Origin of the sequence: Calothrix sp. CCY 0018 (assembly GCF_963920925.1) — a bacterium.
GTDB lineage: Bacteria > Cyanobacteriota > Cyanobacteriia > Cyanobacteriales > Nostocaceae > Rivularia.
Genome location: NZ_CAWUDI010000001.1, coordinates 173,015 through 288,357, shown reverse-complemented (window position 1 = coordinate 288,357; position 115,343 = coordinate 173,015). Strand labels below are relative to the sequence as shown.

Annotated in this window: 100 protein-coding genes, 1 tRNA gene and 3 pseudogenes (2 of these 104 running past the window's edge); 58 read left to right on the top strand and 46 right to left on the bottom strand. The window is 37.8% G+C overall.

Annotated elements, in window-relative coordinates:
- Together ACM03V_RS01260 and ACM03V_RS01255 are read left to right on the top strand one after the other, a co-directional pair.
- A protein-coding gene (locus ACM03V_RS01260; RefSeq protein WP_414618925.1) for a T3SS effector HopA1 family protein crosses the window boundary here: on the top strand, nt 1-845 show its 3' portion. Its footprint begins 247 nt before the window's first position; the window shows 845 of its 1,092 coding nt (coding positions 248-1,092); its start codon lies off the left edge, out of view; it ends in the stop codon at nt 843-845.
- A 195-nt stretch (nt 846-1,040) separates the two neighbouring features.
- Nucleotides 1,041-1,442 carry an acyl-CoA thioesterase gene (locus tag ACM03V_RS01255; RefSeq protein WP_414618924.1) on the top strand — a complete coding sequence of 134 codons (402 nt, stop codon included), beginning with the start codon at nt 1,041-1,043 and terminating at the stop codon, nt 1,440-1,442.
- A 17-nt stretch (nt 1,443-1,459) separates the two neighbouring features.
- On the opposite strand, the gene ACM03V_RS01250 is transcribed toward ACM03V_RS01255, so the two are convergent.
- The 3 genes from ACM03V_RS01250 to menA all read right to left on the bottom strand — a co-directional run bounded on the left by ACM03V_RS01250 (nt 1,460) and on the right by menA (nt 4,862).
- Nucleotides 1,460-2,836, bottom strand: coding sequence for a 2-succinylbenzoate--CoA ligase (locus tag ACM03V_RS01250; protein ID WP_414618923.1), 1,377 nt, complete (start codon nt 2,834-2,836; stop codon nt 1,460-1,462).
- The gene (locus ACM03V_RS01245) at nt 2,809-3,801 is read right to left on the bottom strand and encodes an o-succinylbenzoate synthase (RefSeq protein WP_414618922.1); all 993 of its coding nucleotides are present in this window, start codon (nt 3,799-3,801) and stop codon (nt 2,809-2,811) included. The genes ACM03V_RS01250 and ACM03V_RS01245 overlap by 28 nt, the downstream gene beginning before the upstream one ends.
- A 164-nt stretch (nt 3,802-3,965) precedes the next feature.
- The gene (gene menA, locus ACM03V_RS01240) at nt 3,966-4,862 is read right to left on the bottom strand and encodes a 2-carboxy-1,4-naphthoquinone phytyltransferase (protein WP_414618921.1); all 897 of its coding nucleotides are present in this window, start codon (nt 4,860-4,862) and stop codon (nt 3,966-3,968) included.
- Nucleotides 4,863-4,874: 12 nt separating this feature from the next.
- Between menA and ACM03V_RS01235 the strand changes: the two genes are divergently transcribed.
- Together ACM03V_RS01235 and ACM03V_RS01230 are read left to right on the top strand one after the other, a co-directional pair.
- Nucleotides 4,875-5,159 (top strand): hypothetical protein, encoded by a 285-nt coding sequence (locus ACM03V_RS01235; protein WP_414618920.1) that lies wholly within the window; start codon nt 4,875-4,877, stop codon nt 5,157-5,159.
- Between the two features lie 9 nt (nt 5,160-5,168).
- Nucleotides 5,169-6,590: an isochorismate synthase gene (locus ACM03V_RS01230; protein WP_414618919.1), complete on the top strand. Its 1,422-nt coding sequence runs from the start codon at nt 5,169-5,171 to the stop codon at nt 6,588-6,590.
- 80 nt (nt 6,591-6,670) lie between these two features.
- On the opposite strand, the gene ACM03V_RS01225 is transcribed toward ACM03V_RS01230, so the two are convergent.
- Both ACM03V_RS01225 and ACM03V_RS01220 read right to left on the bottom strand, forming a co-directional pair.
- Nucleotides 6,671-6,823 (bottom strand): hypothetical protein, encoded by a 153-nt coding sequence (locus tag ACM03V_RS01225; RefSeq protein WP_414618918.1) that lies wholly within the window; start codon nt 6,821-6,823, stop codon nt 6,671-6,673.
- Nucleotides 6,824-6,855: 32 nt separating this feature from the next.
- Entirely contained in the window at nt 6,856-7,233 is a 378-nt protein-coding gene (locus tag ACM03V_RS01220) for a Uma2 family endonuclease (protein WP_414618917.1), read from the bottom strand.
- 322 nt (nt 7,234-7,555) lie between these two features.
- Here ACM03V_RS01220 and ACM03V_RS01215 point away from each other — a divergent pair, with 322 nt between their 5' ends.
- Nucleotides 7,556-9,814, top strand: coding sequence for an FdhF/YdeP family oxidoreductase (locus ACM03V_RS01215; protein WP_414618916.1), 2,259 nt, complete (start codon nt 7,556-7,558; stop codon nt 9,812-9,814).
- A gap of 61 nt (nt 9,815-9,875) precedes the next feature.
- Here ACM03V_RS01215 and ACM03V_RS01210 read toward each other — a convergent pair whose 3' ends face one another.
- Together ACM03V_RS01210 and ACM03V_RS01205 are read right to left on the bottom strand one after the other, a co-directional pair.
- Complete coding sequence (locus ACM03V_RS01210; protein ID WP_414618915.1) at nt 9,876-14,348, bottom strand: CHAT domain-containing protein; 4,473 nt, start codon at nt 14,346-14,348, stop codon at nt 9,876-9,878.
- Nucleotides 14,349-14,383: 35 nt separating this feature from the next.
- On the bottom strand, nt 14,384-14,743 hold the full coding sequence (locus tag ACM03V_RS01205) for a trypco2 family protein (RefSeq protein WP_414618914.1): 360 nt from the start codon (nt 14,741-14,743) through the stop codon (nt 14,384-14,386).
- A 132-nt stretch (nt 14,744-14,875) separates the two neighbouring features.
- On the opposite strand from ACM03V_RS01205, the pseudogene ACM03V_RS01200 reads away from it, so the two are divergent.
- A pseudogene (locus tag ACM03V_RS01200) lies at nt 14,876-15,004 on the top strand (type II toxin-antitoxin system RelE/ParE family toxin); the annotation flags it as partial.
- A 13-nt stretch (nt 15,005-15,017) separates the two neighbouring features.
- Nucleotides 15,018-15,323, top strand: a complete 306-nt coding sequence (locus tag ACM03V_RS01195) for a HigA family addiction module antitoxin (RefSeq protein WP_414618913.1) — start codon at nt 15,018-15,020, stop codon at nt 15,321-15,323.
- A gap of 46 nt (nt 15,324-15,369) precedes the next feature.
- Here the strand turns inward: ACM03V_RS01195 and ACM03V_RS01190 are convergent, their stop codons facing one another.
- The 4 genes from ACM03V_RS01190 to ACM03V_RS01175 form a co-directional block, all read right to left on the bottom strand.
- The gene (locus tag ACM03V_RS01190; protein ID WP_414618912.1) at nt 15,370-15,948 is read right to left on the bottom strand and encodes a Uma2 family endonuclease; all 579 of its coding nucleotides are present in this window, start codon (nt 15,946-15,948) and stop codon (nt 15,370-15,372) included.
- A gap of 6 nt (nt 15,949-15,954) precedes the next feature.
- Nucleotides 15,955-16,527, bottom strand: coding sequence for a Uma2 family endonuclease (locus tag ACM03V_RS01185; RefSeq protein ID WP_414618911.1), 573 nt, complete (start codon nt 16,525-16,527; stop codon nt 15,955-15,957).
- Nucleotides 16,528-16,537: 10 nt separating this feature from the next.
- A complete protein-coding gene (locus ACM03V_RS01180; RefSeq protein ID WP_414618910.1) occupies nt 16,538-17,107 on the bottom strand; it encodes a Uma2 family endonuclease in 570 nt (189 codons plus the stop codon).
- Between the two features lie 115 nt (nt 17,108-17,222).
- A tRNA-Pro gene (locus tag ACM03V_RS01175) sits at nt 17,223-17,296 on the bottom strand.
- Nucleotides 17,297-17,632: 336 nt separating this feature from the next.
- Between ACM03V_RS01175 and lipA the strand changes: the two genes are divergently transcribed.
- Nucleotides 17,633-18,514 carry a lipoyl synthase gene (gene lipA, locus ACM03V_RS01170; RefSeq protein WP_414618909.1) on the top strand — a complete coding sequence of 294 codons (882 nt, stop codon included), beginning with the start codon at nt 17,633-17,635 and terminating at the stop codon, nt 18,512-18,514.
- A gap of 393 nt (nt 18,515-18,907) precedes the next feature.
- Here the strand turns inward: lipA and ACM03V_RS01165 are convergent.
- Nucleotides 18,908-19,087 (bottom strand): annotated as a pseudogene (locus tag ACM03V_RS01165) (hypothetical protein); the annotation flags it as partial.
- Between the two features lie 671 nt (nt 19,088-19,758).
- Here ACM03V_RS01165 and ACM03V_RS01160 point away from each other — a divergent pair.
- Both ACM03V_RS01160 and ACM03V_RS01155 read left to right on the top strand, forming a co-directional pair.
- On the top strand, nt 19,759-20,916 hold the full coding sequence (locus tag ACM03V_RS01160; protein ID WP_414618908.1) for an AI-2E family transporter: 1,158 nt from the start codon (nt 19,759-19,761) through the stop codon (nt 20,914-20,916).
- Between the two features lie 322 nt (nt 20,917-21,238).
- The gene (locus ACM03V_RS01155; protein WP_414618907.1) at nt 21,239-21,859 is read left to right on the top strand and encodes a TMEM165/GDT1 family protein; all 621 of its coding nucleotides are present in this window, start codon (nt 21,239-21,241) and stop codon (nt 21,857-21,859) included.
- Nucleotides 21,860-22,005: 146 nt separating this feature from the next.
- Here the strand turns inward: ACM03V_RS01155 and ACM03V_RS01150 are convergent, their stop codons facing one another.
- A complete protein-coding gene (locus tag ACM03V_RS01150) occupies nt 22,006-22,863 on the bottom strand; it encodes a tetratricopeptide repeat protein (RefSeq protein ID WP_414618906.1) in 858 nt (285 codons plus the stop codon).
- Between the two features lie 389 nt (nt 22,864-23,252).
- Between ACM03V_RS01150 and ACM03V_RS01145 the strand changes: the two genes are divergently transcribed.
- Nucleotides 23,253-24,308: a hypothetical protein gene (locus ACM03V_RS01145; protein ID WP_414618905.1), complete on the top strand. Its 1,056-nt coding sequence runs from the start codon at nt 23,253-23,255 to the stop codon at nt 24,306-24,308.
- 127 nt (nt 24,309-24,435) lie between these two features.
- Here the strand turns inward: ACM03V_RS01145 and ACM03V_RS01140 are convergent, their stop codons facing one another.
- Complete coding sequence (locus tag ACM03V_RS01140) at nt 24,436-25,629, bottom strand: homocysteine biosynthesis protein (protein ID WP_414618904.1); 1,194 nt, start codon at nt 25,627-25,629, stop codon at nt 24,436-24,438.
- A 587-nt stretch (nt 25,630-26,216) separates the two neighbouring features.
- On the opposite strand from ACM03V_RS01140, the gene ACM03V_RS01135 reads away from it, so the two are divergent.
- From ACM03V_RS01135 to ACM03V_RS01120, 4 genes are all read left to right on the top strand, one after another.
- Nucleotides 26,217-26,345, top strand: a complete 129-nt coding sequence (locus tag ACM03V_RS01135; RefSeq protein WP_414618903.1) for a hypothetical protein — start codon at nt 26,217-26,219, stop codon at nt 26,343-26,345.
- 98 nt (nt 26,346-26,443) lie between these two features.
- Complete coding sequence (locus ACM03V_RS01130) at nt 26,444-26,812, top strand: hypothetical protein (protein ID WP_414618902.1); 369 nt, start codon at nt 26,444-26,446, stop codon at nt 26,810-26,812.
- A 9-nt stretch (nt 26,813-26,821) separates the two neighbouring features.
- Nucleotides 26,822-27,244: an HNH endonuclease gene (locus tag ACM03V_RS01125; protein ID WP_414618901.1), complete on the top strand. Its 423-nt coding sequence runs from the start codon at nt 26,822-26,824 to the stop codon at nt 27,242-27,244.
- Between the two features lie 142 nt (nt 27,245-27,386).
- Complete coding sequence (locus ACM03V_RS01120; RefSeq protein ID WP_414618900.1) at nt 27,387-28,661, top strand: pentapeptide repeat-containing protein; 1,275 nt, start codon at nt 27,387-27,389, stop codon at nt 28,659-28,661.
- Between the two features lie 128 nt (nt 28,662-28,789).
- Here the strand turns inward: ACM03V_RS01120 and ACM03V_RS01115 are convergent, their stop codons facing one another.
- Both ACM03V_RS01115 and ACM03V_RS01110 read right to left on the bottom strand, forming a co-directional pair.
- Nucleotides 28,790-30,517, bottom strand: a complete 1,728-nt coding sequence (locus ACM03V_RS01115) for a succinate dehydrogenase/fumarate reductase flavoprotein subunit (RefSeq protein ID WP_414618899.1) — start codon at nt 30,515-30,517, stop codon at nt 28,790-28,792.
- 163 nt (nt 30,518-30,680) lie between these two features.
- Nucleotides 30,681-30,989 (bottom strand): hypothetical protein, encoded by a 309-nt coding sequence (locus tag ACM03V_RS01110; RefSeq protein WP_414618898.1) that lies wholly within the window; start codon nt 30,987-30,989, stop codon nt 30,681-30,683.
- A gap of 398 nt (nt 30,990-31,387) precedes the next feature.
- On the opposite strand from ACM03V_RS01110, the gene ACM03V_RS01105 reads away from it, so the two are divergent.
- The gene (locus ACM03V_RS01105) at nt 31,388-32,848 is read left to right on the top strand and encodes a glycoside hydrolase family 13 protein (protein WP_414618897.1); all 1,461 of its coding nucleotides are present in this window, start codon (nt 31,388-31,390) and stop codon (nt 32,846-32,848) included.
- A 314-nt stretch (nt 32,849-33,162) separates the two neighbouring features.
- Here ACM03V_RS01105 and ACM03V_RS01100 read toward each other — a convergent pair whose 3' ends face one another.
- Nucleotides 33,163-33,582, bottom strand: coding sequence for a fasciclin domain-containing protein (locus ACM03V_RS01100; protein ID WP_414618896.1), 420 nt, complete (start codon nt 33,580-33,582; stop codon nt 33,163-33,165).
- A 151-nt stretch (nt 33,583-33,733) separates the two neighbouring features.
- Nucleotides 33,734-35,623, bottom strand: coding sequence for an ATP-binding protein (locus ACM03V_RS01095; protein ID WP_414618895.1), 1,890 nt, complete (start codon nt 35,621-35,623; stop codon nt 33,734-33,736).
- 94 nt (nt 35,624-35,717) lie between these two features.
- Between ACM03V_RS01095 and cobN the strand changes: the two genes are divergently transcribed.
- Nucleotides 35,718-39,650, top strand: coding sequence for a cobaltochelatase subunit CobN (gene cobN / locus ACM03V_RS01090; protein WP_414618894.1), 3,933 nt, complete (start codon nt 35,718-35,720; stop codon nt 39,648-39,650).
- Nucleotides 39,651-39,659: 9 nt separating this feature from the next.
- A complete protein-coding gene (locus ACM03V_RS01085; protein ID WP_414618893.1) occupies nt 39,660-40,823 on the top strand; it encodes a peptidoglycan-binding protein in 1,164 nt (387 codons plus the stop codon).
- A 135-nt stretch (nt 40,824-40,958) separates the two neighbouring features.
- Here the strand turns inward: ACM03V_RS01085 and ACM03V_RS01080 are convergent, their stop codons facing one another.
- From ACM03V_RS01080 to ACM03V_RS01070, 3 genes are all read right to left on the bottom strand, one after another.
- Nucleotides 40,959-41,414: a Fur family transcriptional regulator gene (locus ACM03V_RS01080; RefSeq protein ID WP_096658033.1), complete on the bottom strand. Its 456-nt coding sequence runs from the start codon at nt 41,412-41,414 to the stop codon at nt 40,959-40,961.
- A 512-nt stretch (nt 41,415-41,926) separates the two neighbouring features.
- Nucleotides 41,927-43,186, bottom strand: a complete 1,260-nt coding sequence (gene sigC, locus ACM03V_RS01075; RefSeq protein WP_414618892.1) for an RNA polymerase sigma factor SigC — start codon at nt 43,184-43,186, stop codon at nt 41,927-41,929.
- Nucleotides 43,187-43,635: 449 nt separating this feature from the next.
- The gene (locus ACM03V_RS01070) at nt 43,636-44,565 is read right to left on the bottom strand and encodes an NAD(P)H-dependent glycerol-3-phosphate dehydrogenase (RefSeq protein WP_414618891.1); all 930 of its coding nucleotides are present in this window, start codon (nt 44,563-44,565) and stop codon (nt 43,636-43,638) included.
- A gap of 191 nt (nt 44,566-44,756) precedes the next feature.
- On the opposite strand from ACM03V_RS01070, the gene ACM03V_RS01065 reads away from it, so the two are divergent.
- Together ACM03V_RS01065 and ACM03V_RS01060 are read left to right on the top strand one after the other, a co-directional pair.
- Nucleotides 44,757-45,050, top strand: a complete 294-nt coding sequence (locus ACM03V_RS01065; protein ID WP_414618890.1) for a DUF433 domain-containing protein — start codon at nt 44,757-44,759, stop codon at nt 45,048-45,050.
- Complete coding sequence (locus ACM03V_RS01060; protein ID WP_414618889.1) at nt 45,047-45,391, top strand: DUF5615 family PIN-like protein; 345 nt, start codon at nt 45,047-45,049, stop codon at nt 45,389-45,391. Before ACM03V_RS01065 ends, ACM03V_RS01060 begins: the two co-directional genes overlap by 4 nt.
- Before the next feature lie 22 nt (nt 45,392-45,413).
- Here the strand turns inward: ACM03V_RS01060 and ACM03V_RS01055 are convergent, their stop codons facing one another.
- Nucleotides 45,414-46,031, bottom strand: a complete 618-nt coding sequence (locus ACM03V_RS01055; RefSeq protein ID WP_414618888.1) for a Uma2 family endonuclease — start codon at nt 46,029-46,031, stop codon at nt 45,414-45,416.
- A 96-nt stretch (nt 46,032-46,127) separates the two neighbouring features.
- On the opposite strand from ACM03V_RS01055, the gene ACM03V_RS01050 reads away from it, so the two are divergent.
- The 4 genes from ACM03V_RS01050 to ACM03V_RS01035 all read left to right on the top strand — a co-directional run bounded on the left by ACM03V_RS01050 (nt 46,128) and on the right by ACM03V_RS01035 (nt 49,205).
- On the top strand, nt 46,128-47,216 hold the full coding sequence (locus tag ACM03V_RS01050) for a DarT ssDNA thymidine ADP-ribosyltransferase family protein (protein ID WP_414618887.1): 1,089 nt from the start codon (nt 46,128-46,130) through the stop codon (nt 47,214-47,216).
- Nucleotides 47,217-47,249: 33 nt separating this feature from the next.
- Nucleotides 47,250-47,975 carry a DarT1-associated NADAR antitoxin family protein gene (locus ACM03V_RS01045; RefSeq protein WP_414618886.1) on the top strand — a complete coding sequence of 242 codons (726 nt, stop codon included), beginning with the start codon at nt 47,250-47,252 and terminating at the stop codon, nt 47,973-47,975.
- Nucleotides 47,976-48,235: 260 nt separating this feature from the next.
- On the top strand, nt 48,236-48,463 hold the full coding sequence (locus ACM03V_RS01040; protein ID WP_414618885.1) for a DUF433 domain-containing protein: 228 nt from the start codon (nt 48,236-48,238) through the stop codon (nt 48,461-48,463).
- Nucleotides 48,450-49,205, top strand: coding sequence for an SGNH/GDSL hydrolase family protein (locus ACM03V_RS01035; RefSeq protein ID WP_414618884.1), 756 nt, complete (start codon nt 48,450-48,452; stop codon nt 49,203-49,205). Before ACM03V_RS01040 ends, ACM03V_RS01035 begins: the two co-directional genes overlap by 14 nt.
- A gap of 196 nt (nt 49,206-49,401) precedes the next feature.
- On the opposite strand, the gene ACM03V_RS01030 is transcribed toward ACM03V_RS01035, so the two are convergent.
- Complete coding sequence (locus tag ACM03V_RS01030) at nt 49,402-50,193, bottom strand: globin domain-containing protein (RefSeq protein ID WP_414618883.1); 792 nt, start codon at nt 50,191-50,193, stop codon at nt 49,402-49,404.
- Nucleotides 50,194-50,309: 116 nt separating this feature from the next.
- Here ACM03V_RS01030 and ACM03V_RS01025 point away from each other — a divergent pair, with 116 nt between their 5' ends.
- The 4 genes from ACM03V_RS01025 (at nt 50,310) to ACM03V_RS01010 (ending at nt 54,613) form a co-directional block, all read left to right on the top strand.
- Complete coding sequence (locus ACM03V_RS01025) at nt 50,310-51,020, top strand: Crp/Fnr family transcriptional regulator (RefSeq protein WP_414618882.1); 711 nt, start codon at nt 50,310-50,312, stop codon at nt 51,018-51,020.
- Between the two features lie 62 nt (nt 51,021-51,082).
- Nucleotides 51,083-51,802 carry a cytochrome b/b6 domain-containing protein gene (locus ACM03V_RS01020; RefSeq protein ID WP_414618881.1) on the top strand — a complete coding sequence of 240 codons (720 nt, stop codon included), beginning with the start codon at nt 51,083-51,085 and terminating at the stop codon, nt 51,800-51,802.
- A gap of 256 nt (nt 51,803-52,058) precedes the next feature.
- Complete coding sequence (locus tag ACM03V_RS01015; RefSeq protein ID WP_414618880.1) at nt 52,059-53,183, top strand: THUMP domain-containing class I SAM-dependent RNA methyltransferase; 1,125 nt, start codon at nt 52,059-52,061, stop codon at nt 53,181-53,183.
- 179 nt (nt 53,184-53,362) lie between these two features.
- On the top strand, nt 53,363-54,613 hold the full coding sequence (locus ACM03V_RS01010; protein WP_414618879.1) for a glycosyltransferase: 1,251 nt from the start codon (nt 53,363-53,365) through the stop codon (nt 54,611-54,613).
- Between the two features lie 56 nt (nt 54,614-54,669).
- Here the strand turns inward: ACM03V_RS01010 and ACM03V_RS01005 are convergent, their stop codons facing one another.
- The 3 genes from ACM03V_RS01005 to ACM03V_RS00995 all read right to left on the bottom strand — a co-directional run bounded on the left by ACM03V_RS01005 (nt 54,670) and on the right by ACM03V_RS00995 (nt 57,426).
- Entirely contained in the window at nt 54,670-56,430 is a 1,761-nt protein-coding gene (locus ACM03V_RS01005; protein ID WP_414618878.1) for a WD40 repeat domain-containing protein, read from the bottom strand.
- Nucleotides 56,431-56,733: 303 nt separating this feature from the next.
- The gene (locus tag ACM03V_RS01000) at nt 56,734-57,021 is read right to left on the bottom strand and encodes a hypothetical protein (protein WP_414618877.1); all 288 of its coding nucleotides are present in this window, start codon (nt 57,019-57,021) and stop codon (nt 56,734-56,736) included.
- A gap of 111 nt (nt 57,022-57,132) precedes the next feature.
- Nucleotides 57,133-57,426, bottom strand: a complete 294-nt coding sequence (locus ACM03V_RS00995; RefSeq protein WP_414618876.1) for a hypothetical protein — start codon at nt 57,424-57,426, stop codon at nt 57,133-57,135.
- Nucleotides 57,427-57,739: 313 nt separating this feature from the next.
- Between ACM03V_RS00995 and ACM03V_RS00990 the strand changes: the two genes are divergently transcribed.
- Nucleotides 57,740-58,414, top strand: a complete 675-nt coding sequence (locus ACM03V_RS00990; RefSeq protein WP_414618875.1) for an SDR family oxidoreductase — start codon at nt 57,740-57,742, stop codon at nt 58,412-58,414.
- Nucleotides 58,415-58,509: 95 nt separating this feature from the next.
- Here ACM03V_RS00990 and ACM03V_RS00985 read toward each other — a convergent pair whose 3' ends face one another.
- Both ACM03V_RS00985 and ACM03V_RS00980 read right to left on the bottom strand, forming a co-directional pair.
- Complete coding sequence (locus ACM03V_RS00985; protein WP_414618874.1) at nt 58,510-58,953, bottom strand: secondary thiamine-phosphate synthase enzyme YjbQ; 444 nt, start codon at nt 58,951-58,953, stop codon at nt 58,510-58,512.
- Between the two features lie 301 nt (nt 58,954-59,254).
- Nucleotides 59,255-60,424 carry a pyridoxal phosphate-dependent aminotransferase gene (locus ACM03V_RS00980; RefSeq protein ID WP_414618873.1) on the bottom strand — a complete coding sequence of 390 codons (1,170 nt, stop codon included), beginning with the start codon at nt 60,422-60,424 and terminating at the stop codon, nt 59,255-59,257.
- Between the two features lie 675 nt (nt 60,425-61,099).
- Between ACM03V_RS00980 and ACM03V_RS00975 the strand changes: the two genes are divergently transcribed.
- From ACM03V_RS00975 to ACM03V_RS00960, 4 genes are all read left to right on the top strand, one after another.
- Nucleotides 61,100-65,143: a DUF1194 domain-containing protein gene (locus ACM03V_RS00975; protein ID WP_414618872.1), complete on the top strand. Its 4,044-nt coding sequence runs from the start codon at nt 61,100-61,102 to the stop codon at nt 65,141-65,143.
- A gap of 153 nt (nt 65,144-65,296) precedes the next feature.
- Nucleotides 65,297-66,019: a PEP-CTERM sorting domain-containing protein gene (locus ACM03V_RS00970; RefSeq protein ID WP_414618871.1), complete on the top strand. Its 723-nt coding sequence runs from the start codon at nt 65,297-65,299 to the stop codon at nt 66,017-66,019.
- A 327-nt stretch (nt 66,020-66,346) separates the two neighbouring features.
- Nucleotides 66,347-67,012, top strand: a complete 666-nt coding sequence (locus tag ACM03V_RS00965) for a conjugal transfer protein TrbI (RefSeq protein ID WP_414618870.1) — start codon at nt 66,347-66,349, stop codon at nt 67,010-67,012.
- Between the two features lie 770 nt (nt 67,013-67,782).
- The gene (locus ACM03V_RS00960; RefSeq protein ID WP_414618869.1) at nt 67,783-69,018 is read left to right on the top strand and encodes an S-layer homology domain-containing protein; all 1,236 of its coding nucleotides are present in this window, start codon (nt 67,783-67,785) and stop codon (nt 69,016-69,018) included.
- Nucleotides 69,019-69,093: 75 nt separating this feature from the next.
- On the opposite strand, the gene ACM03V_RS00955 is transcribed toward ACM03V_RS00960, so the two are convergent.
- A complete protein-coding gene (locus tag ACM03V_RS00955; RefSeq protein WP_414618868.1) occupies nt 69,094-70,404 on the bottom strand; it encodes a sensor histidine kinase in 1,311 nt (436 codons plus the stop codon).
- Nucleotides 70,405-70,641: 237 nt separating this feature from the next.
- On the opposite strand from ACM03V_RS00955, the gene ACM03V_RS00950 reads away from it, so the two are divergent.
- Nucleotides 70,642-70,962 (top strand): DUF3155 domain-containing protein, encoded by a 321-nt coding sequence (locus tag ACM03V_RS00950; protein ID WP_414618867.1) that lies wholly within the window; start codon nt 70,642-70,644, stop codon nt 70,960-70,962.
- Between the two features lie 908 nt (nt 70,963-71,870).
- Here the strand turns inward: ACM03V_RS00950 and ACM03V_RS00945 are convergent.
- Together ACM03V_RS00945 and ACM03V_RS00940 are read right to left on the bottom strand one after the other, a co-directional pair.
- Nucleotides 71,871-72,392 (bottom strand): cofactor assembly of complex C subunit B, encoded by a 522-nt coding sequence (locus ACM03V_RS00945; protein ID WP_414618866.1) that lies wholly within the window; start codon nt 72,390-72,392, stop codon nt 71,871-71,873.
- A gap of 76 nt (nt 72,393-72,468) precedes the next feature.
- Nucleotides 72,469-72,816, bottom strand: a complete 348-nt coding sequence (locus ACM03V_RS00940; RefSeq protein ID WP_414618865.1) for a PadR family transcriptional regulator — start codon at nt 72,814-72,816, stop codon at nt 72,469-72,471.
- A gap of 575 nt (nt 72,817-73,391) precedes the next feature.
- Between ACM03V_RS00940 and ACM03V_RS00935 the strand changes: the two genes are divergently transcribed.
- The 5 genes from ACM03V_RS00935 (at nt 73,392) to rpsN (ending at nt 78,131) form a co-directional block, all read left to right on the top strand.
- Entirely contained in the window at nt 73,392-73,961 is a 570-nt protein-coding gene (locus tag ACM03V_RS00935; protein ID WP_414618864.1) for a DUF3611 family protein, read from the top strand.
- A gap of 465 nt (nt 73,962-74,426) precedes the next feature.
- Complete coding sequence (gene serS, locus ACM03V_RS00930) at nt 74,427-75,716, top strand: serine--tRNA ligase (protein WP_414618863.1); 1,290 nt, start codon at nt 74,427-74,429, stop codon at nt 75,714-75,716.
- 281 nt (nt 75,717-75,997) lie between these two features.
- Nucleotides 75,998-77,083, top strand: a complete 1,086-nt coding sequence (gene rseP, locus ACM03V_RS00925) for an RIP metalloprotease RseP (protein ID WP_414618862.1) — start codon at nt 75,998-76,000, stop codon at nt 77,081-77,083.
- Nucleotides 77,059-77,784 (top strand): endonuclease III, encoded by a 726-nt coding sequence (nth, locus tag ACM03V_RS00920; protein ID WP_414618861.1) that lies wholly within the window; start codon nt 77,059-77,061, stop codon nt 77,782-77,784. The genes rseP and nth overlap by 25 nt, the downstream gene beginning before the upstream one ends.
- A 44-nt stretch (nt 77,785-77,828) precedes the next feature.
- A complete protein-coding gene (gene rpsN / locus ACM03V_RS00915; protein WP_414618860.1) occupies nt 77,829-78,131 on the top strand; it encodes a 30S ribosomal protein S14 in 303 nt (100 codons plus the stop codon).
- Nucleotides 78,132-78,391: 260 nt separating this feature from the next.
- Here rpsN and ACM03V_RS00910 read toward each other — a convergent pair whose 3' ends face one another.
- On the bottom strand, nt 78,392-78,721 hold the full coding sequence (locus ACM03V_RS00910) for a hypothetical protein (RefSeq protein ID WP_414618859.1): 330 nt from the start codon (nt 78,719-78,721) through the stop codon (nt 78,392-78,394).
- Between the two features lie 143 nt (nt 78,722-78,864).
- On the opposite strand from ACM03V_RS00910, the gene aat reads away from it, so the two are divergent.
- Nucleotides 78,865-79,440 (top strand): leucyl/phenylalanyl-tRNA--protein transferase, encoded by a 576-nt coding sequence (aat, locus tag ACM03V_RS00905; protein ID WP_414618858.1) that lies wholly within the window; start codon nt 78,865-78,867, stop codon nt 79,438-79,440.
- A gap of 327 nt (nt 79,441-79,767) precedes the next feature.
- Here the strand turns inward: aat and ACM03V_RS00900 are convergent, their stop codons facing one another.
- Both ACM03V_RS00900 and ACM03V_RS00895 read right to left on the bottom strand, forming a co-directional pair.
- The gene (locus tag ACM03V_RS00900; RefSeq protein ID WP_414618857.1) at nt 79,768-80,562 is read right to left on the bottom strand and encodes a DUF3598 family protein; all 795 of its coding nucleotides are present in this window, start codon (nt 80,560-80,562) and stop codon (nt 79,768-79,770) included.
- A 96-nt stretch (nt 80,563-80,658) separates the two neighbouring features.
- The gene (locus tag ACM03V_RS00895; protein WP_414618856.1) at nt 80,659-81,552 is read right to left on the bottom strand and encodes a cell division protein FtsX; all 894 of its coding nucleotides are present in this window, start codon (nt 81,550-81,552) and stop codon (nt 80,659-80,661) included.
- Nucleotides 81,553-81,723: 171 nt separating this feature from the next.
- Between ACM03V_RS00895 and ACM03V_RS00890 the strand changes: the two genes are divergently transcribed.
- The 3 genes from ACM03V_RS00890 to ACM03V_RS00880 all read left to right on the top strand — a co-directional run bounded on the left by ACM03V_RS00890 (nt 81,724) and on the right by ACM03V_RS00880 (nt 85,355).
- Nucleotides 81,724-82,923 (top strand): sensor histidine kinase, encoded by a 1,200-nt coding sequence (locus ACM03V_RS00890; RefSeq protein ID WP_414618855.1) that lies wholly within the window; start codon nt 81,724-81,726, stop codon nt 82,921-82,923.
- Nucleotides 82,924-83,315: 392 nt separating this feature from the next.
- Nucleotides 83,316-84,683, top strand: a complete 1,368-nt coding sequence (locus ACM03V_RS00885) for a pentapeptide repeat-containing protein (RefSeq protein WP_414618854.1) — start codon at nt 83,316-83,318, stop codon at nt 84,681-84,683.
- 168 nt (nt 84,684-84,851) lie between these two features.
- Nucleotides 84,852-85,355 (top strand): hypothetical protein, encoded by a 504-nt coding sequence (locus ACM03V_RS00880; RefSeq protein ID WP_414618853.1) that lies wholly within the window; start codon nt 84,852-84,854, stop codon nt 85,353-85,355.
- Nucleotides 85,356-85,484: 129 nt separating this feature from the next.
- Here ACM03V_RS00880 and ACM03V_RS00875 read toward each other — a convergent pair whose 3' ends face one another.
- From ACM03V_RS00875 to ACM03V_RS00865, 3 genes are read right to left on the bottom strand one after another with little or no spacing between them, the layout of a single operon-like run.
- The gene (locus tag ACM03V_RS00875; RefSeq protein ID WP_414618852.1) at nt 85,485-86,585 is read right to left on the bottom strand and encodes an ATP-binding protein; all 1,101 of its coding nucleotides are present in this window, start codon (nt 86,583-86,585) and stop codon (nt 85,485-85,487) included.
- Complete coding sequence (locus ACM03V_RS00870) at nt 86,582-86,953, bottom strand: response regulator (RefSeq protein WP_414618851.1); 372 nt, start codon at nt 86,951-86,953, stop codon at nt 86,582-86,584. Before ACM03V_RS00870 ends, ACM03V_RS00875 begins: the two co-directional genes overlap by 4 nt.
- Nucleotides 86,950-88,401 carry an ATPase domain-containing protein gene (locus ACM03V_RS00865; RefSeq protein WP_414618850.1) on the bottom strand — a complete coding sequence of 484 codons (1,452 nt, stop codon included), beginning with the start codon at nt 88,399-88,401 and terminating at the stop codon, nt 86,950-86,952. The genes ACM03V_RS00870 and ACM03V_RS00865 overlap by 4 nt, the downstream gene beginning before the upstream one ends.
- 362 nt (nt 88,402-88,763) lie before the next feature.
- Between ACM03V_RS00865 and def the strand changes: the two genes are divergently transcribed.
- From def to ACM03V_RS00840, 5 genes are all read left to right on the top strand, one after another.
- Nucleotides 88,764-89,327 carry a peptide deformylase gene (def, locus tag ACM03V_RS00860; RefSeq protein ID WP_414618976.1) on the top strand — a complete coding sequence of 188 codons (564 nt, stop codon included), beginning with the start codon at nt 88,764-88,766 and terminating at the stop codon, nt 89,325-89,327.
- 12 nt (nt 89,328-89,339) lie between these two features.
- Complete coding sequence (locus ACM03V_RS00855; protein ID WP_414618849.1) at nt 89,340-89,543, top strand: hypothetical protein; 204 nt, start codon at nt 89,340-89,342, stop codon at nt 89,541-89,543.
- Between the two features lie 187 nt (nt 89,544-89,730).
- Entirely contained in the window at nt 89,731-90,552 is an 822-nt protein-coding gene (locus ACM03V_RS00850) for a PD-(D/E)XK nuclease family protein (RefSeq protein WP_414618848.1), read from the top strand.
- A gap of 23 nt (nt 90,553-90,575) precedes the next feature.
- Nucleotides 90,576-91,196, top strand: a complete 621-nt coding sequence (locus ACM03V_RS00845; protein ID WP_414618847.1) for a GNAT family N-acetyltransferase — start codon at nt 90,576-90,578, stop codon at nt 91,194-91,196.
- Nucleotides 91,197-91,389: 193 nt separating this feature from the next.
- Entirely contained in the window at nt 91,390-93,783 is a 2,394-nt protein-coding gene (locus ACM03V_RS00840; protein ID WP_414618846.1) for a single-stranded-DNA-specific exonuclease RecJ, read from the top strand.
- 111 nt (nt 93,784-93,894) lie between these two features.
- On the opposite strand, the gene ACM03V_RS00835 is transcribed toward ACM03V_RS00840, so the two are convergent.
- Nucleotides 93,895-94,602, bottom strand: a complete 708-nt coding sequence (locus ACM03V_RS00835; RefSeq protein WP_414618845.1) for a YdcF family protein — start codon at nt 94,600-94,602, stop codon at nt 93,895-93,897.
- Nucleotides 94,603-94,928: 326 nt separating this feature from the next.
- Between ACM03V_RS00835 and ctpB the strand changes: the two genes are divergently transcribed.
- From ctpB to ACM03V_RS00820, 3 genes are all read left to right on the top strand, one after another.
- Nucleotides 94,929-96,257: a carboxyl-terminal processing protease CtpB gene (ctpB, locus tag ACM03V_RS00830; protein WP_414618844.1), complete on the top strand. Its 1,329-nt coding sequence runs from the start codon at nt 94,929-94,931 to the stop codon at nt 96,255-96,257.
- A 328-nt stretch (nt 96,258-96,585) separates the two neighbouring features.
- Complete coding sequence (locus tag ACM03V_RS00825; protein ID WP_414618843.1) at nt 96,586-97,554, top strand: glycosyltransferase; 969 nt, start codon at nt 96,586-96,588, stop codon at nt 97,552-97,554.
- Nucleotides 97,555-97,829: 275 nt separating this feature from the next.
- Nucleotides 97,830-98,525: a response regulator gene (locus tag ACM03V_RS00820; RefSeq protein ID WP_414618842.1), complete on the top strand. Its 696-nt coding sequence runs from the start codon at nt 97,830-97,832 to the stop codon at nt 98,523-98,525.
- A 1,073-nt stretch (nt 98,526-99,598) separates the two neighbouring features.
- Here the strand turns inward: ACM03V_RS00820 and ACM03V_RS00815 are convergent.
- Entirely contained in the window at nt 99,599-99,880 is a 282-nt protein-coding gene (locus ACM03V_RS00815; RefSeq protein ID WP_414618841.1) for an Npun_R1517 family heterocyst differentiation transcriptional regulator, read from the bottom strand.
- An 882-nt stretch (nt 99,881-100,762) separates the two neighbouring features.
- Between ACM03V_RS00815 and ACM03V_RS00810 the strand changes: the two genes are divergently transcribed.
- From ACM03V_RS00810 to ACM03V_RS00785, 6 genes are all read left to right on the top strand, one after another.
- Complete coding sequence (locus ACM03V_RS00810; protein WP_414618840.1) at nt 100,763-101,119, top strand: NAD(P)H-quinone oxidoreductase subunit M; 357 nt, start codon at nt 100,763-100,765, stop codon at nt 101,117-101,119.
- A 924-nt stretch (nt 101,120-102,043) separates the two neighbouring features.
- Nucleotides 102,044-104,461 carry a protein phosphatase 2C domain-containing protein gene (locus ACM03V_RS00805; protein WP_414618839.1) on the top strand — a complete coding sequence of 806 codons (2,418 nt, stop codon included), beginning with the start codon at nt 102,044-102,046 and terminating at the stop codon, nt 104,459-104,461.
- 124 nt (nt 104,462-104,585) lie between these two features.
- Entirely contained in the window at nt 104,586-106,151 is a 1,566-nt protein-coding gene (locus ACM03V_RS00800) for a CHAT domain-containing protein (RefSeq protein WP_414618838.1), read from the top strand.
- Nucleotides 106,152-106,420: 269 nt separating this feature from the next.
- Entirely contained in the window at nt 106,421-107,086 is a 666-nt protein-coding gene (locus ACM03V_RS00795; protein ID WP_414618837.1) for a hypothetical protein, read from the top strand.
- Between the two features lie 289 nt (nt 107,087-107,375).
- Nucleotides 107,376-107,498, top strand: a complete 123-nt coding sequence (locus tag ACM03V_RS00790) for a hypothetical protein (RefSeq protein WP_414618836.1) — start codon at nt 107,376-107,378, stop codon at nt 107,496-107,498.
- 31 nt (nt 107,499-107,529) lie between these two features.
- Nucleotides 107,530-107,811 carry a hypothetical protein gene (locus ACM03V_RS00785; RefSeq protein ID WP_414618835.1) on the top strand — a complete coding sequence of 94 codons (282 nt, stop codon included), beginning with the start codon at nt 107,530-107,532 and terminating at the stop codon, nt 107,809-107,811.
- A 79-nt stretch (nt 107,812-107,890) separates the two neighbouring features.
- On the opposite strand, the gene ACM03V_RS00780 is transcribed toward ACM03V_RS00785, so the two are convergent.
- From ACM03V_RS00780 to ACM03V_RS00760, 5 genes and pseudogenes are all read right to left on the bottom strand, one after another.
- On the bottom strand, nt 107,891-109,258 hold the full coding sequence (locus tag ACM03V_RS00780; RefSeq protein WP_414618834.1) for a PrsW family glutamic-type intramembrane protease: 1,368 nt from the start codon (nt 109,256-109,258) through the stop codon (nt 107,891-107,893).
- Between the two features lie 580 nt (nt 109,259-109,838).
- Nucleotides 109,839-110,327: pseudogene (locus ACM03V_RS00775) on the bottom strand (DJ-1/PfpI family protein).
- A gap of 186 nt (nt 110,328-110,513) precedes the next feature.
- Nucleotides 110,514-111,563 (bottom strand): anthranilate phosphoribosyltransferase family protein, encoded by a 1,050-nt coding sequence (locus tag ACM03V_RS00770; protein ID WP_414618833.1) that lies wholly within the window; start codon nt 111,561-111,563, stop codon nt 110,514-110,516.
- Nucleotides 111,564-111,681: 118 nt separating this feature from the next.
- Nucleotides 111,682-112,620 carry a LysR family transcriptional regulator gene (locus ACM03V_RS00765; RefSeq protein ID WP_414618832.1) on the bottom strand — a complete coding sequence of 313 codons (939 nt, stop codon included), beginning with the start codon at nt 112,618-112,620 and terminating at the stop codon, nt 111,682-111,684.
- 379 nt (nt 112,621-112,999) lie between these two features.
- Nucleotides 113,000-113,419 carry a ubiquinol-cytochrome c reductase iron-sulfur subunit gene (locus tag ACM03V_RS00760; protein WP_414618831.1) on the bottom strand — a complete coding sequence of 140 codons (420 nt, stop codon included), beginning with the start codon at nt 113,417-113,419 and terminating at the stop codon, nt 113,000-113,002.
- 262 nt (nt 113,420-113,681) lie between these two features.
- Between ACM03V_RS00760 and ACM03V_RS00755 the strand changes: the two genes are divergently transcribed.
- Nucleotides 113,682-114,140, top strand: coding sequence for a phosphate-starvation-inducible PsiE family protein (locus ACM03V_RS00755; RefSeq protein WP_414618830.1), 459 nt, complete (start codon nt 113,682-113,684; stop codon nt 114,138-114,140).
- Between the two features lie 38 nt (nt 114,141-114,178).
- Here the strand turns inward: ACM03V_RS00755 and ACM03V_RS00750 are convergent, their stop codons facing one another.
- Both ACM03V_RS00750 and panD read right to left on the bottom strand, forming a co-directional pair.
- A complete protein-coding gene (locus tag ACM03V_RS00750) occupies nt 114,179-115,081 on the bottom strand; it encodes an MBL fold metallo-hydrolase (RefSeq protein WP_414618829.1) in 903 nt (300 codons plus the stop codon).
- Between the two features lie 5 nt (nt 115,082-115,086).
- Nucleotides 115,087-115,343, bottom strand: the 3' portion of a protein-coding gene (panD, locus tag ACM03V_RS00745) for an aspartate 1-decarboxylase (RefSeq protein WP_414618828.1). The gene runs 133 nt beyond the window's last position; the window shows 257 of its 390 coding nt (coding positions 134-390); its start codon lies beyond the right edge, outside the window; it ends in the stop codon at nt 115,087-115,089.

Sequence of the window (115,343 nt, the reverse complement as noted above, 5' to 3'; positions counted from 1 at the left end):
CCACTAATCCTAATCTTTTATTACATCAAGATTTAGAGAACAATTGTGTATTTGAAATCGATTGGCAGTTTTACAATCAATTACACCAACACAATCACGGTACGGGCTACTTAGATTCTGGCTGGCGGGTGTTACGACAAGAACCCGATGGAAGTTTAGCTGTAACTAAAGATGGTTTAACATTACACGTTGAAGAGAGTTATTTAGAACCAGACGCATTATATAGTAGAGTTGATGACTTAATTGATATTCGACTACCAAAAAATCGTTTAAATAACGGCTTCTATTTAGCAATGAGTAACTCAGGTAAACAGCAACAAGACGATTTGCAAAATGCCTGGAGTGAATTAGAAGTTGTAAGTATATTTTTCAACTTAAATCCCCAAGGTGCTATTGCTTTAATGAGTAGTCTGACTCTTAAATTAAACGCCGTTGAAATACCCTTCAACTTTCAAGTTCCCCATCATCCATTAGGTTGCGATCGCTATGATTCGGGGATACTTAATTTTCAACGTCAAGATTATCCCGCTATCCAAGAATTGCTTAGAGATATTTACGCAGAGCATCAAGCTTATTTTAAGCCAGAAACACCATTATTCGCCAAATATTTAGCACCAGGATTGAGTTTAGCCGAACAACCTTTAGAAAAACCCCTTAACAAGCAGAGCTTCGGTGTAAATCGCTGTCAAATTATTGCAAATGCTTTATTTGAAGCTTGGGAAAAAGACATCGATTCACCAGAAGAAAAATTAAATATTATTTGTCAGCACTTTGCTCTTATGTCAATTGATTTAGAGCATCCTTATCTTAATCCCAACTCCGAAGATATTTATAATTGGGCATAGGGCATTGGGGATTGGGGATTGGGAATTGGGCATTGGGGATTGGGAATTGAGAATTGGGAATTGGGAATTGGACATGGGATATTAGGCATATGAAACAAAAAGGGAGCAAGATGCTCCCACTACTATTATTTTTGTGACACGTAACTTATAACTCCTCACCTTTAACCTTTAACCTTTAACCTTTAACCTCTCTCAATGTCTTTCACATACAATCGCACGATTCGCTTTCAAGATACCGATGCTGCTGGTGTAGTTTACTTTGCGAATGTTTTAGCTATATGTCATGAAGCTTATGAAGCAGCTTTAGAATCTTTAGGAATTGATATCAAGCAATTTTTTACAAATCCATCTACTGCTTTTCCCATCATTCATGCTGATATTGATTTTATGCGTCCAATGTATTGCGGCGATAAAATATTTGTGAGCTTAACTCCTTTAAGAATTCGCGCCGAGCAGTTTGAAATTGATTATCAAATTTATATTAGTGATAAGTTAGCAGCTAAAGCAATGACTCGTCATGTTTGTATTGATGTAGCAAGTAGAAAAAAGATTGGATTGTCAGCAGAAATAGTCAAGTGTTTGGAAAGGTTACGTTAGGACGATTTTACGGAAAATTATGCGTATTCACCAACTATTTCATAAAGCTTCTGACGATTAATTTTACCTTGAGAATTACGAGGTAACGAACCAACACAAATCCAAACTTTAGGAATTTTATAATTGCTTATCCTTTCCTTAAGTAAAGCTTGAATTTCTTGATTTGAAATATGTATTTTGTTTACATAAATAGCCGTTACAATTTGTCCCCAGTGTCGATCGCCTACACCAATTACACAAACATCAGCCACCATGCCGGTTGCTCTAATTGCGGCTTCAACTTCTGCGGGATAAACGTTTTCTCCACCTGTAATTATTTTGTGGCTATTTCTTCCGACAATATTCAAATAACCTTGCTCGTCTAAAAAAGCTAAATCATCTATTTGCAAACAAGTTTGTCTTTCACCATCAAGAGGATAATAGCCAAGAGCTAACGATTCGGCTTTTATATTAATGCTTCCGACTCGATCGTTTTGTAAATTCTCTCCTTTTTCGCCGCGAATTTCTATTTTTGCATGAGGAAGAACTTTTCCGCAACCACTTCTACCTATCAGGAAATCTTCGGGTTTCATAGTCGCAATTTGAGAAGCAGTTTCTGTCATTCCGTAGGTAGGAGCTAATCTAATATGATGAAATCTGGCTTTTTGTAATAATTCATCCCAAGCTGGGGCACCTCCTAAAAGAACAGTTTCAAATTTACTCAGCAATTGAGTTAAATCAGGTTTTTGTAATAAACGTTCTAACTGAGTGGGAACTAAAGATATAAAAAAATCAAAGTTATTAGTATTTTTATTAATTAAATTTTGAATATTATTTTGACCTAATTCAAGCTCTTTAAAAGGTAAAATAACTAACTTGCCACCAGTTATCAAACAGCGCATAAACTGCATTAAACCGCTAACATGATACAGCGGCAATACACAGCAAGAATTAATTTTATCAACTTCAAAATATTCTTGAAATCCTTTTACCGAAGCCGTCAAAGTATCCCAAGTATGAACGGCGAATTTTATTTTACCCGACGAGCCACCCGTAGGAATCATGATGTATGGGAATTGGGAATTGGGCATTGGGCATTGGGCATGGGTAATAAGGCTGTCTTCTATGCTCCAAATAATATCTGGTTTGACTAAATCAAATACTTGCTGCCATTCTTGTTTTCCCCAATCGGGATTACATAAAAAGACGGGACAATTTGCTTTACAAGCGGCGATAAAACTTGCTAAAAAACGCACTGGTTGACATTGGTTTAAAATAATTTTTGGTAGATAAGAATTTTCTTGTTTAAACTTAATAATATCTAAATAAAATTTTTCGATTAGCTCAGTTAATGAATGATTATCTTCGCAAATTAAACAGTCATTATTTACAAAATATGTGAAGTATTCTTCCATAAATTATCCAAACAAATTTGCTCGTTTTCTGCAAAGAAATGATTGACACCAAAACCTACTGCTCTTTTTTGTGGCGATAATTCAGCAGCTAATGATAATGCGGCTTTTCTGCCAATACTGGTTTCAAAAACTGATGAAAATACAGTATCAATTTTATGAGTAAGGCAAAATTCGCGTAAACGTGATGGCGAGCCAATTATACCGGCTTTGATAACAAAAATTCCTCGCCAACCTTTTTCATAACAGCTTTGAAGTTGTTCGAGTGTAGCTACAGATTCATCTAAAGCTATTTTCGTAGCGTAATTACGACTCAATTCCAACATTTGTGAAAATCTATCTACCGAAAGCGGTTGCTCAATAAATTCGATTTCTAAATCAATATCATTATTTATATTGATATCATCGCATTTTTGCAGCCAAATCTCAGCTTCGTGGTAGTTTAAACCAGCATTCGCATCCAGTCGCAGTTTTGTAAAAGCAGGTAATTCTCCAGCAAGTAAGTCAAAAATAAAAACTTCTTCTGCAACCGGATAAACGCCGATTTTCCATTTAAAACTATGAGAGCCGATATCCCATACATTTCGCCATTGACTCAAAGCTGCTTTACCAGCAGGTAATAAAACGCTCTTAGTAAGATTTTGAGAAAGCTTTGCAGCAGAATTATTTTGTTCGATGGTTTCTCGTGCTGACTCAAACCCAAATTGACAAGTTGGCAATCTATCAGGAATCGAGAAAATCTTTTCATCGGTAATTTCGTTTGATAATTGCCGACAAAATGAAACCGCTTGTTGAATAGTTTCCGAGCCAAACCAACTAATCGGAGCAATTTCTCCCCATCCAACTTTCCCATTTTCATCCTGAAGACGAATAATAACACCATCCCGACTTTCCCAAATACCGTGAGATGTTTTTAAAGGAGTTGCAAATTTGCGACGATAAGAACGAAATTCAAATTGGTAAACCATCAAGCGATTTTGGATTTTAGATTGAAAATTAGGAGTTAGGAGTTAGGAGTTAGGAGTTAGGAGTTAGGAATTAATAAATTAAATTTCTCCTTGTCTCCTTGTCCCCTTGTCTCCCCATCTCCCATGCTCCATATTTAATTGATAATTGATAACTGCTCACTGATTCACAAAACAAACCCGAATCCTAATAGCAAACAGCACCAAAATTGCATTGCGATCGCGATAAATTTGGAGTTACTAATTTTAAGGGGTTGGTTGTGGTTTTCGGCGACGTGGTTACATAGTTTTGCAGCAAAAGGTAAGCTAAACCAACTTAAAAGCGTCCATAATGGAAAAATTCCGCAAAGTATAAATAACAATATCAGCGCGTAAATACTGCCTGTTAACCAATTTAAAACTTGCGAACCTCTTTGGGTTCCCAGACGAACAATTGGGGAAAGTTTTCCTGCTGCTAAATCGTCTTTGACTTGATGAAAGTGGGAACAAAATAATATCAAAGTCGTGGGAATACCAACGATTAAAGAAGCGGCTAAACTCGTTAAAGACCAACTTTGAGTTTGACTGTAATATCCTGCTGCTACTCCCAAAGGACCAAAGGCGAAAAAGCAAAGTATTTCTCCTAAACCTTGATAGCCTAAGCGGAAAGGAGGTCCTTGATACAGATATCCTAAACCGCAACATAGCAAAATTATTCCAATTAAAGTTAAGTCTTGTTGCCACCAACAAATTGTTAGTATTCCCAGCAATCCTAGACTTAGAAAGCAATTTCCCAGCCAAAAGATTAATTGTCTATTGCCCGTCAAATTAACTAGAGAATGATGTTTATTAAGATCAATTCCCGTATCAGAATCGAAGACATCATTACTCAAATTTTCCCAGGCAACAATCAAAATCGCAGCAGCTAAAAACGTGCAAAAAACAGCTGCATGAAGCACCTTTTTTTCTGCAAAAGCGACAGCAGTTCCTACCCAAATCGGCATAATCGCAACGCAATACATTGGCGGTTTTATCGCCGCCATCCATAACTTTAAGTTCGGATATAAAATCAGCTTTGTAGTCATCAGTCGCAATCAATGAAACTGCCAAATATTCTTCCGGCACAAAGCCGCAAGCGCACCCTTCATAGCTGTTGTTTTGCCAGTTCTCCCTCTTTCCTACATCCCTTGTCCAACAGGGCTGTATTTAGAGCGAAAGCTCCTGTAAAATCTACACTCGAAGCAGTTAAGGAGGTTTTTACCATCAAGGTTGACGAGCCTCCTTGGCTAGCTGGCAAAACAGCGTCTGAATGTGCTACCTGTAGAAATACGACCACGATTCATGATGCTTTAGGAAGAAAACTTCAAAAAAATTTACCCTAATTGAGATCCATGACAGTTTCACCATGTTCTGCCAAGTTTTTTATATCTAATCAAGAGCTATACCAATTTCTTGAAAAAAAACAAGCATATTGTATTAAGAATAATTGCACGCAAATAGCTAGTATTGCCGTTTATATTGACTCGGTAGATCCTTTGGTTGTCTTCCAGAAACTAGCTACAATCGATCGGCTTAATTTCTACTGGGAAAGCCCTAGCAAAAAACAAGCTATTGCTGCTATTGGTGCGGTAACAAAATTTGAAGTTAAAGGCAAAGGACGTTTTTCTGAAGCTGAAAAGTTTATCAGGTATAATCTCAGTAGAATAGTTAATTTTTGCAATGTAAATAATTCTTTTGCAAACCCGGCATTTTTTTGCAGCTTTAGTTTTTTTGATACAAATCTTCAACAAAACTATCCTTTTTCTCCAGCTACCATTTTTTTACCTAATTTGCAAATTACTCGTAAAGACGAACGCTGTATATTAAGGGCAAATATTCTAATTGATGCGGATTTTAATATAGAAAATTATCTAAAAAGTTTGTGGGATAAAATTACAGATATTAATAATTTAAAATATGATTTTATCAGCTTAAATGATTCCAAACCTAAATTTATTAAAAACTCGATCGCGAAATCTAGTAAATTTAAACAATCGGTATTATCAGCATTAGAAGATATTGGTAAAGGTGATTATAGTAAAATTGTTTTAGCGGATGCTTTAAACATTCAATTGATCGCTCCATTAAACTTGTTTAAATCATTAAATAATCTACGACAGCTACATCCTAACTGCTGTATATTTTCTACAAGCAATGGCAAAGGACAAAACTTTATTGGTGCTTCTCCAGAAACATTGATTGCAATTCACAATCGAAAATTAACTACCGATGCTTTAGCTGGAAGCGCAGCCAGGGGGAAAACACCCGCAGAAGACGCAAAAATAGCTAATATTTTACTCAACAGCGACAAAGAAAGACACGAACATTCTTTAGTAATTGATTTTATTACTCAAAGGTTGCTCAGTTTAGGCTTATTACCGCAGGTTTCAACACCTAGATTGCGACAGTTATCAAATATTCAGCATTTGTGGACACCGATTGCCGCGAAAGTGCCTCGTAACGTGCATCCTTTGCAAATAGTCGCTCAACTGCATCCTACACCAGCAGTAGCCGGTGTTGCACCCGAAATTGCTTGTCAGGAAATACGGCGTTATGAAACTTTTGAGAGAGGCTTATATGCAGCACCTTTGGGTTGGATAGATTCCGAAGGTAACTGTGAATTTGTCGTCGGAATTCGTTCCGCACTAATCGACAACAACAGCCAATCATCCCTGCTTTATGCCGGTGCTGGTATTGTACCCGGTTCCGATCCAGAAAAAGAGTTTGCAGAAATTCAACTCAAATTACAGGCATTGTTGAAAGCATTGACTTGAACAGTTAGCAGTTAACAGTCTGTAGTTTTCAGACGCGGCAAAAAACGCCTCTCGATTGCTCGGAAGGCGTTTTTATTAGGTTAATTTGATTTGGCATTTTCAAACATTACATCTTCATAAAGTAATTCCATAGGGAATTTAAAATCAACGCTTGTTAAATCAATTTCATCACCTTGATTATAGGTGTATAGTTCCCACAAACCTTTATCATTGAGTCGGAAACATTCCACCATGATTTGTTCTGCGCTAATTAAAACATATTCTTTTACAGTTGAAATTTTTTTCCTCTATCAATTCCTTCGGTACTAGGAGAAAGAACTTCGACAATTAAACAAGGATGATAAATAACTTTTGTAGCGCGTTTATCTTTTTCATTGCAACTTACCATCACATCTGGGTAGTGATAAGGGCCATTTTCTGATACACCTAGTTTTGCATCAGCCATCTGTACTTTACAGCCTTTCCCTCTAACATGATTTTTGAGAGCAGATGCTAAATTTAAAGCAACATCATTGTGGGCAAGGGTTCCCCCCGTCATAGCGAAAACTTCACCGTCAATATATTCGTATTTGAGCGGCTGTTTTTCTTCCCAGTCTAGATATTCCTGGGGTGTCATGTATTGATAATTAGGAATTGTGGCCATGATTATTTTTAAAATTTAGTTATATTTTGATGTTCACAGGTAAAAGTTTTTATATACAGCAGAATAAATTTAGTAAATGTTTCTTCAAAATAATTTAATCCTTATTCGATTTTGTTTTAATTACCTTAAATTTACAAACGACAATCTAATAGCATAAGTCTATTAAAATGGACTGAAAATATAAATCTTTCCAATTCCAAATCTATTGATAAAATGAAATTAAGGTTTGCTCATCAATAATCTTTTATCAAATTTTGGCTAAACTAAACAATTCATTTAAAACAGAATAAATACCCACCTATTCTTATCATTGGTAAATTCTATGAATAAAGATAATTCCTATCCAAAATCTCCTCCTTTTTTTGATAATACAGATACACCGGAAATGGGTGGAGGTTTACCTATTATCGGATATTGGGCTGAACATACCTTGTCACCGGAAGGAGCTAAACTTTGGAAAACTCTATTGCATAAAAGCGCTTGTTTATCCTGTGCTTGGGGTACAGGTGGACAAAAAGGTGGTTTTACTAATGAAGAAGGGGAAAAGTTACAGCGCTGTATGAAGAGTGTTGAGTCAATCTCAGCAGAAATTCAACCTGCGATTCCCAAACAGTTTTTTGAGCAACGAAATATTGAACAATTACAGCAACTTACGTCACGAGAAGCAGATAGATTGGGAAGATGGAATTTCCCTGTAATTTTACGTTCTGGCTCATCGCATTACGAACGCATTACTTGGGATGAAATTTATAGTATTTGTGAAACAGCTTTTGCTAAAACCCCCGAAAGAGTAGCTTCTTACAGTTCCGGACGTTCATCCAACGAAGCAGCATTTTTATTACAGCTGATGATGAGAACTTTGGGTTCTAATAACTTAGCTGACTGTTCGGATTTGTGTCACGCTCCTTCAAGTTTTGGATTAAAACAAACTTTGGGAACTGGTACTTCTGTTGTTAGTTTGGAAAGTTTGAAACAAGCAGATTGCATTGTGTTAGCGGGTTCCAATGCTGCTTACAATCATCCCCGGTTGATGAATGAATTGATTAAACTGCGCGATCGCGGTGGTAAGGTAATTGTAATTAATCCGATGAAAGAAGTCGGTTTAGTTAAATTTGCTTCTCCTGCTTTTGTAAAGTCGCTGCTTACAGGTTCCGATATCGCTTCAATTTATTTACAGCCGATTCCCGGTAGCGATGTGGCATTATTTACGGGAATTCAAAAGGCTTTATTGGAAAAAGGTAAGATTCAAAACGAGTTTTTACAAGCTTATACGGAAGATTGGCAAGCAGTAATTAGTCACCTTGAAAATACAGATTGGGAAACCATTATTTCAACTTGCGGTGTCTCTCAAATTGAAATAGAAACCGCTGCAAATATAATTATTAACTCGCAAAAAGTTGTATTTGCTTGGGCTATGGGTATTACTCAACAAAAAAACAGTGTTGATAATATCTATAGCATTGTCAATACCGCTTTAATGACTGGTAATATTGGCAAAGAAGGAACCGGAGTCATGCCAATACGGGGACATTCAAACGTCCAAGGTTTTGGCTCGATGGGTGTCACGGTAAGATTGAAAAAAGAAATTCAACAAGCATTAGAAAAATTATTAGGTCGTTCTTTAAGTAAAGTCAAAGGATACGACACCCACGCTTTAATTGAAGCCGCTGACGCTGGAAAAGTTGATACATTAATTTGCGTCGGTGGTAATTTATATGCTGCTAATCCCGATTTGAATAAAGTAAAACGAGCGCTAAATAAAATTGAAACCATCATTTATTTAGCAACAAAACCAAACCTCGGTCATTTTAATGGATTAGCTAATCAAAATACAATTATTATTCCCGTCTTTAACCGCTTTGAAAATCCCCATAAAACCACAGTTGAATCCGGTAATAACTTTGTTCGACTCAACGATGAAGGAGAAACCCATCTCAAAAAAGCCGATTTAATTTCAGAAGTAGACTTTTTAACCGAATTAGCATATCGAATACATGGAGAATATCCCGTCAACTGGCGTAAATTACAAGATACAAAATACGTCAGAGAATTGATAGCTCAAACAATTCCCGGATACGAAAAAATAGGCGAAATTGACGAAACAGAAGAAGAATTTACCATTAGCGGCAGGATTTTAAAAAGTCCTAAATTTTCTACAGCTTCCGGTAAAGCTAAAATGTTTGTTACACCATTACCTATATTAAAGCTTCCAGAAATAAAAGACTTTAAAGTTGCCGAAAGTACGCAAGGAATAGTTGTCGCATTAATGACCGGACGTAGTTACGCTCAACATAATACGGTGGTTTATCAAACTGAAGATAAATATCGGGGAATACCGCATAGAAACTGTATTTTGATGAATAAAAATGACGTTGAAAAAGCTGGTTTTGAGCAACATCAGCGGGTAACTGTGAAAGGAAATGTGGGGGAATTAGAGAATGTAGAAATTATTTTTGGAGAAGTGCGTGAAGGTGCGGGAGTGATGTTTTATCCGGAAGTTAACGTTATTTTTAAAGCGGAAGTTGAAGAGCGTTGTGGTACTCCGGCTTTTAAGAGAGTTCCGGTTTTGGTTTATAAATAATGATGTGGTTATATTTTACTGCGTATTTTAAATAAGTTAAAAAATATTCAGCTTATATAGTTTATTTTTCTCTCTGTATAAAATTGTTTACACGTTCTAAAAGTTCTTCAAGCCATTCAAAAGCAGCAGATGGAGTTGTAACATTGTTCAGTAGTTTTTCAATTCTTTGGCTATGCTCTTGCAATTTATCAAGTACATTTCCATGACAGCAATTGTCTAAAGCCATATCAGATAAGATGTATCTAATTTCAGTACTGTCGGGATATTTTTCTAATATATTGAAAGTGATAAACCAAAAATTGGGTTTAGAACCCGACAAAATTGAACAAACCAACTCTGCTTGCTTTTCATTTTCTAAAGCAAATTCTAAAAGTAAATCACAGTCAGTTTGTTGGTTAACGACTGCGGAAATATGACGTGTAATTATATAATTTCGTGACATTTCTGCTACTCCAGAAGATAGAACCATGCGAACAGCACGTTTCTTATCCGCTTGATATAAAAATTCCCAAAATTCTCTTTGTTTATAGTAGTTAATAGGATTCCAATATCTTAATTCATAAGGTAAAACTAATAGCTTCTCCAAAAGTGTTTCTAACAAAGTGAAGCCACGTTCAATATTGAAGTTTACTAACTTACAAGCAATTTGGTCACATTTATATTCATCAATATATGACTTATTTGGAGCTTCTAGACACTGCCATACAAACTCTGCAAGCTCACTTTCCAGAGATTGTTGGTTATGCAGCCACATAAAAACAAAATCAATAACTGCTGCTACATTTTCTAGTTCTAAACCTGCAATTGCTTTAAGAAGACGCAAACAATCATTAGAAGTTAATCTATGAAACCACCTACCAGTACTTAGTACTCGTTCAACATAGATACGATGAACACGTTTTTCGTGAATCAGTTTTTCTACACGTTCAACTCCTGCTAAATCACCACCAATATATTTAGTAGCATTAACAATCGCTTCACCTTTCACATCATAAGCTTTGGTTAGTTGATCGAGTCTTTCGCTAACAAATGAGCGGTTAACTTTACCTAAACCACCAAAGTAAGCAGAAAAAACAAATTCACCTTTATCTTTAGTACCTATTTCTTCAATTTTTGGTAGCCACTTTCGTTCAGAATCTACATTCCCAAGGCAAAAACAAAAATCATCTCCTTGAGCTTCTGCTGAACATAACCATCCTAAAAGTTCATCACTTAAAATTTCTGGCTTTTCTATTACTTCTTTAGCAAGGATTAGCGATTCTTTTTCCTTTCTATATACAGTTTGTCCATTTTGTTCTACTTCATATTTTGTATGTTCTGGAGTCCATTTACCTGCCCATCTTTTTAGTCTTAATGCAAAATCGGCTTTATCCAGCTGATTAATTAAATTTTTGATTTGTGCTAAAAAACTTTCACACTGAGCAAATCTTTCTTCACAATCTTTTTCCTTCTGTGTTTGATAATGACTGTAAACAGATTCCAATGCATCAGCCAATTTGGAAACAGAAAGATTTACTTGATTATTTATCACCCAATCGACAAGAGTTTTGAATTTTCTAAGTGTAAACTCAGGTGAGAATTGGAATTGGAGTAAAGCAAATTCAGCAATTGTATTTGGGAGAGCAACACTTGCTGCTTCAGCCACTTTGGGTTCTTCTGACTGAGCTAATTCTATTAAAAATTCTAATAAGTCTTCACGATATTTCCACACTTCACCCCAAGTTATAGCATTGGGCATCAAATCAATAGGTTTATTTCCACTTTCTTCACGTAGAGATGTATATACCCAGCGATAAAGAATAGTTTGAATTGCTTTAATACCTAATAAGCGCGATTCAACCGAAGATTCTGGCGCAATTATTGTCTTAAAAAATTCTAGTCTACGTTGAAGTGATAGCGGTATTTGTGAATGAAAAGGCTGAAAACATTGGCTGAATTTGCTAGCAACGCTATTGCTTCCATAATTTTCAACCTCAGTTTCAGCAAGTAATCCTAAATATTGTATTCCAGAACGACTTGTTTCTTGACGGAATATGAGTTCTTCAATAGACCATACTAAAGCATCTCTCTCTGAATAGATTATAGATTTACGCTCTTCAAAAGTTAGATTTTTCAAATCATTCAGAAGTCTTTTAACTTGGTTTGGAACTGCACTGGCTGTTACTCGCAATATTTGTCCATTAGAAAGTGCAGTTTCTAAATCTCTGAGCAAACCATTTGAACTAAATAGCTCATTCCAGAACCAAGAAATTTTTGCTTGTTTTAATTGTGCTAGCCTTTGGAGTAAACGCGAACGTCCATCTTGACTCAATTCATTAAACAGTAGTAATAGTTTGGATGAATTATTTTGTAGCAATTCCTCAGCTAGAGAATTTGCAAGTATTGGTGGAATGACCTCAACGTATAAACCTCTAACCTGAACATAACCAGCTTTTTCAATACTCTCAATTTCTTTTAGAATTTGACCGGGTTGAATGTCATCTCCAAAGAATTGACAAACAAATTCAATTTCCTCATAAAGTTTGTCTTTAATACCGATATATGTTAGTAAACTTAAAATTTGAAGTATTTTAAGAAAATTTCCGTTAAACTGCTTGTCAACTTTTTGCTTTAAGGTATCAGTTATTTCTGATATAAAGTTATTATTTTCATGTCTAAAATCGGGCAATAATTGAGCTGCTATTACCAATATTCCTGGATTTCCACCAGCTTGTTTAACAACCCATGATTCCACACTATAATCAAAGTCAGCATTTGCAGTCCTTAAAAGTTCTCTAGAATCATCTTCAGAAAGCGGCTGGATCTGAATATGATTTATTCGCTTATCTAGTCCTAAATAGGGAATAGGATAGTTTTTTACCGTAGGTAAGGTAATTACAAGTTTTAAATGTTGAGAAACAATCGCTTTATTAATAAAATGTTCAACTTTGTCTAAAGTAGGATCTTCAATAACAACAATAATTTCTAAACTCTTGTCCTCTAGACTCAGCAGCTCGCTTACACTCATAGAACGAGGATCGCGTGTGATAACAGTTCTAGTAGAACAATGTTTTGTTGCTTCGAGTACGAGTCTTGTTTTTCCAATGTTGTGTTGTCCGGAAACAATAACTGCTCGAATTTCATTATTATTAATTACAGTTTGTAAATCTTCTAGTTCCTTATCTCTACCAACTAATATAGTATTTGTACAATAAGATTTTACCTTTTTGAATTCAGACCAAGCGTTTTCCCATTTTGAAAACAACTTATTTGACGAACTGTGCTTAAACAACTGTCCCCCTTGATTATCCTGCCAGCGCAGATACAATACGGGACGATACCATTGATTACCTTCCACACCCATCGCTTCTCTTCCCTGACTTATTGCCACAGCAAGAGAATTCTTTTGTCCCAAGGAACGATAAAATTGCTTTGCGAATTCAGTTGCAGCATCAACCCTCACAGAATACTGCATCGCTACCACTGCGGGAATACGGTGATTTATCAAATTTTGAGCGCTACCGTTAAATACAGATTCACCTTCTAAAGCCATTGCTGATTGACAAGCACTCAACACCACCAAAGCTACACCACTAGATTCTTGATTATTATCAGCAAAACCAGAAATTTGCAGTAATGCTCCCAACTCCTTAGCACTTAGATAATCTGGTTTACCGGCTTCACTTTCAAATGCTAAATAACCTTGAGCCTTCGGTAATTCACTATTGCATTCACTACAGTGGGTTGCAGAAATTCTCTTATGTATAGTGCTACAGTCTTTATTTATACACCGCTTGGCAAAAATTCCATGTCCATCAAAATGCACTACATGGGGAGCATCATTTCCTTGATGTTCGGTCAAATATTTTCTTAATTCATCAATAGTCGCATAATCTAATTCATCAAGGTTAATATCTCCGTCTTCGCTAGCGGTTTCTAATCCTTTATAAATAGCCTGCTGTTCTTTTTTTGAAAGTTTTTGCAATCCTAATTCTTTATCAAAAGCAGCAGAAGATATCAGTAAAACATTTAGCTGTTCAACAGGTGGTAAATTGGGAGGAAATTTATCGTGAGCAATGTAGCGAGAAAAAGTTACTTGATGATGCAATAAAAAATCTTGTCCATCATGTATTAATTCCCAAGGATAATCAGCTAATCTAGAACGCTTGCCCGAATCGTCTTCAAATCTTAATTGAACGTGTAATTGGGTATTTTGATTTTGAGCAATTTGCAAAGCAGTTTTGAAAGCATTTTCAACTTTACCAAATGGAAACAACGAACGATATAAACTTTGACCAATATTAACTAAATAATTGGTATTAAAATCTTTACCATCTTGAGCGAGAATACCCACATCTCTCATCCAATTTTTCTCTTCACAGGAAAAATATTGGGAATTGAAACCACTGATTTCCAAACTTCTGAGCAAAGTCATTCGGCGATCGCCTTCATCATCAGAAAACGGTAATGATGAATCCGTTTCCCCCGACTGGGTGACAATTGCTTTAAATCGCTTTTCGTTTATGCCAGACAGGTATAGCTCAAATGTTTCCATAAAACTGCTTTATTAATGCTGTTGCTGAAGACGAATTAAAATCCGGGTTGTTCGTTTCCTTTCATTCCACCTTCGATACTTGTCTCCAATAATTCATTCCAGCGTTCCGGATATTTCTTCTTATATATTGCCAGCATTTGTTCTTTATTTAACAACGGTGAGAGCGTTACCTTTACCTTCTGGACATCATCTTGACTGTTTCCCCCACCCAATTCGAGAACGTATATTTTAATTCCTGCTTTTCCTTCATTCTTCACCGTCACTTGCAATTCCAACTCTACAGAATCGACGCTGAGTAAAGGAATATCCTTTTCGTTTTCCGGTGAAGTTGTTAACAATTCTTGTTTAACCTGCTCAATTAACTCTGAGAGTCCTATGAGGTTTTGTTCGGACATGGGAATTTTCTGTAAGTAAATCAGTATACATATTTACTTTTGGATAATCCCATGAATTCTTAAACATAGGTATCAAATTAATAGTATTTTCACAATGATGAGAAGTTGAAAGTTATAGAATGAGTATAAAAAGGCAATTCTTTCAGAAAGCTACGCGATCGTAAAGGTCAATATAGCATTCGGATTAATAACCAATATCGAATTTGCTTTATATGGACACTCCAAGACGCATCGGAAGTTGAAATAGTCGATTACCATTAAAGATAAATAACAGATGAAAATACCAAAATATAGACCCCCCACACATCCAGGTGAAATATTACTTAAAGATTTTCTCGAACCAATGGAAATAACCCAACGGCAACTCGCAGATGCACTTCACGTTCCCTATCAGCGAATAAATGAACTTGTAAATCAAAAGCGAGGTATTACACCTAGTACAGCAATACGATTATCAAAATTCTTCGGAAATAGCTCGCAGTTTTGGTTGAATCTCCAACAAAATTGGGAACTCTACCACGTTTTTAAGGAAGAAGAAGAGGAACTAAAAACTATTTTGCAATTTAAAAGCATTGGGTAATGAATATAATTTCTTGCCTGTATATTATTGATGATTAATTTTCAATTCACTCAAAAATAACTTCTAAATCCAAAATAAACCCTTCCAGAACATCTTCCCCAGACAAACTTGTCGGAGAATTCAAAACTTCCACTTCCTTACCAGCACGATAAATTTCAACTTGCTTATCTTTCGGATTAATCAACCAACCCAACCTCAAACCATTTTCAATATACTCTTGCATCTTCTTTCTAGTATCTTCCACATCATCGCTTTCAGATACTAATTCCACTGCAAAATCGGGACACAAAGGTAAATATTTCTTTCTTTGTTGTGGTGTCAAAGCATCCCATCTTTCCATTTTTATCCAAGAAGCATCGGGGGAACGAGTTGCACCATTAGGAAGTTTGAAACCAGTTGATGAATCAAAAGCTTTTCCTAATTTATTTCTACGACTCCAAAACCATATTTGACCGATTAAATCAAAATTACGATTTCCTGTTTCTCCTCCAGTAGGTGACATAATAATTAATTTTCCTTCAGCAGTTAGTTCTAAACGTAATTCTTTATTAAATTGGACAATTTGCTCAAATTCCTCATCTGTAAATTTGAGTTCGGGAGGCATTTGTAAAGTTAAAGCTGTCATAATAATTTATCCTAAATTAATTTTAATTACATCTTCATAAATTTCAGCCATCGTTAAACTTAAGTCAATCGAATCTAAACGTAATTCATCATCTTTACCCAAGATTTGCATTAACCAGTTACCTTGATTATCTTTACGATAAACTTCCACTTTTATTTCATCTTGGGAAATTAAGACATATTCTTGTAAGCTTTCAATATTTTGATAATTAAGGCGTTTTTCTCGCTTGTCTATAGTTTTAGTAGAATTAGATAATACTTCTACAATTAACTTTGGGCTAGTTTTAAAGTATCTTTCATTATCATTTGGGTTACAGGTAACTAATATATCGGGATAATATAAAATATCTGCCTTTTGAACCTTGACTTTAACTTTCATATCTGAAGCAAAAGTACGACAAGGAGTTCCGCGTAAATGAGAACGCAGTAAGGTATAAATATTTCCTGTAATAAAATTATGTTCTTCACTAGCACCAGCCATCGCGAAAACTTCACCATCTACATATTCGTGGCGAATTTCGCTGGTTTGTTCTAATTGAAAGTATTCTTCAACGCTAAGAAAGTTGATTGCGGACTGCATAGCTTTTCTCCTATAAGCTAATTACATCTTCGTAAATTTCAGCCATTGTTAAACTTAAGTCTATCGAATCTAAATGCAATTCGTCATTTTTACCCAAAGTTTGCATTAACCAATTACCTTGATTATCTTGACGATAAACTTCCACTTTGATTTCATCTTGGGAAATCAAGACATATTCTTGTAAGCTTTCTAAAGTACGGTAATTAACAAGTTTTTCTCGTTTATCTGTTATTTCCGTACTAGGTGAAAGCACTTCTATAATTAAGCAAGGGTAATTTAAATAAAAACGGTCTTTGTCATCGGAATCGCAACTAACAACAACATCAGGATAATAAAATATATTTTTATTTTGATTGATTACTCGTATATTCACTTTCATATCAGCCATGAATACACTACAAGAACTACCTCTTAAATCAGAACGTACTCTGCTAGCAATATTTAAGCTAATAGTATTATGTTCCTTACTACCTCCAGACATAGCAAAAACTTGTCCACCAAGGTATTCGTGACGAATTTCGCTGGTTTGTTCTAATTCCAGGTATTCCTCAACCGTAAAAATATTGATTGCAGACTGCATGATTTTCCCTCAATTCTTAATACTGTAGATGAGATTCTAACTTCACCTCTATTGTCCTACAGTTAATTAATTGGAAAAATTAAAAAGACTATAAAATTCAATATTCTAAAAAAAATCGGGATGACTGGATTTGAACCAGCGGCCCCTTCGTCCCGAACGAAGTGCGCTACCAAGCTGCGCTACATCCCGGCAGTAGCCTTGCGGTTATTATCATATCACAGAATTTTAATGGAGAGATGGGGAGGCAAGGGGACAAGGGAGAAGTAATTATCAAGAACTAACTGCTCACTGTTCACTAGACATCTCCAGAAAACATTTAGATAGTTTAATTTTATACGCAAACCTAACCCCCCTACCCCCCTTTCCAAAAGCGGAAAGTGGGGTTTTTTAAGCCTCTCTCCCAGTGGGGGAGAGGTTTGGAGAGGGGTATTTTCTTTTCCTGCGATGTCTACTGTTAACTGTTAACTGCTCGCTGAATTTGCGTTACCATAAATCCTGTATATCAACAAGTGGTAAGGACAGATTGTGACTGTAAAACCAGACTGGTTGCGGGTTAAAGCTCCTCAATGGGAACGTGTTGGTAATGTTAAGGAAACTTTGCGGGATTTATCGCTGAATACTGTTTGTGAGGAAGCGTCTTGTCCGAATATTGGCGAGTGTTTTAAAGCAGGTACCGCTACGTTTTTAATTATGGGGCCAGCCTGTACTCGTGCTTGTCCTTACTGCGATATTGATTTTGAGAAAAAACCCCAACCTTTGGATTCGACGGAACCCACACGTCTTGCGGAAGCTGTACGTCGGATGAAGCTGAATCATGTGGTAATTACTTCTGTAAACCGCGACGATCTACCCGATGAAGGTGCTTCGCAGTTTGTTCGCTGTATTGAAGCGGTTCGGACTATTTCACCGTATACTACTATTGAAGTTTTAATTCCCGATTTGTGCGGTAATTGGGAAGCGCTACAAATTATCTTGAAAGCACAACCGGAAGTCCTCAACCACAATACAGAAACGGTTCCCCGGTTATATCGTCGCACCCGTCCCCAAGGTGATTATCAACGAACTTTGGAATTGTTGAAAATCTCGCGTCAAATTGCACCTTGGATTTATACTAAGTCAGGTATTATGGTTGGACTTGGCGAAACTGATGCAGAAATTCGTCAGGTTATGCGAGATTTACGCGCTGTTGATTGCGATATTTTAACAATTGGGCAATATCTGCAACCGAGTCAAAAGCATTTAAAAGTAGGTGATTTTATTCATCCCGAACAGTTTGCAGCATGGAAAAAATATGGTGAAGAAATTGGTTTTTTACAAGTTGTTTCTTCTCCGTTGACAAGAAGTTCTTATCATGCAGAACAGGTAAGAGAATTAATGAAGCAATATCCACGAGAGAAAAGTAACTGATATAAAAAAAGCCCCCCTTAACAAAGGGAAGCCACTCCGTTGCGGAGGTCTCCTCCGTTGTAGGAAGTGGCGTGGGTTGGGGGGATCTGAACGCTTAGAATCAAAACCCATCAATTATAAGCTGCTAATTCCTTTAAACTCGTAATAGTTGAAGCAGTCAAACCTGTAACTTCTGTCATATTAACTTTTTCTAATAATCTATTATCTTTAAAAGAAGCAACTAGCTTACCCCAGCGAGTAATAATGAAGAGTTAAAACTCTTACTACTAAATAAAAAAAGACGATACACCATACAGCGTATCGCCAATTAAAAATCAATAATCCAAAATCCAAAACAAATACATCCGTTGTTAAAATCTAAAATCTAAAATTTAGAAGGTTGTTTGCATCAAAACCAGCCTGCACTTGAGCAATAAACTCGCTATAGGGCGCTTGAGGAGATTCAGTCGCCAAAAAACTGGGAACGATAAAATTAAGCAATAATAGCAAAGTCAGCAATATAAACAAGCTGCCGCCAAATTGCCGCATTTTCGCTGGCTTAATTGGACTTTTATTTTTATTGTCAACGAACATTTTATTTCCTTATTTTCGATTGAAGAAATATAACAGCAAATATTTTGACTAAATCCTTACGAATAGGGAACAGGAAAAAGTAAAAAATATTGATTTTTTTTGAGATACGTAGCGCAGCACGAAAATATATTCGCGCTCCTAATTCCCTTAAATAAATAATTTCTCTACTGTAGATTTGTTGGCATACAATGCAAACGAACAATTATAGAATTGTATTTTTAACAAATTTTTAACAGATATTTAAGTATTGCAAAGGAAAAAGATAAATTGGTTAATTACCGATCTAAAATACAAATCAGTTTTAATGTTACATAATTTATTGTAGAAAATTGCTAAAAAGCGTTATCAGTGTCTACCCTACCTCTATATAGGTGTATAACCGTACATAAGATGAAAAATCAATTTATATTTATATTGAAAGTCTTGTTTCTTTCTGGAGCTATTTCACTTTTTATTAAATATTTAGCTCCTAGTTTGTCGATTCCGGAAACAGCAACAAACGCTTTGATTATTATATTGTTACCAAACGTAATTATGGCAACTATTTTGATATGGCAACTATTTAAAGAACAAAAAATTAACTAAATTTACTTAGGCAGAAGTAGCTAATTTCAGCTAACCTAGCAACATTATCCGTAAATAATTATTAGCCTTGAGCCAGGAGTTTAAGCGTGAATTTGGGTCAATGGATTGGTTTAATTGCCTTAACGATTTCTTTGTATATTCTGTGGCAGATAAAAGAAGTCATTTTACTTATATTTGCCGCAGTTGTTTTAGCTACGACTTTAAATAGATTGGCTCGAAGGCTACAAAGTTTGGGTATTAAGCGCGGTTTTGCAAAATTTTTAGCAATAACCATTTTTTTTATTGGCGTAATTGGTTTTTTCTGGCTAATTGTGCCATCTTTTATAGTCCAGTTTCAAGAATTAAGTTATCAATTTCCTAAATCATTGCAGCGCCTCAATGTTTGGCTTTTGGAATTGAGAGGACAGCTTCCGAGCCAAGTTATTCCATACATACCCGATATAAATAGTCTTTTAAACCAAGCCCAGCCATTTATTAATCGCGGTTTGGAAAGTACTTTTGCTCTGGTTTCGGGTTCTTTAGAAGTAATACTAAAAATTTTATTAGTGTTGGTTTTAACAGGGATGTTTATCGCAGATCCTTTATCTTATCGTAAATTGTTTGTCAGGCTTTTTCCCTCGTTTTATCGAAGAAGAGTAGAAGGAATTTTGGATGAATGCGAAGTGTCCCTAGAAGGTTGGGTAACTGGTGCTTCGATTGCGATGTTTTTGGTAGGACTTTTAAGTGTAGTAGGGTTATCAGTATTACAAGTACGTTCGGCTTTAGCTTTGGGAGTTTTAGCAGGATTTTTGAACTTAATTCCCAACTTAGGTCCCACCTTAAGCGTATTCCCAGCAATGGCGATCGCGCTGTTAGATTCTCCTTGGAAACCAGTTGCTGTATTGGTTCTGTACTTTTTTATCCAGCAAGCTGAAAGTAATTTTATTACGCCTATAGTTATGGCGCGGCAAGTTTCTTTACTACCAGCGGTGACGTTAATATCTCAGCTATTCTTCGTCACATTTTTCGGCTTTCTAGGATTATTTTTAGCACTACCTTTAACCGTAGTAGCAAAAATTTGGATGCAGGAAATAGTAGTTAAAGATGTTTTAGATCAATGGAATATCAAGCTGAAAACACAAGCTGAATGCGTTATCTTAGCAGAAAATGTCGAAATTAATACATCTGAAGATAATACGACTATTGAAAACGAACAGCCAGTTGTGGAAGAAAATATTGAAGATAAAAATGTGAATATTGATTAATTATTAAGGCTCTAAGGGATTAGGGAATAGGGAACGGTGAACAGTGGTAAAAAGTAATAAATAAATATTATTAATTAAATAATGAATTTACAAAAAAACTGTATAAGATAAATGATGTGAAAGTGAATAATCTGAATTTAATTAACTTAAATTAAATTTAAGTTAATTTAGTTAATTTAAGTTAAATGGATAAGAGCAAACCATTATTAACTATGCCCTATGCCCTATGCCCTATTCCCCATTCCCCATTCCCCATTCCTAAAAGTCCGACGGAGTTTTATAATATGTGAATGTCCGAACCGCTAAACGATTATATATTTGAGTGCTAACAGCTTTTATTTCAGGATTTTTATTAATAACAGTTTCCGAAATTGGCGACAAAACCTTTTTTATTGCCATGATTTTGGCAATGCAGCATTCTCGAAGATTGGTATTTGTAGCAGCTATTTCAGCTTTAGCAGCAATGACAATGCTATCGGTAGGAGTAGGGCAAGCAGCTTCTTTATTACCAGAAATTTATATTCATTACGCAGAAATAGCTTTATTTATAATTTTTGGCTTTAAATTAATTTACGACTCTACTCAGATGCCTAGTGAAGCTTGTGACGTGGTAGTAGTTGGAGAAGCCAAAGAAGTAGTAGAAAAAACAGATTTGCAGATCGTAGACGAACAAAATATTTGGGCAATTTTACTGAAAGCGTTTGTATTAATTTTTGTCGCTGAATGGGGAGATAGAACTCAAATTGCCACCATTGCTTTAGCAGCCGATAACAACCCAATTGGAGTAACCATTGGAGCAATATTAGGACACGCCATTTGCGCCGTAATAGCCGTTACTTCCGGAAGAATGTTAGCCGGACAAATCACCGAACGTCAACTTACCTTCTCTGGTGGATGCCTCTTTCTGATATTTGGTGTAGTGGCAGCGATTCAAGGAATGTAATCAGTTAACAGTTAACAGGAGAAGTTGGGAATGGGACATTGGAAATAGTTAGGAGTAAGGAGTAAAGAAAAATTAGTGATTTTCTCCTTGTCCCCTTGTCCCCTTGTCCCCTTGTCCCCTTGTCCCCTTGTCCTCTTGTCCCCCCATCACTCTTCAGGTGAAGGTGAAACTTCGGGAGTCGGAGTTGGAGAAGCGCTGGTTGCTTGTCTGTTGATTTCGTCTTTGTAGCGGGCTGGAGCTAAAGAATTTGCTTTTTCAAATAAAGGTTGTGCTTCTTCGGTTTTTCCTTGATCTTTTAAAACCATTGCTTTTGCTAAAAAGGGGCGAAAATCTTTGGGGTCATTTTTGATTACTTTGTCGTAAGTCGATAAAGCTTGAGCGTATCGCTTTTCCTTGGCGTAAACGCTACCTAATAAAACTTGAACGGCTGTAGTATCAACGCTGTCGGGTTCTATTTTATTTGCTTTTTCGGCTTTATCCAGACTTTCTTGTAGTAAACCAATCGCAGCTTCGGGGCGTTTTTGGTCTAACAGCAGGGCTACCATACCCTGTAAAGCTGGTAAGTCTCCTGGTTTTGTTTCTAAAACAGTACGGTAAGCTTGAGCGGCTCCTTCTTTGTCACCTGCTTGCTGCTTTGCTTGGGCTAATAGTACGGCGTATCTTGTTTCTTCCGGGTTAAGCTTTGATAACTTTTCTAAAGGTGTAATTATGCCTTTTATGTCACCTTGTCCTAATCTAAATAATTGGAGACGAGCTTCTAACAAACCTTGTAGTGCCGTTGTGTTTTCTGGTTCTCGTTCTAAAACTTGTTCGTAACCCTTTGCAGTAAGTTCTAACTTTGCTTTTTGATCTGAAGCAGAATTGCCCGTGCCCTTCTCTGTATTACCTGATTGTTGGGAATCATTGAAAGCCGCTATGATAGGAACCATTGAACCACCCACAAGGGCAATAACAGCTAATATCAATACGATTTTCATAAACCAGCGATTACGACCTTGAGACACCTTCACCCTCCTTTACTTTGAATGAAATAATCGTGTATCGAAAAATTGAAAACTAAAAAATTCTTAAAACTTTACGGAATACCGTGTGTTACTTGTGAACTTTATAACAAATAACCGCGCTGTGAAGCCGTATCTCAAATGACGACTTTAGGAGGAATAGTCTGAAATTGTAGCTATGGTATGCTTTTGTTCCAAGTGTAAAGACGCTAAATTACACCTAATAGTGTTTAAATGCGAAACTTCGCAACACTAATATCTCATATCTCATAGAGTTTATCTATTTTCGGTTGTAAGGTTGGAAATATACCGCCTGCTCACCGTGCGATTATTCTTGAGAGTAGCCTTTGTAAAGTCCCATATGGGATGTGTCTCCGCCGCAAGGAGTTTTTATGAATTCCGACCTGATGCCGTCTTCTGAATCGTCCGAATCCTCCAATTTATCTGCTTCTTCTACGGAAGCGCAAGATAACAGCTTAGAAACTTCTTCTAAAGCTGAGAGTAAAGATAATAGTCAAACTGTTGACAAATCTGATGCTAAGAGTGAATCCGCTCAAACTAACGAACCCGCAAGGCAACAACCAATTCCTCCGCCTTCGGAACCAATGCAATACCGAGCAATCGGTTTGGTTCGCGGGCGTTACGTTCCCACAAGCGAACAATTTACTCAAGGTGCGTTAGTTACTCCAGACAATGTAGAACTCGATGCCGTCCTCTTAGGTCGGATTATGAGTTTGGTTAAAAACCATCTGGACTTAGAAAAAGACCACTTGTGGGTGGTTTATCCGCGTACTCGACAAGAAAATGACAATCTTCATCTCCAAATTGTCGGAGTCTGGGAACCAGAAAAGTTAGCCGTAAATCGGCAAACTACAGAGGAATCCCCAGAATCTACAACTACTGAGACTGAAGCTGACGAATCGGTTGCGGATGATTCGCCATCTCCAACGTCCGAACCAGCAGGTGAACTTACACCTTCATCAGAAATTCCAGATGGTGGTTTTTCCGTTCGTGGTGAAGTTGTTTACCAATCTTTTGACGCTGGTAACTTGGTGGTTAAAATCAAGCAAGCACCTCGCAAAAATGACGACAAACCCAAATATTTCAAGTTGAAACTAACGGGTAAGTTAGAAACCAAAGCTGTCGGAAAATTCTGGGACTTCCAAGTCCAGCGACAAGCAGACCTCTTGATGATCGAGAAAGCCGAATTCATCGCCGACTTACCCAAAAAACGCCGACCTCCCTTCAAAAGAGGAGCAGGAGGAGCAGGAGGAGGAAGACCACCTCGCAGAGCTGGAGCCGGAGGTGCTAGACCGTATAACAAACGACAAAGCGGTGATACTCCACGTCCTGTCAAGAAAGCAGGTCAATCGGGAGATGCTCCAAAACCCGCGAATAATCGACCGGCTCCCAAGCCCGTTAAGCGTAGTAAGCCACCTGAAGAGTAGGGACAAGGGGACAAGGGGACAAGGGGACAAGGGGACAAGGGGACAAGGGGACAAGGGGATTTTAACTTTTGACCTTTGACCTTTGACCTTTAACCTTAATAACTCCTAACTCCTAACTCCTAACTATTCAAAACTCCTTCCAACGGTCTTGGGGGAGAAAAGACCTGTCCATTGAAATTGGAGCAACTGGTTCGGTAAGGGTAAATTTACCTAGTTGAATCCATTGCTTTAATTCAATGGCTACCTGTCGGGAGAGAAATATACTCGCTAGTGGGGCTACTCTTACTGTTTTGCCGTCAATGGTGATGCGTCCAGATTTGAGTTGGGTATAGCTAACCAAACCAAAGGTAGGACGCACCCGTCGGGGAATGGAAAAGTCTACTATCGGCGCGACTATATCTTTGTCTTGTATGGCGCAACGCTCTACTACTTCCTCATTTAATACTGGTAGCGGTACCCCTACCCCCAGCATGATCGAAGGGCCATAATTTTTAAAATAACAACCTCTTACCCAACGCGCATCCATTTGCTTGGCATCGCCGATTAAAGCCAAAGTCGCAGCAGGCCCAACTGGCGTATCATTGGGTAAACGCTTTTGCATTGGATTGTGTTGCGTGCCTTCCCAAGTCACATAGCCAATTCCACCACCTAAAAAAATTCGCGTTCCGATACCCACAAGCTTTAAATATGGGTCATTCAGTAAAGGTGAAATCGCACCCGGATTAGAATAAACTGCATTTCCCAAACGCGGTTGCAGCACGCCAAGATAGGTATAAAGCGGACTCTCTCCACCGTTTACACCTACAATAAAATTTTGATATAAATTGCGCGGATTAAATAAATAAAACTGATTTATAGTATCGCGAGTAATAGTAGTTTCAAAACTAGCTCTAGGGTAACAATCAGTTACTTGTCCCAGCGCTCTTACCTGTACTGGTTTACCTGCGATTAAATCTTCAATAACATTACCGCCACCTTTTAATATATTTGAACCAGCTTCCCCACTACTCCCTGTTTCTCCTTCTAACGGTTCGGCAGTGCTGCTAGCACCTAAATATAAATCCACTGCTCCAAAACCGGAATATGCCGGTACACCATCCAACCAGCAGCGGCGAATTTTAATCGGCGGATCCGTATGTCCGAGGTTAATAATGGCACCGCTAGATTCCATTTGCTCAAAAGTGCCAGTGGTAACTACATCGACTTGTTTTGCAGCTTTAGCAACCCCTACCTCTGCGACTTTTGCTTTCAATTCTTCAATTGTTAAAACTACGGCCTTTTTACGGTTTATTTTTTCGTTTATCTCGGCAATAGTTCGCATATTAGATGTCACAAATAGGTCAAACGAAACTTTTATAGAAATGGCAGTACGGGATACAAATTGTTTTTTGCGACTGCATTTTTAATTTTCTCATCATCAGGTATAAAATCGTTTTTGATAATTAAAAAGATTATTAGTCATAAAAACAACATTCACGTCAAGCTTACCGCTGTCATTTTTGTTACTGTGGGTGTCAGCAACAGGCAATTGAAATCTAAAATTGTCTAACTATTACTTGTTTGCAATTGTATTATCGGGCACCGCTACAACAGTAATATTTGTATGAATACTTTTAATTTTAATCGTGATATAGAGTCTTTAGTCTTTAGATTAATACAGTTAGAAGCGGAAAGCATCTGGAAAGAAAACACTTTGATGTTACAGCGTTCCCTCATGAGTTAAAGCGAGATTTTGCGACTAGGAAGGAGCCACAGCAAATAGAAACTATGCAGGAGACAATTTTACAGTTATCCGCACAAGTTGCACAATTAAAGCAATAAGAAAATCAATTATCAATTGGGGATAGCGGCTTTATATATCCTGGAAATAATGGAATCATCGATCGAGAAGAATTAGATGATGATGAAATGGTAAGCCATTTACTTGACTTAATGGAAGAAAATCCTGAAGAAGACGAAGAGACTAAAGAAAATATTGAACTTATATCTGAAGCTGAGAAAGAATTTAAAGCAGGAAGAATGTTGTTTTTGCTGTAGGGGATTTATGCGGTAGAAGAAACTATTGAGAGTACGGAATTTTTACCGCGTTATCAGTAAAATTGATATATTAATTTCCAAGGGTTTGTAGAAAATAAGTGGAAAATAAAGCCATGCGAGTTAGTTTAGATATCCCTGAAGATTTAGCCAGACGCTTGAACTTATTAGAAGATAAGCTTCCGCAAATTTTAGAATTAGGATTGCGCGAGTTAAATGCTTTATCCAATACAGGTTTTACAGGTACCGCAGAAGTTTTAGAATTTTTCGCTCAACTTCCTACACCAGAAGAAATTATAGCTTTACGCCCATCGCCAGAATTTCAGCAGCAGATTTCTGAGTTGCTAGAAAAAAATCGCACTCAAAAACTTACACCCCAAGAAGAACAAATCTGGGAACAGTATCAATATTTAGAGCATTTGGTAAGAATTGCTAAAACTAAGGCATTTATCAAACTTAAAGCAAGTTAAGGCTATGCTATGAGTAAAAGTTATATTGCATCTGCCCTACGTAAGCTAATTTATGAACGCGCTAAACATTGTTGTGAATATTGCTTTTTCCCTGAAGTTGCAGCCCTAGTTTCTCATGAGGTAGACCACATAATTGCTGAGAAACATGGTGGTTTAACACAAGCTGATAATTTGGCTCTCTCCTGTGCTTTGTGCAACAAGCATAAAGGTAGTGATTTAGCTTCAATTGACCCACAAACAGGAAATATTGCTCCACTATACAATCCTCGTCAAGATAACTGGAGCGACCATTTTAGTGTAAATCAGGCTGAGTTTGCTGGTATTACACCTATAGGAAGAGTTACCGTAAAATTATTACAACTTAATCGCCAAGATAGATTAGAAGAACGTAAGTTATTGATAAAGGCTGGTATGTTTAATTTGCCAACTTAGTAAAGTAATTTTTCCGCTATTAATGCAAAGCCTGTGAATGTCGTTGTAATTTTGGGCAACTTAAATATGGGGTTGCACTATAAATATATATGTATTGCTGCCATCCCTGTATTAACACGTATTCTACAGTAGGCGGATTTTAATGACTATTTCAAATGCAAATCATAATTTAGCTTTATTGGTTTCTAGAATAGAGCAACTTGAAGCGCAACAAGATATTTGGAAAAAGAATATTGTTTGGTTGAAACGCTGTTTTGATGAATTAAAGCAGGATTTTAATAAGTTAGCGGAATTATCGCAGGTAGAAAGCACGCAGGAGAAGGTTTTACAACTATCCGCGCAAGTAGCACAGTTGCAACAGCACTTCGAGCAGGAGCCTGATGTCATTGTGGAAAGTGCTGTTGCGATTAAAGAAGTTGATATTAATGATGGTGAGCAAGAAAATCACTTAGGTGATGTTACCAAACTACCGAAAGTCGAAGAAGATGAAGAAATTAGTGATGGCGAAATTGTTACTGCTGAGGAATTTTGGGAAAGGTATGAAAATGGCGATCGCAATTTCACGGGGATTAATTTAACTGGCGCTGATTTAACTCAAGATTCACCAAGCGATGTGAATTTAAGTAAGGCTAATTTAACTCAAGCAAGGTTGAGTGGTACCAACTGGAGTAATCAAAACCTCAGTGGTGCAAATTTGACACAAGCTGATTTGAATAACATAAATTTATGTAATGCCAATTTGAAAGAAGCGATTTTAACTGAAGCTAACTTAAGCCAAGCAGATTTAAGTCAAGCAAATTTATCAAATGCTTGTTTAGAAGGAGCAAATTTGATTAAAGCTAATTTTAGTAATGCTAACTTAAGCGGAGCAACTTTCAGCGCTTGTAGCGATCTAATTGGTGCTAATTTTCATGGAGCTAATCTTACTGGAGTTAATTTTAGTGGAGTTGACTTAACCGTAACAGATTTGAGACAAACTAATTTACAAAAAGCAGAGTTTAGTAATGAAACAAGGTTAATCAGCGCTAATTTTTACGGAGCTAATCTTACTGGAGTTAATCTTAGTGGAGTTAACTTAACCGCAGCAACTTTAAGTCAAGCTAATTTGCAAAAAGCAAAATTTAATTGTGCAAAGTTAAATGATGCTAATTTAAGTGGATCAAATCTTATTAAAGCCTGTTTTAGCGGCGCTAATCTAAGTGGAGCCGATTTACTAAAAGCAAATTTGTGTGGAGCATATTTAGAGGATACCGATTTAAGCAACGCACAACTCACCTCAGCGGATTTACGTGGGGCTGATTTAACAGATGCCAACTTAGAAAAAGCTTGTTTAGAAGCCGCCAACTTAGCAGGAGCAATTCTTGATGGTGCAAACCTTACAGGCGCTATGATGCCGGATGGTACTATTCACGAATAAAAAAACGCCCTCACCGAACAAATTTCTGTTATCAATACAGATGTAGAGACGCGATACCCTTGCGTCTCTACAAATTAATTCGCGGGCTAACGAGAAAGCAAAATTACCAATTTTGAATTTTCAATCCCTTAATATTTCCTCTCTTTCGGCTCAAACATGGTTATTGAAACTGGACGATATTGAATATCAATTCCGGCTGCGGAATAGTAAGCCATTGTATGCTGCAAATACTTCTCGTCGTCTCTTTCGGTAAAATCTTCTCGACAATGCGCTCCCCTACTTTCCTGACGATTCAGTGCTGATGTCAAAATCATTTTTCCGACTACCATCAAGCTTCTTAACTCTAAAGCTTCAATAAGTTCTGTATTCCAACAACTTCCTTTATCATCTAAGTAGATTTGCGAGTAATTATTCTGGATTTGTTCTATTTTTTCTAATCCTTGTGTCATCAATTCTTCGTTACGGAATACGCCGCAATAATCTGTCATGGCATCTTGGAATTCTCGCCTTATTTGATCGATCCGGTATTCTCCAGGCTGCTCTAACAAACTTTGAATTTGCTCTTTAGCTTCATTGATATAACGCTGCTCGTCTATAGAAGGTAATTTCCGATTTTCTACGTATTTAGCTATAGTTGCTCCGGTTCTACGTCCGTAAACTACACATTCCAACAGCGAATTACTACCGAGGCGATTTGCTCCATGTACGGATACACAAGCGCTTTCTCCTGCTGCAAAGAAGCTTTCAACTAAACCATCATTACTGCTGCGAACTTGTCCGTCGGTGTTTACTGGGATACCACCCATCGAATAGTGAATTGTGGGACGTATGGGCATTGGTTCGTTTACGGCATCAACTCCTACTAAACGATGTGCTTCTTCCCAACAAAAGGGAACCCGACTCATGATTTTTTCTTTACCCATGTGCCGTAAATCAAGATAAACACAGGGGCCACCGGGACTACCATCGGCATGAGCGCCTCTTCCTGCGCGGACTTCACGAGTAATTGCTCTTGATGTAATATCCCGTGGTGCTAATTCCATGCGAGAAGGAGCGTAATTTTTCATAAAGCGATCGCCTTCGCAATTAATCAAATATGCACCTTCACCACGCACGGCTTCGGAAATTAATACGCCTACCGGATACAATCCCGTTGGGTGAAATTGCACAAATTCCATATCTTGTAATGGCAACCCGGCAAGGGCTGTAATCGCCAAACCATCACCTGTAGAAGCATAATCATTTGAAGTAGTATTAAAAGCTCTACCGTAACCACCAGTCGCAAACATCACGGCTTTTGCTCGCATCACTTCCATATGTCCATCAAGGATGCGGAACATTAATACGCCTTTGGCTTGATTTTCTTCCAATATCAAGCGCATGACGTACCATTCATCATAAATGTGTACGCCATAACGCCGCAAATTATTCACCAATTCATGCAAAATAGCATGGCCAGTTTTATCGGCAGCGTAACAAGTACGATTGTGAGAATGTCCGCCAAATGCCCGTTGAGCAATTCTACCGTCATCCAAACGCGAGAACAAAACACCCATGTGTTCTAAATCGATGACTACATCCGGCGCTTCTTTGGTGAGAATTTCGACTGCATCTTGATCCGCTAAATAGTCGGAACCTTTAACCGTATCAAAAGCGTGAGCTTCCCATGTATCGGCAGAATCCACATTCTTCAGTGAAGCCGCCATACCACCTTGTGCCGCCACCGAATGCGAACGAATTGGGTGAGTTTTAGCAATTACAGCAATACTTAAACTAGGATTAGTCCGTGCAATTTCCACAGCAGCACGACTTCCAGCCAACCCGCCACCAACTATGATTACATCGTGTTCTAACATGACTCCCCCGACTTTAAGAAACCTATTTATCTATAGTTACTTATGTTGGGGGGAGATGGGGAGATTGGGAGACAAGGGGACAAGGAGACAAGGGGACAAGTTAATTCCTAATCCCTAACTCCTAACTCCTAACTCCCAACCACTAACCACTAACCACTATCAACTAACTAGCTTGTACGGGTTGTTGTTGAGAAATGTTACCTGGAATAGGTTCCATCTCTGTTCCTGGTTTTACGGGAGATACTTCAATATGATTTAATAATGTGGTCACAAATGCAAATAGTAGGAAAGGCAAGGATAACAGTACTACAAGTCCGACTGTAGCGAGAGCATAAACTGGTCTTCTTGCACCCATTAGCGCTAATGCAGATGCCAAACTTAAGGTAATAGTTATTAACCAAACGATTATTTGACCGTAGACATCGCCGAAAGTGAGAGTGCAGACGAAGCGATATTTTTGTAAGTTATCCATTTAATTTACCTCAATTATCAATATATGCTTCTACGTTAAAACCATGTTTGGGTTTTAGACGATTTCTAAATATTTTTGAAATAATTGTAATATCGCTTAATAAATATTAGGTTTCTTGCTATAAATTAGCAAAAATAAATCTATCTTAAGATGGGAATTGGGAATTGGGAATTGGGAATGGTCAGTAAAATATTTATATAGAAGTTTTCCACGTACCGAATTTTTGTAAATATGTTTCCGAAGATTATAAATTACTACTTAATTTTTTCAATGCATAAATAATACGATTATTTTTGCTTGATAGTTTATATTTATTTAGTAAAACTTCTTTCTATGGTGTGAGTTGCTTTGAACCTTTTATCTGTAATTATGACATCTGAAGATATACGGGGTTAAAGATGCAGGTTCAAACACCAGATTGGGTTAAGCACGCGGTTTTTTACCAAATTTTTCCAGATAGATTCGCGATAAGCAAACAGCCTCGCAAACGGTTGTTAAATAATGCTAGTTGGGAAGATTGGCATGAAATGCCTACACTCCAAGGCTATAAAGGAGGGGATTTATGGGGCGTAATGGAAGAATTAGATTATTTGCAGGATTTAGGCGTTAATGCTGTCTACTTTACTCCTATTTTTCAATCAGCTAGCAATCATCGCTATCATACTCACGATTATTATCAAGTAGATCCTTTGTTGGGTGGAAATCCTGCTTTTAAAGATTTATTGGAAGCGGCTCATGCACGAGATATTAAAGTTGTTTTAGATGGGGTATTCAATCACAGCAGTCGCGGCTTTTTCTTTTTTAACGATATTTTAGAAAATGGGCCGCATTCACCGTGGTTAGATTGGTTTAAAATTCATGACTGGCCGCTTGCACCTTACACCGGCGAAAAACCTGCTAATTACGAAGGATGGGATGGAAATCGTGCTTTGCCGGTATTTAATCATGATAATCCCGAAGTACGGGAATATATCATGGAAATTGCCGAATATTGGATAAAATTCGGTATTGATGGCTGGCGCTTAGATGTTCCTTTTGAAATCAGAACACCTGGTTTTTGGCAAGAATTTCGGGAAAGAGTCAAAGCAATAAATAGCGAAGCTTATATAGTCGGTGAAGTTTGGGTTGATGCTCGTGAATGGTTGGATGGTAGCCAATTTGACGGCGTAATGAATTATTTATTCACCGCACCAACCATTGCTTTTGCTGCTGGCGATCGCGTTGATATAGAACAGGTGAAAGACCGCGACTATGAACCATATCCGGCTTTATCTGCTGCTGGATACGCCGAAAAAATTCAAGAAGTATTAAAGCTTTATCCCTGGGAAATTCAACTGACTCAATTAAACTTACTGGCTTCTCACGATACCGCACGCTTAATTAGTATTGCTGATGGAGATAAAAAAAGTGTTGAGTTAGCAACTTTACTTTTACTAACTTTTCCCGGTGCCCCCAGTATATACTACGGTGATGAAGTTGGTTTGGTGGGTAAACTCGATCCAGATTCGCGACGTGGTTTTCCTTTAGAAGAAAATTGGGATAAGGAAATTCTTGAAACTCACCGGGAATTGATTGCTTTACGTCACGCTTATCCCTGCTTGCGTACTGGTGAATATAAAGTACTTTTTGCGGAAGGTGAACTATATGTATTTGCGCGTATTTTAGACAAACAAGAATTAATTGTGGCGGTTAATGTTAGTACTTCCCCAAGCACAGTTGATGTAGATATTAGTGATTTGCAATCGAAACCAAATAAGCTTTTATACGCTAGCGATAAAGTTGAGTTGAAAGATCGAGGAGATTCGCAAATTTCGTTGAATATACCTTCCCGCACGGGATGTGTTATCAGTGAACAGTGAACAGTGAACAATTATCAATGAATAATTTACAAACAAAAAATCAGATGCAGCAAAATTGAAATTTACTGACATCTTATCGTAAATAAACCCGGTTTCTATAAATATAGGACTCACGCAAAGCCCCCCTTGTTAAGGGGGGTTGGGGGGATCTAAGCCGTGAGTCAAGCTTAATTTTATGTTTCTTACGGGACACGCTGCGCGCTTCGTTGCGATGAGCCACACCCTTCGGGTGAATGCGTAAGTCCTAAAATAATCAAACTTAAATTTGATTTGTATAAAGAAAGCGGGTTTCTAATTACTTCAAAGATTGTAACTCAATGTCCTGCAATAATAGCGGGCATTAAAACGGAATCAATTACATGAATTACGCCGTTGTCTGCCAAAATATCTTCCTCAATAACGTTAGCGTCGTTTAACTTAACTTTTCCTGACTGCGATTCAACAGCTATAATTGAGCCTTCAACAGTTGGTACTTCCTCAATCTGCGCTAAATCATCGGAACGAACATCGCCAAATGCAACATGATAAGTCAAAATCATTTTTAATTTGTGGATGTCTTGCAGTAAAGATTCTAAAGTACCTTCCGGTAACTTAGCAAAAGCTTCATCAGTCGGTGCAAACACAGTATATACATCGGCAGTAGTAAGAATATCGGTTAATTCTGCTGTTTGCACCGCTTTTATCAAAGTCTTAAATTTTCCTGCATTGGTAGCAGTTTCAACGAGGTTTGCCATAATAGTTATCAGTGAACAATTATCAATTATCAATTATCAATTACGATTAGTAATCCACATCAAGACATATTCCTTGTGTGCGAGTTAGTACCACCAAAGTTAGGAATTTTAAATTCAACACTGGTAACTGGTAACTGTTCACTGGTAACTGCTAACTGATAACTGATAACTGTTGCGGTATCCATACGGTGAAGATTGAACCCTTACCAACTGTGGATTCGACATCAATTCTGCCTCGATGCATCTGCACGAGTTGTTTGGTTAAAGCTAAACCTAAACCTGTACCTTCGTAACTTCTGCGATAAGGAGTATCAAGCTGTTGGAATTTTTCAAATAGCATAGATAATTGTGATTGGGGAATGCCGATCCCAGTGTCTTCTACTTGAAAAACGGCATTTTTATATTCTATCCAAACCCGCAAAGTGACGCTACCACCTTTGGGAGTAAATTTAATTGCGTTAGTTAATAAGTTTAATAAAATTTGATTGACTCGTCGAAAATCGGCGGTAAATTTATCTTTTTGGGAATTGAAAAGCAAGTCAAACTTGAGATTTATTTGTGCTTTTGTTGCTTTTTCTGCTAAATGATTATTTACAGTGTTTTTTACTGTATCAGTTAAAGAAAATTCAGTAATATTTAAAACTGCTTTACCTGCTTCTATTTGTGATAATTCTAAGATATCGCTAATCATCTCTAACAAACGTTCGCCGCTATCATGAATAGTTTGGAGATAACTTCGCTGTCGATCGGTTAATTCACCAAATGACCAACGCAGTAATGTAGAAGACATTCCGATTACATAAGTCAGCGGTGTTAATAGTTCATGACTGATAGTCGCGAGAAATTCGTTTCTGAGACGGTTTGCTGCTTCTGCGGCTACTAATGCATCGTGTAGCTCAATAGTTCTATCTTTAACTCTTTGCTCCAAAGTTAATTTATCTGACTTTAAAGACTGCATTAACTCAGATTGATGAATGGCGATCGCCAATTGTTCGGCAACTGAAGTCAGCAATATTTGTTCGTTTTGCGTCCAATTGCGGGTAGTATCGCATTGATGAGCAATTAATAAACCCCAAAGTTTTTCCTCAAAGACAATGGGTGCGGCAAACTTTGCTTTAACTCTAATTTTTTTTAAATATCCTAATAAACACTTTTCCAGAGCATAAGTTTTTTCTACATCACTAACGGCTAAAGTAAAACCTTGACGAAATTTTTTCCAACATTCAGTTGGTGGCATCAAACATCTTTCTTCAGAATAATTTAATACCGAAGAAATAGTGTCATTTGCTAAAACTTCGTAAACTACACAACCCGTGCGAGGAGGTGATTTTTCTAAATTATGGTGCGAATAATCTGCGCGATTGTTAAGATTGGGTTCGTCAAATTTATAAACTACTAATCTATCTAATTTGAGAAACTCTTTAACTCGATCCATTGCAGTTGCGACTATTACTGATAAATCTAAGCTTTTACGAGTTTGCGTAATTACTTCATTTAAAAGTCTTTCTTGAGCAATCTGTTTTTCTAGCGCGTTTTCGACGTGTTCGCAGGAAAATATTTTATTGGTAAAATTTAATACGTCAGGTTGGTTTTGCTCTGTAGTTAAGTGTTTTAACAACAATACTGTAAATTGACTTTGCAGTGTAGCATCATTAACAGCGGGAATTAGGCAATATTGTTCGAGTCTTTTATAAGTTTGAGAATCGTTTTCAAATAAATCTTTTAATGTTTTAAGAAACTGAATTATTTCTTTGGGTTCAAACGTCAGACAAGTATCAACTGAAAAATCACCATCACTTGTACTAATGGCGGCAGTTTGTGGTAAACCTACTAATAAACCGCTAAATTCAGCCGAAATCACTACTGTAAACTGTTGCATCTGCCAGTTTCCTGGAGTGGGGATGCGTGCCAAAACAGCTTCTGTCAATATCACTGCTGCATTTCCGACTGGAGAAATCATTTGTTGCAATAATTCTCGCAGTTGTTCAAATGCACTACTAGTCAAGCTTTGACAAAAGCTTAGCGAGGGAGAACTAAGCATTTTCCGGCAAAGTAGAAGTGAGAAGAGTGTTTGCGCTGCACAAAAATTTTAATTATGTGTTCTAACCAATAGTGTAAGACGGTAATCCAGGATTATGCATCGAATAAGTTCTAAGTCTAAAGAATTTAACTTACAGTCAGAAGACTTAATATTTCTAGAACAAACTACTGCAAAGTTTGTATTTTTAACTTCAGCTGATACAGATATTCAAACCATAGCAGCAGCAGTTTCCAAATTACCTCCAACATTTGATGAAATTAGAGTAGCTAACTTATTAAATTTACAGCATCAAATAAGTATTGATAGTTATGCAGAGCAAATTTTGGAATATGCCCAAGTTATTATCTTACGTTTATTAGGAGGAGTTTCTTACTGGGCTTATGGTTTAGAAGTGGTACAAGAAATTGTAGAACGTAAAGGTACTAATTTAATTGTAATCCCAGGAGATGATGCTCTAGACCTAGACTTAATATCTCATTCCACTTTACCTCTAGCTAAAGTCAATCAAATATCTCGCTATTTCAGCCAAGGTGGAGTTGACAATTTTGTTAACGCTTTTAAGTTTATTGCTGATAATTGTCTTTCAACATCATTTAATCCTCCATCTCCTCAAGAGGTGCCGAAGTTTGGTTTGTACGATTGGGGGATTGGGCATAGGGGATTGGGGATTGGGCATGGGGTAGAAAGGGTAGAGGGGGTAGAATCTTCTTCTACCTTGTCTCCCCATCCCCTTGTCTCCCCATCTCCTTCCACTCAATTACCAAAAGTCGCTATCCTCTTCTACCGCGCTCATTATTTAGCGGGAAATACTTTGGTTATTGATGCTTTGTGTGAAGCTTTAGCTAAACGAAATATAAATCCGGTTCCAGTTTTTATTTCTTCACTGCGTGAAATTGATGTTCAAAATGAATTAACTGAATTTTTGCAAAATCAGGATGGGGAAAGTGTTTCCTTTGTACTCAACACTACCAGTTTTTCTTTAGCGCGATTAGAAACTGAAAGGCCATCTGTAGAATTATGGGAAAATTTAGATGTTCCCGTACTGCAAGTCATCCTCAGCAGTAGTTCAATCGAACAATGGGAATCTTCTTCTCAAGGATTATCTCCACGCGATATTGCTATGAATGTGGCACTACCAGAAGTTGATGGACGGATTATTAGTCGTGCTGTCTCTTTCAAAACGGTAGAAAATACAAATTCTGCTTTACAAACTGATGTCGTTATTTATAAACCAGTCGCTTCGCGGATTGAATTTGTGGCGGATTTGGCAGCAAATTGGGTGAAACTGCGCTATAAATCTCCCCAGAAACGTCGCGTAGCTTTGATTTTGGCAAACTATCCCACTCGCGACGGACGTTTAGCTAATGGAGTTGGATTGGATACACCCCAAAGCTGTATTGAAATTTTGCAAGCCTTGCAAAACGCCGGTTATCAAGTAGAAAATCTACCCGAAAACGGAAATGAATTAATAGAATTACTTACCGCAGGAGTTACTAACGATCCAGAAGCCAGGGATTTAAGAAAAATCCGCCAAAGTCTTTCCCCGGAAGATTATCAAGAATACTTTGATTCTTTACCAGAAGTTGTTCGCGAGGGTATTTCTCAAAGATGGGGGGATCGGGAGATGGGGAGACAAGGGGACAAGGAGATGGGGAGTAATACCCAATTCCCCATCCCCGGTATCCAACTCGGTAACGTTTTCATCGGAATTCAGCCAGCGCGGGGCTACGATATCGACCCCAGCTTGAATTATCACGCGCCGGATTTGGAACCAACTCATGCTTATTTAGCTTTCTATCACTGGATCAGAAAATCCTTTGCTGCTGATGCTGTAGTTCATGTGGGGAAACATGGAAACCTAGAATGGCTGCCGGGTAAAAGTATCGCTTTATCGGAAAATTGCTATCCAGAAGTTGCTTTTGGAACCCTTCCACACCTTTATCCTTTTATTGTCAACGACCCTGGGGAAGGTTCTCAAGCTAAACGCCGCGCTCAAGCTGTAATCGTAGATCACCTTACTCCCCCTTTAACTCGTGCAGAACTTTACGGTTCCCTCGAAAAGCTGGAAAATTTGGTAGATGAGTATTACGAAGCCCAAAATTTAGACCCCAAACGTTTGCCAATTATCAACGAGCGGATTACCGAGTTAATTCTTCAAGAAAATTTACATTTAGACTTAAAAATTAACAACGAACAATTAGTAAATCAAAAACAAACTCAAAAGCAAAATCAAGTTTTAGATTATTTAGATGGATATTTATGTGAATTAAAAGAGGCTCAAATTCGCGATGGTTTACACGTATTTGGCAACTGTCCCAGCGGAAGACAATTAAGAGATTTAATTGTGGCGATCGCCCGTCATCCAAATCGGCATCATTCGGGGTTAACTCGGGCAATTGCTCAAGATTTAGGCTGGGAAATCGATCCTTTAATAGATAACCCAATTCAAGCTTTTGAAAATCAAAGCAGCGTGCCTTGTCGCAATGTAGGTGATGCAATCGAGCTTGTGGAAGAATATGCTGCTGCTGTTGTCGAGCAAAGCATAAAAAACCTCACCCCGTCCTATCGGACACCCCTCTCCTTAGCAAGGAGAGGGGCAGGGGGTGAGGTTAATTTCTTTGTTCCCCATCAAATACAAACCCCCGATTCTCAAACTCAATTAGTTCTAAATTGGATTGATAATTATCTTCTTCCTGCTTTAATGCAAACTGATTTAGAAATTAAAAATTTATTACGAGGACTTGACGGCAGGTACGTAAGAAGCGCTCCTTCTGGGGCACCAACAAGGGGTCGTCCGGAGGTTTTACCTACTGGCAATAACTTTTACTCGGTTGATATTCGTGCCATTCCTACAGAATCGGCTTGGGATGTTGGAAGAAAAGCCGCAGAGACTCTTGTGGAAACTTACACGCAAGAACATGGCGAATATCCCAAAACGCTTGCTTTATCGGTGTGGGGAACTTCGACAATGCGAACCGGAGGCGACGATATCGCTCAAGCCTTGGCTTTAATTGGAGTGCAGCCAGTATGGGATGGTGCTTCGCGCAGAGTAGTAGATTTTGAAATTTTACCAATATCAGTTTTACAGCGTCCCCGTGTAGATGTCACCTTGAGAATATCTGGTTTCTTTCGAGATGCTTTCCCCAACTTAATCGAACTTTTCGACCAAGCCGTTATAGCAGTTGCAGCATTAGACGAATCTCCAGAGTATAATCCCTTAGCGGCACAAGTAACATCTGAAACAGAACTTTTGATTAAACAAGGATTAAATGTAGAAGCAGCAAAAACGCGATCGCGGTATCGTATCTTTGGTAGTAAGGGAGGAGCTTATGGTGCTGGTTTACAAGGGTTGATTGAATCTCAAAATTGGAGTTCAGATGAAGATTTGGCCCGTGCGTACATGAACTGGAGCTGCTATGCATACACGGGTAAGGGTTTGTGCAAAGCTGCACCAGAAGCTTTCGAGCAACGTTTAGTTAAAATGCAAATAGTGCTGCACAATCAAGACAATCGCGAACACGATTTGCTCGATTCCGACGATTATTATCAGTTTCAGGGTGGTTTGACAGCAGCAGTGCGTTCTTTAACGGGTAAAAACCCCCAAACATATTTTGGCGATAATTCCATTCCCAGTAATCCGCGAATCCGCAAACTTCAACAAGAAATAGCCAGGGTGTATCGTTCGCGAGTTGTCAATCCCAAATGGATTGAAGGAGTGATGCGTCACGCTTATAAAGGTGCATTTGAAATCGCAGCGACGGTAGATTATTTATTTGCTTATGATGCTACCGCTAACTGTGTAGAAGATCATATGTATCAGGGAATTTGTCAAGCTTATCTTTTCGACACAAACGTGTGTGAATTCATTGAGAACAACAATCCGTATGCTTTGCGTGATATTGCTGAAAGATTATTAGAAGCATACCAGCGCGGTTTATGGCAGGATGTAAATATATCAACAATAGATAATTTACGAAACCTGGTTCACCAAGCAGAAGCAGCAATCGAATCAAAATCGGTGGTGTAAGAAAAAAATATGGACAATCTTGCGTATTTGCACTTAGCGGTCGTCTATGAAGATCCCTCAGCCAGTGAATTGGTTTATCTTAATTCCTGGTTGAAAACCGCAGAAACTCCAGACTTGAAACGTTTTTCAAGTAAGGCTTGGAGGTATATGTTACCTCTAGTATTAACTATCTCTATTCTTACTATTGCTAGTAGCGCTTTAGCACTGCAAAAAGGAGATAGAGGTCCGTCTGTTAAAGATTTGCAACAAGATTTGCAAAGGGCTGGTTTTTATCAAGTTCCTGTGACTCAGGTATATGACATTAAAACAGAAGATGCTGTTAGACGCTTTCAAAAAGCGGCTAGCATCAGCGTTGACGGTGTAGCCGGACCTGCTACATTACAAAAATTAGAAGGTTGGCGTGCGGCTGTAACCGTAAATACGAATAGAGCAGCCGCGACGAAAAAGCCAGTCGTTAGAACTAACTCAAACAACGAGCAAAAGCCTTCAGTAAAGGTGGCTGCTAATACTACTAAGCGCCGCAATCCCAATTTACTGGGCAAAGGCGATGAAGGTGAAACTGTCAAAGCTTTGCAAGAAAGATTGCGAGTAGCAGGTTTTTATTACGGTAATTCGACGGGTATTTACGGCCCAATTACCGAAGATGCCGTGAAACGCTTCCAAAGAGCTTATGGTTTGGATGTTGACGGCATCGTAGGAGCGCAAACTCTAACAAAGTTACCCCCAATGGGTGTCGGCTTTGGTGAAGAAGCTCCCAAAAGCATGACAATAGCCGCTACTAGACGAAATAAGGAATTTATTGGCTTAGGCGATCGCGGCGAACCTGTAAGAATCTTGCAAGCCCAGTTAATCAAAGCAGGATACTTAAAGGGACAGCCAAATGCTTATTTTGGTCCTTATACTGCTGATGCGGTGAAGCGATTCCAAGATGCTAATTATTTGGCAGCTAGCGGTATTGCCGGACCTACTACTCGCGGCAAATTGTATCGAAATGTTAATGAGGCTGAAAAAGCTGAGTTCAACGTTCTTGAAATACAAAGACGCTTGCAAGCAAGGGGTTTCTACAAAGGTTCTCTAAACGGAGAAATGAGTAAGGATACTAAGCAAGCCATTCAGCAGGCTCAGGAATTTTACGGCATTAGTTTAAAGGATGTGAGAAACGGACGATTTTAGCATCCGTTTCGCGTTGTATTGACATCTATATGGTGCGAGCAGTTATCCCTCCTTGGAGAGAAAGTAAAAAACTGCTCGCCTTTTTGTAAGAAATACATCCGGTAAAGTTACACAAACGTAAAATGTTCCCTGGTGTTATAAAGGCATCAACGCCCGTTGGCACTTGGGACATACCCCGTGAATAGTCAATTGGCAATCAAGCAGATGATAGCCATCCTTTTGAGAAGTTTTTAACCCAATTTTTAATATTGAGTCGTTTTTGAACTCGGTAGTCGTGTTACACCTAACACAAATTAAGTGATGATGATGGTGAGGGTAAGGCTGGTTAAGTTCATAATGCTTATGACCTTCGCCCAGTTCCAATTCCCGCAAGATTCCCATACGTGCCATCAACTTGAGAGTCCGATAAATCGTTGAAAGACTTATTCCTTCATTATCGACTTGTAATCTTTGATAAAGATCCTCGGCACTCAGATGCTCCCCTTGGGGAAGCTCCTGAAAAATGTGTAGAATTACTTCTCTCTGAGGTGTTAAACGCCAACCTCGTTCGTTGAGTTCTGCCTTGAGTGAAGCAGTGCTGTAAATAGTCATACTAATTTTTCTCAACAAACCCTATCAATTGCGAATATAGCAAATAATTCTACCTGTTTGCAATAATTCTTGCTTGTTGATAATAATTATTAACTGCCTTGAGTAGGATTTGATTGCATACCACAGACCTTCATTAAAATTGTGATTCCCTTTAATACAGGCACTTAAAGGAATATAGGTGGCAACGTGTTTCATGACACAAGTAGAAAACTTTGCCATAATAGATATATAGGAGAATTTGAGAAATTATTAGATACAGGAACCGGCGTTAATTTTGGATTTGCAATTTTGGAGTTAATTTAAAATCTAAAATCCAAAACAAAAACATCCGTTGTTAAAATCCAAAATTGACTGATGCTGGGCATGGAAACAATTACCCGCTTGTAGGGAGAAGTGGTGGCGCGGAAGAATACGATTTGTAACCGGGAAGCCACACCTTCAAACCGGAAGGGGAACAAAGAGGACGAGCGGCTTCCCAAAAACCGCGCTTATTCACTTTAAAAACTTAACTTCTAGCTGAGGGATTCCAAGTAATCGCGAATCAAATTGCGTCGCTTGGGTTGACGTAGCTTTTGTAAAGCTTTAGATTCGATTTGTCTAACACGTTCGCGTGATAAATCTAAAGCGCGTCCAATTTCTGCTAAAGAATAAGGATGACCATCAGCCAAACCAAAACGCATCAGAATGACATCGCGTTCGCGGGTAGTTAAATCCGCCAAAAGATTTTGCAAGTCTCTTTGGAGAGATTCCCGCATCAACATTTCTTCTGGTGTTACACCATCGGTTTCGAGTAATTCACCTAATTCGGTATCTTTATCCTTACCAACTTTTGTTTCAAGAGAAACAGAACGAGGAACTCGTAGTAAAACTTCCCGAACTTGAGCGGCAGTCATTTCCAACTCAACAGCCAAGTCTTCCAAAGTCGGAGTGCGACCTTTTTCTTGAGCAATTTTACGTTGAGCCTTCTTGATTTTGTTTAACTTTTCGGTGATGTGGACTGGTAGGCGAATAGTACGGCTAGAAGTGGCGATCGCTCTAGTAATACCTTGACGAATCCACCAGTAAGCATAGGTACTAAAGCGATAACCTTTAGTTGGATCGAACTTTTCTACCGCTCTTTCCAAACCTAAAGTACCTTCTTGGACTAAATCCAATAATTCCAAACCACGATTTTGATATTTCTTAGCAACAGAAACCACAAGACGAAGATTCGCCTTAATCATGTGTTCCTTTGCTTGCAATCCTTGAGTTTGAACTTGCTCTAATTCCTTTACAGTCAAATTAGCAGTTTCAGCCCAACGACGCTTACCTTGGGATAAAGCACCTTTTAGCTCGAACTCTTGAATCCCAGCTGTATTTGCCCATCTTTTCATCGAGGGGCGATGTCCTAACTCGGACGTCAAACGTTCTTGAGCTTCAACAATTCTCAAATAATGAGCAAGTAATTCATCACCTTGGGTTGCAGCTTCGGACAATAGTATCCGTAACTTTAAATAACGCTGGACTTTTTGAGCTTCTGAAACCTCTTCATCTCGCCCTAATAACCGAACTCTACCAATTTCCTGAAGATATAAACGAACTAAATCCGTGCTGCGGGTTTTTGTACTAGCACTCGCCCTTTCTGTTTCCGAAGTTGTTATCTCCAGTTGTTCTAAATCCTCATCAGCTGGAGCGTCCGCATCATCTGCGGTTATTTCAGGCTCCATTTCTTGACGGGATTTTTGAGTATCGTAAGCGGCATCGGCATCTGCATAAAAAGATGTTGCTGGCATAAGAATTTCTCAACGGCTCCAGGTAACAATTATTAGCCTTTTAGCTAATCAACTGATGCTATTGTTCCCGCGATTAACGGAGAACTAACATTATTTAGAAATTAATTTGGTTTTTTTTTGAAAGAAAACCATACTGATTTCATTTGATACTGATTTGATTTAGGCGTATCAGTCTAGTTAAACACTTGAACCAACAGCAATCCAAACCTTTAACTAGACTGCAATTAACCGGCATTGCCAGTCATACTTCCTACTTTATAAATCTTGACGTTACCATTATTACATGGTATAAAGATAGACAAGGAAAAAAGTTATAAATCCTATGCATAGTCATATCTACATAGCTATGCAGGTTATTTCCTGACGAATTTTTTTTTAATCGTCAGGGAATCTTGGTATTTGGGAGTTAGTTGTTAGTGGTTAGTAGAGCAAGCAACAACTATCAACTATCAACTATCAACTTCGGGCTTAATATCTCGCGTCATTAAATCCAACAGTGCTTGTCTTGGTGTAACTTCAGCTTGAAGTAGACGGTAAACTTCCTGAGTTATTGGCATTGAAATATTTTGCTGTTTGGCTCGCTGCACCAAAACTTCTGCTGTATTTACTCCTTCTGCGGTTTCCTGAAGTTGGGAAAGAACTTCGACAAGCGTTTTACCTTGCCCTAACTGATATCCAACTTGGTAATTGCGACTTAAAGGACTGTTGCAGGTTGCTAAAATATCACCCAAACCGGATAAACCGTAAAATGTTTCTGGCTTTGCACCCCAATGTACGCCGATGCGAACCATTTCAGTTAACCCGCGAGTTAGTAGCGCCGCTTTGGCATTGGTTCCCAACTGCAAACCGTCACATACACCAGCGGCGATCGCCATCACATTTTTTAAAGTTCCGCCTAATTCCACTCCTAAAGGATCGGGATTTGTATAAACGCGAAATCGAGTTGAATTAAATACTAGCTGCACAGATTCCGCAGCACTTTCTATATTGCTAGCAACTACAGTCGCTGCTGGTAATTCTTGAGTAATTTCCTTAGATAAATTAGGGCCGCATAAAACCACTACTGGATTATTAGGAAAAGTATCTTGCCAAATTTGCGAAGGTGTGCAGGTAGTTTGAGGATCTAAACCTTTAGTAGCGGTGACAAAAATAGTTTGAGGAGAAATAGATAAAGACTGTAATTGAGAAGCAACATCTCTCACCCCTTTCATCGAAACAGCACTAAGAATAATATCGGCACCTTCCACCGTTTGCGCTAAAGTTTGCGAACCGCGACGTGAGTATATTTTTACATTATGAGCGTTGGTTTGGGCTAGAGTTGCCAGCGCTTTTCCCCAAGCACCCGCACCGAGAATAGCAACTGAATTTTGATTAATCATAATAATTACATATGCGACGGTGGAGAATATAGCACTTTAGGTGTTATAGGGGATTTTAAATTCGGATTGCTATATGATTTCTGTTCATTGTGGAAATATGGTAAGCCCTTTAAATCTTTTAAACGGCGATTGAATTAGTAGTCTTATATTTAACGATTTTGATAGACTACAGGAAAAGCAGGATTAGTTTTATGTTTGCCGAAACTTCCTCACGCTACGTTACGCGGAACTCTAAAATTTTAAGTGGAGAGCCAATCATTACAGGAACTCGTACTTCAGTTCGTGCCATTGTTGGTTTATGGCGATTAGGCACTATGCCAGAAGAAATCCCGAACCATTTGCCTCACCTAACCTTGGCACAGGTGTTTGATGCGTTGAGTTTTTACCTGGATCATCAAGCTCTTATTAATAAGTACATTGAGCAAAATCGAGTACCAGATGAATTGGTTCATCCGTCCGTAAAAGCTGCCTTGAACAAACTATGACAACTTTTGCAGCACTTTACACGGATGAAGATATGTCAGCATTGGTTGCAACACTTTTAAGTTCTCGTGGTCTAGATGTTACAACTGTTCCCGAGCAAGCAACTATCGGCAAGACTGACACAGAACAACTTGAAATTGCAACTTCTTTAGGTAGATGTTTCTTGACTCACAATCGAGTTGATTTTGAAAGATTGCATCTTCAATATATACAAGAGAATAAAAAGCATTGGGGGATTATCGTTGTACCTCAGAAAAATGCATATGAGATAGCCCAGCGGATTGGTATTTTGGTCAATGCGTTAACGGCTGATGAAATTAAAAATCAGTTATTGTACGCTTAATTCTTTTTACTATTCACGGATGCTATACCGCACCAGCTTGAAAAATCTGGTTAGCTGTAAGTTGTAAATCGGGAAAAGTTTGAGAAACAATTTGCTCATCATTTTGAAACTTAGTTATTCGATATTCACCATCAACTAAGTTACACACAGAAATTGTTGGTTGTTTCGGATTACCAATAAAATTACGTCCACCCAAAGCTGCATAATCTATAATCCAATATTCAGGAATACCAATCTCTTCATAATCAGCATATTTAAAGTGATAATCATCGCGCCAATTAGTTGATACAACTTCAATAATCAAAGGTATTGATGCAGCACTAGTGAGAGTAGATTCTTTTTTCCATAATGGTTCGTTGATCAAATTTGCACGATTTAAAACCAGAATATCTGGGAAATAGCCAGTATCTTTTTGAGGAGGTTTGACTATAACTTTATTTGGAATACTGTAGGGTAATCCAAGACGCTTAATTTCAAATGGAATTTCGATACCTAGAAATCCTGTAACTTCCTCGTGTTCTCCTACTGGTTGCGCCATTTCGATGATATTTCCATTGTGTAGTTCGTAGCGTACCCCGGATTCAGGTAGCCAATCGATAAATTCTTCAAAGGTTATTAGTTTGGGTGGGGCTTGAGTCATTTTTGGATAATTAATGCTTTGAAAATATTATGTCTAATCTAAGCAACTACCGACAATTTCATCACGGTTTGGAATTGGGTGTAAATCTCGAAGTGGTTGCTGGAAATAAGTAAAGAATTAGATAGTCTGACAGCAAAGATTCAAAGATTATGGCACGATATAGACGCTCCTACTCCTCATTGGCTCAATCAAATAACGCTTTTATTAGTTGGGCAGATTAGTACAGATGATTTAATTCATGAACGGGAGAGATTACAAGGTGAAAGAAAAGAAGCTGAGGAAGAAGAACAAAAGAAAAGAAAAGCAGAACGCTTAAAGCGCTTAGAAGCTATTCGAGAAAAAGAACGTTTAGAAGCTGAACGACGAAGAAAAAAGGAAGCTGAACGTCTAAAGTATTTAAAATATCTTCAAGAAAAAGAACGTTTAAAAGCAGAGCAACGGAGAAAACACGAAGCGGAACGTAAAGCGCAGATTCAAGCTGCTCAAGAAGCAGAAAGCATTGCAGCAGAGCAACAGCGTCAAACCAGATTACATTTACGTGCATCCGAGATACAAAAAATATGTCAGATGTATGGAATTGAAGTATTGGTACACTTTACCCATATCGCTAATCTAAATAGTATTTTGCAACATGGTTTATTAGGTCGATCGCAACTTGAAAGTATGTCATGGGTAGAGCCGCCTCAGTATAATGACATTCACCGTGTAGATGGACAGCGAGAAGCTATCTGCTTGAGTATCAGTTTTCCTAACTACAAAATGTTTTACAAGTATAGTTTTAATAATCGTTCGGATTGGGTTGTTTTGCTTCTCAAACCCTCCATTTTATGGGAACTAGATTGTAAATTTTATCAAGAGAATGCAGCTTCAAACAATGCCAAAGAAAATATTGCACAAAGAAGAACTCAAGCAAAGAAACAACCTGAAGCTTTAATACAGATGTTCTCAGAATATGAACGTGTTAAACGTGAAACTTTAGATATTCCAAATAATTTTACAACTCATCCTCAAGCTGAGGTGCTTGTTTTTAATCAAATTTCTACTCAGTATATTGATGTAGTTCATTTCCACAATTTAGATGTTGGAAAACAATGGGCAAACCTAAATCCAGGCAATTATTCACAAAATTTTTACGCTGGATATCGGTATTATTTTTCCCCCAGACAAGACTGGCAAATGTGGTAAACCAGAATTATTCTTCTAATCGTAAGGTGAATTATGGCTAAACGACCTATTTTTATCCCTAATTTAAAAGGCTTTCCTTTTGTAAAAGAGAGTCTAATTGAATTTGAGTGGCATCCCGGTTTCGCAAAGGTACAAGCTCAGAAATCAATAGCATCTCTACATGAAGCAGCCGCTGATAAAATAGCTCCTGTCCTAGAAATATCTTCTAAATCAAATGGGGAGGTGGGAGTTTGTTTGAGTGCTTTTAATCTAAGGATGATTAAAGATGAAAAAAGTCTTTCCGTTGAATGTGCATATCAAGGTAGCAAAGTTTTTACAAATGGCGGTCCGTTTTCGGATTTATATTCTGTTTCTAGTAAAGAAGCTAAAACTGATGAAAGATTACGTACTTCTGGTAATTTCGTAGGTTATGAATTTTTTGGGGAAAGTTTCCTTATTAATCCGGTCACAGCATTTTATGATTGGTTATATCTAACTGCACTTTCACAAAATCCAAGTTTAGCTAATAAATTATTTGATTATAAAGGTTTTTCTGATATCGCATTTAATCCTAAAAAGTCATTTAACTGTCAGGCAAGAGCAGCCGCTTTATTTGTTTCTCTATGCTACAACGATGAAATAGACCGTGTAGTCGAAGATAAAAATTACTATATTGATTTAATCACAAACAATAAATTAAACAATGTATCGTCTATGGAAAATCAAAAGAAGGGTAATAAAAGTAAAGAGCAATATCTACAACCTGAGTTACCTTTCTAGGTCTTTATCTGTTGTCACTACAACTCCGGTACAGTAAACATTAAAATCTGAAGCGCGAAGTTACAGAAGTTATTTATATAGATATGATTCGCTTCCAAAATGTTAGCTTTTAAATTGCGATTAGCGGAGCTAGACTCTTCCGGAGTATCGCCATAATTTCCGGTGTCCTCAAAAGGAATTTAAAATAACTTCTCTTAACCGCAAAACCCTATCCCAAGTTAGGATTAAGAAATAACTCACAACTTCATCGCTAAAAAGTTATGTCCTCAAAACAGCGTGTTGTGCATAGCCACCCTGAAGTATTAGGAGGAACGCCTGTATTTATAGGTACGCGCGTACCGATTAAAACTTTGCTTGATTATTTGGAAGCGGGTGACTCTTTAGATGAGTTTCTCGATCATTTTCCAAGCGTCAGTTCAAAGCAAGCAATTGAAGCGTTGGAATTAGCAAAGGAAATAGCTAATTTACAAAAATATGACATCAAATAAACTTTTTATTCTGTTGACTTCCCTTTTATTATTAATATTAGGAAGTTCAATTGCTCTAAATATTCTTCTCTACAATCAAGCTAAAAAATATTATCTCCAGGTAAATGAAACTCGTTTAGATCCTTCTGGATTGAGTCACTATCCCGTAAATCTCAAGAAAACTACCGATAAAGATAAAATCCGCGTAATTTTCTTCGGTGACTCTAGAGCAGAAGGTTGGATATCGCCTAAAATCGGTGGATATGAGTTCATCAATCGTGGAATTCATGCTCAAACTTCGGTACAGACGGTGCAACGGTTTGAATATCACATTAATTCTTTGCAACCAAATATAGTAATTATTCAGGTTGGGGTTAACGATTTAAAAACTATTGCATTGTTTCCAGAACGTAAGGATTCAATTATTGCTAATTGTCGAAATAATATTAAGCGAATTGTAGACGAATCTAAAAGTTTAGGTGCGGTAGTAATCTTGACTACTATTTTCCCGGTGGGGGAAGTACCAATTCAGCGCAAGCCTTTTTGGTCTGATGATATAGAATCGGCTGTTAATGAAGTGAATACCTATATAGCTACATTAGCTGAAGATAAAGTTGTAATATTTGATGCTTTTTCTATTCTTGCTGATAATCAAGGAATGATGTTGCAGGAATATGCTTCGGATGAATTGCATTTGAACGATCAAGGATATGAAATACTCAACAAAGAATTGGTGCAGCGACTTGATAAAATCAAAACATGACGGAATAATGCGGGGTTTCCAACTCGTGGAGGATTTCAAAGTGATACAGAGCGTGACGAACAAATGACGCGGGATTCTCCTTGCTGACATTACTTGGGTAAGAAAAGGAAGAGAAAAATCTGGAACGTAGAATAATTTGGTTCGACGCAATCAATTATAATTTTTGTTGCGGTTTGGCACAATGTAAATTTAACAGTTAAGATTCATTATCTGTTTGATAAATTTGTTGTTCTCTATCAATAAAAACTTCAGCTAATAATTGATAAGCTTCAGCCCAAGCAGTTATTACTTCTTCAGTTGCAGCATCTCCCAAAATATCTTGAATTGCTTGCAATAAACATTCTCCCACAATGGGATACTGCTCTGGTAAAACGTGGGTTTTTACGTGACGATGAGCAATATAATCTACCATTGCTTTTAATCCTTCTAAATCATCGATATGAGTCGCATAGCTATACACTGCGGTAGCAAGTTTAGCTGGTTGAGTACCATTCGCTTGTGCGGACATATCAAACTGTGCTTTAACTTCTGGATGGGTTTGAAACATAATTTCGTACATCCGAGTAGTAATTTTTTGACCGTGTTGTTTAATAATAGGAGCGGTAGACTTGACGATATTAATGGTTTGCTGGCTAATTTTCTTCTTCGCCGGAAGATGTTCTGATAAAGTAAGCACAAATGCTAAATTTTCTGTTGCTTGTACTGCATGAGGAGCATTTGCTGGCATCAAGATAAATACCCCTGGTGCTAAAGCAATATCTTTCCCTTCTAAATTAAAGTTTCCTTTTCCTTCTATTACTGTTATTACCGCGTTACGAGTGGAGCTATGTTCGTCGATTTTCGTACCTGCCGCCAAACAAAACAAGGTGTATTGGATATTGTTATCTTTCAGTAATACTTGATTAAGAATGCCACTTTTAGGATATTTAATTAAATCCTGGAAAGTAGCAGTAAAATAATTTTTGGATGATGCGATCGCGGTATTCATAATTTCATATTCAAACTCGATACTGTTACTCTGACATCAAGTTTGGGTTGCGTCTTTGAGGTAGCTCATGTTTGAGTGTTAAGTTTTGTTAAGATCATAAAATATTTCCCAAGCTAATGATTGTTAAAGGTTGCTCATCAATTGCTCAATTACAAAAAATTTTTATCTTTAAAGATTTAGCAATAATACAACTGGAAAGCCTTGTTCCGTTCAGCTACATTAGAGAATATCAACAAGATGAAATAGTAATGCATGAAGGCGATTGTCTTCCCGAACAACTTCATGCTTTAATCGCAGGAAAGCTAGAAATAAAAAAAACTGCTGCCAATGGAAAAGAAACAGTAGTACGTTTTATTCCAGCAGGAGAACTTTTTGCCGCACCCGCTATTTTTGGCAATGGAATTTCTCCTGCAACGGTAATATGTCAAATAGAGTCACAGGTATTAACCATCGAACGCGAAGCCTTATTAAAGATAATATCTCAATCGCCAGAAATTAGTTTAAGAATATTAGAGGTCTTTAATCAAAGACTTCAGCAACTCCACAATACCGTACACGGACTGATTTCTGAACGAGCAATCGTGCGTTTGGTGAGATTAATTCAATATTATCGGGAAAGTGATGGTACTCATCTACAAACAGAAGGGGATTGTTTAAATATTAGGCTGCCATTATATCAAATTGCCCGCAGTATTGGTATTACCTATGAAGAATGCGTGCGTATGTTTCACAAAATCAAGGGAATAGTAATTTATAAAAGAGGCGGAACAATTATTGTTCAAGATTGGGATAAATTAGAATTAGTAATTCAAGAATTACTTTCATAGATAAACCAGTTCGCGTTAAACTACAAATAGGATGAATAAATAATACTTATTTTCGTTATTTTATGTCAGCAAAATTTTCTCAACCTTATCAACCATTATTATTACGTATTCTTCACGGTTTAACTGGCTTATTCACTATTGGAGCTATTATTACTGCTTTTTGGACTTATGATGTTTTTGATGGACGTTGGGGGACTCTTTCGCTACCTAAATTTACAGAAATTGAAGGTATTCATGGCACGTTTGGAGTATGGACATTAATCATATTTCCTCTATTTGCTGTTTATGCTTTTCACAGAGGTCAAAAAAGATTAATTCAGCCGGATTCTTTTAAGAAACTAACTGCAAAAGCAAAACCAATTTGGTGGTACACTCTGCACCGTTTTGTTAATACTTTGAGTCTTTTGGCAGTAACTTCTGCTATTTGCTCTGGCAGAATGATGGATGAAAAATGGCTACCTCAAGGAGAACTTAATCATTCTTGGTATTATGCCCATCTTATTTCTTGGTTAATTTTAGTAATTTGTATAGCGCTTCACGTGTTGATGAGTATTAAGGTTGGAAGTGTACCTTTAATTTTATCAATGGTAAATTTCAAATTTCGCAGTAAAGATAATCCAACTTTGTGGCGCGAAAATTTTAATAATTGGCGTTCTAATTTTGATATGGTGATGGTTAAGCAATGGCTATCGTCTCTTTCTTTGCTTAAAGTTATAGAAATATTTGTATTTATTGCGATTATCTCAGCTTTGATAGTTTCGCTGATTAAAGAAGTTGGCTAATTAATATATTTGACTATTCTCAACAAACCTCGTAAACCGCCTTATAATAAATTCTCAGGCTAATATACGAAGTCTGATAAATCAGACTAGGCTAAGAATAAGAGTGCGTTTCAACGTACTTTGTTTATTAGCCGATGATTTTAATTTCAATGCGGATTTTGGAGCTAAGTAAATTAATTAATTGCTCAATTAAGTGTTTAATTAAATTATATGTTTTACTGTTTCTCTATTAATTCTTAAATAATTACTTGAATATATGAATCAATATTTTGCAACTGTTGCTCGTGGATTGGAAGAACTTGCAGCGAAAGAATTAGAACAATTGGGTGCAAGTTCGGTGGAGCCTGGGTTTTGCGGTGTTGAATTTAGTGGCGATCGCACTCTACTTTATCGGGTAAATCTATGGGCTAGGCTACCTTTCCGAATTTTATTTAAGGTAAGCAAATTTCCTTGTCAAAATGCAAAAGAGCTTTATAACGGTATTCAAACCATTGAGTGGCAAGATTATCTTACACCAGAAGATACTTTAGCGGTAAATTCTACTGGTAAAAATGACGAACTCAACCACACTCACTTTACAGCGCTTCAGGTTAAAAACGCCATAGTTGACCAGCAGCAGGAAGTATTTGGCGAACGTTCTAATGTTGAGCTTTACAACCCAGATTTACGGGTTAACGTACATATTCGTAATGATTTTTGTACCGTTAGTCTTGATAGCTCCGGTACTAGTTTACATCGCCGGGGTTATCGCCCAGCGGTTGGAGCGGCACCATTAAAAGAATCTCTAGCGGCTGCTTTGATTCAACTTTCAGGTTGGCAGCCAGAACAAATGTTCTATGATCCACTTTGTGGCTCTGGCACTTTACCAATAGAAGCTTGTTTAAAGTCGTTGAATATTGCACCAGGTTTATTCCGGGAATCTTTTGGTTTTGAAACTTGGCGCGATTTTGATTTGTCACTTTTAGAAAAGTTAATTGCAGAAGCGGAAGCTTGTCAATTGGATGCGCTTCCTGCATCGATTTGGGGAAGCGATAATGATGAAGATGTCATCGAGCAAGCAAATACTAATGCGACAAATAGCGGTGTTGAAAATCATATTTATTTTTCTCAGATGGAGCTTGCCGAAGTTGCCGCACCCGCAGATAGTGGGGTTTTATTCTGCAATCCACCTTATGGAGAAAGGTTGGGAATAAATAGCGATTTAGGAGCATTTTACAAGCTTTTAGGTGATGTGATGAAGCAGCGTTTTAAGGGTTGGACTGCATTTGTGTTGAGTGGGAATAAAGAATTGGCTAAATATATTGGGTTGAAATCATCGCAGCGGATTGCGGTATATAACGGGACTTTGCCCTGTCAGTTGATGAAATATGAGTTGTATTAGTATTAGTGATACTGAGTTTCTTTTAGTTTGTCGAGAATGATGAAGAGGATATAAATAGTTTACCTTTAAATACCTGTTAAAAAGTAAGACTAGGAAAGGTTATCAGTAACATTGCTCGAATGGCGATCGCACTACAATCAAGTTGATTATTTATTAGCAATTACGTAAATCCTTAAGTAATGCACATTACTATTCTCACTCTTGGTTCCCGTGGAGATGTTCAACCATTTATTGCTTTGGGAATAGGTTTATACAAGGCTGGGCATAAAGTAAAAATTGCCAGTCAAGCCACTTTTGAATCAGAAATTCGTAGTCATGGTTTAGAGTTTGCTTTGATGAGTGGTAATCCTAAAGAAGGTTTGGAAAGCGCTGAAGGGCAAGCAATGTTAAAAACTAAAAATCCGATTGATTTCGTACATCGCTTAGGCGATTTACTCGAACCTATAATGGAAACCGTTTTGCTCGATTCATGGCAAGCTTGTCAGGAAACTGATGCGATTATTGGAGCAGGTTTTCCTTTTTGGGGATTTGATATTGCAGAAAAACTAGGTATCCCTTTTTACTATGCTTATCTTACGCCCGGTTATCCAACTACAGCGTTTCCGAATGCAGTTACACCACCACATTTAGAAAAGTTGGGAAGTATTTACAATCGATTTAGCTATACGCTTACCAATCTACTTTTTTGGCAATTTTTTCGCAAACCGATTCATAAATTTCGCAAATCGATTCTTAATCTACCACCTACAGGTATTAGACAAAATGCTTTTACAAAATTGGAAGATGCCAAAGTTAATTATCTAATTGGCTGTAGCCCTTCGGTTACACCAAAACCAAAAGATTGGCCAAAACGAGTTCATCTTACAGGATATTGGTTTTTGGATGAACCCGATAATTTTATTCCTCCAACCGATTTAGTAGAATTCCTTAAATCTGGTTCACCTCCGGTATATATTGGCTTCGGTAGTATGAGTGGTGAAGAAGCGCAAAAAATCAGCGAAATTGCTTTAGCAGCATTAAAGAAAACTAAACAAAGAGGAATTTTTCTTTCTGGTTGGAGCGGAGTTAAAAATTTAGATTTACCCGATACAGTTTTTCAAATAGATAACATTCCCCACAGTTGGCTATTTGCTCAAATGGCTTGCATAGTTCATCATGGTGGTGCTGGAACAACTGCTGCAACTTTCCGGGCTGGGGTACCTTCCGTTATTATTCCATTTTTTGGCGACCAAAAATTTTGGGCATATCAAGCCGCTAAATTAGGTGTAAGTCCACCAATTATTGATCGAAAAAATCTTACTATAGATACTCTTGCTCAAGCAATAACAAATGCAGTTGAAAATCAATCTATACAGAAACAAGCTGCGATTTTAGGAGAAAAAATTCGTTTGGAAAATGGTGTTAAGGAAGTTATAAAAATTTTTAGTTAGTTTGCAGTAAGGACTTTAGTCCTTGATAACAAGGGCTTCAGCCCTTACTACAAACCTTAATTCCTCTGCCAAATCTTAACAGTTTTATCTAAACTTCCGCTCACCAAAATATTACCTTTATCGGCAAAAGCTAAAGCAGTTACGGTATCGCTATGACCTGTAAAAGTACTTAATAATTCACCCGTTTCTAAGTGCCATAATTTAATAGTTTTATCGGCACTTCCACTAGCAATAATTTGCTCATCTTTACTCAATGCAACAGCACATAATGCGTCTTTATGTCCTTTAAGAGTACGAATCAATTCTCCTGTTTTTAAATGCCAAATTTTAATAGTTCTATCCTTACTCGCACTCACAAGGATTTTTCCATCTTTACTCACTGCTAAGGAAGAAACTATGTGAGAATGACCGATAAGAGAATGCTGTAATTCTACATTTAAACAAGATATTTCTTGCTTAGTAGAGATATCCCAGACTTTAATTTTGCGATAACTACCCGTAACTAAAGTTTTCGCATCTTGACTAAAAATTAGGGAATGAGCAGCAGTATCATCTAAAGAAAGCGTCATAGCAACTTGACGCTCTGTCATATCCCAAAACTGAATTTTTCTGTCATCACCCCCAGTAGCTAATATCCTACCATCAGGGGTAAAGGCAATGCAGCGTACCATGCCATTATGTTTATGCATGATATCAATCAAGTCTTTAGCGCCTAAATGCCACATTTTAATAGTAGAATCAGCACCACCGCTTGCTAAAGTTTGTCCGTCGGGACTAAAAGCTAAATAATTGACTTCATCTACAATTACACTGCGAAGCCAAGGATATTCTGATAAAGTCGCGATTAAATCGCCATTATTGAAATCCCAAAGCTTTATTTCTCCTCGACTTCCGCTAGCTATTAAAGATTGCGAGCTATTTTTATTTTGAGGTTTTAAAGCAATACAGTTAATCCCTTTGATATGTCCGACTAAAGTATGCGAACATTGCCATTCACCGATTATGCTTTCTAAAGGATGATTTGGTGAGACAGAGATTATTTTAGCTTGTTTGATATCTTCAACTTCCGTCGGCAGATTTTGTTTATTTTTAAGCAATTTTAAATACCAACTTAATCCCCCCGAATACAATAATTGACTTGGTTTTACATGAGTAAGCAAACCATTAAATTCAAGTTGATTCGTTGGTAAAAAACCACAGATTAAAGATTCTTTTTCATATCCTCTTTGAGTAGAACCTGGATAAAACAAACATATAAAAAATAAAATTTGATAATTAGTTAAATCTTCTTGAGTAACACACCAGCGGACTTTATCTTTTTTTATACTATTAAAACTTTCCGAATCAGAAACGCAAACTCTAATTTTAACTTCGGGATTATTTGCAAGTGAAAAAGAAAATTTACTTTCACCTCGAAGATTTCCTTCATCATCTAAATCCATGCAATCTACAGCATATTGGGGAATCTTTTTGACTAACTTACCGAGACAGCCTTTCATCAACTCATTAATGATCAATTCTCGCAAAAAATAATCTTCAGCTTGGTTTTGAAAGTAGGTAACAAAAGGTATCGCCCATTCCGAATCTTCAGGATATTCAGATGGAATTGGTGGTGGATTTCGGGCGATAATTTCTGCTTGCAAGCGAGCATTGTCAAAGATTACCTCCAATGCTTCACCCCAAAATGGCATATATTCTCGATGACAACCCTTTACATTACTTTCTAGTAAAGTGATTTCATAAGTCTTTGTTTTCTTTATTCGCTCAAGAAAGTCGGCTTGTTGAGCTTTTAATAAGTTAATAGAGTTTACATCCATACCTTGAGGCACAATCGTGAATAATAATCGTTTATTTAAACCAAGGCAATTGTTCCTCGTTAATTAAGTAAAATATATCAAAATACATAAAAACGCCATAGAACAAAGTAATTTTATTTATCTACAATATAGGTAGTCGAATAAAATCAGTAGCTTAAAAATTACGGTAACACGTTGGATAGATTTTATACGCAACCACTAATATTTCTTTTCAAATCTATGAAATGAATTTCAGATTATTTATTGATGGTGGAAATAAATTATAGCTAAACTGAAGAAATTGTGTAGTTTTTTAGTATGTTTCTAGCTTTTATCTGAATCCTCTGTAGTTACGATTGTTTCTAAAAAAGCGATTCTCTCTTCTAATTGCTTTACCTCAGAGTTGTTATTTTCTGGGTTCCATACAGCGAAAGTGGCAACTGCCGCCCCTATAATCGTAGCGAGGGGTATAATCGCACCAGTTTTTGTTACTATTACAAGCGGGATAGAAATAGCTAGCATTCCAGCGCTAACTCCCCAAATTACTGATGTAGCGGCTACTCGTCCAGTTTTTCGCAGCTTTTCAGAGTCTTCTTGTAATTCTTCGTTCATAAGCTTTAGGTAGGGAGTTTCAAGCAATGCCAAAAATGCCAAAAATGTAGAGACGTAAAATTTTACGTCTCTACATCAAAATATAACTTTGAAAATCTAAATTAATCTAAATTATTTATCTTCTACATACATTTTTGGTTCAACCGCAAAGTTATCGAGCTTACCCGCTTCATCGATAACAAAACCTTCAGTGGTATCCATTGTACCTTTTTCCTGCTCCTGGACAGCTTTTACTTCCTGCTTGCTCTCTTCAGTGGGAGCCGCAGAAGGAATTTTTGCATCGGGTGGATTTACTGCGGTTGTTTGCGCCGTTTGTACCGCACCATGATTATTACCTGGCGCTCCTTTTCCGGGTTGTGCTAAAGCTGGATCTTCTGGTAAAGTTTGTTTTTCTTCGTTATTCATATATCTCCCCTCTGTTTTGTCTTAAAACACAAACAATCATCTATCTATGATGACAATTTGTTATTCAAATATTGAGTTATTTACAAATTTATCGCGATATGTATTCAATTTTGCTCTTTCCCTAGTTATATTTTTTTAATCTTTAAGGAATAGTTTTTAAATTAGGCTTAGGGGGAATAGGGAACGGGGAACAGGCAATAGTAAAGAGAATCTGGAACCCGATTACTTTATTTTAGATAGTTTGGATAAACCAAAAAAAGATATATTTAGAATAATGTCAAATATTGTCTACTATCTAATTAACGAAATTTCTATGACTAATAGTTATATTCTTCTGGCTGGAGCAAGTAGCGGTGTTGGTAGAGAAATTGCCAACTGTCTAACTGCACAAAATTTACAAGTTAAGGCGTTTTTTAGAAGCGAAGAGAAGCGTCAAGAGTTAGAAGCAATGGGTATCAAAGTAGTTTTAGGAGATGCTTTAAATACAGATGATGTAGAAAAAGCAATTTTGGGAGAAGCAGCTATAGATATAGTTATTAGTACTATTGGTGGAGTACCAAAAGACAGCGAAAGGGCTGATTATTTGGGTAATAAAAATCTCATTGATGCCGCAGTCAAAGCAGGTGTGAAAAAGTTTATTTTAGTTTCTTCAATTGGTAGTGGAAATAGTGCAAATGCCATACCTCCCCAAGCCTTAGAAACCCTCAAACCTGTTTTAATCGAAAAAGATAAAGCCGAAAAACACTTAATTGCCAGCGGATTAACTTATACAGTAATTCGTCCCGGTGGACTAAAATCCGAACCAGCTACAGGAAACGGAATTTTAACTGAAGATCCCAAAATTGCTGGTACAATTCATCGTGCAGATGTCGCGCAATTAGTTTGTAAAAGTTTGAATTCTGAAAAAACTAATAATAAAGTGCTTTCAGCAATCGATGAAAATATGATTTACGGGGAACCAGAGTTTGAAAAATTGACTTTGGATTAATTTGGGAATTGGGGATTGGGTATTGGGCATTAGGAGTTAGTAGTTAGGGATTATAAACTTTTAATTTGTTCCTGGTAACAAGTTACTGCTCACTGTTAACTAATTCCAGATATTTGACAGAATACAGTTCTTTTTCTTGCTCCATCCAACTCGAAAAACAATACCGATTGATAAGTTCCTAAGGCTAATCTACCATCAACGATAGGAATAACTTCACTACTACTTAACATCATTGCCATTAAATGGGAATGAGCATTAATCGGTTCATCTGGTGGAATATTTTCTCTCAAATCTAAATCATTGTGTAAATATTTATCTGATTCCGGCGCTAATTTTTGTAAAAATATTTTGACATCTTGCAGTAATCTTGATTCATTTTCATTGATAGTTAAAGCTGTTGTTGTATGGCGAGAAAATATCAAAACCTGACCGTTTTTAATTTCAGTTGATGAAATAAGTTTCTCAATTTGCAGCGTTATATTGTGGATATTAATGCCTTTGGTTGTTTCAACTTCTATTATCTTGTTAGTTATGAGCATTTTAAATTGATAATTTGGTAATTGGTAATTGGTAATTGGTTGATAAAAATAATAGTTAAAATTCCATCTTACATAATTCTCCACACCGCCTTGGAATAAATTCCCAGGCTTATAAGCAAAGTCTGATTTATCAGACTGGGCTAAGCTTTAGCGTGCGTTTTAACATATTTTATAATCAACTGCATCAATTGATTTCTCTGCGAGAAAGCCTCCGGCTTACAAGGCTGGTGCGGGGTTTAACGAGAATGGTGCAAGATGTAAATTAAAATAAACTGAAAACAGCAAGCATAAAAAGATAATTCTAGTAATTGATAACTGTTAACTGATGCAACCCGTTTACCAATCTTTCAATTCCTTCTTTCGCGGTTTCTTTTTGCAACGCACCGTAAGCAACACGTAAATAACAACCTTGATTCATCCCAAAGGTAGTTCCCGGAAGTACTGCAACGTGATACTTACCAATAAGTTGTTTGACTAATTCAAAAGCATCCATTTGAGTATGTACTTTTAAAAAGAAATAGAAAGCACCATCGGCAGGAGCGATTGTACAAATACCTTCAAGACGTTTGAAAGATTCAACTACTAATTCTCGTACTTCAGAAATAGCCCCAATATTATCTTTCAAATATTCTGGTTGTGCTTGCAATGCTCCCAAAGCTGCATATTGAGATACTACAGGTGGACAAATTAAGTTTGTATCTTGAACTTTTTTAACTGCTGTAAGCAAATGTTGCGGAATTACCATGTATCCGATACGCCAGCTTGCGAAACCGTAGGCTTTGGAAAGGCTAAATAAAGATATTGTATGGTTACTGCTGTCGGGAAATGAAGCCGGTGAAACGTGTTTTACGTTGTAAGTAAAATATTCGTAAGCTTCATCGCTAATATGATAAATCCCTCGCTGCCGACAAATATCGTTAACTTGCTGCAATAACTCTCGCGAATACACCGCTCCTGTGGGATTGTTGGGTGAAATTGTTACTATTGCCCGTGTCTTTGGGGTAATTGCTTTGAGAATTGCATCCGGTTGTAACTGATAATTTTCATCGGTTTCCACCAAAACCGGATTACACCCAGTCATGGCGATCGCCATTTCGTGATTAAAATAATATGGCGTATTTAAGATAATTTCTTCGCCAAGGTTCGTAATTGCAAGAATGGCATTCATAAACGCCATATTGCTTCCTGCTGTGACGACAATACGCTTATTTTCGTTAATTTCGATATTGTTAAAAGCTGCTAATTTTTCTTTTAGCGTATTTATTAAAGGGGAAATTCCCTCGACTGCTTGATATAAATTATTGGAAGATTCCGCGAGAAACTTAGGTAAAAATTCTATAGCTTCCGGGGGTGGAGAATAAGAAACAACACCTTGCCCTAAAGATATAGTACCGGGAGATTTTTTGATTAATTCCCCAACAACAGGGATTATCGGCGATTGTACCGATTCCATACGAGAGATGAGCGTCATGTCAGCGTTGAATTTAAGCTAAATTCTATTGTTAGATTAGCTTACTTCTTAATATTTCATGAATGCAATTTGTGCGTAACAAATCTTGCTTGTTTTCGCGTAGTAGAAGCAAATTCATCTTAAAATTATCACTGCTTCAAATTATTTGATGATCAATTTCTCTTAAAGCTTGACCTAGTAAGCTTTTGATTTACAAGTATCATGCAAATCATTTTAACAAGTAATTAAAGATTTGGTAAAGCTGTGTAGTTATACCATGCATGGGTGTAAAGTAATACTTATTAAACAAATGTCGAATCAGGTTTTACAGGATATTTTTGAAGTAATTCAGGGTAAAAAGCAGCAAAGAGCAGGCAGTAAAAGAAAACGAGTCTTTTAATATCCTGTGAAAGTCGTCTCAAAATATACTCGTTTGCTGACGCTTAAGTAGTAATTTAGCTTAAGAAGAATTTGTGCGATCGCAAAGTAAGAAAGCGATGTTAATAAGCATTGTCTTTGTAATGGATTAGTGCATTACCTATAAAAGTTGAACTTCCGCAGTCGGATGACAGATTGTTGCATCCGTAATTCATGGTGACTATCTACATAAATAATTACTGTTGCTTGAAAAGCATGGTTTTGACTGAAATTAAAGCTCCGTTTTCACTCTTTTAACCTTATTTATCTGGAGTTTCCATGAAACCGAATTTAAAGATTACTAGCCTTCCCGTAGCACCGCCAACAGTAGCTAGTTTAGGAGAAACTTTTCAGGTTTCTTTTCAAGGAATTAACGACGGTACGGCAGATATAACTTCCAGATGGTTTGATTACGTCTACCTTTCTAGCGACAATATCTTTGATAATTCTGACATACGTCTGACAGATATATCGGCAAGTGGTTTTCTTTTGCGTTCTTTACCAGCAGGAGACAGTTATACCAGCCGCAACGGTAATATCACTATTCCTAATACAACGACTACTGGAAATCAGTTTCTGTTATTCGTAACAGATGCGTTTGATAACCAAGATGAAAGCGATGAAACGGACAATGTTTTTGCAGTTCCCATCGAAATCAAAGCGCCAAATTTAACTATTTCAGGTACTCCTACAGCACCAGCAGTAGCTAGTTTAGCGGAAACAATCTCTGTTGAGTACACAGTTACCAACAACGGTAGCGGTACAGCATCACGTTTCTGGAGTGACCGTTTTTATATTTCCGATGACGCTATCTTAGATAGTACCGATACTATTATCGGTACTCGCTTTACAAGTAATGGTACTGATATTCCTTTAGCAGCAGGAGATAGTTATACCAAAACTGACAACGTTACTATTCCTAACACCGTAGGAACAGGTAATAAATTTCTGCTTTTTCAAGTAGATAGAGCTAATCAACAAGGGGAAAGTGACGAAACTGATAACGTTACAGCTATTCCTATCCAAATCGGAGCGCCAAATTTAACTATTTCAGGTACTCCTACCGCTCCAAGCTCTGCGACTTTAGGGGAAACAATTTCTCTTGAGTACACAGTTACCAACAACGGTAGCGTTACAGCACCACGTTCCTGGAGTGACCGTTTTTATATTTCCGATGACGCTACTTTAGATAATTCCGATACTGTTATCGGTAGTCGTAATACATTTTCTGATACTCCCTTAGCAGCAGGAGATAGTTATACCGGAACTCGCAACGTTACTATTCCCAATACTGTAGGAACGGGTAATAAATTTTTACTTTTTCAAGTAGATACAGCTAATCAACAAGGGGAAACTGACGAAACCGATAACGTCAAAGCAATTCCTATCCAAATTGGCGGTATACAAATCGATGATGTAACTGTTGTTGAAGGGAATAGCGGTACAAAAAACGCAGTATTTACAGTTACACGTATTGGTTCAAGTACCGGAACAGCTACAGTAGACTATTCCACAGCTGATGACACTGCAACTGCTGGACAAGACTATGTTGCTACCAACGGTACCCTGACATTTAATCCCGGTGAGACAACTAAAACTATTACCGTTGGGGTGAATGGTGATACAGATTTAGAATCTACCGAGAATTTCTTTGTTAACTTAACTAATCCTACCAATATTGCTCTTATTAATAGTCAAGGTGTAGGAACAATTCAATTTGATGATGTTAGAACTGTAGATAGTGAAGTTTCCCTTCTCGTAGACGTTTCTGGAAGTGTAAGCACCAGTGAGTACATTCAGCAAATCGAAGGTTACGCAGAAACTTTCGAGAATCCAGACCTTTACAATAACCTAATTTCTCAAGGTATTGAAGGTGGTGTTGCAGTAAACCTAATTCTCTGGTCTACGATTCAGCAAGAATCTATTAAATGGACGTTAATTGATAGCGTACAGGCTTCTCAAAACTTTGCTAAAGATATTCGCGAAACTTTATTACCAGCAAGTGGTGGTAGTCGTCCTTTCTCAGGTGGTACCTCTCCCGGACCTGCAATTGATTTTGCAGTTCCTTTATTCTCTTCCAACCCTTTTGAAGGTAGACGTTGGACAATCGACGTATCTGGTGACGGTAGCGGAAATTCCACTGCAACCTCTACTGCCAGAGATAATGCTTTAGCAGCGGGTGTTGATGTTATCAACGGTATTGTTATTGGTGGTAGTACTTTTGTTCGAGATTTCTACCAAAACAACCTGGTTGGCGGTACTAATGCAGACGGGAACCCAGCTTTTGTATTAGTAAGTAGTGATTTCAATGGCTTTAAAGCTGCTGTCAATCAAAAACTGACAACAGAATTGACACCACCTCCACAGGTTTTGATCGGCGACTTTTCATTACTAGAAGGTAATAACGGTAATACCAATTTCGTCTTTGATGTCACCCTCTCAAAAGCCAATACCGAAAATATCACCGTAGACTACAGTACAGCAAACGGTACAGCAATTGCTGGTAAAGACTACACCGCTACAAACGGTACTCTCACCTTTAATGCTGGAGAGACAAGCAAAACCGTTACAGTCTCCGTTGCTGGTGAAAACAGACTTGAACTTGACGAAACCTTCTTTATCAACTTGAGTAACGTTACCAACGGTGACATTTTAGATGCTCAAGGTGAAGCTACTATTACCAACGACGACGAAATTCAACTCAGCAATAATAATGTTGATGAAAATAGCGCCAATGGTACGGTAATTGGTGACTTCAGCGCCACCGATGCATCAGATAACGATAGCTTCAGCTACAGCTTATTAGATGATGCTCAAGGACGTTTTACCCTTAACGGTAGTCAATTACAGGTAGCTGACGGCACGTTGTTAGACTTTGAAAGCAACACTACTCACAACGTTACAGTTCGCGCTATTGATAGCAATGGGAATAACTTTGATAAAAGTTTTGCCATTGTAATTAATGATATTAACGAAACACCTGTAGTTATTAACAAACCACCTGTTGCCCAAAACGACACTGCAACAACCGACGAAGACAACAGCATAGCTATCAACGTCCTCACCAACGACACCGACGAAGACGGCGATACCTTAACCATTACCGGAGTTACTGGTTCAACAGGTAGCGTTACTATCGACGGCGACAATATTATTTACAACCCCAACGGACAATTTGAGTCTTTGAATGCGGGTGAAACTGCAACCGATACTTTCACTTATACAGTTAGCGACGGTAATGGTTTAACTGATACCGCCACAGTTAACGTTACTATCAATGGCGTTGATGAAGTAATCGGAAACGAAAACCCTGTATTAGCTACCAACCAAGGCTTAACGGTAGACGAAGATGCAGTAGGTAACATCACCTCAACTCAATTACAGGTAACAGATGCAAACAACAGCCCTGCGGAAATTACTTACACCATCACCAATGTCACCGACAACGGTAACTTGTTGCTTGATGGAACTGCTTTAGCTCTCAACGACACCTTTACCCAGGCTGATATTGACAATAACCGTATAACTTATGACCACGACGGCAGCGAAACCACTTCCGACACCTTTAACTTTACTGTTGCTGATGGTGCGGGTGGTAGCGTTGGTTCTTCAAGCTTTGATATTACGGTTAATCCCGTTAACGATGCACCTGTTGCTAATAATGATGCTGCAACAACCAACCAAAACCAAGCAGTAACTATCTCTGTTACAGACTTATTAGCTAACGATACCGACGTTGAAGGCGACACCCTTTCAATTACAAGCGTTGGTAATGCAGCTAACGGTAGCGTTGCACTCAATGGTAACGATGTAGTCTTTACTCCCGATAACAATTTCAGCGGTGCTGCAAGCTTTAAATATACTCTCAGCGATGGAAGCGAAACAGACAATGCAACAGTTTCGCTAACAGTTAATCCTTTATCATCCCCTGAAATCCTTGGTACTCCAGGACGAGATACTCTCATAGGTGATAGCGCTGACAATATCATTACGGGTTTGCAAGGTCGCGATATGCTTACCGGAAATGGTGGTGCTGACAAATTTGTTTACACCGATATCCGCGATGCAGGGGATATCATCACCGATTTTGAATTAGGTAGCGACAAAATTGTCCTGACTCAGTTGCTTGATAGCTTGGGTTATGCAGGTTCCGATGCAATTGGCGATGGTTACGTTAGCTTTGGTTCCAGCAGAGGCGATGCTTTCGTTCAAATTGACCAAGATGGCATGGGTAGCGGCTTTATTGCTCGTCCTTTGGTTCTACTTCAAGGTGTAACAGAAGAAAATCTATCGGCAAATGCTGAAAACAGCTTTGTTTTTTAACGGAATGAATATGAGGGATGAAAATTCCCTCTTTTTTGCTGTCTTCATGACTTAAGTAATCCCATAAAATAAAGCCCTGCTTCTTTAAGGGGGGTTGGGGGGATTTTTCTTTATCGCGCCCAATCTTAGTCTTTATAAACACCAAGAGGAATTATGTCTAACTTCAAACGTTTTTCAAGTCGCGCTGTAGGTATCTTCAGTTTCTTGGCTTCAACTAGTCTTGTATTTGCTAATCCCGCGCAAGCCGTCAGCATCGATTTAGGTAGCTGGACAAGAGTTGGTGATGTTGATGTTAATGGAAATCAAGTTAATCTTTCTACTGCTTCTTCAACATTTCAAGATGATTTTCCCCAACCAGCAGGTAGGTTTAACTATTCCGGTAACAACCCAGTTGCAGCTGGTGGCGCAATAGAAACTTCTGTAGGTTTAAATCCTGGTGCTTTAGATAATGACTTATTTAATGCAGTTTTTGAAGGTTCTGCGATTACAACCAACTTAAATGCGAGAAAAGGCGATCGGTTAAGATTCGACTGGAATTTTCTTACTAACGATACATTCGATGATTACGCCTTTTTCGTCGCTAATGGTGTCATTACTAAGCTAGCTGATATAAGTAATGCGAATAATCCTTCGAGCTTGTTTAATTTAGAAACGGGCACAAGAACTTTCAACTATACCTTCGCCAACGCTGGTAACTATCAAGTCGGAATTGGCGTTGTTGACATAGGAGATGTTAATAGTACATCCGCTTTACAAATTAGCAACGCTCAAACCGAACCCGTACCCGAACCTCTAACTATCCTCGGAACCGGAGTAGCTGCGGGATTTGGCGTAATACTCCGCCGCAAACGTTCCAAAAAACAAACAATTAGTTAGTTGATATCTTGTGGGATGGGCATCTTGCCCGTCCAACTACAAATAAATTAGAAAAATTATCATCTAAAAAAACCTGCTTTTCTGAAAAGAACCGGGTTTTTTGATTAGAGATAAAAAACTAAAAAATACTACATAAATAAATAGGAACAATGTAAATAATATAGCGTCATCAAAAGACTTAATATTATAAATTATACCTTTAGAAAGATTCAAAATAATCTCAAGAATGATTTTTAAATTCCCAATGCCCAACCTAATAAACTTTTAGAAACAATATTATTATCTTTGCGTCATAACATACAGTCTCAAGACTAAAGGAATTCTCTTATGACTGGCTTTCAACGTTTAAAATCTGGAACCGCTGCATTTTTGGCACTAGGCATTACAACTGCTGCGGCTGCACCTCTCCTGGTATCAACTCCTGCTACCGCACAAGCTATTTTTGGACAACAATCGAGAGGGGTTTCTATTCCTCAAGGAGTGACACTTCCGGTTACTTTTGATAAAGAAAAAGTTGTTGTCACACCCGATGAAACTTCCGACTTAACTTTAACAGTTGCCCGCAATATTATTGATAGCAACAGAAACATATTAATCCCTCGCGGAAGCGAACTTGTAGGAAGATTAGAACCAGCAAATTTTAATGGTGAAAAAGGTTCTCAATTCGTTGCCAGAGAATTAGTTTTTCCCGATGGTAGAAAGCAGAATATCGATGCAACTTCTGCGGTAGTTACTAATAAAGAAACAATCAAAAGAGGTGCTAGTACCGGGAAAATCTTAACTGATGCTGCATACGGTACCGCAGCTGCAACCGTAATTTCACTGATAACGGGAAACAAGAGAATTGAAACCTTAGAACCTATAGCTGGTGCTGCTGCTGGTGCTTTAGCAAGTATCTTATTACGAAAGAAGGAAGCAGAAGTTGTAGTTATCAACCCTCAAAATGACTTAAATGTCACTTTGCGTTCTAATTTATTATTATCTCGCTTCTAGGATTGCCCACCGTAACTCGCGTTTTCATCGTTTTCATTTAATTTTAATTTAACGCCATCGTCACTTGAAACTGGAAGTGTACGGTGGTTTGTTTTTTTTTGGAAGACATCGGGGAGATAAGGGGGATAGGGGAATGGGGAGACAAGGGGACAAGGTGAGGATAATTCGCAATTCCCAACTCCTAATCTAAAATCCCTGCATAAACGCATCCGTTGTCAAAATCTAAAACAAAAACATCCGTTGTTAAAATTCAAAATCCTATTGTCCTGATATTCAAATAAAATGGCTGTATAAAAAATAGATAGAGAGGCTATAAACGAACTGAATAAAGCTATTAATCAAATCTATTAAAGCTTAAATAATATTAGTCAAAAGCGATAAAGCCTTAGATTAATTTATTTAGGCACAATCGGTACTATCTACTTATGATGGCTTCAACTGACACATTATTTAACTGAGCTTTCAACTCTATGAGTTATAGCTGGCATGGCATAAGCCCTTTAAGCATACTTAAGTAATAATAGGTTATTGAAAACTACTATGTAAAGTAATTACGGAACTTTTTTCGATTGAAAGCAACTATTATATTAACTGAACGTCTGAGCTAATTAAATAGAATTTGTCTTAATATAGAAATTTTACTTATTAAGATAAATCTAGATGGTTATGTCTAAAATAGACTCTGAAAAATAATAAAACTCGGAACATTTAATCTGAGATATTGTCAAAAGAATTAACAGGAACAAACGGAATTGTTGGGGATAAAATTAATGTCTAATCTAAATCGTTGGAAATCAAAATGTGCTGCATTCATGGCTGTAGGTATTACAGCAGGTACTGTAGCGCCTTTAGTAGCACCCGCTCCATCCTTTGCTCAAACTAATGGTTTTTATGATGTTTCATCTAACTATTGGGCAGCACCTTTTATTCAAGAATTAGCACAGCGAGGAGTTATCGCCGGATTCCCCGATGGTAGCTTCCGTCCCGATCAACCAGTGACGCGCTCTGAGTTTGCTGCGATGATTCGCAAAGCTTTCAACAAAGCCCAAGAAAGACAGGCAATTAACTTTGTTGATGTATCTAGCAACTATTGGGCTTATAGCGCAATTCAAGAGGCTTACAGCACTGGTTTCTTATCTGGATATCCCGGTCAAGTTTTCCGCCCTACTCAGAATATTCCTCGCGAGCAGGTGTTGGTTTCTCTTGCCAACGGTTTAGACTATGTTGCTAGCGGTAACGTTCAAAGCACGTTGGGATATTACAGCGATAGTTCTAATATTTCTGATTATGCTCGCAGCCCCATCGCCGCAGCAACAGAGAAGCAAATGGTTGTCAACTATCCCAACATTAAATTCCTCAGCCCTAAAGGAACTGCAACCCGTGCAGACGTAGCGGCTTATATTCATCAAGCTTTAGTTAGCACCAAGAGCGCTACCGCTATCAACTCGCCATACATCGTATCAACTACTCCAATTGTTGCTAATGTTACTATCCCCGAAGGAACTGTTCTTCCCGTTAAGTACGACAAAGCAGAAAAGATTATGGTTACAAAGGATGAAACAGCGCCTTTAACTTTAACTATCTCGCAAAACGTAATTACCGATAACGGAGATTTAGTTATTCCCGCTGGTTCTAGCGTTGTAGGTGAACTCAAACCTGCTGAGGGTGGTTCCCAATTTGTAGCTCAGAAACTAATTACCACTAACGGAAAAGAATATAACATTAGCGCTACTTCTGGAATCATTACCAAAACTGAGACTATCAAAAAAGGTACTAGTACCAAAGGTATTATTAAGAACACCGCATTAGGTGCTGGTGCTGCTGCTGCCGTCGCTGCCGTAACAGGCGATCGCGCTGTAGCAACTGAAGAAGTCTTAGGTGGTGCAGCCATTGGTGCGATAACTGGAATCTTCTTCAACAAAAAGAGTGTTGACTTGATTGTTATACAGCCAGACACCGATTTAGAAATGACTATCGGTGAAAGTTTCGAGGTTTCATATCGCTAGGGAAAAGAGTTAAGAGTTAAGGGTTAGGAATTAACAATTTTTCACCTTTAACCTTTGACCTCTAACCTTTAACCTTTATTTCGCTTCCGGTAAACGAACAATAAACGTACTTCCCGGAGTATCGAGTAATTTAATATCAAAACGAGTAGCAGGGCTGAAAACTTCCATTTCGCCCTGCATTTGTTCTATCAACTGTTTAGCTATAGCTAATCCCAATCCGGAACCGGGAATTTCAGTTTGAGCCTGTACTCCTCGATAACCTCTTTCTCCAAGATGTTCTAAATCTTGTTGTGGAATACCCGGTCCGTTATCGCTAATAGCAATTCCTAAAAAATTCACTCTATCTTTTATCGATTCAATTAGAATTTTGCCACCTGCGGGAGTATATTTCAAAGCATTATCAAGAATATTACTTAATACTTCTCGCAATGCTTGAGAATTTCCTTGTACCAGACATGAACTATTATCAATTTTAGTCATCAACTCTAAATAACGCTCTTTCGCTATTGCTTTTGCTGATATTAATAATGGCTGCAATACTTCATTTATATTAAATTCAACAACTTCTTGTTCTGCACCATTTAATAATAGTAAAGGTGTATTTTCTTCTACAGTTGCAACAAATTCTACTTGTTGTTGTGCGGGCAATTTTGCTGGAAGTAAATCCTCGGTCGTCAAGTCGATTGCTTCATCAAATTTTTGTAGCAATTCTTTAAGTCTATCGCTTTCTCTAACTATAGATAAAGCAGCCTCTCTATTTGCATCCTTTGCTAGTAATCGCTTTGTTAAGAGTTTTCCAAAAGTTCGTAAAGCCGTTAGCGGATTGCGAAATTGATGTAATAAGTTATCCATCAAATCTAACTGCTTTTCTTGCATTATCTGATGTTGATGCAGCTGGCTTGCCAACCAAGCACGTCGTCTATCCATGATGCAGGCGATCGCCAAACTTTGGGCTACATTTTCTACTTGAGTGCGTTCGCTTTCCTTCCAAGCACGATCTTCTCTACTAGTTACCAATAACCCCATCATCACCGAATCGTGAATTAAAGGTAAAACAATTTGGTCGCTATCCATCAAGTATTCTTGATTATTCTCTTGTGCTTGATTTGAGAAACCATCATTAGATTGCGAACTAATTACTTCTGAAGACGGACTCAACAAATAACGATTTACAGATGGTAAAGCTATCTGATGCTCAAGCCCTACCACCGCAGTCTCTGGATATACCGCAACAGGAATTAACTCGGCTTCCCCCTTATGTGGCGGCACCTCTGCCAATTCTTGCGTCAAATATACAACGCTTAAAGATGCTCCCAAGCCTGTCGCTAACAGCGTCAATTGTTCTCGGCACAGAGCAACAAACTCTGAACTGGCAGAAACGATCATAATGGATTCTTGTGGCTGGCGATATTACAAAGCTTAACTAATTCTGAGTCTTATAATTGCTATGTAGTATTATATTACTCAATATTGTTGATTTTTTTGATTTATCTATATCCAAAAAATTATGTTTCAATTTCGGTTAGTTAAGAACCATTGATTTTTTTGATTAAAACTTTTATAATTGGCTCGGATTTTGTAGCTATAACTACAATCTGTAGCTAATACGAGGAGGAAAATAGTTTGGCTAGGAGAAGGAAGCGCAAAAGCCGTCGTCGTCAGGAAGGACGGCGCATTTTAGAACACGTGCCTCAATTTAGCATCGAAAGTGGTGAAGATAAACCTGTGACCGCAGCAAGAAAATTTATTCAAGCTGAAGGCATTCTTCCACCGGCTCTACTGCTAGTGAAGCGCAACGAACACACTACAGACCGTTATTTTTGGGCTGAGAAGGGTCTGTTTGGCGCTCAGTATGTAGAAGAAAACCACTTTTTGTTTCCTAGTTTGAGAACAATGGAACCAACTTCAATTCCAGAAGCATTAGCTGTCGCAGCTACTCGATAAACGAGCGGGTGCGGGTTGGAAAGTCTTAAGCGTTGAGTGTAGCTTTTGACAACCATCTATTAACTGGCAAAATGATGCATTTGTTTAAAATGTTTATGTTTTTTTAAAGTTTTGAAATTATTTGCCAGTAAAGTCAGTTCAATAAAGCTGTATGAAAAGCGGCCATTCCGTACAAAGGTTAATTTTTTGTATGACTGAGCCGTAATTGTGAGGATAAATTATTTTTAGAGACAAAAGATCAATGGTATAGAGATTCAACAAGATTACACAATCATGTGGATTCCCGCCCCTATGAGTGCGCCAGTTGCACCCGAGGGGCGGGACATAAAAGTCATCCCCGGCTATTCTGCTAATCGGTTAAACCGATAACAGAATTAACCTAAGCGTTGAAGCTCTTTATCTGTAGATATCTGTCTCGACTTACAGGTTTTTGGTTAGTTCCTACGATGTTGGCCAATCAACCGCAGGTAAATGTGAATGAAAAGTGAATCAAAAACTAACTATTCCAATCCTTTGCACAATTTTTCTTAACATCGTTAGAGATTGCTTGTGTAATGGGAGGTAAAACTATCGTGCCCAATTACTACAGTATTTTTTTGAAAGAACTGTGTAAAGGTGTGTAAAGGAGAGTTTTATCAACAATAACGGTTAATTACGCAGTTTTAATCTGTTACCCAATACGCGATCGCAACTCTTAACTAAAAGAGAACTTTCGTGGAATGGTAACAGCTATCCTTTTTGTTTAAACAACCATTACTCTTGGGCACCACACCTCAAGGTTGTGGGATAATTTGACCCCAGATAATATCTTAAAAGCCATGAAGACGGTCATCCGGAAGGCTCAAGGCAATAAAAAGGCCATAAAAAATTATGCCTTGAAATAAATATTGTATGCTTGGGGGCAATATTCATGCTCTTTTTAACTGTAATGCCTCTTCTAAAGAGATAATTTCATCTCGATGGGCAGTTACAGTAATTTTAGAATTTTGTTCGCTGTCGGTATCTTCAACCGTCAGCGATACATTTTCCACCCTTCCAGCTTTATTCCAGTAAAAAATACCGCTTAGAGGAGATAGTAAGATTATCCCGTAAAGCAGGAAGCTTTGGCTAGAAAAAAGCAGAGACAGAACTAATGATAGGCTTGTAAAACCAATAGCTGCGAGAATAGTCAAAAATATGGCTAAAAACCAACTGGGTTTAACAAAGCCAGTCATCGTTACTTTATTTTGTTGCGGGTCTACCGCTGCCACTCGATAAGACCGCGCTCGAAAATACTCCTTTAATTGAGGCATTAAAGAGGCACTCGGAAGTTGAGATACCAGTTGTGCTGTTTCTATACGGTCTTTAGTAGAAGCCCTAATAAAGAAAAATAATCCGACCGACATTAATAAAGTTAGCAGCAACGTGGATGGCAGAATAGCAGTATCCATAACAATTTTGTACTTCAGTTTAGAGAGGAAACAATTACCATTATTATTGGCTAAATTGTCCTCTTTATACTAAAAACTAAATTCTTCTCCGCTCAATGTATTCGTGCCAAAGACGAGCTAAATCTTTCGCTTGAGTTTGCCATTCAGGGGAAACTTGGTACATCCGACGGGGACGACCGCGTCCTTCAAGCTTCTTCCAATAACCAGTAATTGCTTTCTGGTCTTCGAGAAACTTAATCGCGCTATAAAGCACGGTATCCGAAAGCCGATAAGTTGGATAATCAGTCTCCAATTTTTGAATCAATTCGGTGCCGTAAGATTCCCCTTGTTGCAAAACAGACAAGATATAACAAACAGCTAGTTCCTGACAGAGGTAGGTTGGCGGAGGATTCTCAAAGAATTGATATATATCCTCAAGTTTCATAATTAGTGAATGGCTAAAAAAATGCCTTAGTGTTGAGCCTGTAATTTCTATAGAGAGTATATAGTGCTACTCCAGCAAAAGTAAGTATATAACGCTACTTAGACACATATGGTCTGCATTATAAACACTACATTAAAACACACGATTGTTACTCGCGGTACTGGCACACTAAAAATGGGGTGCAGGTTTGCCGCACCCCTACCCAAACTCGAAAAGTAGTGTTGTGAGGAGTTGCTTGAAAACGATGAGAATCGCTTTCAATGTGTCAAGTGATGCCAAGCAGATTAGAACTGCTTAAGCATAAAATGGCACCTAAGCAATTTTAAAGGTAAATTGCTGCTTTTTCGTAAAACTTAACAAATACTTTTTTTACGAAGATTATCCGTAGGTAATTAGACTTATTTTAATCGAGTACAATAGGGCATTTGTGGGCAAAAGTCCATAAAATCTCATGCAGATAGAAAATTATAGTGAAGAATTTATGTATTTAAAGTGAAATTATGACCTTGCGCTGATAAATATAGTTAGTGCAATAATTTTGTAAGTGTAGCACCGTTCACAAATGGTTTATACATATGTCAGAACAGCTCGACAATCCGTCTTCTTCCAAAGTCCGTTCTATCGGACAAAATTTTCGTATTACAGGTTGGATTAGTTTTATATTGCAGCTGGTGCTGGGTGTTGTCTCGACCTTACTGCTACTAGTATTTGTAATTGGTCGGCGACCAGGGACTCCCTCGGCTACTGCTGAAACTGGCTTTGGCGTATTTTTAGCCGTCTGCGGAATAATTTCTTTGGGAATAAGTGTTTATTTAGCATTTCGCTGCAAAAATATTGGCAGAAAACTGCAATCTACCAACCCTAGTAACCGTCCTCGCAAAATAGAGACGGTTAAAACATTACAGTTAGCTTTGATAGTGAATTTAGTCGGAATGCTGTTGACGCTATTGGGAGCGCAAGCAATTGTCGGCTCTTTGGTAGTTAAGGCAGTATCAAGTCAAGCTATAACTACTCTGGGTGCTGTTGACCCCAATCGGATCAGCGGTCAAGATATGCTTGTTGTTCAGGCAAATAACAATACAATTACAGCCCATTTTGTAGGGCTTGTAGGTTCAATTTGGTTGTTAAATCGTATCACCAAGTGAGTGTGAAGGCGATACGATTAGGAAGCGATCAAAGAGGAAGTAAGAAGATTGGAGGAAGGAAACTTCTTGCTCATTTTTACTTTTCCTCCGCGTCTCGATCCGGAATTTTCTGCTGTGTTTTTTGATAATTTTTTTCCAGAGGAAATTAGTTTGCTATGATTCAGAGCATGATGCCAGGATTAATGTTTTTGGTTCTTCAGGACAAAAGTATGTGCGAGCATATGGGCAAAAATCTCTAAACCCTTGCTATATGAAAATTATTCCGCTCCATACTTAATTAATAGAAACTCAAAACGTCTTTCCCGCTGCTCCCTACTTCCTACTTCCTACTCCCTCTTCTAAACCATTTTTTGTAGCGTGGGAGAAAGTTTTTTTGCTATGGAGTCAAGGCGAACACTACAATATGTCTTGGTGTATTGGCTCAAATATATTCAAATATATTAAATATTAAACTGAGAAACATCTGTGCTAGATATCAAGCAAATACGGGAAAATCCCCAATTAATTCGAGAAAGGTTGAAGAATCGTGGCGAGAATTACGATATTCAGCCGATTGTTGACTTAAATCAACGACAACGCGACTTAGAGACTACCCGAAGCCAACTTCAAGCCCGCAGCAACGAAATTGGTAAGTTGGTAGGACAAAAAATTCAGTCGGGTATCAGTCCTCAAGACGCAGAAATTAAAGATTTACGAGAGGAAGGAAATTCAGTCAAAGCGAAATTAAGCGAATTTGAACCTCAAGAAAAAGAGATTAAAGCTCTTATAGAACAACGAGTACTCGCACTTCCTAATTTGCCTAGCGAGTCTACACCTATTGGTAAGAGCGAAGAAGATAATGTAGAAATTCGACGTTGGGGTGACGAGTATTTACCTCAAAACTCAAATATTATTCCTCATTGGGAAATTGGTGAAAAGTTAGGTTTTCTTAACTTTGAACGAGCTGTAAAAGTTGCTCAAAGTCGTTTTGTTGCCTTGATTGGGGCTGGTGCGGCTTTGGAAAGGGCATTAATTCAGTTTATGCTCAATCGTCAGGTAGAAGCCGGATATGTGGAAGTCGTTCCGCCGTTTTTGATTAATACTGAGTCTTTAACAGCTACCGGGCAACTACCTAAATTTGCGGAAGACAGCTTTAAATGTGCTGAAGATGATTTATGGCTTACTCCTACAGCAGAAGTTCCTTTAACAAATCTTTATCGTGGTGAAATTCTCAGTTCAGAAGAATTACCTATTTACCACTGTGCTTATACTCCTTGTTTTCGTCGGGAAGCCGGAAGTTACGGACGCGATATGCGGGGTTTAATTCGTCTGCATCAATTTAATAAAGTTGAATTAGTCAAATTAGTTAGTCCAGAAACTTCTTTTGACGAACTAGAAAAATTACTGGGGGACGCTGAAGCAATTTTACAGGCTTTGCAATTGCCTTACCGAATCGTAGAACTATGTACTGGAGATTTAGGATTTTCAGCAACGAAAACTTACGATATAGAAGTTTGGCTTCCTTCAAGCGGTAAATATCGCGAAATTTCCAGCTGTTCCAATTGTGGAGACTTCCAAGCGAGGAGGGGTAAGATTCGCTTCAAGGAAACTGGAAAAAAAGGAACACAGTTTGTCCATACCCTCAACGGTTCCGGATTAGCTGTAGGAAGGACAATGGCAGCTATTTTAGAAAACTATCAACAACCCGACGGAACCCTGCACGTACCCCAGGTGTTGCAACCTTATTTAGGTGGTAAGGAGATTTTGGAAGCATAGATTGGGCATTGGGGATGGGGAGATGGGGAGATGGGGAGAAGTAATAATTTGATTAATTCAACTGTGCAACTTATTATTGTCACGAATTTATAAACCTATTACTCTTTACCTATTACCTTCACTAACTCCTAACTTCCAATCTAAAATCTAAAATCCAAAATCCAAAATCTTTTAACTTCTAACTTCGTGAGCTATACCCAATTCTCAATACCAATCCCCAATGCCCCATAGCCACTTTAAAATAAAGAAATGTATAGTTTAAATAAATTCACAAATTTTCTATGTCAGTTTTAGCGGCGATCGCAGTGTTGGCTGTACTAATTTTTGTCCACGAGTTAGGACATTTTATTGCAGCGAGGAGTCAAGGTATTCATGTTAATCGCTTTTCGTTGGGTTTTGGGCCGGTACTTTTAAAGTATCAGGGGCCTGAAACTGAGTATGCGGTACGTGCTTTTCCGTTGGGTGGTTTTGTTGGGTTTCCGGATGATGACCCCGACAGTACAATTGAACCAGATGACCCAAATTTGCTGCGTAATCGTCCGGTTTTAGATAGAGCGATTGTAATTAGCGCTGGAGTGATAGCAAATTTAATTTTTGCTTATTTTCTGCTGGTTTCTCAGGTTGCTTTTGTGGGAATACCGGAAGCGCCTCTACCGGGTGTTTTAATTCAAGAACTTGCTCCACAAGTTAGCAATGCAGCTACAGAAGCTGGAATTAAGCCCGGAGATGTGATTTTAGCAGCAGATGGTACTGAGTTTGGTCAATCTTTGCAAGAGATAGAAAAGTTAAGAGACGTTATCAAAAATCATCCAGGGGAAGCAATTGAATTAAAGATTGAGAGGAAAGAGCAAAATCTGAATATAACAGTTGTTCCCGAAGCTAAACCTGGTGGAGGTAGTATCGGTGTTGGTTTGTCTCCTAATGGCAAAGTAGAGCGTCGCGCAACCGAAAATATTGTAGAAGCGTTTAGCGTCGGCGCAACTCAGTTTCAAAATATTATCTATCAAACAGTTCAAGGTTTTGGTAAATTAGTTACAAATTTTGGTGAAACAGCCGGTCAAGTGGCTGGGCCAGTTAAAATCGTCAAAATTGGTGCGAGTATTGCTCAAAATGACACTGGTAGTTTGTTCTTTTTCGCAGCATTAATTAGCATCAACTTAGCTTTCATCAATATTTTGCCTTTACCGGCTTTAGATGGCGGACAACTCGCTTTTCTATTAATTGAAGGAGTGCGCGGTAAGCCCTTACCCAATCGCATTCAAGAAGGTGTAATGCAAACTGGTTTGGTGCTACTTTTAGGAATAGGAATTTTGCTCATAGTTAAGGAAACCAGCCAGTTGGAATGGGTGAAAAATTTATTGGGGTAAGCACTGACGGTAAGAAGTTTTCTAGTAAAAAGCAGCGGGCGCACTGTATTTTGGTGCGCCTCAAGCGTTTGTATCCAGATGCAACTTGCTCTTTAACTTACTCAACGCCGGTACAGCTACTTGTGGCAACGATTCTTTCTGCTCAATGTACTGACGAACGAGTGAATAAAGTAACACCGGAGTTATTCCGTCAATTTCCTGATGCTCAAAGTTTGGGAAATGCACCAATTGAAGAACTTGAAACTTTGGTACGTTCTACAGGATTTTATCGGAATAAAGCCAAGAATATTAAAGCCGCTTGCCAAATGATAGTTGAAGAGTTTGGCGGAAACGTCCCTCGAACAATGGAAGAACTATTGCGGCTGCGAGGGGTAGCGCGGAAGACGGCAAATGTAGTTATGGCTCATGGTTTTGGTCTTAATGTTGGGGTAACGGTTGATACTCATGTCAGCCGTTTAAGCCAAAGATTGGGTTTAACAAAGCATGAAGACGCAGTTCGGATTGAAAGGGATTTAATGAAATTATTACCGCAAGCAGACTGGGAAAATTGGTCGATTCGGCTGATTTATCACGGTCGTGCTGTGTGTAGAGCCAGAAATCCAGCTTGTCAAGAATGCGAGTTAGCCGATTTATGTCCTACTGCACCAAAAATTTATCCTCAAAATGCAAATATTGATGTCATAAGTAGTGCAGTTCGTTAGAATAAGAAATGCTGTTCAAAAATAATTAGGTAATTCGGAATTTTATGGCTAAAAAAGCTATGGTAGAGCGCGAAAAAAAACGCGCCAAGATGGTAGATAAGTATTGGGATAAGCGTCAAGATTTGTTAGACGAATTTAGACAAACAGCAGATCCTTTGGAAAAGCTAGAAATTCATCGCAAAATTCAGCGCTTACCTCGTAACAGCGCACCAAACCGGCGTATGAACCGGTGTTGGGCTACTGGTCGTCCCCGCGCTGTTTACCGCGACTTCGGATTATGCCGTAACGTTTTGCGCGACTGGGCACACAAAGGGTTATTGCCTGGAGTAGTTAAGTCTAGCTGGTAGGTTTATTTAGTTAGGAGTTAGGAGTTAAGAGTTAGGGGTTAGGAGTTAGGAGTTGCAAAGACCAAGGATATATCAAGCACTATTTTTGTCATTATTGCCTTATGTGATATCCGAGGAATTTTTACAACAAAAATGTAAGAGATTTTAATCTTGAATTCAATCCAGATTAAGGAAAAACTCCTAACTCAGAACTATTAACTTCAATTCATAACTCTTAACTCTCAACTCCTAACTCTCAACTCCTAACTCCTAACTTGTATTCACTGTCCGCAACATTTATCAATTCCCAAACTTTCTAAAAGTAAATCGCTGACTGCGTTGGCAATTGCAAACTCTCCATAGAAGCTTTCGGAAAAGTCAAAGGCTTGCATTTCAGTGACGATAGCAAGTACTAATTCTCCTAAATCATTTTCCCCTTCCATACGCTGTCGGACAAAAATTTGCGCCGCACGTTGGGCTATATCTTGATTAATAGTTTCTGGAAGAAATTCTTCATCTAAAAAGGAATGTAAGCGAGAAAGCAACCATTCTCCTTCTTGTTGAGGATTTTCCGCTGGTGGTAAAGTTATTGGTGGAATTGGTTGAGTCATCTTTTTTATTTTTTTATTTATTTTTAAAAGGGAACAGGGAACAGGGAATAGGGAGTAGGGAGTAGGGAGTAGGGAATAGGGAATCCGAGAAATCATATGCTTAAACCTGAAAATTGCTACCTGAAGACTGAAAAGTAAATTATATGCAATATGATGTCGCTGCTATTATCCAAGGATACTCCCAAGGCTATTTTCTCATGGCTGATGAAAATAATCACTTGGGATGGTATGGCAGTCGCGATCGCACTTTAATTCCTTTAGATAACAGATTCCATTTTCCTAAGTCTTTGAGGAGAGTTATCAACCAAGAGCGATTTTCCGTTGCAGTCAATCGCGATTTTAAAGCGGTTGTCGATGGATGTGCAGATAGAGACTCTACCTGGATTTCTGAGGAGTTGAAAGATATTTATTTTGCATTAAATGAAAGCGGTTGGGCTTATAGTTTTGAAACTTGGCAAGGCGATGAACTTGCAGGAGGAATTTTAGGAATTGTTATTGGTGGGGCTTTTATTGGCGAATCAATGTTTTTTAATATTTCCGAAGGCTCGAAAGTCGCTATGGTTAAGTTGGTAGAAAGATTGCGTCAAAGGCAGTTTGTCTTTTTTGACGCTCAGATGATGAATCCTCATTTAGAACGCTTTGGTGCTTTCTCTATTGATGATGAGGAATATCAAATTCTGTTAGAGAAAGCTTTGCAATCTAATTGTTCTTTGATTTAAGGGAACGGGGAACAGAAGAAGATTCAAGTTTTTCCTATATTTAAGCATTTTAATTATTGAAAACCGAAAAATTTTTATAATTATAAGTACCACAACAATGGTATTATGTTTTAAGAAGCTTTATATAATGGAAATATTGATTGCTTTAAAAAATTTATATACATCCCATTATATGATAATACCAAAAAACGCCCATTTTTTGAACTAGTTGGAAAATTTTATTTAAAAACGTAAAAAACAAATTGATTATAAAATTGATTTGCAATTAGCAATAAATTAAGACGATTAGGCTCAATCAAAACCTTTGATAGAATTACCAATTACTAATTACCCTTTCCTTTCAGTAACTAAAGTCAAACTAACCCATTCCCCCTTATCGTTGTAGCTGCGAATCATCCGCTGACGTAAATAGGGGTTAATTAACCAACCGACTTCTAAAAATAAAGGTTGACGTAATTGGGCTTGAAAGGGAGAAGTAACAGAAGCACCATCGGGAAGCAGTAAAACCTGTACCTGATTTTGTTCAAATAATAGAATGGAATCTTTGAGTGTAGCAGTAGAAGTAATAGTGCGATTCGCAAAACTTAGACTTTGAGTTAATTTCCCATTATTAAGCTGTAAATGCATTTGTGTTGAATAACTATCAGGCTTTTGTAAATCGGGATAGATAGTTACAGCTTCACCAACCCATTCACCTAACAAAGCATCAACCGTTAAAACAGGATTTTGTGAAGATTGAGTTTGAGCAAGATGCTCGCGAATCAAAGTAAACGAATCTAATTTGAGATTTTTATCAAAAAGCTGTACTACACGTAAACGGCGTGAGCCATGAATAAAACCAAACTCAGCGCCAAACTCAGAAAACGGCGCTAATTGAATAGAGCCTTGAGAAAACGCACCATTTTCAAAGAATAAAACTCCCTTTCCCAGGGAACTATATTCCAAAACTTTTTCATTTTCATCCAAACCGATAGTTTGACGAATCGTTTGATTATTATTCAAACCTTCAAGAGAAACAACACTCTTGGTATCACCTAATAATTCACCTTGGGGAGATAAACGAGTAAAAGAGCCTTGCCACTCACCAAGATTTTTTAATAAAGCATTCCATTGAGAATTCATAAATCAGTTATCAGTTATCAGTGAACAGTTATCAGTAACCAGTTATGAAGATTGGATTTATAAATCCTAATTCCTAACTCTTAACTCCTAACTCCCTTACGCTCGTCGTAGTGCGAATAAACTCCCTATCAATCCTACCGTTGCACCGAAGCTTAAGAGAATGACTGGTAGTAATAAGATTTGTAAGGATGTAAGCTGTAAACCGTTGGTAAGAAATTGAATAAATTCGGGTTGATTGGCTAGCATTTTGTTTAAAAGCTGTTGCACAAGACTTATAAAACTCCAAGCTACTGCACCACCTAATATGCCGCATGTAATTCCTTGCAAGATAAAAGGTAAATAAATCCAGGTTGAAGTTGCACCTACTAACTGCATAATTTCAATTTCTCGCCGCCGTGCTGTTAGTACCAAACGAATCGTAATGCTGGTGACGGCAACTGCTGTTAATGTCAAAATTACGGTAATTGTTAACGTCACCCAATTTAAACCTCGATGTAATTGGGCGATGCGTCTAACTGCTTCATCGACGTACTGTACCGTATCTACGGCTGGTATTTTAGCTAAATTAGTGGCTAAATCTGGTACAACTTGAGAATTTATTGCCTTTACTTTAATTTCATCTACCAAAGGATTTCCATCTAATTCTTGGGTAGCACCTGTAATATCGGAGATTCCCATTTCTTGAACTAATTTCGTCCAGGCTTGTTCTTTAGTAATGGTTTTTACTGTAGCGACTTCCGGCATTTGCGCGATGGCGGTTTCAATAGTTTTCCCACGTGCTGTGGGTTCGAGATATACCGATACCTCTAATTGAGAACCAAATTGATAAAGCAGTTTTTCAACTTGCCAAGAAGTTTGTAAACTAATACCGAACAAAAATAGTAGTACCGCAACAGTACTTACAGCAGCCCAATTCATCCACCCACCCCGCTGCAAACCTAAAAAAGTTTCTTTGAGTAGGTAATCTAACTTAGTCAGGAACTTAAACACGCTGCCTCAGGAAGTAAAAATGCAGGAATGATTTATTGTAAATACTCGTATGTGTAAAGTCTCTAGTTAATATTGCGGGTTTTGCGGCTATATTATGAAGAATAATTTTTTTGACATACATTACCAGCAATATTATTCTACTTTTATAATCATGTACCCCAATGATTCCCTGTGAGCAAAGACCTCGGTAAAACATTATTAGCTAAAACTGAGACTATAGTTGACACCTGGGTTGAAGCTATTCGCGAAAATCAAAATATAGAAAGTTCTAAAAGTCTTGCCTATAATTCGGTACGTAACAGCATTCCTGTTGTCTTAGAAGCTTTTGCGACTTTACTTACACAATCCTTAAGTAATCAACCGCAAAAGTTAGAATATAAAAGTTTAGAACACGGATTTGTTAGAGCCGAACAAGGCTACGATATTACTGAAATCCTGTATGAATACCGTTTATTACGGAAGGTCATTTTTGCTGTTTTAAAACCGGATTTGCTTTTATGCTCTGGTAATGAAATATTGCAAACGGTTGAATTTCTTGACTCAGTTATAGACCAAATTATCTCTTTATCTTTAGAGAGTTATGTTGAAGCGCGGTTACAGGAGCTACACGAATTACAATCACAATTATTACTAAATAATCAAGAATTAACGCGCTTAGTGGGGATGCAAAAAGAAAACGTCTCTCATTTGGCACACGAATTAAAAACTCCTATTAACTCAATAATGGGTTTTTCGTCATTATTATTAAAACAACAGCAAGAATTGACTCAAGGGCAAGATAAATCTCTCAATTTACGGTTTATCGAAAAGGTAATAAAAAATAGCAGACAACTATTACGCCTAATTAACAATACCTTAGAAATATCTCGCTACGAATCAGGGAAAATAAAGCTAAATTTAGAATCAATAGATGTGCGATCGCATATCCAAATGGTTATAGAAGCTCTACAATCTGCTGCGGTTGAGAAAAACCTGGAAGTTATATTATATTGCGATCGCGCTCCCGAACAAATAACAAGCGATCCCTTAAGGTTACAGCAAATTATCACGAATTTAGTCAGCAACGCTATTCGTTATACTGATTCGGGAACTATTACAATAACTTGCCTTAATAATAACAATGAGCAATGGTCAATTATTGTTGCCGATACAGGAATTGGTATCGGTAAAGAAGCTCAAAGTAGAATTTTTGAATCTTACTTTCGAGTTAGCTCAGAAGACACTGATTCTCAAAATAGCAATGGTTTAGGATTGGCTATTGTTGATAAGTTGACTAAATTATTAAGCGGAAAAATTGAATTAGTCTCAAAGCCAACAGAGGGTTCTACTTTTACTGTAACTTTTCCTAAAACAATTAATTTTTCGTCCTAACTATACGTTAGAGCAGAGAAAACCCTATAAGCACCTGTGCAAAATTAATTTAACATTTTGTTTAGATATGGTTGGGGAGAATAAGGAATAAGGAACAGGGAACGGTTATATAACTGAGTAGTAATTATACAAATAATTTGGTTTCGATAATTGTCAAAATTTATAACACGCAATTTGATACAGTTTTATATGTAAATGAAGATTACCACTAAATTGCTGTGGTAGGATTCTAAGCAAATAACTTAAATAGGTGTGTCTCTTGGTTTGGAGAGTATGAAAAATAAGCTTTCTCAAAGGCTTTAATTTGAGACTTTACACGGGAGCGAGTTTATAATTCATATTTAGTCAAATTTAGTCAAAAAAATACGTCCCCTATTGACGTGCAATAAAAAATGGCTCAAGAATACCGACGTGCAAAACTTAGAGGAAAATCATTTAAAGGACAAGATTTAACAGGTGTAGATTTTTCTAATTCTGACATTCGCGGTGCTGACTTTACTAACGCGATTCTTAGAGATGCAAATTTCAGTCATACAAAATCAGGTTTGCAGCGCCGTTGGGCAATTATTTTAATTTTCTTTTCGCTGCTGCTATCGGCGATATCGGGTTTAATGTCGGCTGTTGGTGGCTCTTTAGTCGGATTTATTTTAATTGATAGTGCCCGTGACAATGTTTATGTCGGCGTAGTAAGTTTAATTATTCTATCGTTATTTTTTCTATTAAGTATCCGTAAAGGTATGCTATCAGCTTGCGTATTTTTAGCGGTAGCGATCGCCTTAGCAGTAGTTACCGCAGTGGCATGGGCTGGTTTTGTAGCCGTTGTCTGGAGCGGATTGGCGGCAACTTCGGAAGCTACGGAAATTGCGCCAATAGTCGCGGTGGTAGCCACGGGAACGGTAGCGGTTATCGTTACTGCGGTAGGGGCAGTATGTGTGACAATTTCAGCCGCTATTACCGGAGCGATAGCCGGAATTTTCGCGGTTATGATAACCGTAATCGTAGCAGGAATAATCGCTGGTATTGTGGCGGTGTATGCGATGATGGTAAATCCCGTTGCTGGAATAGTCGCTGGTGTCGTATCGGTAATCTTGGTAATTGTCTCTGCTTACATTGGCTGTAGCGCTATTTCTGAAGATAATAAACAGAATTTTGTGCGTAAAATTGCTATTTCTCTGATGACAAAATACGGTACTCGTTTTCGCAATGCCGATTTAACAGATGCCGATTTTACCCAAGCCAAACTTAAAAGCGCTAATTTCAATCAAGCTAAAGTCAAACGTACCAACTGGTTTGAAATTAAACAGGTTCATTTAGCAGCAGTAAATACAACTTATTTAGAAAACGCTGAGATGCGCGAGTTAGTTGTCAACAAAGATTTACAAAACAAAATATTTGACGGTTGGAATTTGCGAGGAATTAATTTACAAGGAGGAAATCTTAAAGATGCCAGCTTTGTAGGAGCGAATTTGAACGAAACCAATCTGCGAAACGCCGATATTTCCAGAGCTAAACTAGTGCGTTCGCAATTAGACAAAGCGGATTTAAGAAGCGCTAATCTCACGGGAGCCTATGTAGAAGATTGGAACATAACTTCACAAACTTTGCTATATCCGATTAATTGCGATTATATATTTTTACGAATACCGACTCCAGAAGATCCCAATCCCCATCGTTTACCTGCTAATTGGGAAGCCAGTTTTCAAGACGGTGAATTTAATAAGTCTATGAATCCTTTGTTGAAGGTTTCAAATTTTGGGTAATGGGTAATGGGTAATTGATAATTGTAAGCCTTAACCTTTACTTTATAAATAAGCTCTAAGATATATAACATTAGGCATGATTGAAAAATTTCATTAAAAAATCGATTAAAGATTGAGCTAAAGAGTTGATTAATGTTAATTATTCTCTTTTAATTACAACATAAGGCTATGGAAGATTTATTACTTTATCTTTTAGTCGCTTTATTGATTTATTTATTAATTCAGTTAAATGAAACAAACGCTCGCATTCATAGCTTAGAAGAAATATTAAAAATTGCTCTTCAAAAGCCAAGTTTATATATACAAACTTATCAACATCTAGGAGATATTATGTCTGAAGATAACGGTATTACGATCAATCCTCAAGGGGATGCTGTGGGAATTTCGATTGGTGATGATAATTATCAAGAAGGAGTTTTTGCTAAAACCAGCGGTGATGTTGCAAATTTTGTAAATGAAATAGAAGATTCGCGAGAAGCAGCTTCACCTCGAATCAAAGCACTTTTTTCTCAAATCGAAAAGACTATTGAAAACAACGATGATTTATCACCGGATGAAAAAAGTTATGCATTGCAGCAATTAAAATCTTTAGAATTTAGCAGCCAAGCTAATAAAAAAAAGTTGATGAAAGCAGAATCGGAAGAATTAAGTAGTAATGCTTCAATCGTGTAGTCATTTGTTCTTTTATCTCGTTCCCAGGCTCCAGCCTGGGAACAATGTATCAAGAGGCTCTGCCTCCAGATTTGATGTAAGGCAGAGCCTTCCAAATTTGAATTACAAGGTAGAACCTTGTAACGAGATTTAAGCTAAATCTTTATCTTCCTTTAACGGCAAAACAACGGTAAAAATCGTACCAATATCAACTTCACTATCAACCGTAATCGTACCACCGTGCAAATCTACCGATTGCTTGACGATTGCTAATCCTAAACCAGTACCGGGAATTTTACCAACATTAGAAGCGCGACGAAATGACTCAAATAAATTAGCTTGATATTTTTCAGGAATACCAATACCTTTATCTTTTATTTTAAAAATAATCTCTGTATTCTGAAAATATAAATCAAAATCTATGGTCGTATTTAACGGTGAATACTTAATTGCATTACTAAGTAAGTTTGTAAGAATATTATGCAATAAATTTTCATCTAAATAAACTTTTGTAGGTTCATGATGGATATTAAAATTAATTTTATGGTTGCTGACGGCTCCTATTTGTATTTCTGTTAAAAGTTGCTTGCAAAATTCTAGTAAATCTAAAAGTTGCAAATTTATTTTTTGTTTTGTCAATTCTCCCTTCGTTAAAATTAAAACATCATCTAAAGTCTCAGTCATCTTTTTTGCAGAAGTTTTGATCCGAGTAAATAATTGTTTCTTCTTATCTGAGGTTAATTTTTCATCTCCACGATAAAGCATTTGCGCGTAGGCTACAATTATATGCAAGGGATTGCGAAACTCGTGAGATGCAACTGAGATAAAACGGCTTTTAAGTTCGTTAATATGTTGTAAATTATCGTTAGCAGCTTTCAATTTTAAAGATAATTCTCGCCTTTGTAATAATGCTTCTATACGTACCCGCAATTCTACTTTTTCGATGGGATTAGTAATCAACTCATCAATAGTTTTCCATAGATGTCGCGTGATCATTTTGACATCTGGACGGGATGTTATTAAAAGAAACGGTAAAAAAACAGGTTCTTCTGCTTTTTTAGTTGCTTCTACCCAATCTATGAATTTATCTAAAGCTATAGGACCAAGAATACACAAATCAAAGGAATTGTGCAAATTTAATAAATCATCATCATTAGATAGAGAAATTACTTCATAGCCTGCTTCTTGTAATGAATTAAATAGCAAAAGTTTATTCTGTTTGTGTTGGAGGAGTAGTAAAACCTTTCTCATTCCAAATCCCCCAACAAACTTTTAATTAAACTAAATAACTGTTTAATTATAAGCGGTTTAATTAGTATACTCCTAGCGCCGCGAGCGAGGGATTGTTGTTCAATTACAGCACTTTGGCGAGGTGAAATAATTAAAAACGGTATTTGTTGATTTCGTAACTGTTCGCACCATTCCCAAATACTATTATCAAAACCAGTGATATCTATCAAGCCTAAATTGATTTGAGTTGATTGACTCATAGCACTGTTAAATTCCTCTAAATTACTTACCCTAATAGCTTGATATCCTTCCCGATTCAAAAATTGATTAAGTAATTCCAAATTGTGATTATTACTACTAACTGTCAAAATTAAAGGCTTGACATTCATTTTTTGCTATCATTTTGGTCTACCCATTCTGGCGTACCGCTAAGAATCTTTCGCAGATTGACTAATGGTTTACCTAACTTGATACCGTAACGAGTTATTTCTATTTCTCGCAAGGTTTTTTCAAAATTTGACAGCCTTTTTTTCAATACGCCAATAGCTTTTTGCATTTCTCCATATATTTCTAAATAGCGTAAGAAGATAATATTATCTGCAATATAACTAATACCTAATTCAGTAGCGCGGAAGTCACCAGTGATATTTTCGGTTTCATTTACTAAAATTACTGTAACGCCCATATTTTGCAAATACTTACACAAAGCGTGCAAATGACTGGCTAAATCCGCACCGCGCATAGCAATTCGGTAGCCAGCAACGCTATCAATCATCACAATCCGAGCTTTATTTTGTTCTACTTCATGACGTACTTGATTGGCAAATTCATCATGGGTAAGGTGTAAAGATTCTACTCTGACAACCGACAAATTACCATTTTCAATCATGGCATTAATCGGAATATTTATACCTTGAGAGCGAGCTACTAAAGTTTCCTCAGCTTCCTCAAAAGAGTAAATTACAGAACGTTCGCCTCTTCCTGCTGCTTCCTTCATAAATTGAAGTCCTAAAGTGGTTTTACCTACCCCAGTAGGGCCAGTGAAAATTGTTACAGTCCCTCGTTCGATACCACCATGCAGCAATTCATCTAATTCAGGTATACCAGAAGAAATTGCTTGAAGAGTAAATTCTTGCTTGAAAACTTGTGGCTGTAATTTCGGAGCAACTCGTATTCCCTGCGAAGTTAGGCGCAGCGAATGCAAACCAGCGAGAAAATCAGAACCGCGAAACTTACTAACGCTAATATTTCTTCCTTCCGAAGAGTTATGAAGATGAATTACCCCATCACTAATAAACTGTAAATCATTATCGGGAGCTTCCGGGCTACTTTCAGAAGTAAATACAACCGTTGCACCGGTATTCAATAAAAAACGGATAAATGATAATACCTGTTTGCGAAACTGAAAATCATCAGTACATAAAAAGCGAAACTGGGTCATCGAATCAATTAAAACTCGCTTCGGTTTCAGTGATTCTACAGACTCGATAATTCTTTGAGTCGTGGGTTCCCGTTCAACTTCGGCAGGAAAAAAAATATCATAAGTTTGGATTTGAGTGAAAAAATCCGCACCAGGGCTTAAATCCAAAAAATGCATTGCTTCAGTATTCAACCCAAGCATTGCACCATTAGCTTTAATTTGGTCGGCTGACTCCCCTAAAGTGATATAAAGACTCGATTCATTGTTAGCTATACCAGCATTCAAAAAATGCAATCCTAAAATAGTTTTACCGCAACCAGGACCACCGCGCACCAAATAAGCTCGCTTTGGCATCAAACCGCCATTCAGAATTTCATCAAAGCCTATAATTCCGGTAGAAAGACGAGCTAAATCCATCAATCAAGTTTCCGCCCTGCAAAATTTAATAATTAGTAAAATCGAAATTATCATACTTCAATCATTATTATTCAATAGATATGGTAATTAAGGTTTAAGGTTAGATATTAGTTAATATTATACTTACAGTTGAATTTACAACTGACATCTCATTTAAGTTAAATTAGCTATCTATCTAATCAAGATTACTATGTTATTGAATTACCAAAACAATTGATTATCAACTATTATCGGATGTATTTTTAAACTCCCCATCTCCCCCTCTCCCCATCCCCCATCCCTTCATCTCCCCATCCACCTAGTTGCTAAGATAAAGTAAAGCGGAATCATTTCATTTATAGATATTTGTGAGTTATAAGACTATGCCCTCTGCGATCGCTGTTGAGAAGAAAAAGTTAAAAAATCCGCCCTTGCAACTTCACTACTTGGGCGATAAAGTTTTGCGACAACCTGCCAAGCGCATATCCAAAGTGGATGACGAAATTCGCCAACTAGCGCGAGAAATGCTGCAAACGATGTACAGCAGCGACGGTATTGGTTTGGCTGCACCCCAAGTGGGAGTTCATAAGCAACTTATTGTTATGGATATCGAACCAGATAACCCAGCTAATCCACCGTTGATTTTGATTAATCCCGTGATTAAAAAATCCTACGGTAACATTTGCGTAGAGCAAGAAGGATGTTTAAGCATTCCCGGTGTTTACCTGGATGTTAAGCGTCCAGAAATGGTAGAAGTTAGTTATAAAGACGAAAATGGTCGTCCGCAAACTTTAAAAGCTGGGGATTTACTCGGACGTTGTATCCAACACGAGATGGATCACCTCAACGGTGTAGTATTCGTAGATAGAGTCGAAAACGCTTTGGCACTGACACAAGAGCTATCAAAAAATGGTTTTTCCCATCAAGCTGTAAAATCAATAGTATAGGGGGAAATACTTATGAACATGACACCGATTAGCGGTTTGTTTTTGCTGGGTTCTTGCATTGCGGCAATTGCATCAGTAGGTTCGATATTTGAACTTTCATCAGGGCAACCAGATTTAGGAATGCAGAACACCGCAATTATTTTAGGAATTAGCATTCCGCTCACAGCTTTGTTTTTCTTCGCCGCAGTCAGAGATGCGCGAGCTAACATGAAATAAGCATCAGGTACGAAAGTACATATAAAGGAAAAAGGAAAAAGAGTAGAGGGAAACTTTATTTCTTTACCTTTTGCCTTTTTATTTTTTAATTGGTAATAGGGAATTGGGTAGAGGGGGTAGAATTTATAATCCGAAATCTAAAATCTAAAATCTAAAATCTAAAATCTAAAATTCCTAACTCTTCATAATGTTCGTGCAAAATCAATTACTACGACTTTCTCAAGGGCAGCTTAACTTATTAGAAAGTTGTCCCCATAAGTTCCAAAATACTTATTTAGAACAACTCCGCCCTCCTACAAATCCAGAATATGAAGAAAAGCAGTTGCTCGGAAGTCGCTTTCACTTACTGATGCAGCAGCGAGAAATGGGTTTGAAAATTAGGAGCTTTTTGCAAACAGATAGTCAACTAGAAACTTGGATGAGGGCTTTTGCTATTACCGCACCGGATATTTTAACTCCTGCTAGCGCTAGCGAAACTTTTCGCGAAAGCGAACATCTCCGCACGCTACAAGTACAAAACTATTTGCTGACGGCTATTTACGATTTATTAATTGCAGATAAACAAAAAGCAGAAATTCTAGATTGGAAAACCTATCGGCAACCACCAAACAAACGTAAGCTGCAAAATGATTGGCAGACTCGTCTTTATATGTACGTATTGGCAGAAAGTAGCGATTATCTACCAGAAAATATTTCGATGACTTATTGGTTTGTGCAATCGGAAAGCAAACCACACAGCATTAAATTTAATTACAGTTCACTTCAGCATCAGCAAACTGAAAAGAAATTAAATCAAGTTTTAAACAAGTTAACTAAATGGCTGCAAGCTTACCAACAGGGAGAGCAATTTCCTCAACTGCCAGAAGGCAGTAAAACGTGCAATTATTGTCAGTATGCTTCTCGCTGTCAGAGAGTTTCTGTTAATTCCAAGGAAAAATCATCTCAAGATTTACCTGGTGTCGATAGTAACTTAGTTAACTTAGCTAATATTCAAGAAGTACCTCTTTAAGTTGGTAACTTCTTAATTATTTTATGCCGTTAGAAAATAATAATACAGTATTTGTTCGCGAATTGAAAATTGATGACATTGCGCCGGTGTTTCATTTAGGGGAAGAATTATTTACCAGCGATTTATATCCTTATTTATATAGAACTTGGGACGAATGGGAAGTAATCGGACTTTATAATACAGATGCAGAATATTGTCTGGTTGCTGAAGTTGACGAAGAATTAGCAGGATTCATCTTAGGAACAATTATTACTAAAGCATCTTGGACATATGGTTATATTTTATGGTTGGGAGTAAACCCAAAATTTCAACGTCGTCGCGTAGCAGATAAATTAGTTGATAGCATTATTGCTCGGATGATTGAAGATGGTGCGAGATTCATGCTTGCAGATACAGATCCAGCCAACGTACCAGCTGTTAAGTTCTTCAACCGTAAAGGTTTTGGCAATACACGGCAACATATATTTCTATCAATGAATCTGAGCAAGCACGAGCATTATGGCAGATTAATCGAATACGAACATCAAAAAGCAGAAAGAGCCGGTTACAGACGCTCCAGCCCCATTCGCACGCGCAAAATAGAACCGATTGGTGGCGAAGTTGTGATTACACCTGTAGAAAAAGATTTTGATGAAGAAAACTAGAATTTTAGATTTAAAATTTTATGTTTTGGATTTTAGATTGATATAAGTTAGAAGTTGGGTAAATAAAATAGCACCATTTTCAAAAAACCAACAGAAACCAGATTTCTATAGAAAAGAATATAATTTTAGAGATGAATGTCATCTTTAATAAACCCGGTTTCTCATCAATCCGTTGTAAAAATCCCCGCATCCTATGTCCGAACAACAGTGGATTCTAGCGTCAACAGAAGAACCTCCAAAATGGTTCTTAGAATTAGTCAAGCAACATATTCCTGCATCAAAAGGAAACTTTGCCGCACAATTATTATGGCAACGAGGAATTAGAGATAAAACTCAATTAGAAAATCATATTAATCCCCAAATTTATCAGCCAGTAAGCCCTTTTGAATTTGGACAAGAAATGCAGCTTGCTGTCGAAAGATTACAAAAAGCACGAAATAACAATGAAAAAGTTGCGATTTGGGGAGACTTCGACGCTGACGGTATCACTTCTACAGCAGTTTTATGGGATGGCTTGGGACAGTTTTTTGCGAAAAATACGCAGTTAACTTACTACATCCCCAATCGTTTAACCGAATCCCACGGATTAAATATTCCCGGTATTGAAAATCTTAAACAGCTAGGCTGTCAGCTAATCGTTACTTGCGACACTGGCAGTACAAATCTTGAGGAAATTATCTATGCGAACGATTCAGGTATAGACATTATTGTTACAGACCATCACACCTTACTCCCCGAACGTCCCCCTGTAGCAGCCTTGATAAACCCCCGTAACTTACCCGACTCCCATCAACTCTTTCATCTTTCCGGAGTGGCAGTAGCTTATAAATTAGTAGAAGCTCTTTATTTAACCTTTCCACAAATACCGCAACAGCCATTAGAAGATTTATTAGATTTAGTAGCAGTAGGATTAATAGCCGACTTAGTACAGTTGAGCGGAGACTGCCGCTATTTAGCACAAGTAGGAATTCAGCAACTGCAACAAGACTTTCAAAAAGCACCAGCAGCAAGAAGAAGACCTGGTGTCGGAAGACTACTAGAATTATGCCAGAAAAATGGCGATCGCCCTACAGATATTTCTTTTGGTTTGGGGCCTAGAATCAACGCTGTCAGCCGCATTCAAGGAGATGCTCGCTTTTGCGTAGAACTACTAACTAGCAGCGAGCAAAAGCGCGTTAGCGAATTAGCAGAAGAAACCGAACTAGCAAACACCCGGCGTAAATCCTTACAAAAAGACGTAGCTCGACACGTCGAGCAAAAGCTTTCCCAAATGGACTTATCAACCACCAGCGTCATAGTTTTAGTAGACCCCCAATGGGCAGTAGGGGTTTTAGGATTAGTTGCCGGACAAGTAGCACAAGATACCGGAAGACCAACGATTTTATTAAGTACAGAAATTTTAGAGGAAGAGGGAGACAAGGAGACAAGGAGACAAGGAGACAAGGAGAATATGAATTTTTCTACCCCCTCTACCCCCTCTCCCCCTCTCCTGGCAAGAGGTTCCGCACGTTCGGTAAATTCGGTAGATTTATATAAATTAGTCAAAGCTCAAGAGCATTTACTGCATCGTTTTGGGGGACATCCTTTTGCAGCAGGTTTGAGTATCCCTGTAGAAAATATTCCTTTATTTACAGAAGCAATTAACCAACGGTTGCGACAAATAACCGGAGGTACAACACCACAACCTAAAGTTGAAGCAGACTTAGTAGTTACCGTCGCAGACTTAAGCAAAGAATTATTTTTAGAATTAAAGTTATTAGAACCCTGCGGAATGGGTAATCCGGTACCAAAATTATTAATAAAAAACTGTTGGTTTGAAAATACTTGGCATCGCAATCAGCAAGATGCAAAAGGAAAGAAAATTCAATATATTAAAACAGAATTTTATATTCGTGACGACTCTACAACAAATCGTTTTCCTGGCATCTGGTGGGGACATTATAAAGATGAATTACCACCGGAAAAATGCGATTGTATAGTTGAATTAGATTACAACACTTTTAAAAAACGTTATGAAATTCGACTTATTGCAGTACGTGCCGCTGAAAATGCAATAAATCCACTATTAAATGATTGCTCATCAATTTTAGACTGGCGTAATCTTCCCCCCAATAACTATCCATCATTATCGGACACTCCCCTTATCATTAAAGAATGTCCGACTCGTTGGGATGATTTGCGAGTCTGTTTGAGACGTTCTTTTCACAAACAGCAACCCCTAGCATTAGCATGGTCAAAACCGAACTATCAAGCACCGGAAGAAATTTGGTTAAAACTTGTAGGGATAGCTAAATATTTGTGTCGTACAAATCAAGCACCAACTCGCATACAGCTTTTAGAGAAACTATCTATTAGCGACCAAACATTGCATTTAGGTTTTCAAGCTTTAAAAGCGTTAGGATTTACAATCAAATCGCAAGATAATTACTTAATATTTAGCCAAAAAGATAACCCAAATTCCACTCAAATAGAAGCCGCAATAGATAAATTTACCGCAGCAGTACGCGAAGAAGAATTTCAGAAAAACTATTTTAATAAAGTACCGATGTCAATTATCAATTATCAATTAGTAGGGAGTAGGGAGTAGGGAGTAGGGAATGGGGAATAGGGAACAGGGAACAGGGAACAGTTAATAATTTAACTTCTAACTCCTAATTCCTAACTCCTAACTCCTAACTCTCAATCAAAAATCAAAACTTCAGCGGCTCTTAACTCTTAAATTCCCTTGACGTTCGCATTTAAAACCGCGATTTTCCCATTCTTGTAAGTTCACTTGATTAAGCTGTATGACTTTGGAACATTGTGGTTTGATCACTTGACTTATAGGTGCCCAAAATATGCTTCGGGTGACATCTAAAGCGGTTTTCCAACTATTCTCGCGATTACCGGGAATGCCTTGTTCTTGAATTATGTCAGGAGAAACCCACATTCCGTGAGAACCTAGAAGTATTTGTGCCATTAATTTAGCTCTTGGTAAATGTGTTGTAGAGGTAATTAATTTCACTTTACGTACACCCCATTGCCGTAAAATTGGAATACTATAGTAAAAGTTATCAAAAGTAGAATCGGCACATTTTTCTAACCAAACATTGTCGATTGGTGCAGTTTCCCTTTGAAAAATCAGCCAAATACAAGGATCTTTAGAACCGCTAGAAATTAAAATTGGAATTTGCGGGTTTTTTTGTGCTAGCTCGGCAACATACATTTCTCTTTTAATACTTCCACCTAAAACGAAAAAGGCATCTACAGGTTTGGAAGATGCAAAAAACACAGTTATAGTAGTAAAAAATAACCAGACAGCAATTAGTAGGCTAACAACAATCGTAAACTTCTGTAAAAAACGCCACCGTTTTTGATATTGACTTTTTCTTTGAAAAAATCGGTCATTTTTTACTTTACGATTCATAGCAAACCTGAATAGAATGGTTAATAGTAGCTTGGGTAAAATCCAAAGTTAATGTAACTAATATAGCTAAGCGATAATCTATTTGATGATAAGTAAAATTTGCTGCTAGTATGACACTGATGAAAGTGGCATAATCATGAATTAAGCTTGGGTCGGAAATTGACTAACTTGTCTAAGCTATTATCAAGAGCTAGAGCCGCGTGTTTTAATAAAATTTCCAACATAAGTATTATTTGGTTTCAAATATCAACCGAGCAAAACGGATCGGCTTCTCGACGATCTGATTGCTAAACTGTCAAAAACACCATCCCAAAGTGCAAATATACATGAAACAATCAGCGAAACGTTACTCGCCACTGCGATCGGCTGTTATTGGTGGAGCAATAGCCACTACAGCAGCAGTGTCTGTATTTGGTCCAGTTTGGTGTCGTTCCGTTCGTGCTGCTCTACAGGATAGCCCCAAAGCGATTGTTGACCAAGTATGGCAATTAGTGAATCGCGAGTACGTAGACGGTTCATTTAACAACCAAGACTGGCAAACCGCTAGAAAAACGTTACTTAGCAAGAATTATACTTCTCGCGAGCAAGCTTACGTTGCCGTTCGTCAAACTTTAAAAGGATTGGGCGATCCATACACTCGTTTTATGGATCCCCAAGAATATCAAGCTCTTACTTCTCAGACTTCTGGGGAAGTTTCCGGGATTGGTATTCGTATGGAGATAAATCAAAAAACCCAGCTTTTAACGGTTGTAGAGGCTTTAGAAAATTCTCCAGCATTAAAAGCGGGTGTTAAAGAAGGCGATGTGATTTTGGCCATTGACGGAAAATCCACCAAGAATATGAAAATAGAGGATGCCTCTAACCTGATTCGAGGTAAGGAAGGTACGTCTATTAATTTGCGCTTGGGAAGACTTACTCAAAAAGCATTTGATGTCAAGCTGACGCGGGCAACTATTGAAGTACCAACCGTGAGTTATACCCTCAGAAAAGAAGGTAATCGTCAGGTAGGCTATATACGCTTGCGGGAATTTAGCGCTCATGCAGCAGAACAAATGCAGCGAGCTATCCGTAAATTGAATGCGAGTAACGTTGATGGCTTTGTATTAGACTTGCGGGGAAATCCTGGTGGTTTGTTAAACGCAAGCATTGAAATTGCTCGGATGTGGCTTGATGAAGGTTCAATTGTTCGCACCGAAGATCGTAAAGGTGGAAGCGAATTGACAAAAGCCAACAGCACAGCCTTGACAAATCGTCCGTTGGTAGTGTTAGTTGATGGCAATTCAGCTAGTGCGAGTGAAATTCTTACAGGCGCACTCAAAGATAACAAGCGAGCAACTGTAATTGGCTCAAAAACCTTTGGTAAAGCATTAGTACAATCAGTTCACGAACTAGCAGATGGTTCGGGTGTTGCCATTACTATTGCTCATTACTATACTCCTAAAGGAACCGATATCAATAAAAAGGGAATTATACCCGACATAGAAATTGATTTAACAGCATCTCAGCAACGTCAGCTTGCTTCAGATCCGAGATTGCTAGGTACAAATAAAGATCCTCATTATTCGCGAGCGCTGTCAATTTTATCAAACAACAGCTTTGCATCTCAAGAACAAAATCAATTTTCTCGCAAACCTTTGCAGCTTCAAAAACGTTAATCGGTTTTTGCTGCTAGCACAAGGGCGATCGGTTATAGTGGCGTAGGATGGGTACTTCAACCTATTACCAACACCGATTATTTTCTTTTTACTCAGAAAGATTTTAACTAACTTGGCGATCGCGATTAGCTCAAAATATTTCACATTACTGGAGACGTAGTAGTACTACGTCTCTATAATAGTTTTGCGATTAAAATTTTGAGTTTTCGCGCTCGTATTGTTGATTTTTGAAAATTATTGATAATGGTTTTTAGATTGGGAATACTGAAAACTAAAGGTTAGTATTTCACCTTCTAACCAGTAATTCCTAGTCCAAAATCTAGAATTCATGAATAACGAGTCATTAGAGACAACCGCTACCAATACCTTTAAACCCCAGGTATCGGTAGTGGTTCCTATTTATAACGGTACGGCAGATTTACCAGAACTAATTAAGTGTCTATTGGCTCAAACCTATCGAAAAGACCGGGTAGAGTATTTGTTGGTAGACAATAATAGTAGCGACGGTACTTCTGAATTATTAAAATTAGCTGTCTTAAATTGCCCTATAAAAATTCGCGCTTTGAGCGAACAAGAAATTCAAAGTTCTTACGCTGCACGTAATACTGGTATTCGTGAAGCCGTAGGCGAAATTATTGCTTTTACTGATGCTGATTGTCGTCCGCAGCCGCAGTGGTTGGAAGAATTAGTTCAGCCTTTTATTAATCCAAATATAGTAATAGTCGCTGGTGAAATTACGGCTTTGCCTAGTAATAGTTTTTTGGAAAGATACGCAGATAAACAAGAAACTTTATCGCAAAAGCATACATTAGCGAATAAATTTTGTGCTTATGGGCAAACTGCAAATTTAGCAATTCGTCGATTAGCCTTAGAAAAAGCAGGATTATTTCGTCCTTATTTAACAACTGGGGGCGATGCTGATATATGTTGGCGAATTTTGCAACTTGAAATTGGAAATTTAGAATTTGCTCCCGAAGCAATTGTCCAGCATCGTCATCGAACCACATTAAAAGAATTAAAGAGTCAGTGGCAACGTTATGGACGTTCCAATAGCTACCTCCACGAACTACACGATGTCGAATTGATGCGCGAGATAAGCAAGCGTGAATGTTACTATCGCCTTTTTCGTTGGCTGCTTAAGGAAGTACCCAAAACCAGTGTCAAAGCCTTATTAGGTAAAGCCAGCCTTTTGGACTTTGCAAACACGCCAATTGGTTTATTTACCGCTAGAGCGCGTTATATAGGGCAGCAGCAAGCACAATTACCTCCTCAAGCCAAGAAAATTGAATGGCTTTGAAGAGTTAGTGGTTAGTAGTTAGTAGTTAGTGGTTGGTTGTTAGTGGGTGTATATGAACGATGGGTAATTTTACAGTTTTGCTCAGATTAATTGCTAACTATTGCAAAATTCGGTTATCTGGTATACAGATCGTATAGCCACAGAGCGTTGACTTATAATTAGTGACTCGCAACTAACAACTAATAACTAATAACTAATAACTAATAACTAACAACTTCAGTAAACTGTCGCCAAATTTCGCTAAATTGGAAAATGTACAATACAGGAAAATTGAGATGACAGCACAACTGTTACTGGTAGATGATGAACCGGGATTGCGCGAAGCCGTAAAAGATTACTTGGAAGCTAGTAATTTTAACGTTCAAGTTGCCAGTAACGCTAGTGATGCTTGGGATTGGATGCAGCAAAATAACCCCGATTTGGTCATCTCCGATATTATGATGCCTCAAGTAGATGGCTATCAATTTCTCAAACAACTGCGTGATGATACTCGTTTTAAAACGTTACCTGTGATTTTTTTAACTGCAAAAGGTATGACTGGCGATCGCATTCAAGGTTATCAAGCTGGTGTTGATGCTTATTTACCTAAACCCTTCGATCCAGATGAGTTAGTGGCAATTGTGGAAAACTTGCTTGCTCGTCGTGCTGCTAAGACTACCTCTAGTGTCGAGGAAGGGGAAACCCCAGATTTAGCCGAATTAGCGTCTCAGATGGCTCGAATTGAGGCGTTGCTGACTCAAAAAAATGCCATTACTCAAACAAGCCCACCTTTCAATATTGACTTGACTCCCAGAGAACAAAGCGTTCTAAATTTGGTTGCTGAAGGATTAATGAATAAAGAAATTGCTCGCCGTTTAGATACGAGTGTTCGCAATGTCGAGAAATATGTCAGTCGTTTGTTTAGCAAAACTGGGACGAATAGCCGTACTGAGTTGGTTAGATTTGCTTTAGAACATGGTTTGGCTAATTAACCGTTTGGAGACTTGTGATTATTTTTTTTAATAGCTTTCAATTTATTGCAAGCTAAAACTTTTTTCTTCTTGTGCTTCGGGCAAGTTTGTCTCAACAGATAGGGAATAGGTTTGTTTCAACCCAAACAGGTAACTTGTTCGATTCATTTGTCGGTAGAAAACAGGGAACTTACTTTAATAAACCTGCATCACATTAAGTAATAATTCGTATTTACAGGTATTAAAATGTAAGCGACAATTAAGTAGTTAATCTTCAGCAAAACTATATGTTAGAACAGCTAAAAACTTCATAGTCTTTATTTGAAGCCGATCCGACCTCGCCGATAAACTGAAGTCATTAGATATAAATAATATACAGCCATGTATATTTATTTAGGCGTGCTTTATTTGGCTAACTGAGACATAGCTATACTGAGATTTTTTCAGTACTTATGAAACTGTTTGTGAAAGTATGCATGGGAAGAGAGTTTAGTCTTTCTAAATCATCCCACGCACGCTCATAGTCTCAACTCTAGGTACACAAAATTTCGGGAACTGTAAAGAATGGCTTATCGAATATGCAGCCATGAAAAAATTAGAAAGGATTGTGAGATGCTTTTATGCTTTTTGATTTAAGTCGGTCGTCAAAGCCGTAACAAGCATTTGTGTGGTTTCTTACAGGAGAGTACGAATACTACCGCGAGGTTAGGTCATGCAATTACAAATATAATATCCCTGTTATGTTGTCAATTTTCTTTGTGGACCATAACCGGCTCGCCCCACAGTAAAGACAATTGCTAATTAGTAGGCACCCGCAGACCCTTTTATTGCAATAGGATGGACTCAACTTTCGGTTACTGTAGACGCAACCCCGTCATAAAAATGCGTAGATGCCGGGTAGACGCACGCTTGCACGTGATGTTTCGAGAATACATGGCAAAACCCAGCTTTGTGAACGTAGTTGCTCGATTAAGACCAGTTAACTTGTTGTTTGTGGAAAAAAATTAAGTTTCGGATTTAAACTTAAGAATTTACCAATGGCAGAGCCTGAATTGCCGTCTTTATAGAACCATATTTTTATACGGTAATGTTATCTATTGGTTCATTTCGTTGGAGTTACGCAACCGCATAAGCTGACGACGCATTTGCGGAGAGGCTTTTAATTCTGTTGTCTGGTGAACTTTTACAACCTGCTGCAACATTTCTAAAAAGTCGTCAGAACCTTCTGCCAACGCTTCTATAAGCACTTGGAAGAGCTGATCGCGATCGTGCAATAAACTCTTTTCCTCAATCACTCGGAATTTAAGGTTGATTTCGCATTCATAAACACCGACATCGGGATTGTTTATTTGGCGTGGTAATGCTTTCGAGTTCATAGTATTTACGATTCCTTTACTCGGTGGTCATAGGGGTGATTTCGTTTTATCTCAAGCAAAAGTTCTTTATATTTTGTTTGAAATAGAAAGTAGCGTGCGACTTTGCAAGAAGAAAAATCATCCATGTTTATTTGTATTGCATTTCACTGTCTGCTTGTTGGTTTGTCGGTAGACTAACTGATTCTATAATTTTATATTCATGCACTAGTAACTGTTTTAGCAAACCCTAAACTATTATTCAGTTTTTAAACTTCTATACAATGAAGTTTCTGTAAAAACTTGTTAGAGCTTTTTAAAGGTTTTTACATCAAAGTTATCTCCACGTCAATAACAGTTTTACTTTTAGCTAAAACTGAAGTAATACTACGTAAGTAAAAACGCTGAAATCATTTTATTAGACTATAGCCTATGGTTGCTGTTTTGCAATTCCGTGAAATTACTAGATGTAAGTTTTATTCATTAAAAAAACACAATTGGGTCTTGAGACCAAAATTTTTAAGGGTAAATTTAGTAATCGAGCATCAATTAGCACATTACCCAAAATATGTCTTCTAAATAAAACATAAGGCAGAATTCTTAAATATTCTATGAATTCCTGCAAACAAAAAGTATCCGTCTGTGTTTATGCCGATTCAAGCTTACCAGACTGACCGTAATGATAAATTCGTGGTTCCCCAATTGATGAAAATACTGCCGAAAAGAGCAATTAAATTAGAAACACAGAAGATGGGTTTATTTGCTAGCCCGTAAAAAAATCTGGGATTTGGACAGCTTGCTGGAGAGACTTTGATGCAAGCAATGTGATGTTAAAGTTTACGAGCAGGAATTTAGAGTTTACAATAATTGGAGTGTTACTTAACTATTAAAGAACGAAAGCCTCCTATGGATAACCAGATGCTGCTTAAATCCACAACTCGCCATATCCGTATTTTTGCGGCAGAAGTTGAGGATGGCGAATTGGTTCCTAGCAATCAGGTCTTGACCTTGGATATCGATCCAGATAATGAATTCACTTGGAGTGAAGACACTTTGCAGGTTGTATATCGTAAATTTGATGAATTAGTCGAAGCGAATAGCGGTGAAGACCTAACTGACTATAATCTGCGTCGTATTGGTTCGGATTTAGAACATTTGGTGCGTTCGCTTTTGCAGAAAGGCTCAATTAGCTACAACACTTTGTCTCGAGTCAATAACTATAGTATGGGACTTCCACAAGTAGTAGGTTCCCAAAACAATTAAATAGCTGCTCTTTATAACCTTAATCTTTAAGATTTTATAAAGATGTCTGCTGTTAGTAATTTGAGGTGAGCAATAGATTCACCTCAAATTACCTCTAAATCTTCATGCCAACTTTATATTTATTAGACGGTCTCCTCAGTTCAGCTACCGTAACAAAAAAGTTAACTGCTGCCTTAATACATTAGACATCTGCGGGAAAACATTTATATGGTTTTAAATTTACAGATTTACCTAACCCCCCTGCACCCCTTTCCTACGAGGTAAAGGGGGTTTTAAAGCCTTTCTCCTTGCAGCTTTAGTGGTTTGGAGAGAGGTTTTTTTCCTAACCGGAGATGTCTATTCAAGATTTATCTATAAAATATAAGTCATACCTAGCTGTACCTAAAACTCGTTAAGGGCGCACGTAGTTCCTCCCAATACTGGCTTGTTGTGCCCCTGCATTCTAGATAAATTTAAAGTCAGTTGGGTACTCGAATCAAGACAAGCAAACCTTTCAAGCTTATAAATTCGAGTTGAATTACCGATATAATACAGTAAACTAAATCACTAAAAGTAAAATGAATACTTGAATGACTATCGTTTAATGATTTGTAAAGTAGATATATATATAAAAAATAGATAAAGAAATAATATTCAATAAAGTGTATGGCAAGACTCAATAATTGATTCTGCTTGCCTACAAAATAGTGTAAGCATCGTTCCAGAGGTGGTAATTTTTTATATACTTTCTCTAAAAGACGTATCATGACTAATTAACTGGCTAGATTTATAAACTTTCATACTGCCTATCCAAAAGGGTGTCTGTTATAGAAGAATCCCTAGTCAAAATGGAATATATCGTTTTATGCGAACGCGAACGGTTCCCCAAAGCCGTTCTCTACGAATAAAGAAAAATGAAGCCTTTCTCCTTCTCGGTGGGAAACTATGGAAAATGACGCGGCAACGCTCAACTGTCCAAACGAACTTTGTCAAGCTGCTAACCCCCTTACCCACAAGTTTTGCCAGCGATGCTCCACACCCCTACCCAAACGTTATCTTTGGGCTGTGGCGGAAAATTCGGTTATGGGTAATTCTGGGGAATTGCTAAAAGAGCGTTATTTAATTATCGAAAACAATGTTTTATTAGATACCAAACCCGGTATTTTGCCACAAATACCCGAACAACAAAAGCTAGATGATATAAAATCCTATCTCAGATTAATTCCCTATCGGCTACACGTTCCTCAAGTTTACGGACTGCTGTCTCTAAATACTGGGAACACCCAAACAGAAATATTACTTTTAGAAAAGCCTCCGCTTATTCTTCATGAATCACCACTTACCGTAAAATTGTGCGAGCAATTGACAGATGTTTGGAAGAAGGCAAGTTCATGGAGACAACTTAATTGGCTGTGGCAAATATCTCAGTTATGGCAACCTTTGGCTACTGTTGGTGTTGCTTCTAGCTTACTGACAAAAAAGTTAATTCGGACGGAAGGTTCTATAGTACGCTTACTAGAATTAAGTTCTGATGGCGAAACTAGACCCAAATTGGCCGCTCTAGGAGAATTTTGGCAGCAAGAATTATATCAAGGCGCAGTGGGGACTATTCGCAATTTTATAGGCGAAGTTTGTCGTTTATTGATTGAAGGGGAAATACATTCAAGCGAACAGTTGACTGCCCTTTTAGATAAGGCATTAACATCCTTGAGCGGATCTAACAAGACCAAAGTTAACGTGTTCGCGCTGAGTGATACCGGACCATCGCGCCAACGTAATGAAGATTCTTGTTATCCCCAAAGCGGTACAAAATTCTCTAAACCACCCTCAAAGTCAGCTTTGACTATTGTTTGTGACGGTATTGGCGGACATGAAGGGGGCGATGTAGCTTCTAAAACGGCAATCGAGACAATTCAACAGTCTGTAGGGCAATTAGCTTCTTTACCAGAAGACCGGATTAATTCTCATACATTACTTGCAGACTTAGAACAAGCTGCTGCTATTGCTAACGATAAAATTAGCCAGCTTAACGATAGTGAAAATCGTCAAGGACGGCAGCGTATGGGAACTACTGTGGTAATGGCGTTGCCTGTTGCCCATGAAATGTATATTACCCATGTAGGGGACAGTCGTGCTTATTTAATTACACGCAATAACTGCCATCAAATAACTCTTGATGATGATGTGGCTTCACGGGAAGTACGACTTGGCTATGCGGTTTACCGAGATGCTGTAGGCCAGGCTGCTTCTGGTTCTTTAGTACAGGCATTGGGCATGAATGCGAGTAGTGCTTTACACCCGACAGCACAGCGATTCATTCTTGATGAAGATTGTGTTTTTCTACTGTGTTCGGATGGTCTAAGTGATTTTGACCGTATAGAACAATACTGGGAAACAGAAATTTTACCGTTACTCGATGGTCAGGGTGATGTAGTTAGCGTTACTAAGCAATTGTTAGAGATTGCTAACAATCAAAACGGTCATGATAACGTAACTATCGGCACCGTACATTGTCAAACTAAATATTCCGAGCCGAAATTAGCATTGGAAGCAAAATTGGCCGATGTTTCTGCAATTTCGGTAGCGGATTCTTCACATTTACCCCCTGTTACAAAAAATCTTCCCAGTCAGAAAACTCAGGTCATTCCCGAAAAGGTGACTCGCAAAGGCATGAAGTTGCCCTTGATGTTGGGAATAATTGCTTTATTAACTATAGTTGGGGGTAGCATAGGCTATTTATGGCGGCAAGGATTGCTTAGTCGCAATTCTGAACCAGCAGAAGAATTAGGACAACCAGAAGTAACAACGTCGAGCAGCCCAAAGGAAACTTCTGAGGATAATGCTAAAAGACTTGCTCAAATTGATAAAGGCTGGTTGATTAGTGCTAAGGAAAAACTAAACCTCAGTAAAGGCACGTTACCACCTGCCTCGGATGTACCCGATCAACCATTACCAATTTTTGCGCCTCCTGCTAGTGTGTTACAAGTTGTGCAGAAACAGCAGAGTTCGTCATCACAAGATTATTGGTTACAGATTAAGGTATGCTCAGTGGGAGATGCCGAAGGGGCAATTAATTCGCCTAATTCGTCTGCTCCTACTGCAACCACCGGCAGCAAAACCTTGCTCAAACCGGGTGAACAAGTATGGTTAAAAAGTTCGCAACTTACACCGACGAATGCTGCAATTGACAAACCAACTACCGAACCAGATTCATGTTCAACCGCAGATAGTTCGGCTCCAGCTATCGAAGATTCTTCTACTTCGGTGCCCGTTGAAGATTCCTTGACTCCTAACCAGCCGTCGATTCAACCAACTCCTGGTAATATCCCTGGCTTAACCCCATTACCTACCCCAAATAGGTAACAGCACCCATCTCAAAACTCGATAAACTATAAGAAACTGAAATAATACAGATAATCGCCTGAAAAGATAATTTTTAGGTAAACATTTTGCTTGACAAAAATTTAGCTTTAAGTTTAAAGAATCCATGCCATCCCTAAACCTGGCGATCGCCCGTCTAGTTCACACTGGCACAGATAATTACGCCATTTGGGTGGTGAATGCCCCCTATCCCAGTGGTTATGTTCTACATGATTGTTTATGGCCGCAAGAACTAAATCAAGCTTGGCTGGAGTGGCAAGAAATGTTCGCCGGACATTCTCGCTTGGATATATTGCCAAAAAATAAGTCTAAAACTGCAACTCCACTTCCATTAAATTCCTTATCACCCGCAGAAGGCAAAAAAACCAGTTACAGCAGTCGTTTAATGCAATATATGGGAGTTAGCTTATGGCGCTGGGTATTTGAAGGAGAAATTCTTGGCAGTTTGGAACGCAGTCGCGGTATCGCTATGGGTCAGCATACACGTTTGCGCTTTCGATTGGAAATCCGCGAACCAGATTTGATTGCTCTTCCATGGGAAGTTATGCAGCGCGAACCCGGACAACCCGCAATGTCGCTTTCCCAACATCTATTGTTTAGTCGTACTACTTCTCAAGTCGAACCATTATCTTCTTCACGTACCGATCAAGCTTTAAATATCTTATTGGTTCTAGGTGAAGACGAAAACCTGCAACTTGAAACAGAGGCAGCTATTCTTCAACAGACTCTTTCTGGTGGCAATCAAGTAGGCAGTAACTCTTCAGGATACGCACCATGTATGGTAAAAACACTGGTAAAGCCAACTCCACAACAGTTAATATCGGAGCTAGAAACCAAAACCTATAACGTTTTCTTTTACGCCGGTCATGGTTTACCAGGTCCCGATGGCGGGTTTCTATTTTTACTAGATGATATGACCTTAAACGGTATGGAACTAGCACAAGCTTTAACTCGTAGTGATGTAAAGCTAGCAGTTTTTAATGCTTGTTGGGGAGCGCAACCTTTCTCTGACAAAAATAGAGCTATTGCTCATAGCAGTTTAGCTGAAGTTCTGATCCGTCAAGGTGTACCAGCAGTACTGGGAATGCGCGATGAAATTACCGATGAGGAAAGCCACAGCTTTATTCAAAGTTTTGCCCTAGCTTTACGTACTCGCAAACCCATTGATGAAGCAGTCGCTGAAGGTAGAAAAAGATTATTAACTATTTATCATTTCAACCAACCTGCTTGGACTCTACCAGTTCTTTACCTACATCCTCATTTTGACGGAGAATTACTTAAAAGTTTTGAGGAAGGTGCTACAGAAATACCAACAACTTTTATTCCCGGTAGTGCAAATGTTTCCCTACGTTCTTTACAAGCAGGAGGCAGAAGTTACTTACTCAAGCCTGGAGTTACCCGTATTGGTCGCACTAAAGAAAATGATATTGTAATTAGAGAACCTTCAGTTTCAAAACGTCACGCTGAAATTTTACGTCGCAATAACCTCAATGGCGAGATTCAAATCCAAACTTACTATTTACAAGATTTTTCTACCTATGGCACCACTTGGATTTTACGTTCCGGTGGATGGGAACAAATCTACCGACGAGAAGTACCTTTAGAATCGGGAATGCACTTGAAATTTGGTAGTACTAAGAGTCAAACTTGGGAATTTCGCATCGAAAATTAGATATATGGATTCGGTTAAGGGAACGGGGAATGTTAAACAACAAACGTACTAGGTATTTTTGACTCTAATAATCAAGCAGTTTTTCTATGTTTTTCTATATTTATTAAATTCTTACTATCCCCGAGTTCAAGCACTAACATAGACGATACACCGCTACTTAAAATTGAAACCTTTTGAGGTAAATAAAATAAAATCTCAGTTTGCGGAAATGATAAAGCGGATGCTGTAGCTGTCAATACCCCAAAGCCCAAGACAAAAGGAGACAACACATGGCTGATAAAATGAAAGGTTCTAACAATATTAATAATTCAATTAATAATTCACTTTCTCAAACCGAGTTGGATTTACTGGCAATTCTATTAGAACCAGAAGATAACAGTTATCCCTGGAATCCTTGCGAAGACGATACTACAGCTTACTTTGATCGACTAGAAGAGCAATTTGTTATGCAAGAATTGTTAGACGAGGAATTAAGTACCCGCTGCGAAGGTTTCCACAACCAACTAGATGCACTTTGGTCTAAATGCGATACTTCAACGCAATACAATTGTAATACAAATTCTCCACTCGCAGTTAAGCTTCAGAAAAATTTACAAAAACAGTTTTCTAATAGTATCCCGTCATCTTGGATAAGCTCGATCGCTCAAAAAGCAGCAGAAATTTTTAATGATAAACAGTCAATCACGGAACAACTGATTGAATGCGTACAAGCTGTATTACCAAGTTTAGAAGTTGATGACATTATGGTTTTAGCGCGTCCGATCGCTTATGCAACCAGAAGTGGCGAACCATCTAAAGTCGAATCCACCCTTGCTAACTTTGATCGAGATGATGAACGTGAATGGGCGGCTTTATCAGAAATTGAGCAAGCCAAAGCGGGTTTAGCAGTTGCTTATCATGCACTAAACCAATTAGAGACTCAAACAGAAGAGTAAATATTAGTAAATATTTCCTATAAAAACAAACTTTCTCGCCATTTCTTACTTTAATGGCAGCGCGCATGCAATTAAGTTGTGTTTCTTATGACTGGGGTTATGCTATTTTTAGGATTTTTCTTTCTTGGGGTAGATTTACCCATCATATATAAAGAATATAATAGTAAATTCTCCAGTCTCATCTATCAAAAGACATATTAATAATTAGTTGTTAGGGGTTAGTTGTTAGTAATGAGCGACTACCTTGGAAACAAAGCTGAATTAAAGTTAGTTGTAGCAAGATAGATAAATGATTGCTTTTGAAATATCGCTTAACGGCGAACATATTTGTACTGCGGGTGTAGAAGAAATAGGTTCTTTAAATGCAATTACCACCTGGGCAAAAAGAAGTAATTCGATATCCGATGAATAACTAAAGCTTTATCTTGGAGGGCTTGCTTGTGATGCAGAGGGCAAACCCTAATTACCTTAAATGGATTGACCGTAACTTAGAACTTGGGGATGAAATTAATATCAAAATAGTTGAAGTCTCACAAGTTGATAAACCGATAAGTGAAAAACGAGAACTCGCAAGTTTTGTCGAAGATCAGCAACGACAATACTACGAGAAACTCAAGCAAAAATATGAAAATCAAATAGTTATTAGCCCTTTTGATCGAATAAATAAAGTATTCCCGGCATTAATATCCCTTCAACCCCCTGCTAACTTATGGGGCTTTTTATAAGTCTAATTGCAACAATAAATAAAGCATTCGGGGCTTTTAAGTCTTACTGATAACTGACAATTTATAACTGATAACTGAATTATTTGTTTCCAAAAAAGCGGGTGGCGAAATTTTCTTCACGATTTGGTGAAAGCACTCTTGCTTTAAGAATTGCGGCCATTAAAAAAGCATAAGACAAAACGCCTACAATAACTAAAAGTAAAGCATTGTTAGCTCCAGTTGTATTCCATAAAGCGTGAAGTGCTGACGCGCTTAGGTAGCCAACTAGTAAAATTTGTCCTCCTAATTTTGGTTTAAGCACGGCTAAACCGATGAAATACCCAAGATATCCGCTATAAGCCATGTGTCCGGCTACAGAACCTAAAATGCGAGGAATTAATAACTGTAATCCGACTAATTGACCTGTTTCAGTTCCTGCTTGAATTGCAGCATTTTGAGTAGCTTCCGGTACATACTGACCGAGTGTTTCTAACAGTGTAAAACCGACGGCAGAAGCTGCACCAAGCAAGATGCCATCTAAAGGTTCCCAAACTCCAATACGCTCTTTCCAAGGCGAAGATAATTTTAAACCAATAAAATATATAGCTATAACTGGTAGTATTTTAAGCAATTCTTCCATTAAGCCAGCGCCAAAAAACATCCGCACCAGCAATTCTGTAAAAGTGATTGATTCTTGTCCTGATGGTAATCTACCGGGCAAAAGTTCGCGAAATACAAAAATAAATAAATCTAATATGGGACTAACCAAAATCAAAACAGTGGATAAACCCATACTTAATAAAACCCACCAGGGTTTATGCTTACCACATAGCTGATAAATAAAATAGTAAGCAGCGAAAGCGATATAAATAGCAACTATAACTTGATTTGCTTCCGGTTTTCCTACCGTAGCAAACATTAGTACTACAAAAATAACTGTTAAAATTCCAGGTATTAAATATGCTTTGCTAGTTAAGTCTTTACCTGTAGAAATTATGGGAAATAATTGAGTAAAGCTAACTGAGTCTGGCTTGGAATAGTCTTGGGAACTAGTGTTTCCGGCAACAGATGTATTCGCAGAAATTGTGGTTCTTCGTTCAACCACTTCGCTACTAAAAACTAGTTGAGGTCCATCGTAGCCTAAAGTAATGCGATCGCCGGGGAAAACTTGCTGACATTCCTGCAAGCGTTTTCCGTTAAGGTAAGTACCGTTAGCACTATCTAAATCGCAAAGTATCCAACTGATTTCACCATCGGGGGATAAACTTAGGGGACGGATTATCGCATGACGGCGAGATACCATGCGATATTTTAATGCATCCAATACAACTTGGCAGTGAGGATCTCGTCCGATCACTGCTTCTGAAGTTGGAATTAGCGAGTAGCGTTGACGAACCGATGGTGTTTCTGATTCCTTCCCAGACACTAGCCGCAGAAATGCATTCTGTCTTGCGTTTTTGCCTGTCATTGAGTCAGTATAATTTCTCAACTATTAATGGTGGATTTTTGTTGGTAGTACTTAACCACGTAACTGTATTTTTAATTTTTACGGCAGTTTGTTAATAAACTATAGTTTACGCTTTGAAGGAAGTGAAATTTTATCATAAAAAGTCTTGCCTGGTATCGTAATAAGTGCCGGTATATCACCCATTATCTTAGTCTACGCTACCAAACGGTATTTTGGCTTTGTTGAATTATAAATTTTATGCATTGTAATGGTTATCAAATAAACTTGTTTTATATAGTTTAGTTTAACTGTATATTTACTGTCTTGACTAAAATGATAATTGTGAATTTATTTGCATTTATAGAATAAAAAAAACAAAAATATGTAATTGTTTAAAATTTTCCAATTTTAATTATTTTATTATTTGCAGATTTTATTTGACTTTCCCTTTCAATAATTTTTTCAGGTAGTCAGTACATTTGCCAGTATATAAAGAATTGAAAACTGACAATTGACCAATCTTAAATTAAATCCCTTAGTTAATTAAGTTAGTGTAGCCATTTCAGGATGCTCGATTTTTGTCCCAAGCACTTTGAGGAATTCAGGCAACCAGTGAGGATGGGCAGGCGTTGCAGGTGCAGTTACCATCGTTACCGTCAACTACTACTTCAGAAGCGCGAACATCTACGTATTTACCTCCAGCACTACCTATATCTGGACTACAGGCAGGGTATCCAGTACAGGTTTTACTTTGCAATATATTAGCCGATGCGAGAACTTGTAAACCATGACATATTGCAGCGATAGGTTTATTCTTTTGGGCAAAATGCTGGGTAATTTCTAATACTATGAAGATTTAAGCGAATGTATTCCGGTGCCTTCCTCCAGGAATAACCAGAGCGTGATATTGGCTTTCGTCTACTGTGGCAAAATCAGCGTTTAAAGTAAAATTATGACCGGGTTTTTCGCTGTAAGTTTGATCTCCTTCAAAATGATGGATAGCTGTTCTTACTTTCTCACCAGCTTTTTTATCGGGACATACAGCATCAACGGTGTGTCCAACCATTTGTAAAGCTTGTTCGTGAACCATCACTTCGTAATCTTCTACATAGTCTCCAACAATCATCAAAATTTTCTGCGCTGGCATAATTGATTTCCTCCCCGATCGACGGAAATAGTTTAAAGGTTTAAGGTTTAAGGTTTAATAAAATTTTTAGCTGTTACTTATTCTTGTTTTTTAAATAAAGCGTGTTTCAATAGATTTTATGAAACAAACTTATTTTATCGAGTCAACAATCTGCTGCAATTCTCGAAGTTTTTTCAATACTGCTCCACTATCAAAAAGTTCTTTGGATTTTGCTAAACCTTGAGACATATTCGCACAAATTCCGCAACGAAATAAATAAAATCCGCCATTCCATAATGCTGTTTGCATCAATTCTGATGGTAAACCAGCTAAAACTGATTTCATATCCGATATTAATTCTTCAGTACTATTCAAAGGTACGTTTTTGGTAGTAAAGCCATATTCGCGAGGAACTAAAAGTAGTCTTTCTAAATTATTATTACCATCACAATAGCCGATAATCGCAGTTCGATCTCGCGCTAAATCGCAACTACCTTCTAAACCTTTGACTGTTGTAAATTTGGTTATTCCCATGTGAGCCAACGTTGCTTGAAACCTTTCCTCTGTTGGTGGATGAACAAACCCGGTAACGATATGAGCATCTCCGGCATAAGGACACCAAATTAATTCCATTGTGGCAAAGGGGGGACGTTTGCCGATTTGGTCGCGGTATTCCCAAATACTGTTAAGTAAGGGAAAATGCAGTGGCGTGTAGACAAAACCGATTCCTGTTTTTTCTAGAATCTGTTGGGTTTTAGAAAATTCTAACTTCGTCCAGTCAATACCTAAACCTTGCCAAATTTCTACCAAGGGAAGTCCGTATTTTGTCGGCAGGCGATCGCCACCATGCATAATTACATTTTGACCGCAGCAAGCCAACAATAAAGCTGTTATCGGGCTAATTGGTGCGGTTCGGGTTCTGCCATCGTAAGGTATACCAAAAACGATAGCCGGTTTCTCGCCGTTGATTGCTTGTAATCTCGGCCCAAGTTCGTTGTAAGCATCCAACATCCCCGCCAATTCTTCACTAGTAGGTCGTTTAATCCGATGTGCAATCAAAAAAGCACCTATTTGTGCTGGCTTTGCTTCCCCAAGCAAGATCATTTTGGTTGCCAATCCTGCTTCAGTGCGAGTTAAATTCTCTTTTGTATGTTGACCACTGCCTATTTTTTTGAGTAAATCTCTGAATAAATTGCTCATATTTTTTTTGAATTAACACCCTGGGGGAGATGGGGAGACAAGGGGACAAGGGGAAAAACAATTAACAATTAACTCCTAATTCTTAACTCCTAACTCCTAACTCCTAACTCCTAACTGCTCACTGCTTACTGTTAATTTGTTTGGGAATTTCTTGGGTGACTAGATGCCAAAAATGTTGTATAGGAGGAATTTGTAAGCGGTCTTGAGTTGTTACTATTACTACTTGGCGAGTTAAGGATGTACTGTGGACGGTAGAACCATTGTTGTTAATCACAAAAGGACGAATCGCAAGGCTGGGATCTGTACGTGCTTCAATTAATGCCGAACTTGGTAATAATGCGATTAATTCTCCTTGACGTACTATTCCCCGGAAAGCATCTAAGGTATTTACTTCTAAAGCTGATTTAAGCAATGTCTGGGTTTGGTCAAATTGGCTTTGTACCAAACGCTGCATTCCATAACCTTCTTTAAAAATCACTTGTCGATAGCGAATTAATTCCCCCCAAGGAATGCATTCATATTCAGCTAATGGATGATTAACTGAGATCAATACTTCTATAGGTTCTTCATAAAGTGTTTCGACAACCATTTCTTTACTTGTGGTAAGAAAACGATTGTTCATTACAATTGCTAAATCAACTAGTCCATCTTTGAGAACTTTTAATGCCCTATCGCTACCTAAAGATGTTACCCGTAATTGTACATCGGGGTATTCTTTGCAAAATAATTGTAATAAAGGTGGAAAATAATAAGCACATACTGAGGGAATACAAGCAATACAAAGTTCTGACTGTTTCCCTGCGATTAAATCTGTTATTTCTTGCTTTACAGTTTGCCACTCTACACAAATTTTACGGGCGCGAGGCAGTAAAGTTTCACCCGCCAGCGTCAATTTTGACTGAGCGGTTCTGTGAAACAATTCAAAGCCCAAATCTGCCTCTAATGCTTGAATTTGGCGACTAATTGTAGATTGGGTAACACTACATTTGTACGCTGCTTTCTGAAAGCTGCCACTCTCGGCGATCGCCAAGAAGGCTTGCAACTGTTCTAGCCGCATTTTTAAGTAGCTAACCGTTATTTTTATAACAAATTTAACTTAACGTACTTCTTCTCTCTTTTTTCGTAACTTCTGTTACATATATATTTTTGACATCTATTCTAAATAAAATTATATATGTTTCTAATCTTAGATTACTACTGTTGACTTACGGTATTGGAGTGAGTTTTTACTAATATATTTTTATTAAGAAAACATCAATTATTTTTGCGAATCAAGTCTATAGATAAATAAAATAGGTTTGGTTGTTTCATATTAATAGGCGACCTAGCTAATATGTTTTACTAATACCGTATTTTTTACCTGTTCTCTGTTCCTTATTCCCTATTCCCTGTCCTACGACTAATTAATTAGCATAATTAGTACGGAAGAACCATAATTATCGAATTAAAACTTTATCGCCTTCGGTTTTGACAGCATAAGTTTTTAAAGGTGTTGTCGCTGGTGCTTTTTCAACTTTACCAGCAACACCGAATTCAGAACCATGACAGGGACAAACAAATTTATTTTTATCGGCTTTCCATTCTACAGTACAACCTGCATGAGTGCAGATAGCATTCACCGCAACTAAATCGCCAGGAACTGAAGTTTTAACTAATAATACTTCTCCTACAGATGTATTTTTTGCAAGTAATTTACCATTAGTCTTTAATTCATCAGCATTGCCAACTTCTTGCCATTCTTGAGATTCTGAGGTGCTTTGCTCTGTTTCCTTTGAAGAACAAGCTGCTATAGCTATGGGTAAACTACTTGCTATCCAACCTATTCCAACCCAGTTTAAAAAGCTACGACGGTTCATGATTTCTCTTCCGGATACGTATTAAGGATAGTTTACACTTTATATTTTGTTGTCGTTTGAGGCAAGAATTTCTGATTGTAGTGTTTTACGCTGGTTAATTTCTTATTTATTAATTGACCAATAATTGTTTATAGTTATAAATGCGGTAAATAGTGTTAAGAGATGATTTCGCTTTATTTCCGATCCTTAATTGATTTTATTTACTTTCACATTCCACAACCAGGCTAACCGATCCTAAACTTTTGATTGCAAGGTATGAAGCATGAGGAATTTATTGAGAATAATTCGTAAATACAGTCAAAATGAGAATTTTTTACATCAAATTGAAAATATTGAAGAATTGGTTGCTAAACTGCTATCGATTTTTATGATAGTAGTAATATTGTTTGCAATTGTAGATTTAGGAATACATATTATACATAAATTATTAATGTGGGATTTGAATGAGATTAGTTTTAATGAAAACTTATTTACAACTTTCGGACTATTCTTAAATATTTTAATTGCTTTAGAAATTTTAGAGAATATTACTGCTTATTTAAGAAAAAATGTTATTCATGTAGAATTGGTGATTGGTACTTCTTTAATCGCTGTAGCTAGAAAAATTATTATTCTAGATTTAAAAAATACAGAGGGAATACAAGTTATTGGTTTGGGAGTGGCGGTTTTTGCTTTATCAATAAGTTACTGGATTATCCGACGCAGCAACCGTAGAAATTAATTGTTTGTGATTTTGTTTGTGATTTTTTTTTGAATGCTTCAATTGAGAGATATTACCATACCTTCACGTGCTAAAAATGCTTGCTCAAATTCATTTTTAAACGCTGCTTGGACTCTATCTAAAAAATCATCGTTATCATTTGGATGATGATTGGAAAATACAAGTTGTTTAACATCAGCTTTACGAGCTAAATCAATTGCAATCTGCGAGTAGCAATCAATTGGTGTTTCCGAGTCGCGAAAATTAGAGGTAATGTAATCGGGATTGGCAATTAGCAAGTCTACCCCTTGGATTAATTTCATTAGACTTTCTTGCTCTAACTCTTCTATTTCTGACTGTAAATCGGTAATATAAGCAACACTATATTCTTTCCATGTAACTCTATAGCCAATAGATTTCTGGAGATTGTTAATTAATCCAATTTGTACCGCAATCTCATCTATGGCGATCGCTTCACCCGGAGTCAAATTATAAAATTGCAGTTTTGAATCCATGACTTGTAAGGGGTAGGGAAAATGCGGTAACAGCATTTGATCGCCAAGCGATTGTTTAATTGATGCGCCATTAGAAGCAGCGGTACCGTAAATATGAAAGCAGTTTTGCGGTGCAAATGCACAATCAAAAAAGGGAAAACCCTGAATGCGGTTGGTTTGAGCGTTGGTGAAAAACAAGTGAGCTACTAGTTGTTGCTGTTGCTGCAACCAAGATTTTCCTAATACTCGCAAGCCAGTACCACCGTCAAAGATTAAATTTTTTGTGCCAACCTGCATTTCTACACAAGCTGTATTACCTCCATAACGATTAGTCTCTTCACCTGGAGTTGGAATTAAACCTCTCACTCCCCAAAATTTGACTAAAAATTTATCGGCTTGGTTTTCTTTTAAATTTTCTGTTGTACGAAAGGCATCTTTAGGATGGCGCAACGGTTCTGTCTGTGACATTTTTGCTACATAATAGTCTTGCCGAGCAGATCGTCATAGTGTCGGACTTCTAACAAATTGTTTTTGTCGTCTACTATGACAACTGTCGGAGAGAAACTTTTGATTTCTTCCGAAGTAAACTGCCCGTAAGACATTATAATCAACCGATCCCCTTTTATGCCCAGACGTGCCGCAGCCCCGTTTAGCTCAATGGCTCCCGAATTAGCTACACCTGGGATTGTGTAGGTAACAAAGCGTTCGCCATTAGTCACATTTACCACTT

Bases quoted from the DNA above. Each gene is read 5' to 3' on its own strand.
- ACM03V_RS01215 (WP_414618916.1), top strand. From the start codon at position 7,556: ATGAATAAAGATAATTCCTATCCAAAATCTCCTCCTTTTTTTGATAAT.
- ACM03V_RS00770 (WP_414618833.1), bottom strand. From the start codon at position 111,563: ATGAGCAATTTATTCAGAGATTTACTCAAAAAAATAGGCAGTGGTCAA.
- ACM03V_RS00965 (WP_414618870.1), top strand. From the start codon at position 66,347: ATGACTGGCTTTCAACGTTTAAAATCTGGAACCGCTGCATTTTTGGCA.
- ACM03V_RS01030 (WP_414618883.1), bottom strand. From the start codon at position 50,193: ATGAATACCGCGATCGCATCATCCAAAAATTATTTTACTGCTACTTTC.
- nth (WP_414618861.1), top strand. From the start codon at position 77,059: ATGGGTGAAAAATTTATTGGGGTAAGCACTGACGGTAAGAAGTTTTCT.
- ACM03V_RS00795 (WP_414618837.1), top strand. From the start codon at position 106,421: ATGGCTGATAAAATGAAAGGTTCTAACAATATTAATAATTCAATTAAT.
- ACM03V_RS01055 (WP_414618888.1), bottom strand. From the start codon at position 46,031: ATGACTCAAGCCCCACCCAAACTAATAACCTTTGAAGAATTTATCGAT.
- ACM03V_RS01085 (WP_414618893.1), top strand. From the start codon at position 39,660: ATGGACAATCTTGCGTATTTGCACTTAGCGGTCGTCTATGAAGATCCC.
- ACM03V_RS01230 (WP_414618919.1), top strand. From the start codon at position 5,169: ATGACAGTTTCACCATGTTCTGCCAAGTTTTTTATATCTAATCAAGAG.
- ACM03V_RS01105 (WP_414618897.1), top strand. From the start codon at position 31,388: ATGCAGGTTCAAACACCAGATTGGGTTAAGCACGCGGTTTTTTACCAA.
- ACM03V_RS00755 (WP_414618830.1), top strand. From the start codon at position 113,682: ATGAGGAATTTATTGAGAATAATTCGTAAATACAGTCAAAATGAGAAT.
- ACM03V_RS00955 (WP_414618868.1), bottom strand. From the start codon at position 70,404: ATGATCGTTTCTGCCAGTTCAGAGTTTGTTGCTCTGTGCCGAGAACAA.
- ACM03V_RS00990 (WP_414618875.1), top strand. From the start codon at position 57,740: ATGACTAATAGTTATATTCTTCTGGCTGGAGCAAGTAGCGGTGTTGGT.
- ACM03V_RS00935 (WP_414618864.1), top strand. From the start codon at position 73,392: ATGTCAGAACAGCTCGACAATCCGTCTTCTTCCAAAGTCCGTTCTATC.
- ACM03V_RS01195 (WP_414618913.1), top strand. From the start codon at position 15,018: ATGAAAATACCAAAATATAGACCCCCCACACATCCAGGTGAAATATTA.
- ACM03V_RS01025 (WP_414618882.1), top strand. From the start codon at position 50,310: ATGATTGTTAAAGGTTGCTCATCAATTGCTCAATTACAAAAAATTTTT.
- ACM03V_RS00760 (WP_414618831.1), bottom strand. From the start codon at position 113,419: ATGAACCGTCGTAGCTTTTTAAACTGGGTTGGAATAGGTTGGATAGCA.
- ACM03V_RS00870 (WP_414618851.1), bottom strand. From the start codon at position 86,953: ATGAATGTCAAGCCTTTAATTTTGACAGTTAGTAGTAATAATCACAAT.
- ACM03V_RS01145 (WP_414618905.1), top strand. From the start codon at position 23,253: ATGAATTCCGACCTGATGCCGTCTTCTGAATCGTCCGAATCCTCCAAT.
- ACM03V_RS01100 (WP_414618896.1), bottom strand. From the start codon at position 33,582: ATGGCAAACCTCGTTGAAACTGCTACCAATGCAGGAAAATTTAAGACT.
- rpsN (WP_414618860.1), top strand. From the start codon at position 77,829: ATGGCTAAAAAAGCTATGGTAGAGCGCGAAAAAAAACGCGCCAAGATG.
- ACM03V_RS01190 (WP_414618912.1), bottom strand. From the start codon at position 15,948: ATGACAGCTTTAACTTTACAAATGCCTCCCGAACTCAAATTTACAGAT.
- ACM03V_RS01185 (WP_414618911.1), bottom strand. From the start codon at position 16,527: ATGCAGTCCGCAATCAACTTTCTTAGCGTTGAAGAATACTTTCAATTA.
- ACM03V_RS01115 (WP_414618899.1), bottom strand. From the start codon at position 30,517: ATGTTAGAACACGATGTAATCATAGTTGGTGGCGGGTTGGCTGGAAGT.
- ACM03V_RS00845 (WP_414618847.1), top strand. From the start codon at position 90,576: ATGCCGTTAGAAAATAATAATACAGTATTTGTTCGCGAATTGAAAATT.
- ACM03V_RS00885 (WP_414618854.1), top strand. From the start codon at position 83,316: ATGGCTCAAGAATACCGACGTGCAAAACTTAGAGGAAAATCATTTAAA.
- ctpB (WP_414618844.1), top strand. From the start codon at position 94,929: ATGAAACAATCAGCGAAACGTTACTCGCCACTGCGATCGGCTGTTATT.
- cobN (WP_414618894.1), top strand. From the start codon at position 35,718: ATGCATCGAATAAGTTCTAAGTCTAAAGAATTTAACTTACAGTCAGAA.
- ACM03V_RS01210 (WP_414618915.1), bottom strand. From the start codon at position 14,348: ATGGAAACATTTGAGCTATACCTGTCTGGCATAAACGAAAAGCGATTT.
- ACM03V_RS00900 (WP_414618857.1), bottom strand. From the start codon at position 80,562: ATGAATTCTCAATGGAATGCTTTATTAAAAAATCTTGGTGAGTGGCAA.
- ACM03V_RS00865 (WP_414618850.1), bottom strand. From the start codon at position 88,401: ATGGATTTAGCTCGTCTTTCTACCGGAATTATAGGCTTTGATGAAATT.
- ACM03V_RS01205 (WP_414618914.1), bottom strand. From the start codon at position 14,743: ATGTCCGAACAAAACCTCATAGGACTCTCAGAGTTAATTGAGCAGGTT.
- ACM03V_RS01060 (WP_414618889.1), top strand. From the start codon at position 45,047: ATGACAACTTTTGCAGCACTTTACACGGATGAAGATATGTCAGCATTG.
- ACM03V_RS01110 (WP_414618898.1), bottom strand. From the start codon at position 30,989: ATGGATAACTTACAAAAATATCGCTTCGTCTGCACTCTCACTTTCGGC.
- ACM03V_RS01180 (WP_414618910.1), bottom strand. From the start codon at position 17,107: ATGCAGTCTGCAATCAATATTTTTACGGTTGAGGAATACCTGGAATTA.
- ACM03V_RS01015 (WP_414618880.1), top strand. From the start codon at position 52,059: ATGAATCAATATTTTGCAACTGTTGCTCGTGGATTGGAAGAACTTGCA.
- ACM03V_RS00960 (WP_414618869.1), top strand. From the start codon at position 67,783: ATGTCTAATCTAAATCGTTGGAAATCAAAATGTGCTGCATTCATGGCT.
- ACM03V_RS00780 (WP_414618834.1), bottom strand. From the start codon at position 109,258: ATGACAGGCAAAAACGCAAGACAGAATGCATTTCTGCGGCTAGTGTCT.
- ACM03V_RS01020 (WP_414618881.1), top strand. From the start codon at position 51,083: ATGTCAGCAAAATTTTCTCAACCTTATCAACCATTATTATTACGTATT.
- ACM03V_RS01065 (WP_414618890.1), top strand. From the start codon at position 44,757: ATGTTTGCCGAAACTTCCTCACGCTACGTTACGCGGAACTCTAAAATT.
- ACM03V_RS00750 (WP_414618829.1), bottom strand. From the start codon at position 115,081: ATGTCACAGACAGAACCGTTGCGCCATCCTAAAGATGCCTTTCGTACA.
- ACM03V_RS01245 (WP_414618922.1), bottom strand. From the start codon at position 3,801: ATGGTTTACCAATTTGAATTTCGTTCTTATCGTCGCAAATTTGCAACT.
- ACM03V_RS00975 (WP_414618872.1), top strand. From the start codon at position 61,100: ATGAAACCGAATTTAAAGATTACTAGCCTTCCCGTAGCACCGCCAACA.
- ACM03V_RS00840 (WP_414618846.1), top strand. From the start codon at position 91,390: ATGTCCGAACAACAGTGGATTCTAGCGTCAACAGAAGAACCTCCAAAA.
- ACM03V_RS00875 (WP_414618852.1), bottom strand. From the start codon at position 86,585: ATGAGAAAGGTTTTACTACTCCTCCAACACAAACAGAATAAACTTTTG.
- def (WP_414618976.1), top strand. From the start codon at position 88,764: ATGCCCTCTGCGATCGCTGTTGAGAAGAAAAAGTTAAAAAATCCGCCC.
- ACM03V_RS01045 (WP_414618886.1), top strand. From the start codon at position 47,250: ATGGCTAAACGACCTATTTTTATCCCTAATTTAAAAGGCTTTCCTTTT.
- rseP (WP_414618862.1), top strand. From the start codon at position 75,998: ATGTCAGTTTTAGCGGCGATCGCAGTGTTGGCTGTACTAATTTTTGTC.
- menA (WP_414618921.1), bottom strand. From the start codon at position 4,862: ATGACTACAAAGCTGATTTTATATCCGAACTTAAAGTTATGGATGGCG.
- ACM03V_RS01140 (WP_414618904.1), bottom strand. From the start codon at position 25,629: ATGCGAACTATTGCCGAGATAAACGAAAAAATAAACCGTAAAAAGGCC.
- ACM03V_RS01070 (WP_414618891.1), bottom strand. From the start codon at position 44,565: ATGATTAATCAAAATTCAGTTGCTATTCTCGGTGCGGGTGCTTGGGGA.
- ACM03V_RS00815 (WP_414618841.1), bottom strand. From the start codon at position 99,880: ATGAACTCGAAAGCATTACCACGCCAAATAAACAATCCCGATGTCGGT.
- ACM03V_RS00835 (WP_414618845.1), bottom strand. From the start codon at position 94,602: ATGAATCGTAAAGTAAAAAATGACCGATTTTTTCAAAGAAAAAGTCAA.
- ACM03V_RS00995 (WP_414618876.1), bottom strand. From the start codon at position 57,426: ATGAATAACGAAGAAAAACAAACTTTACCAGAAGATCCAGCTTTAGCA.
- ACM03V_RS01120 (WP_414618900.1), top strand. From the start codon at position 27,387: ATGACTATTTCAAATGCAAATCATAATTTAGCTTTATTGGTTTCTAGA.
- ACM03V_RS00810 (WP_414618840.1), top strand. From the start codon at position 100,763: ATGGATAACCAGATGCTGCTTAAATCCACAACTCGCCATATCCGTATT.
- ACM03V_RS00825 (WP_414618843.1), top strand. From the start codon at position 96,586: ATGAATAACGAGTCATTAGAGACAACCGCTACCAATACCTTTAAACCC.
- ACM03V_RS01220 (WP_414618917.1), bottom strand. From the start codon at position 7,233: ATGGCCACAATTCCTAATTATCAATACATGACACCCCAGGAATATCTA.
- ACM03V_RS01000 (WP_414618877.1), bottom strand. From the start codon at position 57,021: ATGAACGAAGAATTACAAGAAGACTCTGAAAAGCTGCGAAAAACTGGA.
- ACM03V_RS01235 (WP_414618920.1), top strand. From the start codon at position 4,875: ATGAAACTGCCAAATATTCTTCCGGCACAAAGCCGCAAGCGCACCCTT.
- ACM03V_RS00970 (WP_414618871.1), top strand. From the start codon at position 65,297: ATGTCTAACTTCAAACGTTTTTCAAGTCGCGCTGTAGGTATCTTCAGT.
- ACM03V_RS01035 (WP_414618884.1), top strand. From the start codon at position 48,450: ATGACATCAAATAAACTTTTTATTCTGTTGACTTCCCTTTTATTATTA.
- ACM03V_RS01125 (WP_414618901.1), top strand. From the start codon at position 26,822: ATGAGTAAAAGTTATATTGCATCTGCCCTACGTAAGCTAATTTATGAA.
- ACM03V_RS01135 (WP_414618903.1), top strand. From the start codon at position 26,217: ATGGTAAGCCATTTACTTGACTTAATGGAAGAAAATCCTGAAGAAGAC.
- ACM03V_RS00765 (WP_414618832.1), bottom strand. From the start codon at position 112,620: ATGCGGCTAGAACAGTTGCAAGCCTTCTTGGCGATCGCCGAGAGTGGC.
- ACM03V_RS01080 (WP_096658033.1), bottom strand. From the start codon at position 41,414: ATGACTATTTACAGCACTGCTTCACTCAAGGCAGAACTCAACGAACGA.
- ACM03V_RS00785 (WP_414618835.1), top strand. From the start codon at position 107,530: ATGCAGAGGGCAAACCCTAATTACCTTAAATGGATTGACCGTAACTTA.
- ACM03V_RS01225 (WP_414618918.1), bottom strand. From the start codon at position 6,823: ATGGTGGAATGTTTCCGACTCAATGATAAAGGTTTGTGGGAACTATAC.
- ACM03V_RS00910 (WP_414618859.1), bottom strand. From the start codon at position 78,721: ATGACTCAACCAATTCCACCAATAACTTTACCACCAGCGGAAAATCCT.
- ACM03V_RS00985 (WP_414618874.1), bottom strand. From the start codon at position 58,953: ATGCTCATAACTAACAAGATAATAGAAGTTGAAACAACCAAAGGCATT.
- ACM03V_RS01040 (WP_414618885.1), top strand. From the start codon at position 48,236: ATGTCCTCAAAACAGCGTGTTGTGCATAGCCACCCTGAAGTATTAGGA.
- ACM03V_RS01010 (WP_414618879.1), top strand. From the start codon at position 53,363: ATGCACATTACTATTCTCACTCTTGGTTCCCGTGGAGATGTTCAACCA.
- sigC (WP_414618892.1), bottom strand. From the start codon at position 43,186: ATGCCAGCAACATCTTTTTATGCAGATGCCGATGCCGCTTACGATACT.
- ACM03V_RS01255 (WP_414618924.1), top strand. From the start codon at position 1,041: ATGTCTTTCACATACAATCGCACGATTCGCTTTCAAGATACCGATGCT.
- ACM03V_RS00820 (WP_414618842.1), top strand. From the start codon at position 97,830: ATGACAGCACAACTGTTACTGGTAGATGATGAACCGGGATTGCGCGAA.
- ACM03V_RS00880 (WP_414618853.1), top strand. From the start codon at position 84,852: ATGGAAGATTTATTACTTTATCTTTTAGTCGCTTTATTGATTTATTTA.
- ACM03V_RS01095 (WP_414618895.1), bottom strand. From the start codon at position 35,623: ATGCTTAGTTCTCCCTCGCTAAGCTTTTGTCAAAGCTTGACTAGTAGT.
- ACM03V_RS01250 (WP_414618923.1), bottom strand. From the start codon at position 2,836: ATGGAAGAATACTTCACATATTTTGTAAATAATGACTGTTTAATTTGC.
- ACM03V_RS00800 (WP_414618838.1), top strand. From the start codon at position 104,586: ATGCCATCCCTAAACCTGGCGATCGCCCGTCTAGTTCACACTGGCACA.
- aat (WP_414618858.1), top strand. From the start codon at position 78,865: ATGCAATATGATGTCGCTGCTATTATCCAAGGATACTCCCAAGGCTAT.
- ACM03V_RS00805 (WP_414618839.1), top strand. From the start codon at position 102,044: ATGGAAAATGACGCGGCAACGCTCAACTGTCCAAACGAACTTTGTCAA.
- ACM03V_RS00850 (WP_414618848.1), top strand. From the start codon at position 89,731: ATGTTCGTGCAAAATCAATTACTACGACTTTCTCAAGGGCAGCTTAAC.
- ACM03V_RS00940 (WP_414618865.1), bottom strand. From the start codon at position 72,816: ATGAAACTTGAGGATATATATCAATTCTTTGAGAATCCTCCGCCAACC.
- ACM03V_RS00980 (WP_414618873.1), bottom strand. From the start codon at position 60,424: ATGACGCTCATCTCTCGTATGGAATCGGTACAATCGCCGATAATCCCT.
- ACM03V_RS00855 (WP_414618849.1), top strand. From the start codon at position 89,340: ATGAACATGACACCGATTAGCGGTTTGTTTTTGCTGGGTTCTTGCATT.
- ACM03V_RS00945 (WP_414618866.1), bottom strand. From the start codon at position 72,392: ATGGATACTGCTATTCTGCCATCCACGTTGCTGCTAACTTTATTAATG.
- ACM03V_RS00790 (WP_414618836.1), top strand. From the start codon at position 107,376: ATGATTGCTTTTGAAATATCGCTTAACGGCGAACATATTTGTACTGCG.
- ACM03V_RS01005 (WP_414618878.1), bottom strand. From the start codon at position 56,430: ATGGATGTAAACTCTATTAACTTATTAAAAGCTCAACAAGCCGACTTT.